The following is a 115,343-nucleotide window of genomic DNA, read 5'->3' as shown; positions in this document are numbered from 1 at the left end:
TGGCGGGGTTATCCCTCCAGTAGAAGATTCTACTGGAGGGATAACCCTTTTTATATGTTTTGGTGGGGGAATTTAGCATCCATCAGACGCAAAAAAAGGCCGTTTGGATTGGCGTCCACGTGCCTTGTTAGGTACATCCGTTGAGTCATAGCTGCAGCATATGAGTGGAGCAGCTATGACTCCTATATGTCGAATCGCTTATGGATTGATTACGTATGCAGAGGCAGGAACCTTGATCCAGGCTTTACCCAGCCAAGTGTAGATTTCTCTCCATTCGTTGCCCATAGCGTCTTTCGTGATCACACCAGTAGTATCAACAGTCTGTGCACCCAACCAGCCAATAGCAGTTGTGCTTCCCGCAGAAAGATGGAATGCTGTGAGTTTGGTCAGAATGATCTGAGGTGTTGCCGGCTTAATATCAGCCTGGGTGATAATAGGGTCTGCCGGATTCAGGTAAGTTACTCCGGTTACAGTAGTTACTGCATCGGAAGAAGTGGTTTTGGTAGTTTCTGTTGTTCCTGTTACTACCTCAGCTGCGGAAGCTGTTGCTGCCAAGGAAGCCATAAGACCCATTGCTACTGTTAAACTGGCTAATTTTTTCATCGATGATTCCTCCTAGGTATGATGGTGAGATGTTCTATGTTCATGCTGTGCTAATAAGGATGTAAACATAAATTGCATTGAATGAACCAGCGGCATCAATAAATTTTATTTTTCTTGTCCGGCCTTAGCGGGGAACGCCTCATTACGGACTGAATCACGGATGACAACCTGAGCGGAAAGGCCTATACTTTTTGAAGGGGAATGAAGCCCATTTCAACACTACATAAGACTGGCGGGAACAGCAAAAGGCCCGGAGATCTCCTGGCGGAGGCCTCCGGGCCTGCAGCACTGCCTGTCCGGCAGTCAGCTAACGGCGTGCTTGCCTACATAGATCGTCCCCTGCGGCCCATAAAGAGTGAGACCACGAAGAGGACCAGGAAGATGTAGAACAATACTTTGGCGATGCCGACAGCCGCCGCCACAATATTGAAGAATCCGAAGATACCGGCGATCAGGGCGACTACCAGCAGAATTATTGACCATCTTAGCATGAGATGTCATCCTTTCTGTGCGTTGATGTAGTCATTGTTTAAACGGGGCGTATCCATTTGAAACAGGGAGGAAAGGAAGAGGATTCCAGGGGCTTGACCTTTGTTTCGGCCCAATTCTGTAAGGGTAACTATGCAGTATCAGACAGTGCAAACCGATAATTTACACACTCGGAAGGGGTTATCTACAATGATCATTGAACTTAGCGTAGCACTGGCTGCTATCGCATTCGCAGTACTCGTATTCTTTTTAATCAAAACCTTGAAGTCAGCGAAGGAATCGCTCGACAAGGTCAGCCAGACTCTGCAGGAGGTTCAGAAGACTATTGATGAGCTTACCTATGAAGTCAAAACAACAGTCCGGCATGCCAATGACATCACAGCGGATGTGCAGGGTAAAATTCAGAAGATTGACCCGATCGTGGATTCTGTAAAGAATCTGGGCGATGTCATGAACGAGCTGACATTGACCGTGAAGCAGGTATCTGTAACGGTAATTGAGAAATTCCGTAAATCACGTGAACTGAAGGATAAGGCAAAATCGGTATCCATCGCAGAAGCCCCGTTAACACCGGCCGAGGAGAGAACCGTGCAATCCTATGAGGCAGTGAGTTCAAGCAAATCCAAGGGCAAGATAGCCTCAGCCCTCAAAGGCGTGGATGCAGCCGCTGCAATCTGGCAGAAATTCCGCCATTAATACGATGGAATGAAATACGGCGGGGCTCAGGACGGGGCAATACCAGCTCATGAAAGGCGGGAACCCTATGAAAATGGTTATTCTCTTGCTTAGTCTGCTTGCTCCCTTCATATCTGCACCGCCGCAGGATGAGACTGTTTCTCCCGCTCCCGGTACCGCTGCACAGCTGCCGGTAATATTCGCCTTCGAGCATAGTGCAGCTGCCGATCTCTACATAAGCAGCTTCGACTCCTTGTCCGGCATTAGCTTATATATGACGGAAGAGGAGCTGCTGCAGATCAAGGGAACCCCTCAGCAGATTGTTGAAGATCCTTGGGCCGGGTGTCTTGAATATCAGTATGCCGATAGCTCGGCGGGGGTATGCAGCGGTGTTGTCCTGTATGTTCATGCTTCGCCTTCCCAGGCCGGACAATATGGTCTGAGCCTCAATGGACGGATGCTTAATCCGCAGGCCATGAACGTGCAGGATATGCTGGGAGCGCCTGATTTTGAAGCTGAGGATGGGGATGTTTATATTAGAGGAGAGGCTGCGCTCAAGATCTACCGCAATACGGAGAGCGGCGAATGGGCCGGACTGGATTTATTCGACGCGTATTCCTTCTGAAGCTGTTTCAAGCGCGGCGATTTGGGTTAATGAATGCTCAGTCATCCATCCGGTGGCTGGGCCCTTATTCATTATGAAGGAGAGTGATCTCATGGATTCAACAGGTACACAGGCTTATGCCAAGCTCCTGGAGAATGGCGTTCAGGCGATCGAAGAAGTGAATCGGCTCCGTAGCAGCGGCTACACCAGAGAGGATCTTTATGTGATCAGTCACGATGAAGACCGCGAAGGGCGTATCGTGGACGCCGCAGATACTAATGAAGTGGGGCTGAGTGAAGAAGGGCTGTTCGGTGCCATTGCCAACCTATTCCGTTCGCGCGGCGACGCTTTACGCTTCAAGATGACTTCACTGGGCTTCAGCGCAGCGGAGGCGGCATTTTACGAGAAAGAGCTTGATACAGGCAAGGTTCTGGTCATTGCCAAAAGAAACCCACAATAATCGCGGGTCGGCTTCGCTGACCTTACTTAATAGTACAATAGCGTAACCTCCAGTCCCACTAGACGTTAGTGGAGCTGGAGGTTACTTTGTTGAAGCCGGGACCTGCTTTATGCCAATATCTAGCTGGTTGGTAACAGGCCGTGTAAATATCGTATGATAGAATTACAGAGCTGCGGGTTAGGGCCTTAACACAATATTCGCGTGAGGTGAGGAAGCTTGAGAATATTAATCGTAGACGACAATCCTACCAATGTAATTATTATCCGTGAGATCCTCAAGAAGGAAGATTACCGGAATTTCATAACGGCTTCGTCCGCCAAAGATATGCTGAAGCTGCTGGGCGTCGGTGTGGGGGAAGAGCCCCGGCCGTCCGATGTGGATCTGATTCTGCTGGATATGATGATGCCGGAAATGGACGGAATTGAAGCCTGCCGGGTGGTCCAGCAATATGAGCATCTGAAGGATATTCCTATTATTATGGTTACGGCTGTAGGTGACTCCAAGAAGCTCGCAGAGGCGCTGGATGCCGGAGCGGTGGATTATGTTACGAAGCCGATTAACAAGGTGGAGCTGATGGCCCGTATCCGCCTCGCACTGCGGCTGAAGCGCGAGAAGGACTGGCATAAGGAGCGGGACCAGCGGATACAGGATGAATTGAAGCTGGCTGCCCTGGTGCAGAATGCGGTACTCAGTCTGCCCCTTGCTGAGGAGACCCTGGAGGTACATGCGATTTACCAGCCTTCCTTCGAGCTGGCCGGGGATCTGTATGCCTGGTATCCGCTGGGAGACGGGCGTTATGCGGTCATCCTGCTGGATATGATGGGCCACGGCATCTCGTCTTCTTTGTTTACCATGTTCCTTGCCTCGGTCCTGAAGGATACCGTAACGACCTATGTGGAACCGGAGAAGGTTATTCAGGAGCTTAACAGACGCTTTAATCAGCTATATATTGAGAAGCAGCTGGTTCAGTATTATTTCACGGCGATCTATCTTGTCATTGATACCCGCATGAAGCGGATTAATTATGTGAATGCCGGGCATCCGCCGGCGCTGTTTTTTGAAGGGGAGGCCAAGACGCCTGTACTGCTTGAGAGCAACGGCCACCCTGTCGGGCTGTTTGACCGGATCGATATCCAGCAGCAGAGCCTCAGCTACGAAGACGAGGGTCATCTGGTGCTGTTCACGGACGGCCTCATGGAGATGGTGGAGGGCGAGCAGGAAGAGCAGCTGAAATTCATGATCGGGCATTTGAATGCCACTCATGACTGGCAGGAAGACCTGGTGCGCGCTGCCTTCCTGAGCGAGCCGGTTAATTCGGAACGTGATGACGATAAATGCCTGGTGTGGATCTCGCTGAAGAAAGGAACCGATAAGGAATGAAGATTAAGGCTAAGCTGCTGATCGGATTCAGTGCCATGCTGGCGATTATGCTGGCGCTTACCCTGATCGGGTATGACAGGCTCCATTATATGAGCAATCAGCTGGACAGCTACCAGGAGAGATATAGCAAAGGCCGTGCTTCTTCGGGACTTCGCGGGGAAGTGAACGACATGGCACGGATACTGACCACTTCCATGCTTAATGCCGATACTGTAACCCTGGAAGCGCAGAAGGCGGAAATTGACAGCAAGGTCCTGAAGTCTGCGGAGCATCTGGAGAATATTAAGGCCTCGCTGAAGACGGCAGAGGAATTGCAGATGTTATCCCGGATTGAGAATGCCTATTCCGGCTATCTGAAGTATCAGGACAAGGTTCTGGAGATGCTGAGTGCCGGATACTTTCAGAATGCCAACACGTACCGCAATGCAGAAGGACAGGATATTCAGAACGAGGTGCTGAACAGCCTGAATACGTTGTCTGATTACAATGCCTTCCGGATGACGGAGGAGACTGCTAACGCCCAAGAGGCTTCGAGCAGATCGATTCAGATGGTAACCCTGATCATGGTCTTAGGGCTGCTGCTCGGGCTGGGTGTCATTCTGTGGGTGATACCGAGCATCACGCGCGGCCTAAGTGTCGTCTCCATGATGATTACCAGCTTCGGCAACGGTAAAATGCGGGCGATCCGCCGGATCAAGGTGAAGTCGAAAGATGAGATCGGCGATGTGGCCCGGGTATTCCAGCGGATGGCCGAGGATATTGAGCAGAAGCAGCAGCTCGAGAGATCCTATGCCCAGGCACAGAGCGATCAGGCCTGGCTGAATGCCAATATTGCCCGAATTACGGAGCTGCTGCGCGGCGTCAGCTCACTGGATCAGGTAGCCCAGACCTTCATCAGTGAGTTCACGCCTGTGCTTGGAGCGCAGTATGGTGCCGTCTATCTGAAGAGCCAGGATAATCCGAACCTGCTGGTCAGCAGCGCTTTTTATGCCGGTGAGGAGGGGGTTACGCCCAGGGAGAGCTTCGAGATCGGTCAGGGACTGGTCGGACAGAGCGCGTTGGATAAGCTGCCGATCAAGCTGACGGAGGCGCCTGACAACTATATCTCAGTGTCTTCGGGATTCGGGGAGTCGCATCCAAGTTATATATCGATCCACCCTCTTTTATTCGAGGATGAGGTTCTGGGTGTTGTGGAATTCGCTTCCTTCACACCATTCTCGGTGCTGCAGAATGAACTGCTGCATCAGCTCTCCAATAATCTGGGGATTATTCTGAACAACATCAGCCGCAGGCTTGTGGTTGAGGAATTGCTGCGCGAATCGCAGGCGCTCACGGAAGAGCTGCAATGCCAGTCGGAGGAGCTGCAGACCCAGCAGGAGGAGCTGCGCCGCTCTAACGAGAATCTGGAGGAGCAGACGGATGCTCTGAAGCGTTCAGAGGAGCTGCTGCAGCGCCAGCAGGAGGAGCTGGAGCATTACAATACAGAGCTGGTCTCCAAGACACGTGCCCTGCAGGATCAGGTGCAAGAGGTTGAAGAGAAGAAGGATGAGATTGAACATGCCCGTATGCAGCTGGAGAAGCAGGCTATGCAGCTTGCAGTAACCAGTAAATACAAATCCGAGTTTCTGGCCAATATGTCCCATGAGCTGCGTACTCCGCTGAACAGCCTGCTCATTCTCTCCCAGCTTCTTACGGAGAACAAGGAAGGCAATCTGAGCGAGAAGCAGGTCGAATTCGCCCATACCATCTATATGTCAGGTGCAGATTTGCTTAAAATGATTGATGAGATTCTCGATCTGTCCAAGGTCGATGCCGGCAAAATGGAGTTGAATCATGAAGAAATTCCGCTCGTCGAGCTGAAGACCTTCGTGAAGCAGAACTTTGCTCCGCTGGCTGCGCAGAAGGGGCTGTCGCTGCGCCTGTCCTTTGACGAGCCGCTTCCGGACAGTGTATATAGCGACAGTCACAGACTGAAGCAAATCCTGCGTAACCTGCTGTCCAATGCCTTCAAATTCACGAGCGAAGGGTATGTAGTGTTCTCTGTTAGCCGTGCGGACGTCAAGCGGCTGCCTGCCTATCTGCCGCATGAATATGATTATATTGCCATATCCGTCAAAGACAGCGGGATCGGCATCCCGTCAGATAAGATGGATATCGTCTTTGAGGCGTTCCAGCAGGTTGACGGTACGACGAGCCGCAAATATGGCGGCACGGGGCTTGGCCTGTCGATCAGCCGCGAATTAGCCCGCCTGATGGGCGGGGCCATCGGACTGGAGTCCCGTGAAGGGCAAGGCAGCGTATTTACACTGTATTTGCCGGTTCAGGGGAACTTTAGCCTGCTGCCGGGAGCGGTTGAAGCCGCTCCTGCCGGGGAGCCCTTGCAGCTTGAGGAGTTCCGGGAGGAACTTTCATGGGATAAGGCAGGGGACATCACGCCTACACCTGCTAAGCCTGCAGTTGTGGAAGATGACCGGGAATCCCTTGCCAGCGGCGACAAGGTGCTGCTGATTATTGAGGACGATGAGAGCTTTGCCAAGATATTGCTGGGCATGGCCCGCGGACGCGGCTTCAAGGGGCTGGTAGCCCTGCAGGGTGATATCGGCCTGCAGATGGCCAAGACCCTGCTGCCGGACGCGATCATCCTCGACATCCAGTTGCCTGTCTTGGACGGCTGGTCGATTCTGAGAGAGCTCAAGAGCGACTCCCAGACACGCCATATTCCCGTGCATGTAATCTCTGTGAATGATGAGATGAAGCAGGGGCTCATGATGGGAGCGATGGCCTACCTCAGAAAGCCGTCCTCCCGTGAAGCACTGGACCGGGCCTTCTCGCAGATTGAGAATTACACCGCCAGCACGATGAAGCATCTCTTGATTGTCGAGGATGACGATATTCAGCGCCGTTCCATCGAGGAGCTTATCGGACATGACGATGTAGTGATTACGGCGGTGTCTTCAGGCCAAGAGGCGCTGAATGAGCTGCACAAGCAGAGATATGACTGTATGGTGCTTGATCTGATGCTGGATGATATGACCGGCTTCGAGCTGCTGGATCAGATCCGCGACGATGAGGAGCTGAACGATCTGCCGATTATTATTTATACCGGCAAGGATCTGGACAGCAAGGAAGAGACCAAGCTGCGCAAATATGCGGAATCCATTATTATCAAGGATGTCCGCTCGCCGGAACGGCTTTTGGATGAGACAACGCTGTTCATGCACCGGGTAGAAGCAAATCTGCCGGAGGATAAGCGTAAAATCCTGCAAAAGCTGCACAATAAAGAGGAACTGTTTGAAGGCAAAAAAATACTGCTCGTCGATGATGACATACGCAACGTCTTTGCCCTCTCCAGCGTGCTCGAAGGCTATCACATGGAAGTGAAATTTGCCGAGAACGGCCGCGAGGCCATCGACATGCTTGTCGAACAGAGTGATTATGATCTGGTGCTGATGGATATGATGATGCCGGAGATGGACGGATATGAAGCTATGCGCCGCATCCGGCAGATGCCGCAGTACCAGAAATTGCCGATTATCGCCCTCACAGCCAAGGCTATGAAGGAGGACCGGGCCAAGTGTATTGAAGCCGGAGCCTCCGATTATATGAAGAAACCGATCAGTACGGATCAGCTTCTTTCGTTAATGCGCGTCTGGTTGTATTCGTAAGGGTGATTTCGGGGTAATAGCTATACAGCAGGTTCAAACCAAGTACGGAAATAAGGCGCAGGCAAGGGAGTATTGATGACAATGGCAGCGATGGAGCACGGATATGAGGGTCAGGGGAATCCGCCGGAGAGCAAGCAGGAGCTTGAACAGATTGAGATTGAGCTGCTTCTGAACGGAGTACACCGTTTGTATGGATATGATTTCAGGAATTATGCCCTGCCTTCCTTGAAGCGGCGCATCTGGCATCATGTCCATGCGGAGAGCTTACCTACTATTTCTGCCCTGCAGGAAAAGGTGTTGCATGACCGTGCCTGCTTCGAGCGGTTCGTGTATAGTCTCTCGATCCCTGTGACAGAGATGTTCCGTGATCCCGGACTCTTCCTGACCTTCCGTCAGAAGGTCATTCCGCTCCTGCGGACCTATCCTTATATCCGGATCTGGCATGCCGGCTGCTCGACAGGCGAAGAGGTCTACTCAATGGCAATTATGCTGCATGAGGAAGGATTATATGACAAGGCTAGAATTTATGCCACGGACATGAACGCCCGTTCCTTGCAGCAGGCCAAAGAAGGCGTGTACGAGATCGGCAAGATGAAGCAATACACCAAGAACTACCTTGAGGCCGGAGGCACGGGCGTCTTCTCGGAATACTATACAGCGAAATATAACTCAGTGATTCTGCAGCCGTATTTACGCAAGAACATCATTTTTGCAGAGCATAATCTGGCAACGGACACTTCCTTCAACGAATTCAATGTGATCCTGTGCCGGAATGTAATGATCTACTTCAACGACGAGCTCCGCGATCATGTGCATGGCTTGTTCCATGAGAGCCTCAGCCGGTTCGGAGTGCTGGTCCTCGGTTCCAAGGAATCTATTCATTTCACACGCTACAGTGACAGCTATGAGCCTCTGGACCGGGTAGAGAAAATATACCGCAAAAATAAATAGCGGGTAAGGAGGGACCTATGGGGGTTCAGGAACCGATTCATATACTGCTGGTTGACGACCGTCCCGAGAATTTGCTGGCACTCGAAGCTGTCCTTGAGAGTCAGCATTACAAGCTTGTCAAAGCCAATTCTGGAGAAGAAGCACTGCGGTGCTTATTGAAATATGAATTCGCCGTGATTGTTCTGGACGTTCAGATGCCGGGTATGGACGGGATCGAAACCGCCAAGTTAATCAAAGCCAGGGAGAAAACCAAGGATATTCCGATCATCTTCATCTCTGCCAACAGCAGGGAGTCGGAGCATCTCTTCGCAGGGTACTCTGCCGGCGCTATTGATTATATGGTCAAACCGTTTATCCCGCAGATTCTGAAGTCGAAGATTGAAGGCTTTGTGAATATGCATCTGACCAGCAAGAAGCAGCAGATTCAGGCGATGCAGCTGCAGCAGAAGACGCTGGAGCTTGAGCGCATGAACGGTGAACTGATCAAAGCCAAGGAAGAGGCGGAGATCGCGGCTAAGGCCAAGACCGAATTTCTGGCGATGATGAGTCATGAGATCCGCACGCCGATGAATGGCGTAGTGGGCATGATTGATCTTTTGATGGAGACCCAGCTTGCTCCTGAGCAGAAGGAATATACAGAGATTATCCGTAAAAGTGCGGACACACTAATAACCGTGATTAACGATATCCTTGATTTCACTAAGATGGAATCGGGCAAAATGGAAATGGAAGAGCAATTATTCGAGCTGCATACCACCGTTCAGGAGGTATTTAGTCTGTTCTCGGCGGAAGCCGGCAAAAAAAATCTGGAGCTGGCCTATTTCATCGACCAGAAGCTGCCGCGGCTGATTTATGGAGATATGGCCCGGCTGCGCCAGGTGCTGATCAATCTCGTATCCAATGCGGTGAAATTTACCAACCAGGGCGGCGTTTATTTAGTTGCTTCCCTTCTGCCTTCAGCGGATAATAAGCTGGTAATAGAATTTACCGTTAAGGATACAGGCATTGGAATTTCACCGGAGAAATGTGACCGGCTGTTCCAGCCCTTCTCCCAGCTTGATTCCTCCATGACGCGTAAATACGGAGGCACAGGCCTCGGCCTCGCCATCTGCAAGTCCCTCGTGGGCATGATGGGCGGAGATATCCGTGTAGAGTCGATGGAAGAGAAGGGGGCTACCTTTGTATTCACTATCCAGGTTGCCGTGCCGGAGGAAGAGCTGGAAGGCGGCTGCCGGGAAGAGGACGGTACAGCGGACGAGGTAGATGAAGCAAGCCGGAGCAAAGTGCTGGTCGTAGATGACCATCCGATTAATCAGCGCCTTATGGTCAGCATGCTGGATAAGCTCGGATATTGTGCCGATGTTGCTGAGGACGGGAACCAGGCTGTAGAACTGGCCCGGCAATCCGAGTACGATTTTATCTTCATGGACCTGCAGATGCCTGTGATGGATGGTCTTGAAGCCACTTCCCTGATTCGAGAGGAGAGCAGCGGTTCGCCTGACAAGACGGTGATCATTGCGATGACTGCGAATGTGATGGAGGGGATTCAGGACCGCTGCACCGCTGCCGGAATGGACGGCTACATCAGCAAGCCGCTCAAGCTAAGCAGCATCAAACAGATGATCTCCAGATATTCAGGCAGAGATAACCCCGCAACCGCGCGGAACACTTCGCTTTTCAACGCATGACCCATGATTTACCAGTGCCGTCTTGTCTATTTGTTGTTTCAACCCTAGGCTATTAGGGTTATTGGTAAAGAAAACATTTAACCAGGAGAGTTGTCTATGAATACACATAAAAGCGAAAAGTTTCACGCAAAGACCGAAACCGTTGGTTCGGTATGTACTGTTTATCTGACAGGTGAACTCGATCTGTCTGTGGCGCCTGACTTTCGTCTGGTGATGGAACCGCTAGTGGGAGACACGGGGCTTGATCTCGTGATTAATCTGAAGGATCTGAAGTATATTGACAGCACCGGTATCGGAATCCTGTTGTCGATCCTCAAAGCAAGACATGGAATGGACGTCAAGTTCACCGTTGCTGAAGTTCCCCCGCAAATACAGAAGCTTTTTGACATGACCGGCATTTCCAAGTTTTTTGCCTCCCAAGAGAATTCCCACTAGGAAAGGATCGAACTAAGAATGAGTGATGACATACAAAGAGTAGTTCTTCAGTTACCCGCCAGTGCAGAATATGTCGATATTGTCAGACTTAATTTATACGGCATTGCCTCCAAAATGGGTTTTACTTATGAAGACATTGAAGATATGAAGGTAGCCGTCTCGGAAGCATGTAATAACTCCGTGCTCTATGCCTATGGGCAAGCGGACGGTATGGTTGATGTAATCTTTGAGGTAGGATCAAGTGTCTTATCCATTACTGTCAAAGATGAGGGGGAGAGCTTTGACGGTTTGGATGCGTCCGGGGAACGTCTGACGCTTCATGACAAGGAGCTGAATGATGTTCAAGTGGGCGGACTGGGCTTCTATCTAATGCAGGCGCTGATGGATGACGTTAGCGTTGTTAGCGAATCAGGGAAAGGGACAGTCGTTACCCTGACTAAACGGCTCAATTTCAGCGAGGAGAAAGTATGAATGACAAAGTGACTCCCCCAGAGTCCATGAATGAAGCAGTAAGCCTGATCTGGGAATACCAGCAGACGAAAGACAATGAAATCGCAACAGTGCTCATCCGCAAATATGAACCTATGGTAAAGATGGCAGCCGGCAAAATTGCCCGTAACCGTCCGGATCTCTATGAGGATCTGTATCAGGTAGGGCAAATGGCGCTGATCCGGCTGCTGGCGCAATACGACATCAGCTTGGGGATTCCCTTCGAGCCGTATGCGATGAAGAGCATGATTGGACATATGAAAAACTACCTGCGTGATAAATCCTGGTACATACAGGTTCCACGGCGGATTAAGGAAAAGGGCGCGCTTGTTCAGCAGGCCATTGATGAATTGACCATTCGGCTCGAACGTTCTCCGGCGGTTGAAGAGATTGCCCACTATCTGGATCTCACCGTAGAGGAAACTGTGGAAGTACTGGCCGGCAGAGAATGTTATCATTATGTCTCCCTGGATTCACCGCTCTCCCAGGAAGAGAGTGGGGCAACACTCGGTGAATTGATCAGCTCCGATGCGAATGACTACGAGACAGTGGAGAAGCGTATGGATCTCCAGCAGGCGCTCGGACAACTGAAGGAGCAGGAGCAGCAGGTGCTGCTGCTGGCCTTCCAGGATGGCCAATCCCAGCGGGCCATTGCCCAGAAGCTGGGTGTCTCGCAGATGAGCGTATCCCGCATCCAGAAGCGGGCCACTGAGAAGCTGAAGCAGATCATGGCTAATTCATCCTATTAAGGATCAAGGTCATTATATTTATCAGGGCAGGTTCCATCCCGTAAGGGATAGAGCCTGCCCTTTTTTGGGTAGATAAGAATTTATATGTTTTGGGGTCCCCGCCAAGTACCTGAGTCATCACCTACGCTAGAGCCCCACTTTGTGGGGTTAAAGAGCAACATCCCTCCTGCAGTCTATTCACGGTAGAGTAGGCTGCAGGAGGGATGCGCGGGAAATGTGTTTAGTTAGCATCTATATACTTTTTGATTTCTCCAAGATATTCCCCGATAACCGGTACATTGAGAAACAAACTGAGGATATAGCCAAGGATACCAAGAATGACAAAGGTACCGAGTGAGAGGCCCAGGCCTCTGGAGATCCCGGCCATCAGATTGGTGATAATCCGCTTCTTGGGGTCTGTATAGTTCTCCAGGATATCCTTGAACTCGGATTTCTCCAGTGAGTCGGCGATCTTGTCGAGCCTCGCATTCAAGCGTTTGACCTCATGCCGCAGCTCGAAGGGATGCTCATCTACGTCATAAGCTTTGGTTCTGTTGTCCGCTTCTCCCATAAGGCGTACCTGCTTTCTGTAGCCTGAATCAGGCTTTATTGAGATATAAGACATGCATAAATAGGGAGCGGCCAGCTACGGAAGATCTGGCCGCTCCCTTCAATGTATAATCAGCCTGAACATCCGGGATTAATAAGAGGATTTAACTTCGTCCTTGGCATCCTTCGCTGCGCCTGCGATTTCCTTGGAAGCGTCCTTCGCCTTGTCGGCAACCTCTTTGGAGGTATCCTTGGCTTCAACCGCTATGTCCTGGGAGGCGTCCTTAACGCTGCCCGTGATGTCCTTGGAGGCATCGCTTACCGTTTCACCAATCTTTTTGCCGGTTTCCGCCAGAGTAGCTGCAATTTGTTGCTTGCTGTCACTGACGGTGGTGAAGATATCGGAGGCCTTGGCCGATACGGTGCCTGCCAGGTCTGTAGCTTTTTCACCTACGGTCGTAGCAATCGTCTTGGTCTTGTCAGTTACGGCTCCCGCAACCTCTTTTGTCTTATCCGTAGCTACTGTGAGCTTATCGGACAGGTCACTGCGCATCTCGCGTCCAGGCTTTGGTGCGAACAGCAATGCCGCCGCCGCTCCCAAGAGTCCGCCGATGAAGATCCCTTTTAAGAATGTGCCGCCGCTTTCTACCGGATATTCCTTCTCTGCTTTATTCATTATCAATCACTCCTTATCAGAATTGTTATTCAAATTCAGGTGAGCCTGAATGTTCTTACTTCGTATATACACTTTGGGCTATGTGCTGAAACAGCGGAATAGCTTGGCAAAGATTGCCGGAGCATAAGGGAGCATCCCAGCCGAAAAGGTATTTTTTCATACCTAATTGGATGAATATGCGGCTTTACAAGATTGATTGATCTCGAAGGGAAGGGGGTAAGAAATAGTTAATCATAGCGCATCTATACATCCCATATTGAAGAGCATTCATTCCCCTGTTTAGGATATTGATAAGATTCCAACATCTATGGAGGTGCAACATTATGATAAAAGTAGTTACAGCAGCCGAGCGTCATACTTCGAATAGAGAATGGATACACAGTGAATTCAGCTTCTCGTTTGCCGATTATGATGATCCCAGCAACGCCCATTTCGGCGCACTGCTGGCACATAACGACAATGAATTGAAGCCGGAGCAAGGCATGCATGAGCACCCGCATCATGATCTGGAGATTATCACTTATGTGGTATCCGGTGTGCTGAAGCATCAGGATGATCTGGGGAATCATGCAGATCTGCAGGCAGGCAGTGTGCAGCTGATGAGCGCAGGAACAGGCATTAACCATTCGGAGACGAATCCGTCAGACCATGTGGATGTCCGGTTCCTGCAGATCTGGCTGTTGCCCGACCGGCCCGGTAAGACCCCGAAATGGGATGCCCGGTTCTATCCGGCCGAGCTTAAGCTCAACCACCTGCTGCCTATTGCTTCAGGGGAAGGGACTCAGGGTTCGCTGCAGCTGGACAATGATGTTAATATCTACTTGTCCGTTCTGCAGACGAACCGGGAGCTGCGCTATCCCCAGCAGGAGGAGCGGCGAACTCATCTGTATGTCATTTCCGGGAATCTGGAGATCTCATGCGCGGACGGTGTATTCCAGCTCCAGCAGGGGGATGCGGCGCGTATCCGCAAGAGCTGCGAGCTTACGCTCAAAGGCATAAGCAGCTCAGGAGATGCAGAATTCATTCTGATTGATCTCCCGTAGCAGGCCGGAGCATGACAGTAAGATTATTATTGGAGTATACAAAAGCCCTTCAGCTTCAACGTCCCGTCTTACGGACAATGAAGCTGAAGGGCTTTATATTGTATACGAACTGCTGGTGCTATTTCTTGCGCAGGCGGCCAAGCTCTGAGACGAGCGCCTCCACCTGGGAGATACTGAGCCGGTCACTGCCCATCGCAACCTCATAAATATCCTGGATATCCTCATACTGCTCCACCGAAAAGGCGGACGCCTGCATTGCAGCGGCACTGGCCATTTTCAGCTTGCTTTTGATGCCTTCAATCATATATTCAACGTTCTCCTGGCTTGGGTTTGACAAATCCATTGAGTATAACCATCCTCCCTGAGTAATATAGAATGTGAACTGGTATAGTTCAAATATCTTATCATGTTTGGGCAGGGGATGACCATTTTTTTGTCCAGATCACGCAAACATGTTAAATTAAAGGTGAATATAACTGGCTGCTTAGCAAGGGGGAGAGAGTCTTTGGCCATCAGAGAAGAAGAGAGCAGAAAACGGCGTAAAATGGATGCCGGGGGACTGGCGGCTTTCTTCCGCGGGATCGCAGACGAGTATTCCGCTGAGCAGCTGACCTTCCTCTGTATCGGAACAGACCGCTCCACCGGAGATGCACTGGGGCCGCTGACAGGAAGCCGCCTGCTGGAGTACGGATTTCCGAATGTAACGGGTACGCTTCCGGCGCCCTGTGATGCGGATAATCTGATTCAGCGGATAACTGAGATTCCGGAAGGGCAGATTATTATCGCTGTTGATGCCTGCCTGGGACCGCCGGCCGCACTGGGCTGTTACTTTGCGGCCGCGCAGCCGCTGCGTCCGGCAGAATCTGTAGGGGGACTCTTGCCTGCTGTAGGAAATTACAGTCTGGCGGCGATCGTTGATGTGAACAGTCCGCGTCCTTACCGGACCATCCAGACTACCCCGCTCTACCGGGTAATGGTTATGGCCGACCAGATTGCCAGGGCAGCCGCCCTGGGATTCGGACTTACGGATTGAGAGCGTTTCAAATCAGCTGTTCTAGCTTATTAATATAGACCACTACATAGAAAGAGGGTAAGCAGCCATGGAAAATGTTCGATGCGAGGGAAGCAACATTTGCTATAGTGATCAAGGCAAAGGGGATGTAATCGTGCTGCTGCACGGATTCTGCGGGAGTGCCGAATACTGGGAAAAGGTGATTCCCGGACTTACAGCCCATTACCGGGTCATCGCTCCGGATCTGCGCGGGCACGGGGCTTCCGATGCTCCGCTTGGAGCCTATACCATCGAGCAGATGGCTGATGATGTGCTGTCGCTGCTGAATGCCTTGGAGATTCAGGAATGTTATCTGCTGGGACATTCGCTCGGAGGCTATATTACCCTGTCGTTTGCCCAGCGCCATGCTTCCCGGTTGAAGGGCTTCGGGCTGATTCATTCCTCCGGGTATCCTGACAGTGAAGAAGCTAAGGAGAACCGGCTGAAGAGCGTCACCATGATCCAGAGCGAAGGCATTTTTGCTTTTGTGGATCAGCTGGTGCCTGGACTGTTTGCTCCTGGAGCGGAGCCCCGGCTGCTGGAACGGGCCAAGGAGATCGGCTACAAGACTCCGCCGCAAGGCGCGGTTGGCGCGTCCTTGGCGATGCGTGAGCGCCCGGACCGCCGAGATGTGATCTCGGCAACGGCGCTGCCGGTGCTTCTCGTTGCCGGAGCTGAGGATTCGAAGGTGACGCCGGAGCGGACGTTCACCTCAGACAACCGGAATATCACCAAGGTGACGTTGCCGGGTGTAGGCCACATGGGTATGTTTGAAGCACCGGAGCAGCTGGCGAAGATTATTAAGGATTTCGTTCAGGCCCCTGTGCAGAAGTAAATTACATCAGGCAATAGGGACAGAAGGCAGCAATTCCGCTCTCTGGCGGGTGCTGCCTTCTGTTTGCTGTGCAAATATAAGAATTTATTGGCTGGATTTTATTGAAACTTACGGATAGCCGGAACGCACAGCACCAGGGCAACACAGGAGAGGCCCAGGCCGGAAAAAATAATAATGGTCGGTACTCCTCCGATCTGGTCGGCCAGCCAGCCGACTAAGATATATCCGACCGGCAGCAGGGCGAAGGACCCGAACATATCCAGACTGGCTACCCGTCCGAAGGCTTCCTTCGGAACAAGCTCCTGCAGGCTGATCTCCCAGATCAGCCCGAAGATCATTAGTCCGAAGCCTTCTACGGCAAATAAGGTGACAGCTGCTGCCGGAGTGCCTGCGAACGGGAGCAGCAGCAGAGCAGCCCCGCTGATCAGTGCGCCGCCGTAAGCCAGGATGCCGCGGTGATTCCATTTCGGCCTCAGGCCGTACAGCAGGCCGGCCGCTATGGCCCCGACACCGGAGAACGTAACGGCCAGGCCATAGAGATAAGGAGGCCAGCCGTGATGGACCTTGAACAGCCAGGGAAGAAGGACGCTGATTACGCCCGTATAACATATATTGACGAAGCAGAAGGCGAGAATTGTAATCCAGAGCCAGGGCTGGCTGCGCAGAACATGTATTCCTTCGGCGAAATCCTGCCTCCAGTGCGGAGCGGGAGAGGTCCCGGCAGCAGGCTTAGCCGGGATGTCAGTCTCAGTGGCGGCAGCCTGCAGCCGGGTCATCATCACTCTGCGCAGATAGACCAGGCAGATGAGGGAGATAAGATAGGTGAAGGCATCAATTCCGAAGCCGATGCCCGCGGACAGGTGGGTAATCAGCAGTCCCCCTAACGCGGGACCGATCAGCCGCACGGACTGGGTTGTGATCTGAGTTAAAGAATTCGCTGCTACGCGGATATCCGGAGTGAATACGGTAGCGCGGACGGCAGCGTAGGCGGGCTGGAATAAGCCGTCCAGCAGGCCGTAGCAGGCAACAAGTCCATAGAGCAACGGAATGCTCAGCACTCCGGTCAAGGACAGCACAGCAGTCGTAATCATAACGATGAACCGGGCAATATCGGCCAGCATCATAATCCGTACACGGTCGTAGCGGTCGACAATATGTCCGGATACCGGCAGCATGATTACATTAGGCAGCATGTAGGCGGCCATGACCATCCCCATAATGGTGGTGGAGCCGGTCAGGGAATAGACCAGGACAGGCAGGATAACCATGGTTACCGAGCTGCCCAAAAAAGAAACTAAATGTCCCAGCCACAGGTAAGGAAAGGCGCGGGATTGCCGGAAAGGGGCGGCGAAGCCCTCAAGCGGATGATGCTTCGGTTGTCCGGAAGGGCCAGCGGTGCTCATCTATTAATGTGCCTCCTCTTCCGGCTGCGCAGCAGCATCGGCAGACTGCAGACGGCCCAGCATCACTTCCACACCGTATTCGTCACCTTCCGTTACCTTGGACTCCCAGGCGGTAATCAGCTCCAGCAGCTCCTGGTGGAATTCCGCAAGCTCCTGAGGAGAGAGAGTAAGTCTGGTATTGAAATGCCGGGTCTGGTCTTCTTCGCGGAAGTGAAGGCTGCGAAGCGCCTCCGAGTGGAACACCGTACCTTTGGAACGGTAAAATTTCTGGATGATTCCTCCTGCGGCTTCTGTACGGACAAGCTCCAGCAGACCGCCCTCATAGAGCTTGACGATATGGTAGTGAATATTACCCGGAGTCTTGTTCAGCTTCTCCGCAACCTGCTTGGATGTAAGCGGCTCTGCCGACAGCGTGTGCATAATCTTAATCCGTAAGGCGCTCTCCAGCAGCTTATCCTGTTCCGGCGTAACGTTCAAAATCCGGTTGCTTGACTGCAGATCCGGTTGACCTGAAACGGCTGCTGTGATGGAGTCTTGCGTGTTGCCGGTTGGCTTGGTCATCAATAAACCTCCTATGTAGGGTCCGTATTAACATGTATACAGTCTGTATCCAATTCCAATCTGCTAAATAGTTCAATCTGTAATACAGATTGGGTAACTGGATTATAGTTCATCATTATAGTGTGGTCAAGACTTAACTCCGCACAGTGGCGCCGGAGAGACGAATGGTTTAACCCTCAGTTGACAGAATTCTCCCATCTTCTTTAAGTGGGGGATGAATGGAAACGGTCTAATCTACATGGTTTCTAACCGCCTAAGATGCTATAATTAAAGTATTCAGTCGTATCTTGGAAAGGTCAGTGAAATTAATGAAATTAGACTCGAATAACCATTCAGTGTTCTCCCTTCACTTCCACCTTATTCTAGTCATCAAGTATCGTAGGAAAGTCATTACAGATCCCATATCCGAACGTCTGAAAGAGATATTTGCATCCATTCAGCCTACTTACAATGTGACTTTGCAGGAATGGAATCATGACAGGGATCACGTTCATATCCTAATGAAAGCTCATCCTAATACCGACATTTCTAAATTTCTCAACGCTTATAAAAGTGCATCATCTAGGTTGATCAAGAAGGAGTTTCCTACCCTCCGAACATCACTTTGGAAAGAGGCCTTTTGGTCACGCTCCTATTGCTTGCTTACCACGGGTGAAGCGCCAATAGACGTCATTCAAAAATACATCGAAACCCAAGGGGTGAAAGGGTGATCGCCATTGCTGAAAGCCTACAAATACCGTATCTATCCTAGCCATGGGCAACAACACTACTTCGCTAAAGTGTTCGGATGCGTTCGCTTCATCTACAACAGAATGCTTGCAGATAAAATTGAACATTACAAGCAAACGGAAACGATGCTGAGGAATACACCCGCACAATACAAAAAGGAATTCGACTGGCTGAAAGAAGTCGATAGCCTTGCCTTAGCGAATGCACAACTGAATTTAGACAAGGCTTATCAGAATTTTTTTCGGGACCAGAAAACGGGATTTCCTAAATTCAAGAGCAAGAAGACGAGTAATCATCGCTTCACAACGAATAACCAAAATGGAACCGTGGCTATAGAGGATGGATATCTTAAGATTCCAAAGCAAAAAACGGGCATTAAAATCAAGCTGCACCGCCCATTCGTGGGACTGATCAAATCATGCACGATTTCAAAAACACCAACGGGAAAGTATTATGCTTCCGTATTGGTTGAAACGGATATCGTCCAGTTGCCCAAAATGCATACGAAGATTGGCGTTGATCTTGGGCTGAAAGACTTTGCTGTGACTTCAAATGGCGAAATCATATCCAATCCTAAATACTTGCGTACGTCTGAAAAGCGATTAGCGAAGCTGCAAAAGGATGTATCGCGGAAGAAGAAGGGAAGCCATAACCGTCATAAGGCTAGGCTGAAAGCTGCCAAGTTACATGAAAAAATAGCGAATCAGCGTAAAGACTTCTTGCATAAAACGTCTGCCAAAATGATAAACGAAAACCAAGTCATCGTGATGGAAGACTTACGTGTAAAGAATATGATGCAGAATCACAAACTTGCAAAAGCGATTAGCGAGGTATCTTGGAGTATGTTCCGTTCGATGCTTGAATATAAGGCTCAATGGTATGGCAGAGAACTTATTATTGCCCCTAAGCACTATGCAAGCAGTCAGCTTTGCTCCTGTTGCGGTTATAAGAACGCAGAGGTGAAGAATCTCGCCTTGCGAGAGTGGACTTGTCCAGAATGTAACGTGCATCATGATCGCGATGTAAACGCTGCTCAAAACCTACTCAAACTAGCCATGTGATATGGCAATGATTGGGCTAGGGACTAGCCTTTGAGCTTGGGTAAACTTGGAGCAGTAGCTTCATTGACCAAGAAGCCGCCACCTCTTAGGTGGATGGTAGTTCACGATGAGTCCAACAGCAAGCATAGGATACAGAAGAGAAGCAACTGCGTAACGAAAGGAGCACGGGTATGTTCCGGAGGGATTATATTGTACGGATGATTGAGGATATGACAGCTATGGTCGCCAAAGTAATGACCCTGAAGCAGGATAAAAAAACAACGGAAGCTCTGTGGGAAGTGGATGAGCTGCTGATGCGGCATTTTCGCCTGAATTCGCGTCTGCTCAATTCGTTGTCCGTAGAGGATATTATTGATATGTTTCGTCTCGGAGGCGTGCTGGAGGCCGACAAGCTGCAAGGAGTAGCCCGGCTGCTGAAGGAGGAAGGCGGGATTTACGCGGCCAAAGGAGATCGGGATGCGGCCCTGTTCAGGGCGATGCGTGCCCTGCATTTATTCATTTATGCCGATCTTCATGGCGCGGACCGTGAGCTGCTGAACATGACAGAAGAGATAAATGAGCTGCTGGAGGAAGTGGAGCCGTACCGCCTTCCCGCCAAGACCGAATGCCTCTTGATGGCTTACCACGAATCCCGGGGACATTACGCCAAGGCGGAGAACAGTCTCTACCGGCTCTGGGAGCAGGGGGAGAATGTAGCGGAGGAAGGCAGAGAGCTGTATGAACGGCTGCTGCTGTTAAGTCCGGAGCAGTTAGCCCAGGGCAGTCTTCCTCTGGAGGAAGTGCAGCAGGGCAGGGAAGAATGGAGCAAGCTCACGGTTAATGCTATAATGTAACGATATTCAGGAGACAACGTGCTCTATTTTATAAACCCGAAAGTGAGATGTACCCATTTGGAAGCGTTGAAGGAATTGATCGAGCAAGTGATAACCGGCCGCACTCTGATTACGGCTACACTAAGCCAGCTGCGCAGCAAGGGCGATGCCGCCTACAATAAAGTACAGGTTAAGCCTGTTGAGCTAAAAGGGAAGCTGCATTATCAGTTTGCCTATTACATCGGCCCTAAGGCCATACACCGCAACATTCCCGCAGAGGATGCCGCTGAAGAGATGCTCTCTTTGCTGAGGGACACCTTCCGCCAAGGTCTGCTGTGTACTGCCGGTGCCGACTATCAGGTGCTGATCAGCAAGAAATACAAGGTATCTATTCTGACCAAATCAGCCAGCAAGCAGGAAGCGCCGGATCTGGCCCATAACCGCCGGAAGCAGTATGTGCTGGATGAGGGGGAGCCGGTGCCGTTTCTGGTCGAGCTTGGTATTATGAACAGCGAAGGCAAGGTGCTGGCCAAGAAATATGATAAGTTCCGCCAGATCAACCGGTTCCTGGAGATGGTTCAGGATGTGCTGGGCGATCTGCCGGCAGGCCGGCCGCTGACGATTGTGGATTTTGGCTGCGGCAAGTCTTATTTGACCTTCGCCCTGTACCATTATCTCGCGGTCCGCGAGCAGCGGGAGCTGAATATTGTCGGCCTTGACCTTAAGGCGGATGTCATTGCGCACTGCGATGCACTGGCTGCCAGGCTGGGTTATGACCGGCTGAAGTTCCTGGTGGGCGATATCGCCGACTATAATGAGCTGGATCAGGTGGACATGGTGGTCACGCTGCATGCTTGTGATACCGCCACCGATGCTGCACTGGAGAAGGCCGTACGCTGGGGCGCATCGGTGATCCTCTCGGTGCCCTGCTGCCAGCATGAGCTGTTCGCGCAGGTAGAGAGCGAGGTGCTGAATCCGCTGCTGTCACACGGCATCCTGAAGGAGCGGTTCTCGGCGCTCGCCACCGATGCGATCCGGGCGAAGCTGCTGGACCTGATGGGATACCGCAGCCAGCTGCTGGAATTCATCGATATGGAGCACACCCCGAAGAACATCCTGATCCGTGCCGTCCGCAGCGACAGCGGTGACCGGGCTGCCAAATGGCGTGAATACACCGCATTCCGCGATTTCCTCGGTGCCAAGCCTTACCTGGAACGCGTCTGCTCCGACCTGCTGCCCGCCGGCAGTACGGAAGTTTAATTCATGTGTTGAATAGTTTAGGGTATGACAGACCGGCCGGCCGCTTCCTGATGGGGGCGGCTGTTTTTGTGTGCGGTTTGGTGCTGGATGGATTGGGTGATCAGGGGATCGAGCCTAATGAGTTGGGCGGATGAAGCAAATGTATGCGAAAAACTGAACACAATTGTTGCTGATGCGAAGGTGAGTAGGCAGGATGATGGCTATAGATAGCTTTTGAGAGACAATAATGCTCCTGAATTGATGGAGGGCCACTTTTGGTGGGATGAGGTGCACAAGTGCTCTTCATTTGAGCGTGAGAGCTGGTTTGGTTGGGATGAGGTGCACAAGTGCTCTTCATTTGAGCGTGAGAGCTGGTTTGGTTGGAATGAGGAGCACAAGTGCTCTTCATTTGAGCAGGTGAGCATCTTTCGGCGGAATGAGGAGCATAAGTGCCCTTCATTTGTGCATATGAGCTAACTTGGGTGGATTAACTGCTACTTCTGTTTTCCGGTAAATATGGGCAGACTGTTAAGCATCATGAGCAATAGGAGATTTAGGATGCGGGTGAACGGGAATGAACGGCAAAGTGATTGGTTGGTTACTTTGGTTTGCGGGTTGGCGTTAATAGCAGCGGGGACGGCGGCGTGTGTGCTGAGAGGGTTCTTTTTCACCGGGGAGATGTATTTGTTCCTGACGGTGTGGTTTGGCTTGTGCGGAGTCTTGCTGGGATTGGTACTTATCTATATGGCGGCTGGTAGAGGGGCGCAAGTAGAGGAGCAGCCTGAACGTAGAAAGCATATTCGGGAGTTGGCTGGCAGTATAGGTGGAGGGAGGGGGCTGGCTGTCTGGGGGTTACTCAGCGCTTGTGTGCTACTCTGTCTCTTATACGCTATCCAGGCACTAGGCAGACCCGTATCCGTCCAAGGAACAGTGAATGAAATGCTGCGCTCAAGCTTCTACACTAGCTTTGTTACATTCGCTTTGCTGGCGGCGCGAACCCGCTGGGGAGTAACTCTTCTTGCAGCAGTGTGGCATTTGCTTGGAATCGCTATCAGTTTGTCTGCCCTTTTGGCGGTCTGCGGAGGTCTGCCGATTCCTTATGCGGTGGCGTATACCCAATCGCCGGGAGTCAGTGCCACTGGTGCCAGGCTGGCCGGGCTGCTTCAGTATCCGAATGCCTTTGGTGCGGTGATGGCCATGTATTTACTGGAACGGCTGTTTGCAGCCGCTTATAGCTTCGGGTCTGGAGATTCTGGGAAAGCAGCGGATGGGGAGAAGAACGGTGCGTTTGGAGGCGTGGCTGTAGCCGGAGTAGATAAGGGAGGTGCAGGCAGCAGTGCGGTGCGTGCGAGTGTCAGCGGAGCGGGTGAGGCAGGTGCAGAAGGTGTGGGTGTGGGCAATAATGCGGTGCGTATGGATGACAGTGGAGCGTGTGAGGTAGGTACAGAAGGCGCGGGTACAGGCAATAATGCTGAGCGTATGGGCGTCAGCGGAGAGGGTGAGGTAGGTACAGGAGATGCAGCCATCAGTGCGAAGCGGACCGGAACCTGGTCCGCTTCGCACTGGCTAAGAGCGGCGCGCCTGCTGCCGCTCTTCCCGTACGCCGCCGCGCTGCTGCTCAGCGAGTCGCGCGGCGCATGGCTGGCTGCGGCTGCCGCCGGTGCCGCAGCCCTTCTCCTGAAGCGGCAACTGTTCGTGCCGCTTCTAATCACCGGCGCCGCCCCCGTTGCCGCGGCGGCGCTGCTCTACCGCCAGCTGGCCCGCTCCGGGCTGGCGGCAGAGCCCCTGCCCGGCCTGCTGCTGCTGGCCGGGCTTTGGGCCGGCGCGTGGCTAGCCGGCCTGTGGCTGCACCGCCGCAGCTGCCGTGCGGCGGGAGGACACCGCGCCGCCCTGCTGGCGCTGGCGGCGGCGGGCTGGACGGCGGCGGCCAGCGCCGTCCTGCTGCTGGTACGCGCGCGGATCACCGGGCCGTCACCGACGGCCGACGCGCGCGGGCTGTTCTACCGCGACGCTTGGAAGCTCGCGGCAGAAGCGCCTTGGCTGGGGCGCGGGGGCGAGACCTGGCGGCATACGTACCTTGCCGCCCAGTCCCGCCCCTACGTGGGCAGCCAGGTGCACAGCGGTTACCTCGACATCCTGCTGAACCTCGGGATGGCGGGTCTGGCTGCGGTCATCCTGCTGCTTCTGGCCGCAGGATGGCTGGTATTCAAGGCATCACCAAGGCTGCTTCCGCCTCTGCTGGTGATTATTCTGCATAGCGCAGCCGATTTCGACTGGAGCTATGGACTGGTCTGGTTGCTGCTGCTCCTGCTGCCCGCTTGGGCAATTGCCGAAGCAAACAGCCGGACCGCTAGGACGGCTGTCCCTACAGTTCTGCATGACTCCCGTTGGCGGCGCAGCAAGCCGGCTGGCCAGCGAAAGAACCGGCTTCGCCGATTATGGAGATACGCAGGCATAACCGTTCTCTGCGGGCTGACCCTTCTATGCAGCAGTCTTTCCTTCCAGGCCATGAAGGGGGCCGCCCTATTCAAGCAGGCGGTCAGGGAGAGTGATCCTGCCGTAAGAATTACGCTGCTGCAGCAATCACTGAGCTGGAACCCGAGAGAGCCGCAGACTGCGGTTGCATTATCGCGGCTGCTTCCACAGAAGCAGGGGGTTGATCTGCTCCTGCGAAGCCTGTTATTCTCTCCGGGGGACGTTGCCCTGCACGGGGAGCTTGCGGCAAGTTCTCTGCGGGGCAGTGATCCTGGAGAAGCGCTATACTGGGTCCGCCGCAGTCAACAGACAGATCACTTTAATGCTGCCAGAAGGCTTGCTGCTTTAAAAGGAATGCTTGAGATGGGGGAACGCAGCTTGGCAGAGGGAGACAGACGTATAGCGGCGGACAGCGCGGCGGCGGGACTAGAGCTGCTGCGGCAACAGCCTGCTGACCGCCAAGGAGCAGGACAGAGGACCGCAGCACAATGACCGCAACTTCACCCTGCTTCCGCAGAGTGCAGGGATCTACTTTCAGTTAACACATTTACAGTCCCAGGCGCTGCTTAGCTCCAACGACAGATAAGACGCACCTCATATTGGAACCGGAGCTTGATCTGAGGTGGTGAACATATCAGCATAATGACTGCAGCTTCATCCTAGTACCTCATCAGATTTAAAATAGTGGAGAAGAAGCAATTACCCTTCAAATTACATCTTTTCCAAGCGGGGATTGTTCTTCAGGGGCGTTTGGCTTAGCGTAACGGACTGAGGTGCTCTTAATTTGGGAAGAAAGGCGCCAACTGGGCGAGTGACGGACTCCATGGGCCTTATCCTTTACACTTCGGCTCCAAAACGTCTCGTAGGGAGACAATAAGGCCGCCTGAGTCCGTTACGCTGCAAAAAGTGGCGTTTTCGTGGGGATAAGGTCTCTCCGGTCCGTTAGATTTCGGGGTGGAGTTTAACAAGCTTATCCACCCTTTTAAACCTGACACTGTACTAGTAGCGCATCAGATTAAAAATAGTGGGTGGGCATGATGAGGCCTGAAGGACTAAAAGAGTGCAGTCCTCGGGCCCAATGTATGCGAAAAACCGAACACAATAATAGGTGTTATCGCTTTACTGACCCAATCCATAAATTTAATTGACGCTGTACTAGGACTGCCGCCGCCGCCCATTACCCAAGCCACAGTTTCTAGCCATCCCCGGACTAATCTCAGACTTTTACACTCCGTGAGATCAGCCATGAGTACACAATAGGGACAATAGTCATGATTACCAGAGCGGTGATGATCATGCTGATCGACAGCGTAGCGGGCATGAAGGCCGCAAGCGCAATTAGCAGACCACCGGTCACCCACATTCTTCCGGAGAAACGGTGGGTTCTCCGCCATACGGCAGGGTTATGCAGCGTCCAAGGCGTGCGGACTCCCGTGAAATAATTATCCCTGATCTGCGGCAGGAAATTCCCGATTACAGCCAGCAGCAGTCCCACACTTACAGTAGCCCACTTCGCGGCGGTGAAATGCTCATCCAGCCCGTAGCTCACCGACAGCACAAGGGCGGCATCACATATGACGGCAATGGTGAGACGGCCCATTTTGTAAGCCCCCTGGAACTTATTATAATTCTCTCCCTTGGGATCAATATTACGTATAAACTGTATCGCCAAAGGAAAAATCAATCCCATAAAAGAGAACAAAGCAATAACCGAACCCTTGCTCCAGTAAGTGTTAACCTTGCCGGTAAGACTGAATTGGGCGGGAAGCTGATCCGGCAGCCTGCCGTAATTCACCAGCGCATAGCCCAGTGAGAGGAACCCGAGAATGACAATCAGCGTATCCTGCCACTTCCATGTGAAATTCTTCATCAATGTTCATCCTCCGTATGTTTAATAGCGTGCGGGTTACTTTTTCCTTTTGGGTCCTGAACCCTTTGAGCCAACATCCGCATGTTCTTCGGGTTGGCTGTCCGTACTGCCCTTGCCTGTACCCGTCAATTCGAGAAACCAGCCAAGCACCTCTTCAAGTACCGTGGAGTCCAGCGAATAGACGATGAATTGCCCGTTACGTTCGTCCTGCACCAGCCCCGCGTGCTTCAGCGCATTGAGGTGGTGAGAGATGCTGGGCTTCGTCATATTGAAAAAATCGGCGATTTCCCCGGCCGTCCGGTCCTTTTCACGCAGCAGCCGGAGAATTTGCCTCCGGGTCGGGTCAGCGAGCGCTTTGAACGATTCATTCAACTCCATGTCCTCCTTTCGACATTTAAATAATTATCTAAATATATATTATGTGTCGATTCCAATCTTTGTCAATATAGAAACTCATATATGTTTCACGCTATAAATTATCCTTCTATGTCCCGCTGAAACGCTGCCGCCCTTTAAAAGAATGCCCAACCCCTTTCCACTTGTATTCCTCAACTAGAAGTCGTAAGCCTGCATATGCTAGAATAGGCTAGGAGAAGCTGGATACATAGAGCGGTTAAGCAGATGGGTTCTGCCAGCAGAATACCAGGCTATTACGCCATACGGGAGGAGACCTGCAGTGCACTTTATATCTGATGTCATTTCACATTTGTTTGAATGGATTCAGTCTCTGGGCTACTTTGGAATTATGATCGGGCTCATGATTGAAGTCATTCCAAGTGAGATTGTCCTGGCTTTTGGCGGCTATTTGGTCTCACAAGGCGATATTAACTTTTTTGGCGCCGTGCTGTTCGGTACCGTCGGGGGAGTGATCGCCCAGATCTTTGTTTATTGGATTGGCCGTTATGGCGGCAGGCCTGTGCTGGAGAAGTACGGCAAGTACATTTTCATCTCCAAAAAGCATATTGACCACTCTGAAGAATGGTTTCAAAAGTATGGAACCGGTGTGATTTTCACCGCCCGCTTTATCCCGGTTGTCCGCCATGCCATATCGGTCCCGGCCGGTATTTCCCGCATGCCGCTGGGCAAATTCACTTTGCTGACAACCCTTGCAGTCATTCCATGGAGCGCGTTGTTTGTCTATCTGGGGTATACGCTTGGAGACAAGTGGGAGACCATTGATGAGGTCGCAGCCAAGTACACTCATGAGATTCTTCTTGGCGCTATTGCGGTAATTATTCTGTATTTCCTGTTCAAGTGGTACAAATCCAAAAAGAAGGGTAGTGCAGTATGAAGCAGAATGTAGCATCCAAATTTGGCCAAGGCCTGACTCCGCGCCAGTTCGTGGAAGCGATGACGAAGAACCAGCAGGCTTTTGAATCCTGGTATGAGAAGTTCACCTGGGAAGACGAGAGTGACCGCGAATATTTCGAGAGCCTGAATCACCGTGATGATCTGCGTGTGCTGATTCTGGCTGCGGACTGGTGCGGAGATGTGGTCCGCAATGTCCCGGTGGTCTTCCGGATTCTGGAGACTGCGGGTATCAAGACGGAAGTGCTGATTCTCGAAGAGAACCAGGACCTGATGGATAACTTCCTGACCATGGGCGGCCGTTCCGTTCCCATCGTGATTTTTGCAGACACCGGAGGTTATGTACTGGGGCAGTGGGGACCGCGTCCGGAGCATGTCCAGACCCTGATGAGAGAATTCAAACGGGAGAACCCGGACCGCGAAGCAGCGGACTATGACAGCAAAATTACCGAAGTGCGCAAAGCAATGGGGCAAGCCTACGGAGAAGGAACGGAATCACACGCAGTTATCGCCAAAGAGCTGCGCAGTCTGATCTCCGGATTCTAATGCCGATGCTTAATATTCGTTCTTATAATCTGGGGGCACTCCAGACCAATGCCTACCTTCTGACGGGGGCAGACCCTAAGCGCGGTGTCATCATTGATCCGGGTGCTAATCCTGCGGGTCTGCTCCGCGGCGCTGAGGGAATGGAGATTGAAGCGATTCTGCTGACGCATGCCCATTTTGACCATATTGCCGGGCTGGACGAGGTCCGCAAAGCGAAGAAGTGCCCGGTCTATATCCATCCGCTGGAGAGCGAGTGGCTGGGCAGCCCGAAGCTGAACGGCTCCTTGATGTGGCCTGATACCACGCCTCCCGTCAGCACAGATCCGGCAGAATACGATCTGGCGGAAGGCCAGATTCTGAAGCTGCTAGGCCTTTCTTTCCGGGTGCTGCATACGCCGGGACATTCACCGGGAAGCGTCAGCTTCCTGTGCGGGAATGATTTGTTCGCTGGTGATGTCTTGTTCAAAATGGGAGTGGGACGTACCGATCTTCCGGGCGGCAGAGAACGGGATCTGATCGACTCGATCCGCGGCAAGCTGTACCGGCTGGACGAGGAAGTGAGAGTGTTCCCCGGACATGGTCCGCGAACCTCCATCGGCTATGAGAAGCTTCACAACCCTTATGTTCCGATGTAAGAGAACGCCAAAGCCGTTTCCGTTTGCCGTGTAACGACATCTTTTGGCCGGATCTGACACAAACCGGGAAATTAGAGGTAGACAAGCCGGGGCCAGATTGTTACAATATGGTTAATTAAATGTAACATTTACCTCGCGAAGCACGCAGACTGTGGAATAATCCCGGTTTGCGTTCTTTTTTTTGCCTATAGAGATGAATTTTATTGGGGGAAGCAGAATGAAGGATAATATGCATTGCCAGTTGGATTACGGGGAATTAGAAGCGAAAGATTCATTGATAGCGGAGCGGAATGAAGTGAATGATCCGGCCGGGAAGAGTGATACTAAGTATACGCTGTTCTGGAGCTTTCCCGGAGGCAAGGGCGCTATTCAGCCATGGAGACGCAGACTGTGGGAGCTGCAGAATAATTCTGACTCGGAATGAACGATAACTATTACATAGACGTATTACAGGTGTGACAGAAGAGATAAGGGGAGGGGCTATGGGCGACACGACGCTGGAGATGATCAGTCAGGCACAGCAGGGTGACGCTGCCGCACTGGCGGTGTTGCTGCGGGAGCATTATCCCTTCCTGTACAAGTATCTGATCAAAGCGACACTTGACCCTTTGCTTGCGGAAGAGATTGCTCAGGACACGATGGTCAGATGCATGGAGAAGATCGGGACTTATAATGGTACCTCGGCATTCTCTTCATGGCTAATTACCATTGGCAGCCGGTTGTATATTGACCGTAAGCGGCGCTGGAGCCGGGAGGCACAGTGGCGGGAAGGGCAGATGCAGGAGCAGGGGAACCGCAGTCTGCGCTGGAGCTTTGAGAGCCGGAATATGGAGTGGAGTGAAGTGCTCGACGCCTTGTCGCGTCTATCCTCTGCGCACAGAATGGCTGTGCTGCTGAAGCATTATTACGGATACAGCTACGATGAGATCGGGGAGATGCTGGAGATCCCTTCCGGAACGGTCAAATCACGGGTAGCTGCCGGACTGGGTCAACTGCGAAAGGAGCTGAATGAGGATGAGGTTTAAGAGTGACGAGGAGCTGCTGGGTAAGCTGTCCGAAGAACTGGATCATCTGGATATGCTGTACGCCGATGTTACTCCGCCCTCCTTGCCGGAGCTGGAGCAGCTAATTGCCGGGGAAGCTGTCCGCCGGAGGAAGCGGCGCCGTAAGGAACTGCTGCTATTCATTCTAGTGGCTCTTGTGCTGGTTACCATAGTGATTTCTGTTCTAAGTACGGCGCCGGTGCTGTATTGGAGTCTGCAGGCAGTGTTCATTCTGAGCGCACTTGGCAGCCTGGGAGCAGCGCGGATCAGACACGGGCGGGAGGAATCATAATCGTGAAGGAGCTGCAGGAGATACCTGTTTGGATTTGGATAATTCTTGCAGTTGTGCTGCTGCTGCAGGGAACCTGGCTGTTCCGTGATGCCAGGGACAGAGGTCAGGGGATGAAGGCCTGGTTCTGGGGAATCTGGGGACTTACCGGTGCACCGTCACCGGCAGTATGTTACCTGCTGTTTGTAGTTCTTCCAGATAAGCGCAAACGGAAGGCTGGAAGGAGCCGCTGAGACAATCGTCCCTTGCCAGGGAGACAAGGAGGATACCTTTATGAAGGATTTGAATTGGGGATTGATTGGGCCGCTGCTTGCACTGCAGGTAGTGCTGGCAATAATCGGTCTGATTTCATTGAGCAAGACAGAGCAAGTACGCGGACCGAAATGGATGTGGGTTCTGTTCTTGATTTTTGGCAACCTGCTGGGCAGCGTGGCTTACTTCACTCTGGGAAGGAAAGAATTCTGATGCCGCTGCTTGAGGTCAAGGATCTTCACAAGAGCTTTAAGGGGCATCCCTCGGTGAACGGCATCAGCTTTGGAATTGAAGCAGGACGCTGTGTCGCGCTGCTCGGACCCAATGGAGCCGGGAAGACTACAACGCTGCGTATGCTTGCCGGTCTTCTGCCGCAGACTGCCGGAACGATCACTTTTGGCGGGGGCTCTCCGGGGACGGATTACCGTCAGTATTTGGGTTATCTCCCCCAAGCCCCGGCTTTTTACAACTGGATGAGCGGTCACGAATACATCTTATTTGCCGCCAGGATGAGCGGCATGAATGCACGGGAGGCTGCGGCGGCATCGGGCGCTGTGCTGGAGCGTGTGGGACTAGGCTCTGCGGCACGGCGACGGATTGGCGGTTATTCCGGGGGGATGAAGCAGCGCCTTGGGCTGGGCCAGGCCCTGGTACACCGACCGCGCCTGCTTTTGCTGGATGAGCCTGTCTCTGCGCTTGATCCTATCGGACGCCGGGAAGTCATGGAGCTGCTCAGGGACATCCGGGAGGAGACAACTGTTATTTTCTCCACGCATGTGCTGCATGATGCGGAAGAGATATGCGATGATGTCGTATTGATGAACAAGGGGACTATAGCCGTTCAAGGAACCTTGTCCAGTCTCCGCGCAGAGTACAGTCTACCGGTAATCCGGCTCACTACAAGGAAAGAAGATTCGGCTATCCGCTGGCTTGAAGCGCTTAGACACAAGGACTTTATTGAAGAAGCGCTAATTTCGGATGGTAAGGCCGTGTTCAACGTCACAGATGTAGCACTCGCCCGCCGGACGCTCTTGCAGGAAGCTGTGGAGCTGGATATTCCGCTGCTGCAATTTGAAGCAGGCTCATCGACACTGGAGGACCTGTTCATGAAGGTGGTGGGAACATGAGGAGACTTTGGGCTCTATATTTGAAGGAGATGCTGGAGAGTGTGCGCAGCTATAAGCTGATTTGGATTCCGGTGGTGTTTATTGTTCTGGGAATTATGCAGCCGCTGGTCAGCTTTTATATGGCGGATATCCTGGCGTTCTCTTCCAATGTCCCGGCTGAATTGATGGAGAATATGGAGAGACCGGCCGCGTCCTCTGTAATGGCTCAGGCCCTGGGCCAGTATGGAACAATTGGGATGCTGATTCTGGTGCTGGGAACGATGAACAGCCTGGCAGGTGAACGCAGCAGCGGCACCTCAGAACTGTTAATGGCGAAGCCGGTCTCCTCAATATCCATTGTTGCAGCCAAATGGACCGCGAACTTCACAGTGCTGGTTATTGCCATTGGGCTGGGGGCAGCGGGAGCGGCTTATTATACAGTACAGCTTATGGGGGCTCTATCCTGGCGGGATGTGATTGCAGCGTCCGGACTGTATGCGCTGTGGCTGCTCTGTGCGGTGTCGCTTACGCTGCTCTTCAGTGCCTGGCTGCGCGGGCCTGCTGCTGCCGGTCTAGCTCTCCTGCTGGCAGCGGTCATGAGCCTCGTCCATGGCCTGTTGCCGGTTAAGCTGAACTGGATGCCTGCTTCTCTGCCGGGAATGTCTGCCGGTGTGCTTGCAGATGGAGGCACCGGAGTAAGCTTGGCGCCCATTGTCTCCGCCGTGCTCCTGATTATTATTTGTATTGCCGGTGCCTCACTGCTGGCTGGGAGGAATAAATTGCCAGTATAGCAAGCTTTGCAATAAGTAAGCGATCTTTCATGAATTTTCAGACTGTTTTCTGCGGAAATTCATCGTACCATCATCCTGCTGCTGGACAGCTCTATCTTTTTTTAGTAGACTGTTGAAACAAGCAGATCCATGATAGATTTGGTCAGGAGGTAGGATGATGCTGCGTTTAGGAGAGAAGATTGTCATTGTCGCGGACGCTTTTGAGCAGAGTCTTCCTATCGGAGACTATGGCTACCTGATTGCTTACGACCGCAATCCTGATAATGCGTTTGATTATGTCATTCGTGTTCCCGAAGCTAACCGGAATTTCTATGTTACGGCAGAGGATATTGAGGCCGAGGAGCAATTGCTGGTAGCAGAAGCCGAGAGAGCCACGCACGAAGCGCTGATAGATTATGCACTGTCAACGTACAACGAGAAGCTGTTCCATCACCTGATGAACGGCGAAGAAGTTGAAGTGGAAGAGATAGAGACAACATCCCAAGAAGGTTTGTCCCAGGCGGATTTCATCAAGCAGGTGAATCTTCGCGCTTGGATTTAAGTAAGAGCCGGCGAATGCCGGCTTTTTTTTGTCTTGTGATAAGATAGGCACGCCGCCTATAATCCACACCCTTGAAACAAAATGACTATTAATTCAAACGAATATTACTATTTTGGTCCAGGGAACGGATGATAAGATCAGCACAGAGCAGGGCAGGGCAGAATTGCTAGAAGCCGGGGGTGATAACAGAGGCTAGTGACGCTAGCTGCCACCTCTGATGTATACGCTTCCAATTCGGGTGCGATCAGAAACGGCCCGGAGTGCGTCCTTGTAAAGTGTTTTCTTTGCGGTAGACTCTGGGCAATGTGCCGGTGACCCTTTTGAAGGCTTTGGTAAAGTAATTATAATCGGGAATGCCGACTTGCTCCGCAATTTCGTAAATCGGACTGTCGGTGTCACCCAGCAGCCTTTTGGCCATTTGGATACGGAGGCTACGGATATATTCTGCAATGCCCATGCCAAAGTTCTGCTCCGAGAGCTTATAGAGATGGGATTTGCTGATGCTGAATGCTTTGCACAGAACGGGAACGGAGAGCGGTTCCTGGATATGCTCTGTAATATAACCGTCGATCTTTTGTGCCAGCGTATCCTCCTTCAGAACCAGCATCCGGGATAGATACAGGTAGCTGGCGCTCATCTCCATGGTTTTGGCGTAAGCATCAATGACTTCCTTGGAGATGTGTTTTTTGCGCTGGAAGGCGCTGTACAGTTTATTCATATCCACATTATAGGGACTCATATTCTCACAGACCTTCTCCCATAACTCATCACGGGACCCGGTCTGCAGCAATTGGCCGAACATAATATATCCGATGACCTGATTGTCCGTTTGAATAGGAACCACCGTTTCGGTAAGTCCGGCATGACATTGATAGGTGTAGAGGGTTTTCTCCTTTTTCACTTGGGTGCAGGCTGCCTGGTCACAGAGGATGCACTGGGCCTCCGCGCGCGGATCACTGCGAATGATATGGCAATATGTCGAATGGCGGGTGGGATAGGCAGCCAGCTCAGTAAAGGAATTGTCGAAAATCACGGTGCGAATACCGGTCAATGTATAGAAATTGCGCAGCAATTCCTTGACTTCGGGCAGGTTGAACAACAAGCTCATGGTTCGGCCTCCTCTTCTTCCGGGCTAATCTGCGTTGCTGGCAACATTGTACTGTATTTGATATGGGACACACAAACCAAGAGACGGAGGTGCTTATTAATGCCGTTAGTCGATATGCCGTTAGAACAATTATTGACTTATGAGGGACGTAATCCCCGTCCGGCCAACTTCGAGGCTTATTGGGAACAAGCACTGCAAGAGATGAGAAATACGGATGCCCGTGTTGAACTGGTGAGAAGCGAGTTTCAGGTTCCGTTCGCCGAATGCTTCCATTTGTATTTCACGGGGACAGGCGGAGCGCGTATCCATGCGAAGCTGGTCAAGCCGAAGCATGTTGCAGGTCCGCACCCGGCGGTAGTGCAGTTCCATGGGTACGCCCACCATTCGGATGACTGGGCCGACAAGCTAATCTATGCATCCTTGGGCTTTACTATAGCCACATTGGATTGCAGAGGCCAGGGAGGACTGTCCGAAGATGTTGGCGGGGTCAAAGGAACCACACATAAAGGGCACTTAATTCGCGGACTGGATGATGCGCCCGAACGGCTGCTGTTCCGGCAGATCTATCTTGATACGGCACAGCTCGCTGGAATTGTAATGGACATGCCGGAAGTGGATGCGGCCCGCGTCGGTGCAATCGGCGGATCGCAGGGAGGGGGGCTGGCGCTGGCCTGTGCGGCGCTTGAGCCGCGGATCAACCGGGCTGCACCCAGTGTTCCGTTCCTGTGTGATTATAAACGGGTATGGGAAATGGACCTGGCCCGAGATGCTTACGAGGAACTGCGGACGTTTTTCCGTCACCGCGATCCCCAGCACCTGCGGGAGGATGAGATTTTTGAACGGCTCGGCTATATTGATGTTCAACATCTGGCGGACCGGATCAGCGGCAAGGTGATGATGGGTGTGGGATTGCTGGATACGGTGTGTCCGCCTTCGACACAATTCGCCGCCTACAACCGAATCCGCTGCGAGAAGAAACTGGAGATCTATCCCGATTTCATCCATGAACGGCTGCCGGGCTTCGAGGACAAAACCATACAATTTCTGCTTGAAATGTGAGAGGCTAACCGCCTCTCTTTATTATTGTTTAAGGGCCTGCTGCAGAGGTATGATGGGACTACAGGGGAGGCTTGTGGAAGGAGAGAGATGCTGTTGATCAGGTTTATGAGAACGCTTTCAATTTATCCCAAACTTGTTATGGCTTTCTTGCTTGTCATTATTCCGCTCTACCTGTGGGGTCTGGTCATGAATCAATCCGGACAGGAGGTTGTCCAGAAGCAAATCTCGGAATCCATGGCCAGCCGTGTCCACTTCTATCTGACTTCGCTGGAGACAGAGCTGACCCGGCTTACGCGGCTGAAGCTGGAGTATGTCAATGATGACGATTTGCTCTTGCTGGCGACGGTTCCCAACCAGTTGAACGACTATGAACGGACCCGCGCCTTGTTATCCGCCAAGAGTAAATTGTATTTGCTCAAAAGCTCCAGCCCGTTCGTGGAGAACGTTAAGCTGTATATTCCTTCCCTGGACCGAAGCATCAATGCCAACAATTTCGACAGTGAGATGCCGCTTGAAGAACTGGAGGGCATTCTGAACCCGGCTCACATGAAATCACCGATCTTCGGCATGGGCGAGAAGCTGCTGATGAGCGGCGTGTACCCCGATGCGGTGTACGCCGGCCGGCCGCCTGTGCTGGCCATCGAAATTCAGCTGTCACGCCCGGAGATTCTCCGCTCACTCTCCAGCATGGCGGAGGGCGAGGGCGGCGGAGCTGTATGGATGGACATCGGCGGCCAGTGGCAGATTGCCTCCGGCGTGGAGGACTCGCTGCTGGCTGCGTTCGGGGAAGCACTGCGGGGAGAACTGCTCGACGACAGCGGCGAGTCCGGCCAATACCGGCTGGAGTCAGCAGGCATTGACTATTTTGGAGCCAGTGAATATTCATCACTGCTGGGGACGACTTTGGCCGTATTTGTTCCTGCGGAGACGGTGCTAGAGCCGCTGAACAAGCATCGCAACTGGATTTGGGGAGAGTCGCTAGTCGCTTTGCTGCTCGCCGTAGTTTTCTCTTACTGGATATACAGGTTTATTCATAAGCCGATGAGGCGGCTGATTACTTCCTTCCGGAGAGTGGAGATGGGTGATCTGAGTGTCAGGCTCTATCACGGCAATCAGGATGAATTCAATTATGTATATAACCACTTCAACCATATGCTGGAGCGGATTCAGGAGTTGATTCATGAGGTGTATGAGCAGAGAATCAGATCCCAGCAATCCGAGCTTAAGCAATTGCAATCGCAGATTAACCCCCATTTTTTCTACAACACCTTCTTCATTCTGCAGGGTCTCGTTCGTATGAGGGAACATGAAGTAGCCGAGCGGATGCTTCACCATCTCAGTGGCTATTTTCAGTTTATTACACGTAGTGGAGCAGAGCAGGTCAGTCTGCTTGCAGAGATGAAGCACGCATGGTCTTATGTCGAGATTCAGAATATACGTTTTGCCGGTACGGTTACAGCCGAACTGGAGTCCATACCGCAGGGGTGGGAGGCTTCCATGGTGCCTCGGCTCATTGTCCAGCCATTAATTGAGAATGCTTATGCCCACGGGCTGGAGAACAAGCTGGCAGAAGGGATGCTGCGGGTAACCTTCCGGGAGGAAGGGGCGGACCGGCTGGTCATCGGGGTAGAAGACAACGGCGAATCGCTGGATGATGAACAGCTGCATGCGCTGCGCAGAACGCTGGCTCTTGCTGAAGAAGCTATGGAGACGACAGGAATCCTCAATGTGCACCGCCGGCTTCAGTTGAACTATGGTCCGGCGTTCGGAATTGAGGTGTCACGCAGCGGGCTGGGCGGATTGAAGGTGCTGCTGATGATAAGACGGGAAGAAGGGAGACAGCCATGATCAGACTGCTGATTGTCGATAATGAACGGTGGATTGTACGGAACCTGCTTGATCTGTTCGGGCATTGGGACAAGCTCGAGCTGGAGGTATACGGTGCGTATTCCGCTACGGAGGCACTGGAGCAGCTGGGGAAGATGAAGTTCGATATTGTATTGTCCGATATCCGTATGCCGGGAATGGACGGGCTTGAGCTGCAGCAGGAAATCAGACGTCACTGGCCGTGGTGCAAAATTATTTTTTTGAGCGGATATAACGAATTTGATTATATACAGCAAGTCATGCGTGGCGGCGGGGTGGACTATCTGTTAAAGACAGAAGGCGAGGACGCGATTCTTCGCGCTGTGGAGCAGGCTGCTGCACAGTTGGATGCGGCGGTGGAAGCAGAAGAGCTGATCGAGCGCGCGCACCGGCAGCTACAGCTTGTCCGCCCGATGCTGCTGGGCGATTATTTGTTGGAGCTGATGCAGGGGGATAGCCCGGGCGTAAGCCAGCTTGCACATAAATTCCAGGAGCTGGAATGCCCGCTGAATGCTGCCCGCGGCGTACTGCTCACCATCGGGCGTGTGGACGATTGGCGGGACGAGCTTAGTGTAGCAGACAGGGAGCTGATGCTGTACGCTATCCGGAATATTGCCGAAGAATATTGGCTCCCCTCCGTGCGCTGCCTCAGTCTGCGTTATGAGAAGAGCAAGCTGCTATGGCTGCTGCAGCCTATGGCAGACGCTCCGGAGGACAGGGAGCGGGCGCTCCGGTTCATCCATGGGACGCTTGAGACGATCGCCATGAGCTGCAAGCGGCTGCTGAAGCTGCGGCTGTCGTTCTCGGCCGGTGCAGCATTTCGCCCCTGGGAGGAGGCGCCCCGGCAGTTCAGCACCCTGAAGGCGCTGCTGGGACGGGGACTTGGCATGGGCAAGGAGCTTGTCCTGATCGAACGGGGCAAGGAGGCCGGAGAGGAGGCGCAGCAGGCAGAGCTGCACAATCATGAAATTAGCAGCCAATTGGGGAAGCTGGGAGCCATGGCGGCTTATTTGGACAACGGACAGCAGGAGCATTTTTTTCTCGAATTCGGCAAGCTGGCAGCGTTGGCCTCCCCTGCGCGTGGCACTGACAACCGGCTGAAGCTGGAGATCTACTATTCGCTCATGTGTTTGTTGCTGTCTTATATGAACCGCTGGGAACTGCATGAGGTCATCGGAGAGTCCATTGATTTGGACAAGCTTACAAGCTATGAGGCCCACCCTTCTTGGGAGAGCGCGGAAGATTATTTGTCGGCGCTGGCCATGCAGTTGTTTGAACAAAAGCAAGATGACCAGGTCTACCGCGAGCATGATTTGATTACCCGCGTCCGGTTGTACGTGGAGCACCATTTGGCCGGCGATCTCTCACTGACCCGGATCGGTGATGTCGTCGGCTACAATCCGTATTACTTGACCCGGTTGTATAAGCGTTTAACGGGCCAGTCGTTGCCGGATTACGTGGCTTCCTCCCGGTTAACTGAAGCCCAGAAGCTGCTGGAGGGCGGCAGTCTGATTGTGCAGGACATTTCGAAAGCGGTCGGCTTTATGACGGAGCAATCCTTCTACCGCTTTTTCAAGAAGGAGACCGGCATTACTCCCCAGGAATACAGAGAGCGGCATACCTTATCCAAATCGGATAATCAAAAGTGAAAATCGGCGAGTAGAGGGGTCAGGGGAAGCGAGCCTATAATAATGCTAAATAAGGCGAACTTTCACGAAGCTCCTCCAAGATTGAAGGGGGATAAGAAGTGAAGGGAAAGAGAGTGGCAGTCTTGACGTCTTACGGAATCGTTCTGTCGCTGCTGCTGAGCGCGAGCAGTCCCGGAACAGGCAGAATTTTGAACTCTGCGGAACATGAAGTCTACCCGTTTGGAAAATACGATCCGCCGATTCAGCTTCATATCGCGCGTCCGGTCGATCAGACCTGGACGTATCCCGGCGGTGACAGCATTGAAGATAATATCTGGTACCGGGAGTACCGCAGCCTGCTGGGCATCGAAATTGAACACGATTGGACCGCCCTGCCGGGGGAGTACAGCCGCAAGCTGAATGTCCTGATTGCATTGGGCAGTCTGCCGGAGATGTTCTCCGTTTCCGCAGGCCAGCTCAAACAGCTGGCGGATGCGGATCAACTGGAAGATCTGACGGCGGTATACGAGCGCTTCGCTTCCGGCCGCACCAAAAAACTGCAGCTGGGAGACGGCGGTGCGGCCTTGGCTTCCGCTACGTTCAACGGCAAACTGCTGGCGATTCCCATCGTCAATGCTCCGATCTACGAAGCCAATCTGCTGTGGGTGCGAACGGACTGGCTGGACAAATTGGGTCTGCCTGAGCCCAAAACGCTGGAGGAGGTGTTTGCGATTGCCGATGCATTTACGGGGCAAGATCCCGACGGCAACAACCGGCAGGATACCTTTGGCCTGGCCATCAATAATTACCTGTATGGCGGCATTGCCTCGGTTACCGGATTCTTCAATGCGTATCACGCTTATCCGCAGACCTGGATCAAGGACGGGAATGGTCAGGTGATCTACGGCTCCATACAGCCGGAGATGAAGCATGCGCTGGGCAAGCTTCAGGAGATGTATAAGACCGGGCAGCTGGACCGGGAATTCGGTGTCAAGGACAGCGACCAGGTAGTGGAGGATATCTCCGCGAACAAGCTCGGCATGACGTTCGGCGCCAACTGGAATCCCTATGTATTCCTGGATGCTGTACGCCAAAACCCCGGAATGGAGTGGAAGCCGTTTCCGGTGCCTTCAGTGGATGGTGTGCCGGCCAAGGCCAGCGTCGGATTCTCGGCCAGCGGATATGTCGTAGTGCGCAAAGGCTATCAGCACCCGGAGGCTGTGGTGAAAATGCTGAACCTGCATGAAGAGGTGGTTCACGGCTCCAGACGCGGCGAAGGCGAATTCATTACCGTGGAAGAAGCCGGCGGACGGATCAACACCTCCAGGCTGTCCTTTGTCCAATCCGGCGTATCTAACGAGGATGTGGCAGAGTCGTTGTCGTTACTGCGCGAGGCCATCAGGAACGAGGATGGAAGCCTGCTGAAGGATGCGCTCACCGAAACCGACAAATACGGGCCGACCCTTGATTACCTGACAACCGGGAATATGGACAATTGGGCCGTTGCCCATCAATATTTCGGGTTCGAGACAACCATGGATCATTATAGCGGCGACCGGCTGCTGATGACTGCCTTCGGCGGACAGACCCCTACGATGACCGAGAAGTGGGCCATGCTGGATAGGCTCGAGAAAGAAACCTTCACCAAAATTATTATGGGTGCGGTTTCCATTGATGAATTCGATAGATTCGTAAAGGAATGGAACCGGCTTGGCGGTAAGGCGATCCTGGAAGAAATTAATGAACCGTATGGAGGAGAGTGAACGAGCAGCATGAGCAAATTATTCTACAAGCCTGAAGACGGCTGGCTGGCCGACGTTATCCCGTTCTATGAAGACGGCGAGTTCAAGCTGCTGTATCTGAAAGATTGGCGTGACAGGGAAGGACACGGTGAAGGCACACCCTGGTTTCTGCTGGGGACCCGGGATTTCATTCATTACAAGGAATACGGAGAGGTTTTGCCGAGGGGCGGGGTATCCGAGCAGGACTTGTATATCTATACGGGATGCGTGCTGAAAAAAGACGGACTGTATCATATTTTCTATACCGGCAACAATTTTCATTATCCGGCGCAGGGTAAGGCGCAGCAGGCAGTGATGCATGCGGTCAGCAGCGATTTTGTACAATGGGAAAAACGGCCGGAGGATGCCTTCTACGCACCAACGGAGGGTTATGAGGAGCATGACTGGCGTGATCCGTTTGTGTTCTGGAACGAGGAGGCGGGGGAATATTGGATGCTCCTTGCCGCCCGTTTGAAGGAAGGTCCCGCGGGTCGCCGCGGCTGCGTTGCCCTATGCGCCTCCAAGGACTTGACCAGCTGGGAGGTACGCGATCCGTTCTGGGCTCCCTATTTGTATACGACTCATGAATGCCCGGACCTGTTCCGGATGGGGGACTGGTGGTACCTTCTGTACTCGACATTCTCGGACCGTACGGTCACGCATTACCGGATGAGCCGCTCGCTGCAGGGGCCTTGGCTGGCGCCCGAGAACGATGCACTTGATACCCGGGCATTCTATGCCGCCAAGACCTGGACTGACGGTGAGCGGCGTTATGCATTCGGATGGAACCCGACGCGGGAAGGCGAGCATGACGGGGGCACCTGGCAATGGGGCGGACATCTGGTTGTGCATGAAGTCGTACAGGGCACGGATGGTGCGCTGCTTGTAAAAGTGCCGGATACCCTGAATGCTGCGTTCAATAAAGAAAGCGCTTTATCCTTCACCGAAGTGCTCGGACGCTGGAAGTTCAGCGGCAGCACGGCTGCGGTTATGGCAGCCGATTCCTTCGCCGGTGCCTATGCGGGGCCATTACCGGACGGCGCCTGCAAGCTGGAGGCAACGATAACGTTCGCTCCCGGCACCCGGGGCTGCGGCATTGTTCTGCGGACCGATCAGGAGTTCGGGCAGGGGTATATGATCCGGCTGGAGCCGGGCCGTAACCGGATTGTTGTTGACCAGTGGCCGAGGAAGGGGGATGTCCCTTACGCCGTCGGCATGGAGCGGCCGCTGCAATTGCTGCCCGGAACCCCGTGCTCGTTAAGCGTCTATCTGGAAGATCAGGTTTGCGTAGTCTATGTGAACGGGGAGATTGCGTTAAGCACGCGGCTGTATGATTTCCAGCAGGGAGGGAAGGGATTGTTCGTTAGTGAGGGGAGTGCGGAATTCAGGTTCAGCCAGTTTGAAATGCAGATTCATTCCAATCCGGATCAAGAGAGGGGATAGGTAATGATCAATATTGTCAGAAGAACAGTGATGGTGTGTGTGGCGTGTATGCTGTTGTATAGCCTTCTGCCGGGCTTCAGTGCTGCAGATCCAGTCAATGGGAAGGTGACGATTGATTCCGGAACGGCCGCCATCGACTTCACCTATGGAACGATAAATCTGGCCCGCGGCAACGAAGGCAAGCTGACCGGTATCCGCCATCTGGCGCAGAACAATCTGTGGAATGATACGGCAGCTTCCATCGTTTCAGCGAAGAGAGGGCATGTCACCTTCGAACACACCTGGGGGTCGGGCACTTCGCTGGCTGAGCTGGAGACGACGGTTGCCCGTAAATATGACGGTACCTTGACCGTCAGCCAACATGCGCAGACAGAGCAGCCAGGCATATCGGGCATGCAATGGGGATTCAGTATCCCCGATACGTATGATCTGATTATTCCTGCACTGGGCGGGATCCGGCTTACTGCCGAATCACCGGACGCCGCCTATGGCTTCTCCCAGTTCACCTATCCCGATGTCTGGGAGGCGCAGATGTTTCTTGTGCAGGGGGCAGAGGGCGGATTGCTGGTTCATGCGGATGACAATGCTGATTTCTTCAAAACATTGCACGTGAAGCATGAGAATGGCAGCTTCTATGTTGGAATAGAGACGCAATCACCCGCTCCATTTCAGCAAACGACCAAGTCGGTCTCCACGGATTGGCGGCTTAAAGCCTACGCCGGTGACTGGGCAAAAGGATCGGCGATGTACCGGGAGTGGGCAGATGGTGCTTTCGGGTTAGCTGAATCTGCCGCGAAGGAACCGGATTGGGCCAAGGATATCGGATTCACGGTGCTGACGGATCTGGAAGACCAGCCGATGCTGGAGGAGCTTGCACAGCGGGTAGATCCCGGGCGGACGCTGCTGGTCGTTCCTGGCTGGAGAGCGGACCCCTATGATGTGAATTTTCCCAATTATGAGCCTAAGCCGGATATCGCAGCCAGGATTGACGCCGCCCAGGCACTGGGTTTCCGCGTGATGCTGTATGTCAATATATTTGGAACATCATTTAACAACGAAAATTACACACAGATGCAGCCCTATCAGGTGAAGGATCCGTTCACGCTGGAGCGGAAGCGCTGGGAGTATACAGCAGGATCGGAACAGATTTCATTTGCCGTTATTAATCCGGCGGCGGAGGCGTGGCGGGAACTCTTCGTTAACAAGATGACTGCCCTGGTGAATGAGGTCGGACCGGACGCGCTGCACTTGGACCAGTCGCTGCTCATGTATAACGATGCCAACGGCCTGATTGACGGCAACAACATGATGCAAGGCAATATCGCCCTGCACCGCGAGCTTAGAGAAGCGCTGCCGGAGAATATCGCCTTGGGCGGAGAAAGCCTGAATGAAATCACGACCCGGTACGAGTCCTTTGCACAGCGTCATGCATATGGCATCTTCGCCGCGAGCGGCACCTGGGATGAGAGCAAAATCGACCAGGTGGTTCCGGCCAGCTCTGCGATTTTTGCACCCTATACGACCATTTACGGTCATCCCGATCATGCCAACCCGATGACGGAGGACTATTACATGGCCTGGCATAAGGTCGTTCAGAATAAGCTCGGGGCAATTCCGATGCTCACCAGACCCAATCTAGGTCAGATCGCCAATGCCACCCCGCTGATGGAGCAATTGCTGGATGAAGCGAATTGGTACCAGAGCGCACAGCCTAGAGCCGATTTCAGCAACAGGTCAAATTCCACTCTGTTTGCTTTCAAGACTGCAAACGGCGGCAGTGCCGAATATGTACGTGATTCCTACGGAGAGAAGCTGACCGCCTACGACGGGAACCCTTCCGGCGGGGGTACGGATATTATGCGTTATTTGTACGGGTCAGAGAACTATCCGTTGCCGGGAAGCATTCCGGGGTGGCTACTCTATGACGAACAGAAGCTGTTCGGACTGAACCCGGATAAAACGTATCTGTATTTGAACCAGGCCCGTGATTCCGAAGCATTCCATGTCTATGAGTGGCCGGAGGATGTGGCGCTAAAACGGCTGTCCAGCCGGTCCACCCACACTGCCATCGTTATGGAAGATAAGCTTCAGTCTGGTGATATGGATCTGCTGAATTACGACGGACCGGTCCGGGCAGGAGAGGTCATGGGAGACGGAACCGTCCATACAACCGCTGCCCCGTTTTCTACCGCAGGCGGCTTCTCCTACTCCTTCCCTGGTGGAGGAACCGTGCAGCACTGGGGCGACCGGATGCTGGCCCATCCGCCTTACGCAGGAGCGTGGCAGGGCGGACATACCTGGCTGGAATTTGATATCAGTCTGCCCGCAGCAGCGGCAGCGAGCTTTCAAGCCGGTGTGCAATTGGGCTCCGAGCAGAACGTTGCGAGCAGTGACGGTGTCACCTTCAAGGTATCCGCTTGGGATAAGGCAGAAGCGCCTGGGGACCGTACGGTGCTGAGTGAAGAGCAGTTCAGCAGAAGTGCCTCACCCACAGCCATGGAGCTGGATTTGTCGGAATTAGCAGGCAAAGAAGTGACCCTCCGGCTGGAGACGCATCCCGGTGCAACGGTGGACAATGACTCTGCCGTATGGGTGGCACCTACGGTAGCCGTCGCAACTTACGGCGGCAATCGCAGCGTAAACTTCAAGGTGAACAGCCCGCTGCCCTTAACTGTGGTGCAATCCAGCTATGGAGCAGCCTCGTCTGTAAGTCTAGGTAACAATCACTACGAAATTACAGCACCTGCCTCGGGTACGGTGTATCTGATTCACAACACTTCTGCTCCTGTGCAGCTGCCGTTGTCGTTAAGCGGGGCTCCCTATCATTCGAGTCTGGTGTTCGAGAACGGAAGCGAGGGGCCGCCACAATCTCCATTTGGCGGATTCCCGGGAAGCGGTTCTGTGCTCGGCGTTGAGAAGCAGGGGCTGGATGCCCACCCGCCGCAGCACGGGCAGACGCATATTGAATATGCCTTGAATTTGCCCGCAGACACGCAGGCTGTACTGCAGGGATTCGCCGGCATTAAGGACGGATCGGATGACTCCCAGGGCGCCGGCTTCCGCATAGCGGTGAACGGAACGGTAAAGTGGTCGCAGGATATCATGCCGGGCGGGGCCTGGACGCCGTTCAGTATCCCGCTGGCCGAATATGCCGGAACTTCGGTCATCATCACCCTGATCACTGATTCTTTGGGCGACTACGGATATGACAGGGCCTTCTGGGGCCAGCCGGCTCTGATTGTGCAATAAAGAGATCATGCAGAAACCGAATATGAGGGGGAAGCAAAATCATGAGAAAAATTGCCGCTTTATCTATTAGTACCGTTCTTTTGGCCCTGACAGCCTGCAGCTCACCATCCAATACCAAAGACACTGCCAGCTCCAGTGCCGATCCGAAGCAACCCATTGACCTGCGGGTAGGCCGTTATTCCCTGCCCACCTGGGGGTATCCCGCAGGGGATGATTTTGCGAACAACATCTGGTACCGGCATTATGCTGACAAGTTCAATCTGAACGTCATACACGAATGGACAGCTCTGCAGAATGAATACAATGAGAAGCTGAATATCGTCATTGCCTCGGGATCGATTCCGGATATCGTCATCGAAGCCTCCACCAACCAGCTGGAGACCATGGTGAAGGCCGGTATGACAGCGGATCTGACCGATGTTTTCGAGGAGCATGCGTCTGATTTGACGAAGGAGATTCTCACCGGTGACGGCGGCCTTGCGATGGATTCGGCAACCTTTGACGGCAAGCTCATGGCTTTGCCCTACACGACCTCGGTCATCTATGAACCCAGTCTGCTATGGGTGCGGCAGGACTGGCTGGATAAGCTGAAATTACCAGTGCCGAAGACCATTGACGATGTGATTGCGGTGGCCAAGGCCTTCAAGGAACAGGACCCGGACGGCAACGGTATCGACGACACCGGCGGGCTGGCGTTCAGCAACTGGCTATTCGACGGGATTACCTCCACCACCGGATTCTTCAACGGCTACCATGCCTATCCGCAGAGCTGGCTCAAAGGAGATGACGGTAAGATCACCTACGGCAGCGTGCAGCCTGAAATGAAGAATGCCTTGGCTAAGCTCAGAGAAATGTATCAGGCCGGCCTGATTGATCCTGAGTTTGGCATGAAGGATACGACCAAGGTAACGGAGGAGGTCAGCGGCGGCAAATACGGCATCAGCTATGGACGCTGCTGGAACGTATACATGTACGGTACGGGCCTGGAGGGCCAGCCGGATATGGTCTGGACTCCACTGGCGGCCCCAAGCGCTGACGGCGAGGATGTATTTGCCAATGTAGGCACAACCGTGGTGAGCTACTACGCGGTGAACAAAGACTATAAGCATCCCGAAATTCTTGTCCAATTATTGAATGATTACAACGAGATGGCTTACGGTCCGAACCGGAACGATCCCGAGGTCAAGAAATTCTTTGCTTTCGAAAAAGGGCAGACCATTGTGGAACAGGGGCACTTGTCCCTGGCCCGGACCCTTACGACCGATGATGCCACCGTGAAATCTTTGGAATACCTGATCGAAGCCATCGAGAAGCGCGATCCCAGCAAGCTGGATCAGGCTCTGACCGAGACGGGGAAATACGAACCGAGCGTAGCTTATCTGGACGGCAAGGGGACCGGCTATATGGAATATCACCAGGTCAAAGCCTTCAAAACGATTGTGGAGGGCTATGGCACGGATCATCTGATTCCCCAGGCTTATGGAGGCACCACGGAAACGATGCTGAACAAAATGGGCATTCTGGGCGATTATGAACGTGAAATTTTCACGAAGATCATCATGGGTGCGGAGCCTATTGACGCCTTCGATACCTTCGTATCCGAGTGGCACAAGCTGGGCGGCCAGCAGATTCTGGACGAGATCAACGCCAGCTTGTGATGAAAGGGGTAGCCTATTGTGAGAGCATCGCACCTGAAGAGCCGCTTCAGACATGAATTACCGTACCATTTGTTTTTGATACCGGGAATTATACTGGCTGTTCTATTCTGCTATATCCCGATGATGGGGATTGTCATGGCCTTTCAGAACTTTAGCGTGTTCAAGGGCTGGCTTGCGGGTCCATGGGTCGGGATGGACAATTTCAAATATATCATCTCCATGCCCCGCTTCGGGCAAGTCATGTATAACACGATCTATATCTCGATTTTAAAAATAGTCTTTTCGTTGCTCGTGCCTATCGTGGTTGCACTGCTGCTGAACGAAATGCGCGGCCAGCGGATGAAACGGGTGCTGCAAACGGCGATGTACCTGCCGTATTTCCTGTCCTGGGTGGTGCTCGGCGGCATCATTCTGGATGTTCTCAGTCTGGAGGGGGTGATTAACAGCCTCATCCAGGCCTTTGGCGGAGAGCCGGTGGGCTTCCTGTCCAGCAACCGGCTGTTCCCCGGTGTACTGGTCACTACTGAAGTGTGGAAGAACTTTGGCTTCAATACGATTATCTATATGGCTGCGCTAACATCCATCAATCCGGATTTATATGAAGCAGCCATGATTGACGGAGCCAGCCGCTGGCGGCAGATCTGGCATGTTACGCTGCCCGGCATTCGTCCCACAATCATTCTTCTGGCTACTCTCAGTCTGGGCAATGTGCTGAACGCCGGGTTCGAACAGGTATTCATGCTGCTCAATCCGCTGGTGGTCGATTCCGGCGATATCCTGGATACGCTGGTCTACCGGCTGGCGTTCAATCAGGCGCAGTACAGCGTAGCGACAGCCGTAGGACTGTTTAAATCGCTGGTATCCGGAGTACTTATTTCAGTTTCCTATTATATGGCTTATAAGTTTGCCGATTACCGCATTTTTTGAAAGGGGGAGCAAGGGTGAAATACCGTTTGAACGGCAGCACCGTGTTCGCAGTATTCAACAAAGTGTTTCTCATTCTCTTGGGAATCCTCTGCATTGCGCCGATTGTCAATACGTTAGCCATTTCCTTCAGCTCCGCCTCGGCGGTGGCGATGGGGAAGGTACGGTTTTTTCCGTCGGACTTTTCACTGGACGCTTATAAATTTATCGCTACCCGTCCGGAATTTCTAAGATCCTTGGGCGTGGCTGTGATCCGTGTGCTTGTGGGCAGCGCCCTGCAGATGCTGGTTACCTTTATTTCGGCTTATCCCCTTTCCAGGGAGAACAGGGATTTCAGCATGCGGACGTTTTATGTATGGTTTTTCATGTTCACCATCCTCTTCAGCGGAGGCATTGTTCCCCTGTACATGCAGGTGAAATCCCTCCACATGCTGGATACCATGATGGTACTGGTTCTGCCGACAGCCCTGGCGGTCTTCAACATCGTTCTGATGATCAATTTCTTCAGAGGACTGCCCCGGGAACTGGATGAGTCCTTCCGCATAGATGGAGCCGGACACTGGACCATCCTGTGGCGGTTATATTTCCCGCTGTCGTTGCCTGCCTTTGCGACCATCCTGCTGCTGGCTATGGTAGGGCATTGGAATAGCTGGTTTGACGGAATGATCTTCATGAACCAGACCGAGAACTATCCGCTCGCCACCTATTTACGCTCCATTATTGTCAGCTTCGATTTCAGCAATGTGAGGTCTGAGGATGCCGCACTCCTGGCCAGCATCTCACCGCGCACGACCAAGAGCGCGCAGATCATTCTGGCCACGTTGCCCATCTTGTGCGTCTACCCTTTTTTACAGCGTTATTTCGTGTCTGGTCTCGTCCTGGGAAGCGTGAAGGGATAGTTCCAAAAACTATTTACAGTAGAGTAGGAGAAATGGATTATGCAGAAAATTGCCAGTGGAATCTTTAAGCTGACCTTCGGAACACCCGAAGAATTTACACCGGTATCAGTATTGAAGCCCGTCACATGCCTCGAAGCGCTGAATGCGCATGAAGATCATCCGCTTCCCTTTCTAAGGGAGGACATTCAATTTCAACCGCGCCAAGGCTCCATATTGCTGGAGATTCCCTTGGAGCCGGAAGAGGAAGTATACGGTTTGGGCTTACAGCTTCAATCGTTCAGACAGAGCGGCAGCAAGAAGAAGCTGCGCACGAATTCCGACCCGTCCGCGGATCTGGGAGACTCCCATGCGCCGGTTCCCTTTTATGTAAGTACTGCCGGTTATGCCATTCTGGTGGATACGGCACGGTACGCGACTTTTTTCAGCGGAGGGTGCAAGAGAGTTGGCAGCAAGCAGGATCTGGAAGGCTTCGAATCGGCAGGCACCGAGAAGGGGCACTGGGAAGTGAAAAAGGGAAGCGGCAATATGCTGGTAGATATCCCTGCGGCGCAAGGAGTAGATATTTATGTGTTTTGCGGCGGGGATATGAAGGACGCGGTCAGCCGCTATAATCTGTTCAGCGGGGGTGGGGCGTTGCCGCCCATGTGGGGCCTCGGGATGATGTACCGCGCTGACTGGCATGCGGATCAAGAGGATGTCCTGCAGCTCGCCCGGCAAATCAGGGCAGATGAAATGCCTTGTGACATGTTCGGTCTGGAGCCGGGCTGGCAGACGAACGCCTACTCTTGCACCTATGTGTGGGACAAAAGCAGATTCCCGGATGAAAAAGGGCTTATCCGGGATCTGAATGAAATGGGCTACCGCCTCAATCTCTGGGAACATGCTTATGTGCATCCGGAGAGCCCTGTCTTCCCGGAGCTGAAGCCCCATTCGGCAGACAGCTATGTGTGGGACGGCCTGGTGCCGGATTTCACGCAAGCTGAGGCCCGGGAAGCCTTCACGGACATCCACCAGCCCTTCATTGAGGCGGGGTTGTCAGGCTTCAAGCTGGATGAATGTGATAACGGCGATTATATCGGTAACTGGGGTTTTCCCGATTTCGCCCGTTTTCCGGGAGGGGCGGACGGGGAGCAGATGCACAGCTTGTTCGGCCAGCTCTATCAGCAAACGATGCTCGCCCCGTTCAAGGCAGCGGATCGCCGGACCTATGGACAGGTGCGCGCTTCCCACGCGCTTGCGGCGCCCTATCCCTATGTACTGTACAGCGACCTGTACGACCATGAAGACTTTGTACGGGGAATGGCCACCGCATCCTTCTCAGGTCTCCTCTGGTCGCCGGAGGTTCGCCAGACCGCTACGAGGGAGGAGCTGCTGCGCCGGATCGGTGCTGTGATTTTCTCACCAATGGCTGTACTTAACTGTTATATGATCCCATCGCCGCCCTGGAAACAATTCGATCATGACCGTAACCATGCCGGTGAGTGGCTTGAGGACTGGCCGCAGCTCGCGCAGCAATGCAGAAAGCTGATGCAGTTCAGGATGAGCCTGATTCCCTATCTGTATGCTGCATTTGGCAAATACCGTCAGCAAGGGGTACCGCCCATCCGTCCCTTGGTGATGGATTATCCGGAGGACCGCGAGGTGCTGGATTGCTTCGACCAGTTTATGGTGGGAGACGATCTGATGGTTGCTCCCGTTGTCTACGGCAATGGTGATACGCGTAAGATTTACTTACCCGGAGGCCGCTGGTATGAACGATTGACCGGAGAGTGGTTGAACGGCGGACAATGGATCACCCGCCAGGTTGCTGAGGATGAAGTTCCTCTGTATATCAAACAGGGCGCGCTAATTCCTTGGGCAGAGCCCGTTCTATGTGTCCGGGACGACACCGTTTTTAATATAGAGTCTGTTCTGTACGGTGCGGAAGCAGGGGAATGCTCGCTTTTATGTGATGATGCAGTAAGCTATTCCATGATTTCTGAGAGCCTGCCTTTTGCCACAATTAAGGTGACCCAAGAAGGCGGTCTGAGCATAGAGCAACAAGACATAATCTCTGAGCGCTATAGTATAGCTGGTGTGAAATACGTCCCGGATGGGGAGAGGGGCTGAATCGGGGACATGGCCGTCGATCTTATAGGCTTAGATATCGGGTCAACAGGCACGAAATGTCTGATCATGGCTCCAACGGGTGAGGTGCTGGCCCAGGCATACAGGGAATACCCCATGGAATCGCCGGAAAGCGGCTGTTATGAGCTGAGTCCGCAGCGGGTGTGGGAAGCGGTGGTAGCTGTGATCAGTTCCGCAATGAACAAGTATGACAGACCGCCTGCCATGCTTGCCGGCCTGTCCGTCTCTTCCTTTGGGGAGGCTGCCGTCCTGCTCGACAGTGAAGGCAACGTGCTGGGGAACAGTCTGCTGTATATCGACAAGCGGGGAGGCAGGCAGCTGGAGGCTTTGGTGGAGCAGCTCGGGGAGGAGAACATCATTGGCAAAACGGGCCTTCACCCCCATCCGATGTATACTCTCTCCAAATTGATGTGGTACCGGGAAGAGCAGCCGGACATTTATGAGCGGCTTCATACATTTCTGCCGTTTGGATCATTTATTCTGTTCAAGCTGGGTGCAAGACCGGTGATCGACTTTTCGCTGGCATCCCGAACGATGGCCTTTGATGTCCATCGGCTTGGGTGGGATGAAGATATTATCCGGGCGGCACAGCTTAAGCGCGGGCTATTTCCTGAGGCGCAGGAGCTTGGATCACGAATTGGCCAGATTTCACCCGCAGCGGCTGAGGCGTTGGGTTTGCCTGCCCATCTCCAGCTAGTGCTCGGCGGACATGATCAGGTATGCGCAGCTATAGGCGCGGGAATCACGGAAGAAGGCTCGGCTGTAGACGGCATCGGCACCGTAGAGTGCATCACGCCCGTTTTCCGTAAAATGCAGGTCAATAACCAGGCGCTTGCCGCCAGCAAGCTGTCGCTGGTCCCTTATCTCCAGGGGAAATACACCACGTATGCCTTTAATTTTACCGGGGGTTCCTTGCTCAAGTGGTTCAGGGACCAGTTCGGCTACGAAGAAAAATGCGCGGCAGATGAGTCCGGCCGAAGCGTCTATGAGATTATGGGCGAGAACGCCGGAGAAGGTCCCACGGACCTTCTGGTGCTGCCCCATTTTGCCGGTTCAGGAACACCATACATGAATCCGGCTGCGGCTGGAGTTATTGCGGGCTTGAATTTTAATACCACAAAGGGTGAGCTGTACAGAGCCTTGATGGAGGGCGTCACCTATGAGATGAGGCTCAATCTGGATTGCCTGGAGCAAGCAGGTATGAGTATCAGGGAACTAAAAGCCTGCGGCGGCGGTGCCAAGTCCTCCCTGTGGCTGCAAATCAAGGCGGACATCATGAACAGGGCCGTCATCGCCCTTGATATCGAAGAGGCAGGTATTCTCGGAGCGGTTATTCTGGCCGGGGTGGCGCTGGGAGTATTCCCTTCCTATGCAGAAGCTGCCCGCATTTTGGTGAAGGTGGGCACTACCTTCTATCCCCGCCCGGAGAACCGCAGGCACTATGATAAGAATTACGCCAAATATAAACGGCTGTATCAAGCGGTGAACAACGTTATGTCAAATCCATAGGAGATGCTGAAGAATGCCATTAGTGACCCTGAAAGAATTAATGAAGGATGCCGAAGCCAAACGTTATGCCGTCGGCGCGTACAATGTGATTAATTTGGAGATGATCCGGGGAATCATTGCCGGGGCCGAGGAGGCGCGCTCACCGGTCATTCTGTCCTTTGCGGAAGTGCATATTCCGCTTGTTCCGCTGGAGGTGATCGCTCCCATTATACTGGCGGCTGCGAGGCAAGCGCGGGTTCCCGTTGCCGTACACCTGGACCACGGCCAGGATCACGAAATTCTGATCCGGGCGATGCAGCTCGGCTTCTCGTCGGTGATGTTCGACGGCGCGCATCTGCCGCTGGAGGAGAATATCCGCCAGACCAATGAAATCAGCAGAATCGCCAAGGCGCTCGGAGTTTCCGTAGAAGCCGAGCTTGGCAAGATTCTGCGTCCGGAGGGCGGAGGAGCGGAGGAAGAAATAGAAGAATATGATCCGGACGATGTCTACACCAATCCCCAAGAAGCCCAAACTTTTATTGCACATACCGATGTTGATGCGCTCGCCGTTGCTTACGGGACTGCGCACGGTGTTTATCTGACAGAACCGGTTCTGGATTTTGAGCGTCTGAAGCTCATCAAGGAGCTTACCGGCCTGCCGCTGGTGATGCATGGAGGGTCTGGACTGGATGAAGCCGCCTATATCACCTCCATACAGTGCGGCATCCGCAAGCTTAACTATTATTCCAATATGGCGCATGAAGTGGCCAATACCCTCCAGGCGAAATTGGCGGCCAACAGCGCGCAGCAGCGCAAAAGCTATTATCATGACATTTCCGCATGGGCTATGGAAGCTGTACAGCAGGATATTGTGAGAACGATGAGAATTTTCGGGAGTGCCGGACAAGCCTGAGGCTTTCCTGCCCGTTACAGGAGGAATGGCGGTATGGCAAGACTTTATGGCAGAGAATGGACCCGGCGTGAGCTGGAGGCCAGAGTTGGCCGGATAGAGCAGCTTGCGGGAGTGCAGCCCTTTGTAATGAGAGAGGGGCCGGAGGCCGGTCAGGAAGTGTTCCGTGTGCGGACCGGCTCCGGCCTCTCCTATTGGGTGCATCCCGGCAAGGGAATGGATATCTCTTTGGCTGAATTTTGCGGCATTCCGGTTAACTGGTCTGCCGCCAACGGTGATCCCCATCCTGCTTATTTCCGGGAAGAGGGGAATCACTGGTTGCAGACAGCTTCCGGCGGGTTGCTGATGACTTGCGGATTGTCGCAGGCAGGTGCGGCCGGCCGGGACGATTACGGAGCTTATGGATTGCATGGACAGATTCATCATACGCCTGCACGCCAGGCTTCCTATCAGGCGGAATGGCAAGGTAATGAATATGAGATACGCCTGCGGGGAGTCGTAGAGGAGACGTCCATCTTTGGACATAAGCTACGTTTGACCCGCACGATTACAAGCAGGCTTGGCGAGAACAGTTTGCAGCTTAACGATTGCGTGGAGAATGCAGGCTTTACACCGGCCCCGCATCTGATGCTGTATCATTTCAACTTTGGCTTTCCGCTGCTTGCGGAGGATACCAGGATCATCTTGCCGGAGAGCAGCTGTGCTCCGCGTGATGATGATATGGAGATATCACGGATACATGAATGGCAGGCGCCGGATCAGCGTTTGAAAGAACAAGTGTACTACCATGAGCCATTGGAACAGCAAACGTACATCTGCGCACAAATCTGCAGCCCTTCTTTTCCTGTACCCGGCTTATCCTCTTCTGCGGGCGGCCTGACGGCAGAGCTGAGGTGGGATCAGCGGACGCTGCCCAGACTGGTGCAGTGGAGAATGCCCGGAGCAGGCGAACATGTGCTGGGACTCGAGCCGTCCAATTGCTGGACCCGGGGGAGAGCGGAAGAACGCGGAGCGCATGCTTTGAAGCTGCTGGAGCCTGGAGCAGCCGTTCATTATGAGATTGAATTGAAATTCAAAACGAACTGAACAAACGGAGGAATTTGATATGCTGCAGGCTAAGCCTTATGTATTCTGGTTTGTAACAGGGAGCCAAGGTTTGTACGGAGAGGAAGTACTTGAGCAAGTGGAGGAGAACTCCAGGAAAATGGTGGAGGAGCTAAACCGCGAAGGGGGCCTTCCGTATCCGATCCAATTCCGCGAAACGGTCACGGCTCCGGAAGCGATTCTGCGAGTTTGTCTTGAAGCCAATTCCAGCGGGACCTGCGCGGGGGTGATCACATGGATGCACACCTTCTCTCCGGCCAAAATGTGGATCTCCGGGCTGACCCAGCTGCGCAAGCCGCTGCTCCATCTGCATACCCAATACAATATCGAGATTCCCTGGGACAGTATTGATATGGAATTTATGAACTTGAACCAGGCGGCGCACGGCGACCGTGAGTTCGGGTTCATCGGCGCCCGCCTGCGCATGGCCCGAAAGATTATTGCAGGCCACTGGAAGGATGAAGAGGTGCGTGCAAGAATCGGAGGGTGGATGAAGACGGCGGCGGGCTATACCGGGAGCCAGACGATGAGGATCGCCAGATTCGGCGACAATATGCGTGATGTTGCGGTGACGGAAGGCGATAAGGTGGAGGCGCAAATCAAGCTGGGGTGGACGGTCAACGGCTATCCGGCCGGCGATCTGGCTGAACGGGTTCGGAGTGTTAGTGATGCCAAACTGCGTGCACTGATGGATGAATACGCGGAATTATACGACTTTACGGATCAGGGTCGCGCCGATGGCGCTGAACGGGAAGCCATCCGTGAACAGGCGCGGATGGAGATTGCGCTGAGCGAGTTTTTGGAGGAGGGCGGATATACAGCGTTCGTGACCAGCTTCCAGGACCTGCATGGACTGAAGCAATTGCCGGGGCTGGCGGCTCAGCGGCTGATGGCGGCAGGCTACGGCTTCGGCGGTGAAGGCGACTGGAAGACGGCGGCGCTGGTACGGATGATGAAGATTATGGCTGGTAATCAAGGGACCTCTTTCATGGAGGATTATACGTATCATCTGCAAAAGGGCAATGAAATGGTACTGGGTTCCCATATGCTGGAGATCTGCCCGTCCCTGGCTGCGGACAGACCAAGGATTGAAGTGCATCCCTTATTTGTCGGCGGCAAGGAGGCTCCGGCGCGGCTGATTTTTAACGGAGCAAGCGGCCGGGGAATCAATGCCACACTGGTGGATATGGGCGACCGGTTCCGCCTGATCATCAATGAAGTGAATGCCGTGCGGAATGAACACAGCATGCCCCGTCTGCCGGTAGCACGCCTGCTCTGGCAACCGGAACCCTCCTTGACCGGGGCTTCGGAAGCATGGATTCTGGCCGGCGGTGCACATCACTTCGCCTTTTCCTTCCACACCACAAGTGAACAGCTCCGGGATTGGGCGCGCATGGCAGGAATCGAGTGTCTCGTCATCGACGCCTCCAGTACCTTTACCTCACTCGAAAATGAGCTGCGCTGGAATGACCTGTATTACCGGATGAATCATTAGCCGGATTAAGCTTAAGCACTCAAGACCCGCTTGCTGCCACAATCAGCAGGTGCGGGTCTTTTGCTGTATATATCCCCCTCAATCGACAAGCGCATTGAATTGTAAGGCCGTCTACCCTATAATTAAAAACGTTATCCGGGCGCTTTAGCCCTTTAAACAGGAGGGATATCCATTATGAGCATCACCGTCAAAGATGTGCAGCATGTGGCCAAGCTGGCTAGGCTGCAATTAAGCCCGGAAGAAGAGGCTACCTTCACCGAACAAATGAATGCTATTTTACAATATGCCGAGAAATTGAATGAGCTGGATACTGAGAATGTAGAACCGACCACCCATGTGCTGCAAGTCAGCAATGTGATGCGTGACGATGTGGTAAAGGAGAGCCTGACCCAAGAGGAAGCGCTGCTTAACGCACCGGAACATGAAGAGGGACACTTCAAGGTTCCCGCTGTTCTGGAATAACCATACCCTGAGAGGAGGAAGCAAGTTGAGCCTGTTTCAATATCGACTATCTGAAGTACATAACATGCTGCACAGTAAAGAGGTCTCGGTCCGTGAACTGACTGAAGAATCCCTGTCAGTCATTGCGGAACGTGACAGCAAGGTTCATGCTTTTTTGACACTGAATGAAGAGGGGGCCCGCGATCAGGCACGTGTGCTTGATGACAAGCTGGCAACCGGAGCTGCACGTGGTCTGTTATTCGGATTGCCCGCCGGAATCAAGGATAATATTGTGACCCAAGGTCTGCGCACCACCTGTGCCAGCCAGTTCCTTAATAACTTCCAGCCGATTTATGATGCTACCGTAGTTTCCAAGCTGCGTCAGGCTGATGCCGTAACTATAGGTAAGCTGAACATGGACGAGTTCGCCATGGGCGGGTCCAATGAGAATTCAAGCTTCGGCGTTGTGCGCAATCCATGGGATTTGGAGCGTGTTCCAGGCGGTTCGAGCGGCGGTTCGGCAGCAGCGGTTGCAGCCGGGGAAGTCTTCTTCACCCTCGGCTCAGACACAGGCGGCTCCATCCGCCAGCCAGCCTCCTATTGCGGGGTAGTCGGCCTTAAGCCTACCTATGGCCTGGTCTCCCGTTACGGGCTGGTGGCTTTTGCCTCCTCCCTGGATCAGATTGGTCCAATTACCCGCAGCGTTGAGGATTCTGCATATGTACTGCAGGCGATTGCCGGTTATGATGCCCAGGATTCCACCTCGGCCAAGGTCAGCATACCTGATTATCTGAGTTCGCTGACTGGTGACATCTCAGGTCTGCGGATTGCCGTACCGAAGGAATACCTGGGTGAAGGTGTGGACGCCCAGGTCCGCGAATCGGTGCTCGCAGCACTCAAAGTGCTGGAGGGCCTAGGCGCAGTGTGGGAAGAGGTTTCCCTTCCGCATACGGAATATGCTGTAGCCGCTTATTATCTCCTTTCCTCTTCCGAGGCTTCCTCCAACCTGGCCCGTTTTGACGGTGTCCGTTACGGAGTGCGTGTGGATGATGGGGGTGGATTACTGGATCTGTACCATAACTCCCGCAGCCAGGGCTTCGGCCCTGAAGTCAAACGCCGGATCATGCTCGGCACCTATGCGCTAAGCTCCGGATATTACGATGCTTATTATTTGAAGGCGCAGAAGGTGCGCACCTTGATTAAGCAGGATTTTGATGAAGTGTTCAAGAAATATGATGTCGTGATCGGCCCGACTGCGCCAACCACAGCCTTCAAGCTGGGCTCGCAGACCGAAGATCCGCTGACCATGTACCTGAATGATATCCTTACCATTCCTGTCAGTCTGGCCGGTATTCCTGCCATCAGCATCCCTTGCGGGTTCGCGGAAGGTCTGCCTGTCGGCTTGCAGATTATCGGCAAGGAGTTTGATGAGAGTACGGTACTGCGCGTTGCGCATGCCTTTGAACAACATACAGAGCATCACAAGGCCCGCCCGCAAATGTAGCTTTTATATTAAGATGCACTTAAGATTTTGAACTTGAAGCTACATCGTCACTGCGGTGAACATTTGGACTTCCGGCCGCTGTTGTCCCCAGATTTCTTGATTAATACCGCTGTTCGCGGTTGAAATCCGGTGACAAAGGCGGTCGCTACCGCTCCTACAGTTCCAAATTTCCCCTCCGTTTCTTTTGCTTTTTGTTTATTTCTTTAGTGCTTCTTATATAGTTTGAGTATATGCCCACAAAACTTTTAAGGGATGAGATTATCTATGTCTAAATATGAAACGGTCATCGGGCTTGAAGTTCATGTGGAGCTTCATACCAAGTCCAAAATCTTCTGCGGCTGCTCCACAGAATTCGGCGCTCCGCCTAATACCCATACCTGTCCGGTCTGTCTCGGCCACCCCGGTGTACTGCCGGTGCTTAACCGCCAGGCGGTGGAGTATGCCATGAAAGCGGCAATGGCTCTGAACTGTACGATCGGCGATGTCAGCAAGTTTGACCGCAAAAACTATTTTTACCCCGATTCCCCGAAGGCCTACCAGATTTCGCAATTTGATCAGCCTATCGGCCTGAACGGCTGGATTGATATTGAAGTGAATGGAGAGACCAAACGGATCGGGATCACCCGTCTTCATCTGGAGGAAGATGCGGGCAAGCTGACTCACGTGGATGGAGGATTTGCTTCACTGGTTGACTTCAACCGGGTAGGCACTCCGCTTATTGAGATTGTCTCGGAGCCTGATCTGCGTTCACCGGAGGAAGCACGTGCTTACCTGGAGAAGATCCGCGCCATTATGCAATACTGCGATGTGTCAGATGTGAAGATGGAAGAAGGCTCGATGCGTTGTGATGCCAATATCAGCCTGCGGCCGGAAGGGCAGGAAGAATTCGGTATCCGTGCGGAGCTGAAGAATATGAACTCCTTCCGCGGGGTTCTGCGCGGGCTGGAGTATGAGCAGTTCCGTCAGGGGGAGATTCTGGATGACGGGGGAATCGTTGTACAGGAGACCCGCCGCTGGGATGAAGCGGGAGGCAAGACCTTGTCCATGCGCGGCAAGGAGGAAGCCCATGATTACCGTTATTTCCCGGACCCGGATCTGATTGTGCTGCATATTGGCGAGGACTGGAAGGAAGCGATCCGCTCCACGATCCCTGAGCTGCCGGATGCCCGGCAGGCCCGGTACAGTGAGGAGTTTGGTCTGACTGCCTATGATGCCGGAGTGCTCACCTCCTCCAAGCCGCTCGCCGACTTCTTTGAAGGTAGTCTGGCTTACACACAGGATGCCAAGGCTGTCGCCAACTGGATGATGGGCGATCTGCTGGGGTATTTGAACAGCAATAATCTGGAGTTATCCCAGGTGAAGATTACGCCGCAGGGGCTGGGCGAGATGATCGGCCTGATCGCAGGCGGAACCATCAGCAGCAAAATTGCCAAGACCGTGTTCAAAGAAATGCTGGAGAGCGGCAAGCTGCCGGCAGTTATCGTTGAAGAAAAGGGTCTGGTGCAGATCAGTGATGAAGGTGCGATCAAGAAAATCGTACAGGAAGTGGTCGCTGCTAATCCGCAATCTGTCGAAGACTACAAGGCCGGCAAGAAACAAGCGATCGGCTTCCTTGTAGGACAGGTCATGAAGGCGAGCAAAGGGAAGGCTAACCCGGGTCTTGTGAACACACTGCTTGCAGAAGTGCTGAACAGCTAGATTGGGTAATAGATTATAGAATCTTGGGCACAGGGCTTGTCGGCAACGGCAGGCCCCTGTGCAGTATATAAGGGGAATTTACGGATGGATACAATAGTGAAGCTGAATCTGCAGGATGAGATCACGCTGGATGAGCTATGGAGCCTTCAGCATAAGGCATACCGCCTGGAGGCGGAGATCATCGGGTTTCGTGACATACCGCCGCTGCTGGAGACGAGGGACATGCTCAGCCGGGTTACAGAGGAGTTCTACGGCTGCTTCGATGAGACGGAGGAGCTGCTCGGCGCTGTTGCAGTCACCCAGGAGTCTCCCGGCAAGCTAACCGTTACCCGGATGATGGTCAGCCCGGATCATTTCCGCCAAGGCGTGGCCGGAAGACTGTTAGAATTTATCTTTGCCCGTTACGCGGAGATGGAGCAGTTTATCGTATCTACGGGGAAGCTGAACCTTCCGGCAGTGACGCTCTATACCAAGCACGGGTTCATTCCTGTCGGGTCCGAAGAGGTGGTTCCTGGAGTAGAGCTGCTGGAATTCCACCGGACAGGCAGGCTGAAATGACAAGTACATCCCAATTTAGAAAGGAGGAGTACCGAGAATGAGTTCCGGCCATCAGAATCATGAGGAGCTTTCCGTGCGGGAAGAAGAGAATGAGGCAGGCTTGCCGCTGTCTGAAGCTGACGTAGAATTGAACCATCCCTACATCCCTCCCCGTCCCAAACGCCGTCCGCGTAAACGTAAATTTATAGCCGGCCTGCTTGCTGCAGTGCTTCCCGGCACGGGACATCTCTATCTCGGGCTGCTCCGCAAAGGGGTTTCTGTCATTTTCCTTATTGTGCTGGATATTGTGGCACTGCTGTATTTCTCATCTATCGGGATGCAAATCAATGTACCGCTGCTGATTTTACTGGGGCTGCTGATTCCGGTGTTATACTTCTATAATGTGTTTGACGCGCTTCAGAACGCAGACCTGATTCTGCGGTTTCCTGTTGAGCATGATCTTGAAGAGCTGGAGACCATCCAGTCCGGTACAACAACCTCAAGACGCCGGGTAAGGATCAGCGAGCCGGGGATTTCCTTTGGCCTCCTGCTGCTTATCGGCGGGGCGATGCTCTTTCTTTTCCAGCAAAAGCCGCCCTGGCTTCGGGGATTCATTGAGACCTCTGCCGGTGCTGCCGCCTCCGTGGTGCTGATAGGCCTTGGCCTGCTTATGGGAATCAGAGAGATGGCCAGGGACTCCATAGCGCGTCAGGACAAGGAGCGGAAGAAGCGGCGGATCGGCAGATATACGGCCTCAGTAACGCTGGCTGCTGTCGGAATCCTGCTTCTCCTGGACTGGCGTGATGGAACAGATTATATGATGCTGCTGCTCAAATGGTGGCCTATCATTCCGGTATTATGGGGAGTAGAGTATCTGCTGATCTATATTCTTTTCCGCCGGCTGAAGCAGAACGGTACTGCCGGAAGAGCGCGGATGGATCTGCGGGGATTGTTCTCTGCGGTAATACTGGCTGCATGTGTGTTTATCGTAACCGAGCAGGAGCACTATCTGCATCTATGGAACAAGGTGAGTCTTAACCTGACCGTGGCGGCAGTTGATTACGGGGAAGCGGAAGGAAGCTCGTATCAGAAGGCTCCGCTGATGGTTCCGGTCGAACTGAACACCTCCAAGGTCAATATTGACGCTATTAATGGAGACATTCTCATTCACCGGGCTGCTGTGGAGGATATCGAGATTACGGCAACCGTATGGGTGGACCAGCTGGACGGGGTGCAGGCGGAAGCCATAGCGGACCAGTCCTTTGTCGAGGTGACGGAAGGTACGACAATCAAGATCACACCCCAGAGTAAGGCGTACGGTGAATCCGGCAAACGCCAGCCGCGGATCAACCTGGATATCTCCCTGCCGGAAGACCGGCGGTTCGACCTGAACGTCCGTACGATGAATGGCGGAATTACCCTGCAGAATGTGGAAGCCATTGCCGACATCTCGCTGGAGACCGGGAACGGGGAGCTGATTCTGCACCGCATTTACGGCAATGTAAAAGGTAAAACCTTAAACGGTGCGGTGCGCACCAGAGATGTCCTGGGCAATGTGGAGCTGGGGACAAGCGGAGGCGATATGGGGGCTTGGGACGTTAGAGGTGCCCTGAAGCTGTCAACGGCGGTCGGCAACATCACGGCATATGACAGCGGGGATGTGCTGGATCTGTCCACGAAGAATGGCAATGTGGAGGTATCCGGAGCAAGATCCAAGCTGCATGCCGAATCCCTGAACGGCCGGATCAGCATCCGCTCCGGGGATTTCGGGGGAGACTGGGATGTGTACAGTGCAGTGGGGGATATTGAACTGTTCCTGCCGCTAACAGGTAATTATACGGTGGAGGGCTCCAGCGGATATGGAGATATCGTAACAGACCTGCCAGGGCTCGTTATTGACAAAAAAGTGCTTTCCGGCCAGATTGGAACCGGTGAATTCAAGCTGCGTGTAGACGGAAACAGCAATTTAAATGTGAGCAAATATTGAAATAAGGAATTTTTATTATATAATAATGAATATAATGTAATGACTTCATTGACAACGTTGAAAGCAGAGTCATACAATTACATTAGAATTATTATTAAGTTGTATAATTAAAGGCGGTGGCATGGATGGGTAGTGGCGTACAGCATGCATTGGAGCAACTCAAGACAACCGGTGTCCGTATTACGCCTCAGCGTCATGCGATTCTAACGTATCTGATGGAAGCGATGAATCATCCTACAGCAGACGATATTTACCGGGCACTTGAGCCTCAGTTTCCGAGTATGAGTGTGGCAACTGTGTATAACAATCTTAAGATGTTCATGGAAGCAGGTATGGTCCGTGAGCTGACCTACGGTGATAATTCCAGCCGTTTCGACGCCAATGTATCTGATCACTATCATGTTATCTGCCAGGAATGCGGCAAGATTGAGGATTTCAGCTATTCCACTCTTCATGAGGTAGAGCAGCAGGCCGAACGGGCCACAGGCTTCAAGATTCATGGATTGCGTATGGAGCTGTACGGTGTGTGCAAAGGCTGCGGCGAGAAGCAGCACTGAATGGAATGATACCTATAAGCGTGTAGAGTCCGAATGCGGATTCTGCACGCTTTTTTATATGAAGAGAGAATCAAGCTGTTACAAAAATACAAACCTTCCAAGAGATTCGCGCAACCAAGCTCGCCTGCATGGCGTATACTTAACAGAAGTGTTGCCTGCTTTTAAAATTCAACGAATGGTTTGGAGGACCTATTTTGGACAGAAGACAGAGACAAAGACGCGTCACGAAGCGTGGAAGTCTTACTCGCCGCTTATTGGGACTTGTCATCATAGCCGCCGCAGCCTTTTGGGTTGTTTATTATGTACTGCCGAACCGCCAGCATCTGGACCCGGACTGGAAGGGGCTGGACAAGCCGATTTTTGTGAAGGGACAGCTTACCGGCTATTCAGCATCGGGTACGGGGGACGGACTGCTGTTACCGCTGCCTTTTTTGCAGGAATATGTAGATTCTTCTATCCGCTATGAAAAAGAGAGCAAATCAGTCATCCTCTCAACGGACAGCAGTCTGTTGTACATGCAGGAGGAATCCAAGGCCGCAGCTCTGAACAATGAACCTCTGCAGCTTCGCCTTGCTCCCGAGGTTAAAGATAAAGTGACCTATCTTCCGGCAGACACACTGGAGAATCTGTACGGCTTCGAGATCGAAGAGGATACGAATACCGGTGCAGTGCTGCTAATGACTGCAGGTGAATCGGTGCCGCTTGGCAAGGTGAAGGGTAAAGAAGGCGGGAAAACGAAAGCCCTGCGCAGTGAACCCTCGGTGCATGCACCGATTTTTGCTGATATGAACCCCGGGGATGTCGTACGGATCTGGAACACGGACACCAAGGACTGGGTATACGCTCAGCTTGATAATGGTTATTCGGGCTACGCCCAGGCGGATGATATTACCGAAGACGGTACCCGAACTATAGAGAAAAAGCCCGAAACACCTACACGTGCGCAGCGCAGCTGGAAGGATAAGCCGGTTAACATGTTCTGGGAAGCTGTGTACGAACGCAAGCCGAATCCCGCCAAATTCGCAGCCTTGCCTGGAATTAATGTGGTTAGCCCCACCTGGTTCAGCATTATTGATGTGAAGGGGAATGTGCGCAGCCAGGCGGACCGCTCTTATGTAGATTGGGCGCATAATCAGGGGATGGAGGTATGGGGGCTGCTGAGCAACAGCTTTGAACCCGATTTGACCACTGAAGCCTTATCCACGTATGACAATCGGATGAATGCCATTGTGCAGATGCTTAAGTATGCAGACCTGTACAATTTAGACGGGATTAATATCGACTTCGAGAATGTGTACACCAAGGATGGACCGAACGTAACGCAGTTCATGCGGGAACTGAAGCCGATGGCCCAGAGCCGTAATCTGATTGTTTCTATTGATGTTACGCCGAAGTCCAAGAGCGAGATGTGGTCCCTGTTTCTCGACCGTCCGGCGCTTGCCGCCGTGTCCGACTTCCTGATTGTAATGGCCTACGACGAGCACTGGGCAGCCAGTCCGGTTGCAGGATCAGTAGCCTCTTTACCGTGGGTTAAGACCTCTATGAACCGGATTATCGAGGAGGATAAGGTGCCAGCAGAGAAGTTAATTCTGGGAGTGCCACTCTATACGCGGATCTGGACGGAAGCCACCGAGAAGGGGAAGACCAAGGTAAGCTCCAAGGCCGTCAGCATGAATGCAGTCAAGGAGATCATCGCTGAGAAGAAGCTGACACCCGTATTCGATAAGGAAGCCGGACAGAACTACGTGGAGTATAAGGAAGAGGATGTTCTCCGCAAAATCTGGATCGAGGACACCACCTCGCTCACAGCCAGGGTAGAGCTGGCCCAGTCCTTGAAGCTGGGCGGTGTGGCAGCCTGGAACCGTAGCTTTGCCAGTCCGGAGGCATGGGAAGCATTGAAGGGAATTATAAAATAATCATATAAAAAAGGTGATGTCCTCTACAGGACACCACCTTTTTTGCAAGAAAATCTGAATGCTGTTTAATAACTAATAATTGCAGTTAACGCTGCATGAACACGATCAATGTTTAAGCTGCTGGAGTTCAAGCTCTTCGGCAGTAATGGTAGCTTGTGCAGGGTCCATGGTGAGGATGGTATGGCAGAACATGCAGCGGTCGGTTTTGCCCAGCATTTTGGTCAGCTTATGGCACTCCGGACATTCCACCTGAACCGCACTGGTTGAGAGCATGCCCGCCCAGAAATAAATAGCCAGACTGGCCATCATGGAGACGAGTCCAATGACAAGACCGACAGCAGCAACGACTTTGCCGGCAGAGCCCCAGAATACAATACCTGCGGTTCCCATGATCATGAGACCCATGCCAAGCATGGTCAGAAGCAGTCCCCAGGTGCGAAAAGCATTGATTTTGGCCGATTTAAATTTCATGAGTACGATCTCCTAACTGAAATATAGTTCGGTTGTTCAGGAGGAACTGGCATGAATATGTAGAATAAGCTTATGTATAGAGATTATAACTGACGGACGCAAAATCGCCAAATTTGATGGAGGGAAGCATGGAACTGTCCAATTTGACCCTATTAAGTGGGGAGACATTTGAGGAGAATGTTCTTGGAGCCGTTGCTTGGCGGCAAAGAGGAGATGCCACGTTTCAAAGTGCGCTGCTGCACGATTTTGATATGGTGGTCCTTCTGCTGCATGAGGAACAGGAGACGGAACGCATCATAACCCATAGCATTGCCGGTGATAAGCGGACTCAATCGGTGCATGTAGGTCTATCTGCACTGGAACGTGCTGTCATGGCCGGAGATAACAACGAGCTTGTTAGCAGCCTGATATCCGGAGAGGTACTCTGGGACCCGAAGGGGATCTTGGCGGAGATGCGTAAGCAGCTCACCCAGTTTGAGGGCCCGCTCAAAGAACGGGTGCTGTTCATGGAATTCTCCCGTTTTTTACATATGTATATTAAGTCCAAGCGTTATATTGAAGCAGGCTGTACCATGGATGCCTATAATTGCGTACTCATTGCCTTGTATCATTGGGCGCGCATTGAAGTGAGTGAAGCGGGGTATTTCCCGGAACCGGCAGTATGGGGACAGGTGAAAAGCCTGAACTCCCCGGTCCATAAGCTATATGAAGAATTGACTATCAGCACAGAGACACTGGACCAGAGAATCGAACTGATCCTGCTTGCCTGTGAATTTGCCCTTATGTCAAAAATGGAGGATTGCTGTATCATGCTGCTTCATATCCTGGGCAGCCGTAAGGAGGCGTGGAGCATTAAGGAGCTTCTGCAGCATTCGGGGCTCAGCCCGCTCCAGGCAGAGTTGCCGCTTGTGCTTCGCAAGCTGGTATCCCGTTCATTAATTCGGGAGATCGCCTCGTGGGCAGTTGATGCCGGGGATGGTCATGCCATTCGTTATACCCTTTAAATTAACAAATCGTCTACTGGCGGTAACATCTCTATATAGATAGCATTAGCGGGAGAATGGAGAGGGTGAATGTACTCTCTTTTTTTATTTGTCCAAGTTTGTAGAAGAGCTGAAAGGGAATTGAATATTTAGGGTTGACTAGGGTGCAGTTCTTATGATAAATTATAACTCGTCCCTCTGACATAACGATGCGCAGCAATGCAGTCGTAAATCAGCCGAAAAAAGAAATTAAAAAAAGGTTGACTAAAACGAGGGTGCTGTGATATATTATAAAGGTCGCTGCTGAAACAAAAAACGGCGACGGAAGATGAACTTGATCTTTGAAAACTGAACAACGAGTGAGTATCGGAGATCGCTTCGGCGAGATCCAAAATTAGAGAATGTAACCATTCTCGTCAGATGTTTCAAAATGAGCAATCGCTCTTTCTAAATACCAATTTGGAGAGTTTGATCCTGGCTCAGGACGAACGCTGGCGGCATGCCTAATACATGCAAGTCGAGCGGAGTTTGAATGGAAGCTTGCTTTCATTCTTGCTTAGCGGCGGACGGGTGAGTAACACGTAGGCAACCTGCCCTCAAGCCTGGGATAACTACCGGAAACGGTAGCTAATACCGGATAATTTCTTTTTTCTCCTGAGAGAAGAATGAAAGGCGGAGCAATCTGCTGCTTGGGGATGGGCCTGCGGCGCATTAGCTAGTTGGTGGGGTAACGGCCCACCAAGGCGACGATGCGTAGCCGACCTGAGAGGGTGAACGGCCACACTGGGACTGAGACACGGCCCAGACTCCTACGGGAGGCAGCAGTAGGGAATCTTCCGCAATGGGCGCAAGCCTGACGGAGCAATGCCGCGTGAGTGATGAAGGTTTTCGGATCGTAAAGCTCTGTTGCCAGGGAAGAACGTCCGGTAGAGTAACTGCTACCGGAGTGACGGTACCTGAGAAGAAAGCCCCGGCTAACTACGTGCCAGCAGCCGCGGTAATACGTAGGGGGCAAGCGTTGTCCGGAATTATTGGGCGTAAAGCGCGCGCAGGCGGTTATTTAAGTCTGGTGTTTAAACCTTGGGCTCAACCTGAGGTCGCACTGGAAACTGGGTGACTTGAGTACAGAAGAGGAAAGTGGAATTCCACGTGTAGCGGTGAAATGCGTAGATATGTGGAGGAACACCAGTGGCGAAGGCGACTTTCTGGGCTGTAACTGACGCTGAGGCGCGAAAGCGTGGGGAGCAAACAGGATTAGATACCCTGGTAGTCCACGCCGTAAACGATGAGTGCTAGGTGTTAGGGGTTTCGATACCCTTGGTGCCGAAGTTAACACAGTAAGCACTCCGCCTGGGGAGTACGGTCGCAAGACTGAAACTCAAAGGAATTGACGGGGACCCGCACAAGCAGTGGAGTATGTGGTTTAATTCGAAGCAACGCGAAGAACCTTACCAGGTCTTGACATCCAACTAACGAAGCAGAGATGCATCAGGTGCCCTTCGGGGAAAGTTGAGACAGGTGGTGCATGGTTGTCGTCAGCTCGTGTCGTGAGATGTTGGGTTAAGTCCCGCAACGAGCGCAACCCTTGACTTTAGTTGCCAGCAGGTTGAGCTGGGCACTCTAGAGTGACTGCCGGTGACAAACCGGAGGAAGGTGGGGATGACGTCAAATCATCATGCCCCTTATGACCTGGGCTACACACGTACTACAATGGCCGGTACAACGGGAAGCGAAGCCGCGAGGTGGAGCCAATCCCAGCAAAGCCGGTCTCAGTTCGGATTGCAGGCTGCAACTCGCCTGCATGAAGTCGGAATTGCTAGTAATCGCGGATCAGCATGCCGCGGTGAATACGTTCCCGGGTCTTGTACACACCGCCCGTCACACCACGAGAGTTTACAACACCCGAAGTCGGTGGGGTAACCCGCAAGGGAGCCAGCCGCCGAAGGTGGGGTAGATGATTGGGGTGAAGTCGTAACAAGGTAGCCGTATCGGAAGGTGCGGCTGGATCACCTCCTTTCTATGGAGAATCGTCTTCTGCAATGAAGACATTCAAATCGGAAGCTTTGCTTCCACAATAGAACCCTTGGGTTCGAATGCTCACTCGTTGGTCAGTTTTGAGAGTTTAAGCTCTCATCTTTAAACTTGATCCTTGAAAACTGGATACCGAAACGAATTTGCGTTTTAGAACATTCCTTTAAGCTGAACTTGTGTAAACAAGTTTCATATTAATGGCGATACTAGCGATTTTCCTTAGGGAAAACGCATTGGTTAAGCTACTAAGAGCACACGGAGGATGCCTAGGCGCCAGGAGCCGACGAAGGACGTGGCGAACAACGAAACTGCCTCGGGGAGCTGTAAGCAAGCTTTGATCCGGGGGTGTCCGAATGGGGAAACCCAGCTGTGGTAATTCGCAGTTACTCGTATCTGAATACATAGGATACGCAGAGGCAGACCAGGGGAACTGAAACATCTAAGTACCCTGAGGAAGAGAAAACAATAGTGATTCCGTCAGTAGCGGCGAGCGAACGCGGAACAGCCTAAACCAAGAGGCTTGCCTCTTGGGGTTGTGGGACGTCTCACATGGAGTTACAAAGGAATAGGGTAGGCGAAGAGGTCTGGAAAGGCCCGCGATAGAGGTAAAAGCCCTGTAGCCTAAACTGTGTTCTCTCCGAGACGGATCCCGAGTAGTGCGGGGCACGTGAAACCCCGTATGAATCCAGCAGGACCATCTGCTAAGGCTAAATACTACCTGGCGACCGATAGTGAAACAGTACCGTGAGGGAAAGGTGAAAAGCACCCCGGAAGGGGAGTGAAATAGAACCTGAAACCGTGTGCTTACAAAAAGTCAGAGCCCTCTTTATGGGTGATGGCGTGCCTTTTGTAGAATGAACCGGCGAGTTACGTTTAACATGCAAGGTTAAGGTGAGAAGCCGGAGCCGCAGCGAAAGCGAGTCTGAATAGGGCGACTGAGTATGTGGACGTAGACCCGAAACCGTGTGATCTACCCCTGTCCAGGGTGAAGGTGCGGTAACACGCACTGGAGGCCCGAACCCACGCATGTTGAAAAATGCGGGGATGAGGTGGGGGTAGCGGAGAAATTCCAATCGAACTCGGAGATAGCTGGTTCTCCCCGAAATAGCTTTAGGGCTAGCCTCGGTGAATGGAGTGGTGGAGGTAGAGCACTGATTGGGTGCGGGGCCCGCAAGGGTTACCAAGCTCAGTCAAACTCCGAATGCCATTTACTTCTTGCCGGGAGTCAGACAGTGAGTGCTAAGATCCATTGTCAAAAGGGAAACAGCCCAGACCATCAGCTAAGGTCCCCAAGTGTGTGTTAAGTGGGAAAGGATGTGGAGTTGCACAGACAACCAGGATGTTGGCTTAGAAGCAGCCACCATTGAAAGAGTGCGTAATAGCTCACTGGTCGAGTGACTCTGCGCCGAAAATGTAACGGGGCTAAACACACCACCGAAGCTATGGCTAGATGCTTTGCATCTGGGGTAGGGGAGCGTTGTATGTGGGTTGAAGGTGTACCGTAAGGAGCGCTGGACAGCATACAAGTGAGAATGCCGGTATGAGTAACGAAAAGATCAGTGAGAATCTGATCCGCCGAAAGCCCAAGGTTTCCTGAGGAAGGCTCGTCCGCTCAGGGTAAGTCGGGACCTAAGGCGAGGCCGACAGGCGTAGTCGAAGGACAACAGTTTGAAATTACTGTACCACCGTAATCCGCTATGAGCGATGGGGTGACGCAGGAGGGTAGTGACGCGGACTGATGGATGTCCGTCTAAGCAGTGAGGCTGGTGTGCAGGCAAATCCGCACATCGTAAGGCTGGGCTGTGATGGGGAGCGAAAATTACAGTAGCGAAGGTCATGATCTCACACTGCCAAGAAAAGCCTCTAGCCAGGAGAAGGTGCCCGTACCGCAAACCGACACAGGTAGGCGAGAAGAGAATTCTAAGGCGCGCGGAAGAACTCTCGTTAAGGAACTCGGCAAAATGACCCCGTAACTTCGGGAGAAGGGGTGCCTCGGTAGGGTGAATAGCCCGAGGGGGCCGCAGTGAAAAGGCCCAAGCGACTGTTTAGCAAAAACACAGGTCTGTGCGAAGCCGTAAGGCGAAGTATACGGGCTGACGCCTGCCCGGTGCTGGAAGGTTAAGGGGAGCGGTTAGGGGTTAAACCCGAAGCTGTGAACCGAAGCCCCAGTAAACGGCGGCCGTAACTATAACGGTCCTAAGGTAGCGAAATTCCTTGTCAGGTAAATTCTGACCCGCACGAATGGCGTAACGACTTGGGCGCTGTCTCAACGAGAGATCCGGTGAAATTTTAATACCTGTGAAGATGCAGGTTACCCGCGACAAGACGGAAAGACCCCATGGAGCTTTACTGCAGCTTGATATTGAATTTGGGTACGATCTGTACAGGATAGGTGGGAGCCGTGGAGGCAGGAGCGCAAGCTTCTGCGGAGGCGCCGTTGGGATACCACCCTGATCGTATCTAGGTTCTAACCTAGTGCCCTCATCGGGTACGGGGACCGTGTCAGGCGGGCAGTTTGACTGGGGCGGTCGCCTCCTAAAGAGTAACGGAGGCGTTCAAAGGTTCCCTCAGAATGGTTGGAAATCATTCGCAGAGTGCAAAGGCATAAGGGAGCTTGACTGCGAGACCTACAAGTCGAGCAGGGACGAAAGTCGGACTTAGTGATCCGGTGGTACCGCATGGAAGGGCCATCGCTCAACGGATAAAAGCTACCCTGGGGATAACAGGCTTATCTCCCCCAAGAGTCCACATCGACGGGGAGGTTTGGCACCTCGATGTCGGCTCATCGCATCCTGGGGCTGAAGTAGGTCCCAAGGGTTGGGCTGTTCGCCCATTAAAGCGGTACGCGAGCTGGGTTCAGAACGTCGTGAGACAGTTCGGTCCCTATCTGTCGTGGGCGCAGGAAATTTGAGAGGAGCTGTCCTTAGTACGAGAGGACCGGGATGGACGTACCGCTGGTGCATCAGTTGTTCCGCCAGGAGCATGGCTGAGTAGCTACGTACGGACGGGATAAGCGCTGAAAGCATCTAAGCGTGAAGCCCCCCTCAAGATGAGATTTCCCAGTATGTAAGACCCCTTGAAGACGACGAGGTAGATAGGTTGGAGGTGGAAGTGCAGCAATGCATGGAGCTGACCAATACTAATCGGTCGAGGGCTTATCCAAATTTCTAAGACGCAGATTCGTTTCGGATTCAGTTTTCAGGCGATCAAGCCTGATATGTATATTCCCTGATAGCTCAGTTGGTAGAGCACTCGACTGTTAATCGAGTTGTCACAGGTTCGAGTCCTGTTCGGGGAGCCATATGGAGAGGTGTCCGAGTTTGGCCGAAGGAGCACGATTGGAAATCGTGTAGGCGCCACAAGCGTCTCGAGGGTTCGAATCCCTCTCTCTCCGTAGCAATACTTCTTTGAATAGGGATGAGAACCCTAAGTGGTTCGTTGGAGCATAGGCTTCGTTAGCACTGCTTCGCAATCTCGTAACGAAGTGAAGAGTATCCCTCTCTCTCCGTAGCAATACTTTTTACACAGCATGGCTCGTTGGTCAAGGGGTTAAGACACCTCCCTTTCACGGAGGTAACATGGGTTCGAATCCCATACGAGTCACCATTTTTTTTGAACTGATACATGGAGGCTTAGCTCAGCTGGGAGAGCATCTGCCTTACAAGCAGAGGGTCGGGGGTTCGAACCCCTCAGCCTCCACCATCTATCTTAATCGAATAGATTTTGTTCAATGACGCGGGGTGGAGCAGCCCGGTAGCTCGTCGGGCTCATAACCCGAAGGCCGCAGGTTCAAATCCTGCCCCCGCAACCAATTTGGAACCGTGGTGTAGTTGGCCTAACATGCCTGCCTGTCACGCAGGAGATCGCGGGTTCGAATCCCGTCGGTTCCGCCATCTTTTCAAAATTACTTTTATGGCTCGGTAGCTCAGTCGGTAGAGCAAAGGACTGAAAATCCTTGTGTCGGGGGTTCGATTCCCTCCCGCGCCACCATACACAACTTAATATGCCGGTGTAGCTCAATTGGTAGAGCAACTGACTTGTAATCAGTAGGTTGGGGGTTCAAGTCCTCTCGCCGGCACCATACCGTGGAGGCTTAGCGAAGTGGCCAAACGCATCAGACTGTAAATCTGCTCACGTACGTGTTCGGTGGTTCGAATCCATCAGCCTCCACCATTTTTTAGGGGCATAGTTTAAAGGTAGAACAACGGTCTCCAAAACCGTTGGTGTGGGTTCAATTCCTGCTGCCCCTGCCAAGTAATTTCATATAAAAGAATCATATGGCGACCGTGGCGAAGGGGTTAACGCACCGGATTGTGGTTCCGGCATTCGTGGGTTCGAGACCCATCGGTCGCCCCATTTCTTTTATAAGAATTACATAGCAATACAACTTAAAAGCTTCACATGGCGACCGTGGCGAAGGGGTTAACGCACCGGATTGTGGTTCCGGCATTCGTGGGTTCGAGACCCATCGGTCGCCCCATTTTCTTTTAAAAAATATATTGGGGATTAGCCAAGCGGTAAGGCAACGGACTTTGACTCCGTCATTCATAGGTTCGATTCCTATATCCCCAGCCATTATATGCGGACGTGGCTCAGCGGTAGAGCATCGCCTTGCCAAGGCGAGGGTCGCGGGTTCGATTCCCGTCGTCCGCTCCATTTCATGTGGTGCCATAGCCAAGTGGTAAGGCAAAGCTCTGCAAAAGCTTTATCCCCAGTTCAAATCTGGGTGGCACCTCCATTATTTTTTTGGAAATTATATATGTATACGCCGGCGTGGCGGAATGGCAGACGCGCTCGACTCAAAATCGAGTGGGAAACCGTGGAGGTTCGAGTCCTCTCGCCGGTATTATTTTTAGTAAGAACAGCCCATTAGATTTTTCATCTAATGGGCTGTTCTTATTTTTCTGGATCATTTCCCCTACCGCAAAAGTTCCTCCAGTCGCCAACTCCGCCGGCCGGTCATGGATAACGAGCGCCACCGGGAGTTCCTTGGCTTCGATCCTAGCAAGACAACACTGCGTGATTTTAGTTTATCCCGAATTACTACACGGTGATGTCTCCGCACCAGCGAATGATTCCTTCTTTTATGGTTTGAATTGGATTTGGATCGGATAGAGAAATCGCCCAGGCAATATGTCCATCCGGCCGAATAAGCGCCGTGTGGACGTCGTTCCAATCCGCGTCAGCCTCAGCTAAAGAGGCATGTACAACTTGAAGGTTGCTATACGTTTCCCATTGACCGCTATTCTGTTCATTAGAATGGAAATGCAACAGAAGAAAAGTACCTTTGTGCAGGAGTGGATAGGAGTTAATTAATTGCCCGTCTTTCAGCTTTAAGCTTAGATCTTTGAAACGTTTCCCGTTTAAAGGATGGGAACGCGCTTCAGCGTCGGGTGCATAATGTACGTCCAGGGCGGAAATTTGTGCAGCGATTTGATAATTAGCCTCCGGTATTTGAATCAGATTAGCCAGCATGCTTCGCAGTTCCGTGATGAGAGGCGTCACGTCCAGAAGCAGGGTTTGGACCTCGGTATTCCGGAGCAAGGCCGTATTCCATGGAAAACGTTCGGCATGATAACTGTCTAATAGCCAGTCTGGAGCCCAGCCTTTGATTGCTCCTGCAAGCTTCCAGCCTAGGTTCATCGCTTCTTGTAAGCCGACGTTCATTCCCTGTCCACCAGCGGGAAAATGAATGTGCGCCGAATCTCCCGCCAAGAACAATCGACCATTCCGATAGCGTCCCGCTTGCCGTGTAGCATTTCCAAATCGGGACATCCAATTCACATCGTTCAATCCCAGGTCGCTTCCGGTCGTACGGATGAGCGATGAACGAAATTCTTCCAATGTAACGCTCTCATCCTTGGAGACGTTACGTCTCTCCATATCGATCATCAAGACTCGATAGATATGATCATGTATTGGAATGATGCTGACCAATCCTTGTTCTGTAATTCGGGATATGACACTCATAGGAGCCAAATCAGATAGAACGGCATCCCCCAGAATAGCCGTGAAGGTCGCATCTGTACCTTCAAAGGATATATTTGCGTGTTTGCGAACCAAGCTTCTGGCTCCATCCGTACCTACCACATAAGCTGATCTTAACGTTGTTTCTCCATGCGGTCCCGCGATCTTAACGTTGACCCCATTCTCATCCTGATGCACAGACAGAGCCTCAACCTCTCTCAAGACCTCCGCGCCAAGACTAAGAGTCCAGTCCTCCAGCACCTTCTCCGTCTCACTCTGCGGTAAAAAGAGGGTATGATTGGAAGAAGAATCCAATGCCCAGAAATCCAAAGGAGTTTCTAATCCGGCGAAATGTCCTTTCGAAAGTAAGCGGCCTTGCTTGATTAATTGTGATTTCACTCCACGCATATCTAATATTTCAAGCGTGCGTGGATGTACGGTAAGCGCACGTGAAAATGGGGTTGTCGCCTTTAGTCGCTCAATGACGCATACCTTTACACCGGCTAAGGCCAATTCTCCAGCCAACATCATGCCGACAGGACCGCCACCGATCAGGATGACTTCATATTTCATATCAATAACCTCTTTTCTTATACATTATGGGAAGATCACGATAGCGTCTATTTCGATAAGCCATTCAGGATCGGCTAGTGCTTGAACGCCTATATAGGTACTCGCTGTCTTCGGCCAGTTAGGGCCAAACACATGAAATCCGGCTTTAAAAATAATCGAAATCAAATCCGGGCTGTGGTTAACGACAAAAATATTCATTTTTGCAATGCACAAGGGATCCGCTTGCACGGCTTCCAATGCATATTTAAGATTGGTGAACACTTGAATCGCTTGCGCGTAATAGTCCCCTGAACCGATCAATGCTCCTGATTCATCTACAGAAACCTGACCTGAGATGAAAGCCAGTTTTGAGGCAGTAGTTACCACGACATGAGAAATTACAGATGTAACCTTGTCCGTCAATATCTTCGGATTCACAATTTCCATAGGCAGGTAGGCTCCATTCCCATATTTATAAATCTTCTCTTGAAAAGTGGTCAAGTATTTCCAGTAAACCTCCTTCATCAATTATTGTTTCGTTGGAACCTTTTTTACTGCCTGTTAAAACAAGTGTGATGAAAATTATATTCTACTTTTGTTTCATATGAAACAATATCAGTTTACTTTGTTGCTATTTGTCTTGTCAACCCCAATATCAATAAGTGTATGAACATTTGTTTCACAGAGAACAATCTATGATATAATAATAAAAACAAGTTGAGGAGCCAGTATAATCATGGATACTGCCAATAAGAACAAAACCGCCATTCATGAATTTTTCGTTCAGTTTCTTGAGCAAAAAGAGCAATATGAAACCCGAATAACTGCCACATACCTGGAGGATATCCGGAAATATATTGAGTCGGAATTCAGCTTGAATATGACGGAACTGCACATCATTGCGTGCATCGGTGAGCAGGAGCCGATCAATCTCACTTCCATCGCGGAGAGAATAAATTTAAGCAAAGGAAATACCTCCAAGATCGCAAATAAATTACTAAAGGCAGGTTGGGTTCGAAAAGCCCAGCTCAACGACAACAAAAAGGAAGTGTATTTTCGGCTAACGTCTGTCGGCAAAAAGCTATTTGCTGCTCATGATGAGCTTCATGCGAAGGAAAAGCAAAGAATGTACGAATTTTTGGGGAAATATAACGAAAGCGAGCTTGAATTTATTAAACAGTTGTTTGGAGATATGGTTGACTTCTATCGCTAACGTACCTCTCATCTGAGCATAAAGGTATTCATTTGATTTGAAAAAAACGAGTCTATGCTACTATCAGAAAGCGAGATTGCAGTAAACCTGGGTGGTACCGCGAAACAATCCCCTTCCGTCCCTGTACGAGCTGACCGCTGTCAGTTTGCTCAGGAGGAAAGGGGTTTTATTTTGCAAAGGAGGCTGCCCCATGGAACAGCAATTAGGAATGACGGATGAAACAACCATGCCAGCAGGGGAATATATCACCGGTTCGGAGGTGCTTTTGCGCGGCTTGATGCAGGAAGACGTAGAGTGCGTATTCGGTTATCCTGGCGGAAATGTGCTCTATATTTATGATGCGATGGTACATCAGCCGGATTTCAAGCATATCTTGACCCGGCACGAACAAGGCGCAGTCCATGCGGCGGACAACCTCAGTCGTGATTGAAATTCACATAATATGATAAGCAAGTGCTGGAAAAGATATCCGATGTCTACAGCCATGAATGGCCCTTCCAGCCTAATAGATAAATGAGCTTTCAGCGAAAGAGGCCGCACTTATACAAGCAGCAAAAGATCAACCGGATCAGCCGGAATGAAAATGAATGTTGGCAAAAGAGCAGAGAAGCGGCCCGCAAAAAAGAGGGACCGCTTCATTTTTTATGATTTATATTTCCTCGGAATAAAAAGCCTTGGATACTGCCTCTGTGGCTTTATCAATAAAAGCTGCGACCTTACCCGGGCTTTCCTTCAGGCCACTACTCACCCACTTTTTAATAATGGCTATACTGCCATGAGCGGTGAACGTATACCAGGACTCAAATAATTGCGGATCAAAATATTTTAATTCCTGCTTCCATCGCTCAATCGTTAAATCGTGACTGATATAAAGGATTCTTTCTAATAATTCTTTATCGCCATGCTCGGAGAACAGAACCTCACATATCATTTTATTCGCTTTTATATACTTACATAATTCATAAGATAGCTTTTGAGGATTGGACGAACTCATCCCAACTTGCTTAATGTCTTCGTAAAGATCATTTTCGATCGTCGAAAGAAGCTCGAACTGATTCGCATAGTGTGAATAAAAGGTGTTGCGATTAATGCCTGCTTCGCTGCAAATGTCGGTCACGGTAACTTTATTGATAGACCGCTCTGTCAGCAGCTTCAACAAGCTTTCTTTGATAACCATTTTTGTATATCTCACCCGGTGATCTGTTTTTTTGTCTGACATCGTATCCTCCTAATTTAAAATAATAAAATAGTAAATGAACAAATCTAATATGAATTGTATAATAACTAACATAATCCAAACGAACAGCCTGTTGTTTAACTAACATGATGATATTATAATTTATTTAAACATTCGATTCAAATTAAATTAATTGGAGGAAGAAAATGGGTAGTATAACTGTAGTGCCTGTATGGGTTATTCAAGACATTCTTGTCTTAATTGCTGCTGTCCTAATGGTGTTCTATATCCTTGATAAGGAAACACATCCCAAAACGGTTTTACTGCAATTTATAGGTTTTGTGTTCTTTTACGCCGCCGTTTTTGAAATTACGGCTTCATCGCTTGGGGAAGGGTTCTACGCCTATGGGCGCAGTATTTTAATGTTGTTTAACATACCAATTACTGTCCCTATTATTGAGTTCTTGATTATTTATTCCACTTTGCGTGTTCTAAAGTCTGTAAATATACCGTCATGGACGAAACCGTTTATTACGGGATTAAGTGCGATGGTGTTTGACTTTTCACTCGACCCGGTGGCCGTTAAACAGATTTTTGAGACCATGGATGGAACCATTGCAAGATGGACTTATTATCCGCTGGCCGGTGAACCTCAAATCTACGGGGAGCCCGTGATGAATTTTACAGGATGGATTTATATCGCGGGATATTGGACCGTCTTTATTCTAATTGGGGAATGGTGGCATAAAAAGAAAGGCTACAGTAAAACCGTGGGTTACATCTATCCGTTTCTGGCGTCCCTTGCGTCATTGGCTTGTATGTTCTCCCCGTTATCCAACTTCTTTAATTACATGGGGCCGTTCTTCGCCAGAGAATCTAATATGCAATGGGTGATGTTGATTGCACTTTCTATAATTACAATCGGAGTTTTAGCATTAACTTTCACAAAGCTCTGGGACCGGAAGGCGAATTATTCAATCACGCCCAAAAAAGATTTTCCGATCATGTTTACGTTCTTAGGGTTCCCCCTGGTTAACACTATATTTTGCCTCATAGGAGGTTTCACAGAAGTATTGTGGCTGGTTGTTCTGGCTCAGATCTTATTAATGTTAGCGTGGATTGGAATTTATAAGATGGGTAAAAAAGCAAGTCCAATCGCGAGGTAGTTAAAGAAAACACCGCCAGACTTTAACTTTCGTCTAAAGCTGGCGGTGTATTTTTTGCCTTCTTCGTTAAGGCAGCACATTCCCGGCTGCGCGGTAAATCTCATACCATTCCTCGCGGCTGAGGGTGATGTCGGTTACTCCTTTGTCGGCTCAAACAACGGTAGGATATACTTTGTAATCAATTCAATTCTGTCCTTCGCACGCGGCATGAAACGGGAAGCAATCGTAACTACGATTTTCTTGTCGGGATTTACGTAAATCGCATTTCCGCCGTCGCCCAAAGCCGCATAACAACCTTGTCCCTCATTGTTAACAATCCACCATAAATACCCGTAAGGTAACTCTCCCCATCGGCTGTTTTCTTGGGTACTGTCCTTGATCCATTTTGCGGATAGCATTCGCTTGCCGTTCCACAAACCTTCATTTAGGTATAGCTGACCGATCTTTGCCATATCCAAGGGGGTTAAGGTAAGTCCCCAACCGGCGGTGCTCGTTCCTTTGGGATCTATGATCCAACCATTAACAAATTTATCTTTGAGGAACGCCAAATACTCTTCTTTACAATGTATATTCGCATTAGGGGGCGCTTTGATTCCAAGTGGTTTAAACAGATGTTCTGTGGCAAAATCAAGTACAGATTGGCCGGTTGCATTGGTGAGGATTCCCGACAGGACTTGTAGGCCGATTGTGGAATACTTGAATCCTCCAGGATCGCCCTTGCCACCCAACAAGTCCAGCGCAGCTTTGGTCCAGTCCTCGCTGGTATAGACCTTTGTATATGGCTCCGACTTGTATTTATACGGTGCGGTCATTGTCAGTATATTTTTTATTGTGATATTCTGTATCGTTTTTTCACCGCGTTTGACCGTGTAATCAGGAAAAAATTCCAATACTTTCTGGTCAATGCTTTTAATATAGCCTTTGTCTATGGCAATGCCGATCAGTGCAGACACAACGCTCTTCGTCACCGATGCAATATGGATCGGATCGTCAGCGGTGTAGCCGTCAAAATAGCCTTCATATACCTTTTCGCTGCCGAGCAGTACTACAATACCTGCAATATTGCCATACTCTGTTTTAATCAGATTCTCGAAATCTAGAATTCTGTTATTCATACTTGTTCTCCTTCTAAATATAAGTACATCGATGTCTGTGAAAAGCGTATTATGATATAAAATTTTTTGCAAGTGCCTATTATAAAACTTGCTTGAAGTCATGGGTGCAATACAAAAAGACCCGCAAACCCCTTTCTAAAGAGGATTTGCGGGTCTTTCATACAGATGGTCTGGTTTAAGGCAGCACATTCCCCGCTGCGCGATAAATCTCGTACCATTCCTCGCGGCTGAGGGTGATGCTTGAAGCTTTGGCGATATCGAGCAGGCGGGTAGTGTTGGTGGTGCCGACAATCGGCTGCATTTTGGCCGGGTGTCTGAGCAGCCAGGCGATGGCGATCGCGGTGTCGGTCACTCCTTTGTCCTCCGCGATACGGTTAATCACTTCATTCACCTTAGGGAACTTCTCGTTGCCGAGGAATACGCCCTCGAAGAAGCCATATTGGAACGGTGACCAGGGCTGGATGGTCATATCATGCAGGCGGCTGTATTCCAGGATTCCACCATCATGGACTACGGAACCCGCATTGGTCATGTTCACATTGAAGCCGGCATCAATCATGCCGGTAACCATGATGCTGAGCTGAAGCTGATTGAACAGGAGAGGTTGCTTGACATTCTTTTTCAGCAGCTCAATTTGCAGCGGGTTCTGGTTGCTGACGCCGAAATGCTTGACCAGCCCTCTGCGCTCCAGATCATCGAAGGCTTCGGCCACTTCCTCCGGCTCCATCAGGGTATCGGGGCGGTGGAGGAGAAGGACATCTACATAATCGGTCTGCAGCCGCTTCAAGCTGTTCTCTACTGAGCTCACGATATGCTCCTTAGAGAAGTCGAAGAAGCCATTGCGGATGCCGCATTTGGCCTGGATCATCAGCCGGTCGCGCATGCCGGGATTTGCAGCCAGTACGTTACCGAATACTTCCTCCGCTTTGCCGCCGGCATAAATATCCGCATGGTCGAAAAAGTCTATGCCCACCTCTAGGGCGCTGTGGATATGGACTTCAGCCTCTTTGGGAGACAAATCAGCGATCCGCATACAGCCGAGTGAAATCTCGGACACCTCAAGTGTACCGTTAGCCACATTAATTCTTTTTACCATTAATTATTCACTCCTTAAATGAAGGTATAGTGTAAGCTTAGACCTTAGAGTTAGGTGTAAGTCAATAGAATCATAGAGTGGCTGTTCATAGAAACGGATTGGTGTTACCTTTACATATAGGTGAAGCCGGCAACGGCTGGCAGAGAGGAGCTTGTACGGATGGGATACAGTATCAAAACCATAGCACAAAAAAGCGGACTGAGCCAATATACGCTGCGTTACTACGAACGGGAGGGTGTATTGCCGGTTGTGGCAAGGGATGTGAACGGTAACCGTTGCTTCAATGATGAGGATCTGGAGCTGATCTCGCTAATCTGCTGCCTGAAGGATACCGGAATGGCTATAGCGGACATTAAGCAATTCATTGCGCTCTCGCAGGAAGGCAAAGAAGCGTTGCCCGACCAGCGCAGACTGCTGCAGGAGCATAAACAGCATATCGATGAGAAAATTAAGTTCTTTCAGAGCTTTGCCCGGAAGATTGACCATAAGATCGCTTATTTCGCCTCCCTTGAGAATGAAGCGAAAGCCTCCGGAAATCATAAAACCAGCTGAAAAGTAAGTTATCTGCACTGAAGTTGTGATCCGCTTCTTGGAGCCGGGGCAAACTTTGGGTAGAATAAGGAACATATTCACTTCAAGAAGATGAAGGAGGACACTATAATGTCAGGCAATGAACCTAGTCTGGATTGGCTGAGCGATGTATCTGTATTTAAGGTGAACCGGTTGGAAGCGCATTCGGACCACCGCTATTATAGAACGATGGAGGAAGCGGAGAGACAAGCCCCCATGGCGCTGCGCCACTCTCTGAACGGAGATTGGAAATTCAACTATGCGGTGAATGCGGCAGCCCGTGTTAAGGATTTCTATAAGACGGAATATGATACGAGAGGCTGGGGGGATATCCAGGTGCCGGGTCATATTCAGCTTCAGGGGTACGGCAGGCCGCAATATGCGAATACGATGTACCCTTGGGACGGTCTGGATGCTGTAAGACCGCCGGAGATTCCGGTGAGCAGTAATACGGTGGGCAGCTATGTGAAGTTTTTTGAGGTGCCGGAGAATATGGGGAAGGGACCGGTCTTTATTTCTTTTCAGGGGGTAGAGGCGGCTTGTTATGTATGGTTGAACGGGCACTTCGTCGGCTACAGCGAAGACAGCTTCACCCCTGCGGAATTCGATTTGACACCCTATCTGCAGGAAGGAGCCAATAAGCTCGCGGTTGAGGTCTATCAGCGCTGCACGGGGAGCTGGCTGGAGGATCAGGATTTCTGGCGGTTCTCGGGGATTTTTCGTGAGGTGTATTTGTATACGGTTCCTGAGCTGCATGTACAGGATCTGCGGATTCAGGCGGGGCTGGATGCTTCCTATGAGGAAGGCAAGTTAACGGCTGAACTTCGCATGGCGTCAGAGGCCGAAGCTGTAATCCGAATGGAGCTGAAGAATGCGGCCGGCGCTGTGGTGGCGACAGCAGAAGGACGGGCTGTGGCGGGCAAGGCGGCTCTGAGTATGGATGCAGGCAAGGTGTTCCTGTGGAGCGCGGAGAATCCGTACCTGTATAACGTCTGTATCTCTGTATGTAATAGCGAAGGGAAACTGGTGGAGGCGATTGTGCAGCGGGCGGGCTTCCGCGTGTTCGAGCTGAAGGACAAGCTGATGCTGCTGAATGGCCAACGGATCATGTTCAAAGGCGTCAACCGCCATGAGTTCAACCCCCGCACAGGACGGAACATCTCCAGGGAAGATATGATTAAGGATATCATCATCCTGAAGCAGAATAATATCAACGCAGTGCGGACCTCGCATTATCCGAATCAGACGCTCTGGTATGAGCTGTGTGATGAATACGGGGTGTATGTGATTGATGAGATGAATCTGGAATCCCATGGCTCGTGGCAGAAGATGGGCGCCGTTGAGCCGTCCTGGAACATCCCCGGGGATAAGCCGGAGTGGGAGGGGATTGTCATGGACCGGGCGGTATCGATGCTGGAGCGCGATAAAAATCATCCGTCGATCCTGATCTGGTCCTGCGGCAATGAATCGTATGCAGGTGAGGTCATTCTCAAGGTGTCCCATTACTTCCGCAAGGCTGATCCGGGACGGCTGGTGCATTATGAAGGAGTCTTCCACAACCGCAAATATAATGACAGCAGTGATATGGAGAGCCGGATGTATGCCAAGCCCGCCGACATTGTGGAATACCTGGAGAATCAGCCGGATAAGCCGTATATCAGCTGTGAGTATATGCATGCTATGGGGAATTCGGTTGGAGGACTCCATAAATATATCGAGCTGGAGAGCCGTTATCCGCTCTATCAGGGCGGCTTCATCTGGGATTACATCGATCAGGCGCTGGTAGCCAAGGACCGGTACGGTGAAGAGTATCTGGCGTATGGCGGGGATTTCGCTGACCGGCCGACGGACTACAGCTTCTGCGGCAACGGGATTGTCTTCGCTGACCGGACCCTTACGCCGAAGATGCAGGAGGTGAAGTTCCTCTACCAGAACATTCGGCTTGTTCCTGAAGCGGATGCCGTGACAGTGATCAACGGCAATCTGTTCGAGGGAACGGAGCGGCTGCTGCTGGAGTTCAGGTTGCTCAGAGAAGGACGGGAGATCTTCAAGGGGCAGCAGGAGCTTGCGGTTGCGGCTCAGGAAGAGGCGAGAATCTCGCTGGAACTGCCGGATGTATCCACAGCTCCAGGGGAGTACACGCTGGCGGTAAGCCTTACGCTGAAGGAAGCTGAACTATGGGCGGATTCCGGGTTCGAGACCGCTTATGGAGAGCATGTGTTCCGCGTAGAAGCAGCCGGGGTAACGGCAGGCGGGAAAAAGGCACTGCTGCCTGCGTCCGGGGAGTTCGGCGTCATTGAAGGGGATGTGAACATCGGAATCACCGGACGCGGCTTCTCCGCCCTGTTCTCCAAGCAGGCGGGCTCCCTGGTGTCGCTCTGCTACGGGGGGCGCGAGATGATTGCGACTCCGCCGGCTCCGCTGTTCTGGCGGGCAACGACCGACAATGATAAAGGGACTGCGCTGGGGTACCATGCCGGCGGCTGGTTCGCGGCCAGTCTGGCCCGCCAGTGTACGGCGGTCAGCCTGTACACCGAAGCAGACCGGGCTACGGTCAGCTTCGACTACGCCTTCAGCATCAGCAGTGAGCTGAAGGCAAGCATTGAATACACGGTCCATGCCGACGGCAGCGTCCGTGTCCGGATGGTCTACACCGGAGCAGACGGCTTGCCGGATGTGCCGGTAGTGGCGGTATCCTTCCGGATGTCGGCAGACTACGAGGCCTCCGAGTGGTATGCCCGCGGACCGGAAGAGAACTACAGTGACCGCGCATATGGAGCGCGGCTCACCCGCTTCCGGCGTAAGGTGACGGAGCTGCCGTCACCGTATCTGGTGCCGCAGGAATCCGGCAACCGGACGGGCGTCCGTGAGGTGAGCATCACGGACAGCCGGGGGTATGGGCTGCAGGTTCAGGCGGCTGCGGGACAGCCGCTGGAATGTACGCTGTCACCGTATACAGCGTTCGAGCTGGAGCAGGCAGCACATGCTTATGAGCTGCCTAAGGTGCACTACACGGTTGTCACCCTCGCGGCGCAGCAGATGGGTGTGGGCGGGGATGACAGCTGGGGAGCGCCGGTGCATCCGGAATACCGGATCGCAGCGGGTCAGCAGCTGGAATTCGAGTTCACGCTGACGGCGGCATTGCCGGAGGCGTAATCATCATTAAGTAAACAGGCCATCAGCGTATCCTTCGCTGATGGCCTGTTTCATGAGAAGCGCTGCCGGTATTCGCGCGGCGACAACCCTTCCAGCTTCATGAAGCTGGAGCTGAAGTAGGAGGATTGGTTGAAGCCGACCTCTCCGGCAATCCGGGAGATCGGGAAGCTGGTCTGCATCAGCAGCAGCTTGCTCTGTCCGATACGGTAGCGGAGCAGATATTCCATGGGTGAACAGCCATATACCTTGTTCATGCAACGGGCGATATAGACCGGATGAAAGTTGAGGCTGTCTCCCAGCATGGCGGTTGTAATCTCTTCACGGTAGTGGGTGCGGAGATAGGAGGCGGCCTGCTCGGCACATAGGGTGGTTTGGGAGCTGCGGTGCTCCGGGTTCACAGAAGCGGCCAGCTGCTGCAGGAGATCCTGGAAGAGGAGCTGCTGCCGGAAGCGGACGGCTTCGAGGTGGGCGGTGGCCTGCAATTGCGTGAGCTGCTCCAAGACCTCGTAAGCTCTGTCCGGCAGAAGTAAGTTAACAAACTGGGATAACACCAGATTGAAGGAGCTGATATCGAATAGAGAAGCGGGAAGCTCTCCTGTAGTCTCAGTCAGATTGCCGGAAGCGGACCCTGTCACCGATAAGGCGGGCAGGTCATGGAAGGTCTGAAAGTGGAGCCAATGATAGGCCGTATCCTCCTTGCAGCCTTCGGTTCCAAAGTGGTGGCAGTCGGGGCGAAGGATCAAGGCATCGCCTACCTTCACGGTGAAGCGCTGCTCCTCCTCGCCGATATACAGGCATCCCTGCTGGACAATGAGCAAGTCAAATACCTTGATCTGCTGGCGGCTCCGGTGCTGATAGCCGGGCTGGCAGTGATTGAGGCCGCTGGCTATATAATGCGGCAGGGGAGGGATGCGGAACAGAAGCGGGTTCATGGGCTGGCCTCCTGAAGAAAGTTTGGATATTGAAAGTTTAGGTTGGAGAATTAGTACATTTCCCAGAGTATATCACCTATAATTTATTACAGGCAAGTTTAAATCGTAAGGCTATGGATAGGTCCAGCGCGACCACCCGAATTCCCCCGGATTCTTCTACTTAGGGAGTACTCCGGGGGCTTATTTGCGTTGAACTTGCGATTACTGCACAAATGTATGATAAGTGCACAGTGCGGTTAGCCGTAAAGTACAGGAATATCCCGAAGCTTCACTGTTCAGCCGCAGGAGGCTTCTTCTATACTCAGGTCATACATTGGATTTCACGAAGCCGCAGGGGCCATCAAGGCCCAAGGGCAGAGGCTTCGAACCCAGTGACGCGGCAACTTATCTATAGGCATAGGAGAGTGAAGGCTTTGAGACACCGCAAACGCAAGACCGGTATACCGCTCGTCACCCAGCTTCCCTTGAAGGGAACGCGCGGGCTGTCCCCGCAGCTTGAGTCCGGCACCCGGAAGACAAGGAAGAAGGGCTTCGTGCATGAGCTGGTCCATAACCGGATTCTGTTCCTGATGCTGCTGCCTACGCTGTTGTTCTTTCTAATTAACTCGTATTTTCCGATGGTTGGGGTCTATTATGCGTTCACGCAGTTTGATTTCAATTCCGGGCTGTTCGATGCTCCCTTCGTGGGGCTGAAGAACTTTGAATTCCTCTGGAAGTCCGGGACGCTGGTGAAGCTGACGCTCAATACGATCGGCTACAATCTGGCTTTTATTTTACTCGGGAATGTGCTGGCGATTATCTGTGCGATTCTGCTCAGCGAGCTGCGGGTGAAGTGGTTCAAGAAGCTGACCCAGTCAGTCATGTTCCTGCCGTATTTCGTATCGTTCGTCATCTTAAGCGTTATCGTCTACAATGTGTTCAATTATGATAACGGTTTCTTGAATACGCTGCTGACTCAGTTCGGGGCGAATCCTGTGGATGTCTATAATAATCCGGTTATCTGGATTTTCCTGATCATTCTCTTTTATCTCTGGAAAAATCTCGGCTACAGCATGGTCATCTACCTGGCCTCCATCACGGGCATCAGCGAGGAATATTATGAAGCGGCCAAAATTGACGGTGCCCACATTTTTCAACGGATCTGGTATATCACGGTGCCGATGCTGAAATCGACCTTCGTCATGCTGCTTCTATTCTCGCTGGGGAGTATTATGAAGGGGCAGTTTGACCTCTTTTACCAGCTGATCGGCAATAACGGGGTGCTGTATAATACAACGGATATTCTGGATACGTACGTGTTCCGCTCGCTCAAGGTAACCTTCGATGTCGGGATGGCCACGGCGGCCGGCCTGTATCAATCGCTGTTCGGCTTCATCCTGATTATGACGGTCAACTATATCATCCGTAAAATAAATGACGATTACGCCTTGTTCTAGGTTGTGCGGAACCTGCTGCGGAAGGAGAGAAAGAGCATGCAAATCAAAGACGACTCATACACCAGGCTATTGCAGGGAGTAGCTTATACGGTAATTATACTGGGCTCCTTAGCCTGTCTGATTCCGTTCCTGCTGATTATTTCGGCTTCCTTGACGGCTAATGAGTCCATCATCAAGGATGGTTATCATTTCATCCCGGCGCAGTTCTCGCTGGAGGGCTACAAGACGGTATTCACCTTCCCTGATGAGGTGCTGCGGGCGTATGGGGTGACGCTGTTCACTACGGTGACGGGGACGACGCTGGGACTGTTCTTCATGACGATGGCCGGGTATGTACTGGCCCGCAAGGATTTCAAATACCGCAATACCTTTTCGTTCTATATTTACTTCACGACCCTCTTCGGCGGGGGACTGGTGCCCTGGTACATTATGATCACTAAGTATCTGCATCTGACCGATTCTTATGGGGCGCTGATTTTCCCCGGTTTGATGACACCGTTCCTGATTATTCTGATGAAGAATTTCATCCGCTCGGCGGTGCCGGAGGAGCTGTTCGAATCGGCCAAGATTGACGGGGCAGGGGATTTCAAAATATACTGGCGCATTGTACTGCAGCTCTCGATGCCCGGGATTGCTACGGTAGGCCTGTTCCTTGCGCTGGCTTACTGGAACGACTGGTTCTCCTCATCGCTGTTCATTAATGATCCGCATAAGTATCAGCTGCAGTTCCATTTGTACAATGTCATCAACTCAGCCTCCTTCATCGCCAATATGGGCGCGGGTACCGGTGTCAGCTTAGGCAGTGATCTGCCGACAGAATCCACCAAGATGGCGATGGCGATTGTGGTCACAGGACCGATTCTGTTCCTGTATCCGTTCATCCAGCGTTATTTCGTGAAGGGGCTGACGATCGGAGCGGTCAAAGGTTAGAACCGGCTGGCAGACTGTACCTTTACCGTACATCTGCTATATCGGCTAACATAGAGTTAGACACAAGGATGGTATGCTTCCGGGTAGAGAACTGTACGAGGGCATCGGGGAAGCGTGGGCTTACAACAAATTCTAGGAGGGTTCATTCATGAGAAAGAAAGCAGGCAGACGATCTTTGGTTACGCTTACAACGGGGTTGCTCGCTCTATCGCTCCTGGCCGGCTGCGGCGGGGGGAACAACGGCAACACTGGCAGCGCCGGTAATACTGGAAAAGACGGAAATACCGGCACACCGGCTGCATCAGAGGGAGCTGCTCCGGCAGCGGATACCGGGATCGACACCTCGAAGAAGGTGGAGCTGCAATTCTATATGCTCGGCGATGCTCCTAAGGATCTTCCGGCCATCCAGGCGGAGGTCAACAAAATGGCTGAAGCGGACCTGAACGCCACGGTGAAGTTCAACTTCACCAGCTGGACGGACTGGGATCAGAAGTATAAGCTGCTGCTGTCCTCCGGGCAGGCGATAGATCTGATTTTTACAGCGGACTGGACGCAATATCAATCCTATGCGAAGCGCGGTGCCTTCCTGGCACTGGATGATCTGCTGCCTAAGGCGGCACCCGAGCTGCAGAAGTTCGTCCCTGAGAAAATGTGGGAGGATGTTAAGGTTGACGGTAAAATCTACACGGTTCCGGCGACCTTCAAGGAGTATGTAACCAACGGGTTCGTCTACCGTGAGGATCTGCGCAAGAAATACAATCTCCCGGAGCCCAAGGACTTGGCCAGCTATGAGGCTTACATGGACGGCATTGTCAAAAACGAGCCGGATATGATGCCGATGTCCCTCAACAGCGATGTGGGTAACAATCTCCATTATATCTATACGGAGCTGCATAAAATGGTCGGCGCGCTGCCGTACGGCATGGGTGTGAAATATGATTCTCCGTCCACGGTCTACTCCTACTGGGGCTCCGATGAGCAAAAAGAAGAGTTGAAGATGATGAAGCGCTGGGCCGATAAAGGCTTCATTCCAAAGAATGTACTGAATATTAAGGATACGATGCAGGACCCGGTCACTTCAGGTAAAGCGGCCAGCATGTTCGGGGACAATCCTAACCGGTTCAATGATATGAAGATGAAGATCAGCACGACTCATCCGGATTGGGAGCTGGCGTATTCTCCTTTCGGCTTAACCACCGGCTATGCGACCCCTGTACATCCGATTCACAACGGGTTCGCTATTCCGAAGAGCAGCAAGAACCCGGAGCGGGCGCTTGCCTTCTATCAGAAGATGGTGCTCGACAAACGGTATAATCAGCTGACACAATACGGCATTGAAGGCAAGAACTACACGGTGGAAGACGGCTATTACAAGCTGGTCGGCACCAGTACCTCCAATGGCTTCACCCGTGAGGGCATGAACGGCTGGGCGTGGAGAAATCCGGAGTTCATGCTGTTTGACAAGGGATTTGACGGAGTCAAGGCGATCTTTGATGAGCTGGATAAAATCCAGAAGCCGGACCTGTTCCTGGGCTTCGCCGAGGACTACAGCTCTTATCAGGCAGAGAAGGCTGCGCTTGAGCAGGTAGAGAAGCAGTACCTGTTCCCGCTGGAGGCCGGACTGGTGGATGATGTGGATAAGGGCCTGGAGACCTTCATGCAGAAGGCCAAGCAGGCGGGCCTGGAGAAGATTCAGGCGGAGTGGACGAAGCAGTGGGAGGCTTATGTTGCTGAAAAAGGTCTAAAATAATGAGGGGAGCCCTGGGAGCCGAATGGCTTTTGGGGCTTTTTGTGTGCCCGAGGGTGCTGGGGTGGGGCTGGAGCCGAAGTTGGTGCTGGAGTGGCGATGGCGCTTGGGTGGACGCTCCGAAAACGGAACGATGTTCCGATCGCTGTTGTGTCCGGATTTTTATTTATTCTACCTTAGCGGTGAAAATCCGGACACAAAGGCGAACGCTCCGCTTCTCCACATTCATTCCGTTTTCTCCGCTGTTTAAGCGCTGGGCACACCTGCGCTAACCCCGGCCCTCTTGCCGCGTCAGCCCCCGGCTTCCGGGGCAGGTGGGGAGAGCAGAAGAGCCCGTCTCCACGAATCTGGAGACGGGCTTGAGGTGAAGCGTACCCTAGCTTCTCCGTGCACACGGAGAAGGGCTTGGTGTTCCACCAAAGCGGACAAAAGAAGGCTTGGTGTTCCACCAAAGCGATTAAAAGAAGGCTTGGTGTTCCACCAAAGCGATACTGTACCATGGATGATAAAGTGTGCTATCTAGTCAATTCTATGAAAAATTGCTGTAAGTCCAGTTCTGATTTTATATTTTCAATTACGTTTTTCAGTCCAGGGACCCACAGCAGAGTGTCCTGCCGAATATAGTTTAATACTATGGCACAACTCCGTTCAAACTTTTCAATATGCGGACTGTGTTCATTTGTCAAAACATTTCTGACCTCTTCTGCTAAATTCATATAATCTGAGTTAATGTGATCCTGTTTACTAATTTCAGCAGGTTTTAATTTGGACCAAACATAAGCTCCTCCTTCAACAACTGCTTCTGATCCCTCTAAATATTCCAGGAATGAATCCTCATTAATAAATTCATCGATCCGCTCCTCCAGACCTTTGAAAGCTTGGACAAAATTAATAACGTCTTCCAAAAAAGACACCTCCCGGATAAATAAGAAGATATGATTTTTGCTTGCTGTACAATTTCCTCAGTTAGCAAACCAATCTTATGTGATTTTAGTATATCGTGTTTTTTAACATTTTCAATTGTGAAAATTTTAACAAGTTGAATCTAAACTGGGGCCACGGCCCCAGATCGAAAACTTACAAATACGATTTATAGAGTCCGCACACTTTTCAAACGGCGATAATCGGTAGGCGTTGTACCGAAGCTGCGCTTGAACATCCGGTGCAGGTAGGAGCTGCTGGTGAAGCCGCAGCGCTCGGCGATCGCGGTGACGGGCAGGTCGGTATTCTCCAGCAGGGCGCACACTTCGCGCATCCGCACCTCCAGGATGACATCGACGATGCTGTTCATGGTCTGCTGCTTGTAGAGGCGGCTGATATAGATGGGTGACATGTCCAGTTCATCGGCGATCTGGTTCAGGCTCAGATGAGGCTTCATGTAATCCTCATTGATCTTGGCGTTGATCTGGCAGATGAGGTCGTGCTGCTTGGTGTTCTTTTTGCCGGCCAGCTGCTCCTGTAGGGTATGGAAGAGGGCGGTGAAGGCCTCCTCGAGCTCCTCTATCGTCTCGATAGCGTCCAGGCTCGGCAGCTCGGCCATTCCATCAATTTGTAAGCGGTTACGCTTCTGGATAGTGTTCACGATCTCTCTAACGGTGACGCTGAGCCTGGACACGGTTAACTGGGCGGTCTGGTAAGGGAAGGCTCCGGTCTCGCGGATCATCGCGCTGAACTGCTCGGCGGCGTCCGTCAGCTTGCCGCTCAGCAGCGCATCCGCTAGTCTCTTCTCCTTGTCCGCCGGATAATGATAAGTGCTGGACTCCAGCGCACAGATGTCCCGGGCATTCAGGATACTGCCATGCCCATAGAACAGGCGGTGATTCGACGCCTCGCGGACCTGCTGATAGAGCTGATGCAGCTGGCTGGCATTACGGTCAATATGGCTGTAGGTCAGGGTAAGGCTGATCTTCAGATAGTCGGAGCAGGCCTGCTGAATCTGCCGGAGCAGGGCTTCAATTAGGCCGGTATCCGTATATTCCACGGGATCGATAATGTTCAGCAGCACCAGAATCCCGTCATCGTTCATATCCACAGTCTCCACGCGGTAGGTCTGGCCGCAGATCTCGGAGGCGATGTTCATAATGGCGAATTTGGAGGCCAGCAGATAAGAGGAGCGGGCTTCCCGGAACTCCCGGTAACGGTCAATCCGCAGCAGGATCAGCCGGTAATCATCATTGAAGGTGAAATGAATGCCGAGCTGGCGCAGCTTCTCTACCTGCTGCATGGACTGCAAAGGCTTCAGGCCGAGGATCAGGTCCCGCAGTGTATTTTGCCGGATCATGAACATGCTGTCGCGCTTCTCGGTCTCCAGAATATGCATCTCGCTGACAATCCGGTTCATCGGCAGGTAGAGGCTTCTGGACATGATCCAGGAGAGGCCGATGCCGGCCACCAGCACCAGACCTGCGATCAGCAAGGTGGTGTTGCGGATGTTGTTGGTCTGCTTCGTAATGATCTCATACGGCGTAATTCGTACATACTGCCAGCTTAAATCATCCGGTGCCGTATAAGAGATCAGCGAGTTCACGCCCCCGAAGGGAGCGATGAAATACCCGGCCTCCCGGCCCTTGATCCGCTGCTCGATGAATCCTGCTTCCTCCGGGGTCAGCTCCTGCTGCTTCAGGCTGTTGCTGGAGCGGAAGGCGCCCTGATCATCCAGAATATAGGTCGCACTGGTGGAATCCGCCGGGCTGGCGATCTCTTTGTTGATCCACGGAGCCGAAATATTCACAATCACCGCCGAATTAATGGCCCGGTCCCAGCCGATCGCATCCAGACACAGGAAGGTGTAGGCACGGACCTGATCGTTCTCCAGTGCGCCGTTGGAATAGACTCTAGGAATGGGAGTGAACGCCTTATAGTTCTGATAGTGGCTCAGGATATCCAGAATGGAGGTATCGACCAGCTCCTTCTCGGTATACACACCGTTCTGACCATGGGAGGAGGCAACATACAGCTGCCCGCCCTTGGGATTATATACATAGATGGATTCAATATAAGGCATGGAGCTTAGATAGTTGCCCAGCTCGGACATGGCGGCGGTGACATCGTAGATGTCCGGCTTATCGTAGAACACGATTTTGGAGATGGTGCTGTTGCGGTAGATTTGAAAAGAAAGCGATTGCGCAGCATCCGTCATGTTCACGACCTCGCGGCTGGTCTGTGTGAGGTTGCCGAGGTCGGACTGGAAGGTCTGTTTCTTTTCTACGCCGATATAGTAGTTGTAATAAATGATGGTGGAGACCAGAAAGGTTAAGGAGACGCAAAGCGTAATGCTAACTAGCAGTCTGCTGTACAATGCCCGTTGATTGCCGATCTTGTTCAGTCTCATCCAAAGTAGCCCCCTGACTCACTGTGTATTCTTGCGGGTACCGTCCTTGTCGTAAATGTTCATAGTACGATTATAAGCTCCAGCCTATGAACAGGACAGTAGAACAAGCTTATAACTGTGAACAGGCTGGACCCCTGCGCAGTGAACAAATGCAAGATTCGTGTACAAAAGCTACTTGTGACAGGGGAGGGGACTATTCCCTATATGACTCTGCTCTGAATGCGGAAGGTGCGCGGGGAGAGGCCGATCTCCCGTTTGAACATATTGCAGAACTGGGCGTCGTTGACGAATCCGGCTGCAGCCGAGACCTCGGAAATATGCATTTGGCTGTGCAGGAGGAGGGACTTGGCATAATCCAGGCGTTTTAGTAAAAGATAACGGTGGGGAGAGTGCATGAACCGCTCCTTGAACAGATGCCGGAAGCGGTCGTAGCTGTAACCGGACATCTCTGCCAGCGAGGCCACCGAGAGCTTGTGGCGGTAATGCTCGTTCATATAATTGAGCACATACTGCATCTGATCCTCTGCCGGGGAATGGAAATCGGAGGCGCTGAGCAGCCGCTGGAGATAGACGGTAATTTCACTCATCTGCAGATTCAGCAGCTCGCTGAACCCGTCGCGCTTGCGCTTGAACTCAGCGCTCATCCGCTGCAGGGTCTGTAGCACTGTGTGCTCTTTATCATCGTCAAACACACCGGACAGCGAATTGATCACCGGATTGCCGCAGTGGAAGCCGACGAACAGCACCTCCGGGCTGGGCTGATGATTCTCATCATGCTTGAAGCCGGCCGGAATGAGGGCGAAGGTAGAGGGCCGGAAGTGATAGCTGCGCTGGCCGATGCTGCAGGTGCCCTGACCGTGGATGTAATAGACAAGCTCGAAGCACTCATGCTGGTGCGGAGGGATATAGGTACCTGCTTCATGTTCTGCATTTACAATATATAGGACACGATCCATGATGAGCCTCCCTTGATCGTCATTTAGCCGAATCGTACAAAAACATGACCGAAAATATATAAATATTTATGTTTTCATTTGATATGATCTTATCAATAAAACCGAAGATTCTCAACGGGACTGGCCATCTTGTTCGGATATTTTACGGTTTTTTAGCGAAATGTAACATGAAATGTTTGGTTTTCAGAGTAAAATGCTTATTTTCAGAATTTCAACAGTCGCTTATTCATGCTGCCCGATTCGATGGGACCAACAAAACGTGTAATTGGGATTTTATGCTATTCAGCAGGGTGGATCTATTACAAATAGGGGTGTGAACTTAGAACATGAAAAAGAAAATGCTCACTTTAATGTTGCTGGCAGTTATGGTACTGGTCGCTGCGTGCGGAAACAACAAGTCCGGGAACGGGAATGGTGCGACAGCAACTCCGGGAACGAATGCGGAAGGCGGCGCGGCTGCGGGGGACAAGCTCAAGGTGGTGCTGCTGATTCCGGGGACGCTGGGCGATAAGTCGTTTTTTGATGCGGCGAACAATGGTCTGCAGAAGGTGAAAAGCGAGCTTGGCGCAGAGACGAAGGTTGTGGAAATGGGCGCTGACAAGACGAAATGGGAGCCGACTTTTAATGATATCGCTGCTGAGGATTGGGATGTTGTCATCTCCGGCGGCTCGGAAATTACAGAAATGTTCAATGCAACGGCAGAAGCAAATCCCGATAAAAAATTCATTAACTATGACACCGACATCGAGGAAGCGCCTGCCAATATGTACAATATGTCTTACTCGACCAATGAGGTCTCCTTCCTGGCCGGAGCGGCTGCGGCGCTTGCTACCCAGTCTGATATGCCTAATGCCAACAAGGACAATGTGATCGGATTCCTGGGCGGAATGGACATTCCCGGCATCAATGCCTTCCTGGTCGGTTACATTCAGGGAGCACAGTATGTGGATCCGGAAGTGAAGGTAGCGGTCTCTTATGCCGGAGATTTCGTGAACCCTGCCAAGGGCAAGGAATTGTCGCTGATCCAGTATAACTCGGGTGTGGATATTATTTTCAACGTAGCGGGCGGTACGGGCCTTGGCATCTTCGATGCAGCGAAGGAAAAGAACAAATATGCGATCGGCGTCGATTCTGACCAGGCGATGCTGCTGAAGGATACGGATAGTGTGAAAGCCAACCTGATCGTTACTTCTGCGATTAAAAAGATCGATTCGGCCATCCTTGGCGCAGTCAAGAAACTGCAGGACGGCACGCTTGAAATGGGTAAACGCGATGTGCTTGGCTTCGTTGAAGACGGCGTGGGCATTGCCGAGAACGAGATCTACAAGGCGGCATTCCCGGCGGAATTGCAGACCAAGATTGAAGAAGTGAAGCAGAAGCTGATCAATAAGGAAATTAAGGTGGATAACGCAATGGGTATGGAGACTTCTGAAGTGGAAGCAATCCGTAATGCCGTTAAACCTTAAGGACATGAATAAAACTTTGGTTGAAAGGCGTTGATGACCCATGGCAAATGCTCTGCTGGAAATGCGGGGAATCACCAAAGTGTATCCGAACGGTGTGGTTGCCAACAAGGACGTTGAGTTCTCCCTGCGCGAAGGCGAGATCCATGCGATTGCGGGTGAGAATGGAGCCGGTAAATCGACTCTGATGAAAATTATGTTCGGAATGGAGAGCCCAAGTGAAGGCGGGCTCTACATCCGGGGAGAACAAGTGAAGCTGCAGTCCCCGCAGGACGCGATTGACCGCGGGATCGGGATGGTGCATCAGCATTTCATGCTGGTGCCTTCTTTTACGGTGGCGGAGAATATGGTGCTCGGTATGGAGCCGAAGAAGGGCGTTGGCTTCAATTATGCAGAGGCCGTACGCCTGACGGAAGCAACTGCACGTAAATATAATCTATCAGTGAATGCCAAGGCGAAGGTGGAGGACCTAAGTGTCGGCATGAAGCAGAAGGTGGAAATTCTGAAGGCGCTGGTGCGCGGGGCCAAGATTCTCATTCTCGATGAGCCAACGGCAGTGCTGACTCCGCAGGAGACGGAGGAGCTGTTCCATGAGCTGCAGCAGCTTAAGGAGCAGGGACACACGATTGTGTTCATCTCGCACAAGCTGAAGGAGGTCAAAGCCATCTGTGACCGGATTACCATCATGCGCGGCGGCCGGAGTGAAGGCGTCTTCGATACTAAGGAAGTAACAGAGCAGGAGATCTCGCGGCTGATGGTTGGACGGGATGTGGTGCTGAAGTATGACAAAAGCGATCTTCCCTACGGCAAGCCGGTGCTTGCGGTGGAAGGGCTGAGCGTCTCAGACAGCCAGGGAAAAGCGCTGCTCTCCGAGATCAGCTTCTCGGTCCGTGAAGGCCAGATTGTCGGCATCGCCGGCGTTGAAGGGAACGGACAGACGCAGCTGATCGAGGCACTGACCGGTGGCCTGCGCGGGGTTGGCGGCAGCGGGTCGGTACAGGTGAAGGGGAAGGATGTTCGTGAGCTGGATATTCTGGACATCCGCAACCTGGGGGTATCCTATATCCCTGAGGACCGGATGCGCCAGGGCTCTGCCGGAGATGCAAGCATTGCCGACAATCTGATCTCCACGCGCTACCGTCAGAAGGATATGAATAAAGGGCCTTTCCTGCACGGGTCAAGAATTGCTGCGCTGGCCTCTGCGCTGGTGGAGGAATTCAAGGTGCGCTGCTCCGGCCCGCAGCAGCCGATCGGCATGCTGTCCGGCGGTAACATGCAGAAGGTAGTCGTAGCCAGGGAATGTTCCACGAATCCGCAACTGCTGATCGCCGAGCAGCCGACCCGGGGCGTTGATATCGGGGCTGCCCAGTTCATTCACCAGAAGCTGCTGGAGCTGCGCTCGGCGAACTGTGCCACGCTGCTGGTATCCGCGGATTTGAATGAAATTCTGGAGCTGAGCGACAGTCTTCTCGTGATGTATGAGGGCCAGATTGTTGCCTATTTCGATAATCCGTCAGCAGTCGGTGAGGAAGAGCTGGGGCTCTACATGCTGGGAATTAACCGGCAGGACAAAGAGCAGACCGGGAGGGCCGCATATCATGTTTAAAGTCAAATATTTCGAGGCGATCCGCACAGCGGCGGTCATCGTCATTGCACTTATTATCGCGTTCCTGATTATCTCGCTGGTCAGTGACCACCCGGTGAAGACGATCGGAATCTTCCTCTGGGAGCCATTGTCCACGAAGGGCCATATCGGCAATGTCATTGAGATGGCGATTCCGCTGATGTTCACCGGTCTTGCGGTCTCCCTGCTGTTCCGGGCCAATATGTTCAATCTGGGAGCGGAGGGGATCTTCTATTTCTCCGGTGTCGTGACTACTGCGCTGGCGATTCATCTCAGCCTGAACAGCTGGTTCCATCCGGTAGTGGCGATTCTTGCGGGCTCGATCGTAGGGGCACTGCTCTCAGCCATCCCCGGTATTCTCAAAGCGAAGTGGAACGCCAATGAGCTGGTAACCTCGCTGATGTTCAATAACATCCTGTTTGGGGTGGGGCTGTACCTGCTAAACTATCATCTGCGGGATGCCAAGGCCTTTGCCAACGTTTCTTTTAAATTCGAGAAAACGGCCCAGCTCAGCAAGCTGTTTGCAGGGACGCGGATTCACACCGGACTTATTATTGTGCTGGTGCTTATTGTGCTGGCCCACCTGTTCCTGTACCGGACCAAATGGGGCTATGAGCTGCGGATGACCGGGGTTAACCGGGACTTCGCCCGTTATTCAGGCATGAAGACGGCAAAGGTGATCATTCTGGTCCATCTGATCGCCGGGTTCATTGCCGGTATGGGCGGCTCGGTGGAAGTGCTCGGGATGTACAGCCGGTTTCAGTGGACCTCCTTGCCGGGCTACGGTATGGATGGTGCTCTGGTGGCCATGCTGGCCAAGAATAATCCGTTCTCCGTCATTGTCTCGGCGCTCTTCCTGGCCTATATCCGCATTGGCGCCGATATGATGTCGCGCCTCTCCGATGTGCCGTCCGAGATGATCTCGATTATCCAGGCTGTCATTATTCTGCTGATATCCGCTGAGCAGTTCCTCAAGTTCTGGAAGAACCGCATGCTGCTGAAGGAGGCGAAGGAAGCATGAACAGTCTGCTGAATGTCATTCTGACGACGGATTTTGCCTTCTCTGTCCTGCGTGTAACCACGCCGATACTGTTCGCTGCACTGGGGGCGCTGATCTCGAACCGTGCGGGAATCATCAACATCGGGATGGAAGGGATCATGCTGGTCTCGGCGCTGGCCGGGGTTATCGTGAGCGCCTATACGCAGAGCGCCTGGGTGGGATTGCTTGGGGCGGTGCTGTCGGGAACGCTGATTGCGGGCATTTTGGCTTTTTTCACCTTAAAGTTCAAGACCCACATTATTCTCGGCGGAGTTGCAATCAATATGTTCGCTTCCGGCGGTACGGTATTCATTCTGTACCTGCTGAGCGGTGACAAAGGATCTTCCACCTCCCTGGCGAGTAAAGTGCTGCCGAGTATAGATATTCCGCTCCTGCAGGATATTCCGGTGCTGGGCCCGATTCTGTCGGGGCACCACATTCTGACGTATTTCTCTATATTGTCAGTGCTTGTAGTCTATTATCTGCTCAACCGTACACCGCTTGGACTGCGAATCCGCTCCGTCGGCGAGAATCCGCATGCGGCCCAATCAGTGGGCGTCAGTGTGGTCCGCATCCAGTACAGCGCGCTGCTGCTCAGCGGCTTCTTCGCCAGCTTGGGCGGAGCTTATATGTCGATGGGCTATCTGTCCCTGTTCACCCGCGATATGATCGCCGGCCGGGGCTGGATTGCCATCGCTGCTGAATCCATGGGCCGGAGTACCACCGTGGGCACAGCGCTGACCTCGCTGCTCTTCGGTGCAGCCGATGCGCTCTCCAATGCTTTGCAGGTGCTGAAGATTCCGGCTGAGCTGATCGCTACGCTGCCTTATGTGGCGACAGTCATCGGTCTGATTATCTATGCGGTCTCGGAGACACGGAAGAAGAATAAGAAGCTTAAGGCTACTGTTACGAAATAAACAAGGTAGATAAGGCACACGAAAGAAATTAGCGAAAAGCAAAAAGAAGCGGAGGGGAAATTTGGAACTGTAGGAGCGATAGCGTCCGCCTTTGTCACCGGATTTCTACCGCGAAGAGCGGTTCAAAATCAAGAAATCTGGTGACAACAGCGGCCGGAAGTCCAAATGTTCACCGCAGCGACGACCAAGCTTCAAGTTCAACTCTTAAGTGAGTCTTATCTAGCCACTCACAACTAACCTAAGGGAGCGACAACGATGCCAACACCTATCATTATTGACTGCGATCCGGGGCATGACGACGCGATTGCCATTCTGCTTGCGCTGGCACATCCGGGAGAGCTGGATATCCGGGGGATTACAACCGTTGGCGGCAACCAGATTCTGGATAAAATTACCGACAATGCCCTCAAGATTCTCAGCTTTGTAAATGCAGATATTCCGGTAGCCAAGGGCGCTGCGGCGCCGCTGCTGGGCAAGCTTGTTACCGGAGAGGAAGCCCACGGGGAGTCGGGCATGGATGGCCCGGCGCTGCCGGCGAGCAAGTTCAAGCCCGTAGAGCAGGGGGCAGTAGAATTCATGCTGGAGATTATCCGCGCCTCGGAAGAGAAGATCACTCTGGTGCCTACCGCCCCGCTGACGAATATCGCCCTGCTGATTACGGCGTACCCGGAAGTGAAGGAGCGGATCGAGAAGATCTCTCTAATGGGCGGCGGACTGGCTTACGGCAATGTGACCCGGACAGCGGAGTTCAATATTTATGTAGACCCGGAGGCGGCGCGGATCGTTTTCGAATCCGGCATTCCGATTGTCATGAGCGGATTGGATGTGACAGATAAAGCGGCGATCTTCGAAGAGGAGATTCAGGAGCTGAAGACGCGCGGTCCCGTGTCCGTCATGGTCGGCGAGCTGCTGGATTTCTATTCGATCTACGGGAAGAAAATGGGCTTTGTCGGCAATGCGCTGCATGACCCTTGCGCCATTGCCTGGCTGCTGCACCCGGAGCTGTTCGAATCCGAGCACCTGTATGTAACCGTAGAGACCGAAGGCAAGCTTACCCGCGGCATGACTGTGGCGGACCGCCGCAAGAAGCCGGATCAGCCTGCGAATACGGAGGTACTGCTTGGTGTAGACCGCGAAGCCTTCATCAAGCTGCTGTTCGATTCGTTGGAACGGTTAGACCGGCAGCTGGGGTCTCCGGCAGGAGAATCCTAGCGGATGGCGGGCTGGGAACGTCTGCAGGAGACGGTAAGGTTCGAGCTGCAGCAGCGGATCGAGGAAGGCTGCCAGCCGGGCAGTCTGGCGGAGAAGCTGGATGCGGCCGGGAGCGATGAGGACAAGCTGATGGAGGTCTACCGGGAGCTGATGGCACTTCCTGTATCCGCTGATTTTCCTTATAAGGAGCCTTCGGATCTGGCGGGGATCCGGCAGCTCCGTCCGGAAGGTCCGCGCAAGCTTGCGGTGGACTGGACGCCGGACCAGTGGAGAGACCGGTTCTACGGGGCCTGGCTCGGGCGGAGTGTAGGCTGCGCGCTGGGCAAGCCGCTGGAATACTGGGACTATCTGTACGGCAAGGATGGCCGGACCGGCTGGGAGAATATCGAGCTGTGGTTCCGCGGTGCGGATGCCTGGCCGATTACAGGTTATACTCCTGAGCATTCTACAGCACGCGAGGAATACGGCCTCGGCTTAAGCGACTGGTCATTCACCAGCACGCGTGAGAAGATCAGCTACATGGAGAGCGATGACGATATTCGTTATACCGTGCTTGGTCTGATGCTGCTGGAGCAAAAAGGGCTGAACTGGGATTCCTGGGATATCGGCAAGCTGTGGCACGGGCATCTGACCTACAGTCAGGTCTGCACGGCCGAAACGCAGAGCTATATGAACTTTGCTCAGGAGACCTCCCATCTGCACGGGGAGAAGCCGGCGGATTGGCCGCTGCGGCAGGAGCGGGTACGGATGCATCTGAATCCGTACCGGGAATGGATTGGTGCGGCGATCCGAGCGGATGCCCTGGCTTATGGAGCGGCCGGACATCCCGAGCTGGCTGCGGAGCTGGGCTGGCGGGATGCCTCCTTCTCGCATGTGAAGAACGGGATCTACGGCGAGATGTTCAATGCAGCAATGATCTCAGCAGCTTTCGCAGGCCTCAGCAATCAGGAGATTGTCCAGATCGGCCTGAGTGAGATTCCGCAGACGAGCAGATTGGCTAAAGATGTGCTGCGGGGAGTTGAAATTGCACAGCAGGCAGGCAGTGAGCGTGAGCTGGTCAGCACCCTCTGGAACGAGTTCAGCCATTACGACCCGGTGCATACGAACAACAACGCTGCTATTGTGGCGGCCTCGCTGATCTACGGCGGCGATGACTTCGAGAAAGCAGTGGTCACCTCGGTCGCGGCCGGGATGGATACGGACTGCAACGGCGCGACCGTTGGCTCTATTATGGGAGCGAAGTTGGGTGCTGCCAAGCTGCCGGTCCAATGGACCGCACCGCTGAACGACCTGCTGTATGCGGATCTGCCGGGCTTCCACCCGATCGCCATCTCTGAGGTCGCGGAGCGGAGCTATCAGGTGTTCCTGAAGCTGCGGGCGGAGCTGGGAGAAGAGGAATAGGGCTAATACAGATACTAATTATATTTGAGTGTTTTTTGTGAAGTCGCCTCGCACCGGATGTTTTCAGGGGAAAACATCCGGTGCGGTTGGGCGGCTTTTTTGTTGATTGCGTGCCCAGAGGCACGCATTATCTAGTTGGTGAAAGTCCAACCAAAGGAGGGACCAAGCCACCTTTGTAGCTAGGATGCTTGCGCATGGCGAAATCTGTGTGTAAAAGCGCATCGACAAAAGTACCGGCCAGAGACCGGGCGAGCAACAATCCAGGCCGCAACATGAAGTGAATCTTGCCGCGCCGTCAAAAAGGCCTTGCGAAGGGGAAGAGAGGATGCCGAGTCTCGAATCAATAGACGAAGGCCAAGGAAACTGTAAAGAACTTGGAACAGCAGTGAAGAATCCTCCGGCGTATAGGGAACGGCATGGATTGAAAGATAATGCAGTGAACTGGGGAGACCCTCCCCCACACGGAAGAAAAAAAAAAAAAGAAAAAAAAGAAAAAAATTTTTTTTTAGGAACCCGTAAAGAGACGCTCTATAAGTCCAGAAGACGAAATGAACCGTCTGTGGGAAGGGAGTCCGAGGGGCTTATAGTACCGAAGAACCTAAGGACAACATAATCTTAGGGAGGGAAGGAGCCCTGCTTTGTTTACGCTTTTGGAGGAGGTACGAGTGAGTGAATGCCAAACGGCTAACGACACCCAAGGAAAAAGTTCAAGAACTCCAAGAAAAGCTAGGTCATGCGGCCAAGGAGAACAACAAGCGTAAATTCCACGCCTTGTACGACAAAGTCTACCGGTGGGATGTGCTAGGCGAAGCCTGGAAACGGGTGAAAGCGAATAAGGGAGCTGCGGGAGTAGATGCCGTAACGCTCGCAGATATTGAAGAACAAGGAGAAACAAGATTCCTCAAGGAATGCGAGCGAGAACTGAAAGAAGGCAGCTACCATCCGCAGCCCGTACGTCGGCACTATATCCCAAAGAAAGACGGGAAGCCAAGACCGCTAGGCATCCCTACCGTGCGTGACCGAGTCCTACAGATGGCAACGAAACTGGTGATTGAACCCATCTTTGAAGCCGATTTTAAAGAAGTCTCCTTCGGATTTCGTCCGAAACGAAGTGCGAAAGGAGCGTTGGAGCGAATTCGTAAAGCCTGCAACCGCAAAGGAAATTGGATAGTCGACATCGATATCCAAGGCTACTTCGACAATATCAATCAGGAGAAGCTCATGAAGTTAATACAAATGCGTATCAATGACAGGCGGATCTTGAAGCTGATACGGAAGTGGCTACATGCGGGAGTGATGGAAGAAGGAAACGTACGGCGCTCCGATTTAGGGACACCCCAAGGTGGCGTGATTTCGCCACTGCTGGCGAATATCTATTTGAACTACTTTGACCGGTTATGGGAGAAACACGGAAGTGGGCTGGGAGAACTGACGAGGTATGCTGACGACTTCGTTGTGGTCTGTAAAACCAAAAAGGATGCGGAACATGCGTATGAACTCATCCGCAACATTATGGAACGTCTGGAACTCACGCTACATCCGACCAAAACCCGCATTGTAGGTCTGTGGACAGGAGACGAAGGCTTCGACTTCTTAGGAATGCACCACCGAAAAACGAAAGCAGAAACCTCTCAAGGGAAGGTGTACTATACCACACAGCAGTGGCTAACGAAGAAGGCAGAGGAACGTATCCGGGGCGTGGTCAAAGACCGATTAGCACCACCCGGCATGCGCTGGAAATCGTTTGAGGAACACGTGGAATGGCTCAATCCCAAGATACAGGGATGGAGAAATTATTATTACACGAAGTATAGCCAAAAGAGGTTAGCGAAGCTGGATTGGTATATTCTGCAGCGATTCACCCGGTGGTATGCAAAGAAGAGAAATCGGAGGAGATGGATGAGTTCATTCCCGGAGGTCAAGTATATGGCCAATAAGTGCGGACTAAAAACGCTATTGTAATCTGCATGCCCATGAATGACAAACATCGGAAAGCCGTATGAGGGAAAACCTCACGTACGGTTTGATGAGGAGGGGCTGGGTTACTCCAGCCCTTTACTCTAGAGGAAATTGTGATTTGCGTCCGATATGGATAAGTTGTGCATAAAGTTGGGGGTAAGTGTCTTGGAGCATCGGCAGGATGACTATATTCTGGATCAGTAATAGGAATGACTTCGCTGATTTCACCGAACAGCCGGATAGGGTCGAAAAACCGACCACATTCGGTGCGGCAGAGGCGTGTGGGCCGAATGTGGTCGAAAAACCGACTACATTCGGTGCGGCAGAGGCGTGTGGGCCGGATATGGTCGAAAAACCGACTACATTCGGTGCGGCAGAGGCGTGTGGGCCGGATATGGTCGAAAAACCGACCACATTCGGTGCGGCAGAGGCGTGTGGGCCGGATATGGTCGAAAAACCGACCACATTCGGTGCGGCAGAGGCGTGTGGGCCGAATGTGGTCGAAAAACCGACTACATTCGGTGCGGCAGAGGCGTGTGGGCCGGATATGGTCGAAAAACCGATCACAATGGGGATGCCGCAGGCATTTTGTTCTCGTATGGAAAGGAAAGTTTGCCGAATGTAGGTGAAAAACCGATTACAATATGCCGCTAAGAAGGTAAGTTGATAACAGAGAAGTCCGCAGCCATGCCACACAGGCTGCGTTCTTCCCTGTTTGTGCTGAATAAGTAATGCTAGATAAGGGCATGACATCCGCTTAACTTAACATTCACAGGATTAAACTTGTATGTTAGCATTACTTGTAATTCTATTACTTACCAAATTTAGATGATTGAGAGGGGAGCGGAGCTCATGCTGAAAGTCATGATTGTGGACGATGAACCCTGGGTTCTGGAAGGACTCCGGACGATGGTGGACTGGGAAAAGTGCGGATTCGAGGTGTGCGCTGAAGCGCTTAGTGCCGGGGAGGCGCTGCGGCTGATCCGGGAGCACAGGCCGGATCTGCTACTGACGGATATCAATCTTCCGGTGATGAGCGGCTTGGAGCTGATTGCGGCGGTGAAGGAAACGGTAGACCCGCCGCCCCGGTTCGTGATCCTGAGCGGATATGACGATTTCAACTATGCCCGGACTGCGCTGCGCCACAAGGTGGACGGCTACCTGCTGAAGCCGGTGGATGATGAGGAGATCGAGGAGCTGCTCGGAAAGATCCGAGCTATTATTCATTATGAAACCGCTTCCAGAAAAGAGGAACGGAAGAAGCATAATATTCTGGTGCATAATCTGATCAGCCGTTGTGTCCAGGGGGATTGGAGTGAGGAGCTGGAACACGCCGCCTGCGGTCTGCTGGGGCTTCAGCCTGATACAGAGCTGCAATGCATACTTGCTGCTGCCATATCAGGTTCAGGTACGGTGAGCCTGAATGAAGGGGATACCGAAGGCTTCCCGGATCACCTGGGCTATGTCTTCCAGGACCCGGCCGGAAGGGCCGGGCTTCTGATTCGCTCAGCCGGACTGTCCACGGAAGCGCTGGAGGCAGCAGCCGCTCAGGTGCAGAAGGTGCAGTCAGCGAAGCTGGGGGTACCGGTAGCTGTAATGATCAGCGGCCGGGGGAACGGACTGCGCGCCGTCCAGGAGCTGTACACCCAGACGCTTGAGGTCTGGGGGCTTAAATACCGGAAGGAGCGGGGCGGAATTTTCTACTACAACGATCTGCGTACGGCCCGCTTGTCTCCCGAATTCACTGACGGGCACTTTACGCGTGTGCTGGATGAGGTGAAGGAAGGCGTGCCTGAGAGAATCCGGGCCGCTGCCAGGGAAGCCTTCGCAGCCATGACCGCCAAGAGGGTGAGTATTGACGCTGCACAAGCTGAGGTAGCCCATCTGGAGATGACCTTATGCCGGAGTATTGCTGAGATGCAGGGAGACCCCGACCAGATCATGTGTGCGATGCACAAGGAGTACGGCAACTTGGGCGGACTCACGGACTATTACAAGCTTAGCCTGTATGTGGACCGGCTCTGCCTGGAGACCGCAGCGTACCTCACCGAGCTGCGGGCTAATAACGAGGGGAACACCATCTATAACGTGATTCAATACGTAGATCTGGAATTCCGCAGCAAGCTGCAGCTCCAGGACCTCGCCAGGCAGTTCCACATGAATTCTGCCTATCTGGGCCAGTTGTTCCGCAAGGAGACGGGGCGCAGCTTCAGCGATTATCTGAATGAGAAGCGGATCGAAGCGGCCAAAAGCCTGCTCAAGCGCACCCAGCTCAAGATATCGGATATCGCGGTGCAGGTGGGCTTTTCCAATACCGATTATTTCATCGACAAGTTCAAGAATAAGGTGGGTTCATCACCTTCGGTGTACAAGAATGCCCACAACAATAAACAGCTCTAAAATAACCCCACAAAGTGGGGCTATGGCTTCGAAGGTTACTCAGATACTTTGCGGGGACCCCGAAATCTAAAGTAACCCCACAAGGGGGATCTTTGGCTTCGAAGGTTACTCAGGTACTTTGCGGGGACCCCGAAAACATATAAGTTCTATAATGATAGGAAAGCCGGGTGTGTGTGAGGGATGGCGACAAAACGGTTTAAATTCGGCACCATCGTCAATGATATTCCGCTAAGCTACAAGTTCTATCTTATCTACATTGTGGGTGTGCTCCTGCCGATCATGGTGCTGAATCTGGTATTCCTGGAGCGGATTACAGATCTCATCAAATCGAGGGAGCAGCAGAATCTGGAGATTTCCATGGAGCGGGCGCGGAAGGACATTCATGATTTTATTGAAGGGGGAGTCTCTGTCGGCTACACGCTGGCTGCGGATAAGAATCTGTACGAGATGCTGGACCGGACCTATACGGACTCTATCGAATTCTATAGTATGTTCAACGAACAATTGAGAGACCGGATGAACAGCTATATGCCTGTCAATAACCAGCTGGAACGAATCAGTATATTCACGAACAACCAGACGGTTGTATCCGGGGGGAATTATCAGGTAATGAACGATAAAGTATGGTTCAGTGACTGGTACCGGCAGGCCAAGAAGGCCACTACCCAGGTCTATGTTGCTGCTTACCGGATCATGGAGAACAAGAATCTGGCTTCATCCACCCCGACGCTCAGCATTATTGAGACCATGGACAATTACCGTAATCTGAACAACTATGAGAAGGTGCTGCGGATCGATCTGGACCTCAGTGAGATCTATGACATTATCGTCCGGGAACGGGATTACCTAAGCCTCTATCTGATCAATGGGGAGAACAAGATCGTGATGTCAGCGGACAGCGGCTATCAGCACATTACGGATGATCCCTATCCGGTATTCGATCAGTGGGGGGACAGTCAGGACGAGAGCGAGGGGGTTCGGGTAATGGCTGTAGGGACGGCGAATTATCTCAAAGGCTGGCGGATTGTCGGAATTACGCAGGGGGAGCGGATCTCCCAGGCGATTCTCGATATCCGGCTGTATGCGGCGGGACTGGCAACAACACTGACCGTATTGACCAGCGGATTCATCTATATCATGCTGCGCTCCTACAACTACCGGGTGAAACGCCTGTCCCGGCATATGCAGAAGGTGACGAACGAGAAGTTCGAGCTGATCGCCATCGATGAGGGCCGGGATGAGATCGGCGGGCTAATCCACAATTTTAACCGGATGACCTCCAGAATCCACTCCCTGATCAACGATGTGTACAAGCTGGAGATCCAGAGCAAGAACCTGGAGATGGAGCGCGTCAGGGCGGAACTGAATTTCCTGCAGAGCCAGATGAACCCCCACTTCCTGTTCAACACGCTGAATGCGATTCTGGTGGTCTGCACCAAGAACAAATATAACGATGTCACCGATATTATAAAAAGCTTGTCGAAGCTGCTGCGCAGACTATTGAGCTGGAAGGAGGATCTGGTGCCGGTGCGCGAGGAGATCGCATTTATCGACATGTATCTGCGGATTGAGAAATTCAGGTTCAGGGATAAATTCGATTATACCTTTGAGATCGATGAGCAGTCCCTGGATTATAAAATACCGAAGCTGAGTATGCAGCCGCTGGTCGAGAATTCCTGCAAGCATGGCCTGCAGACGATTGAGGGGCTGGGCGTAATCAAAGTGGCTGCGGTCGTGCTGGATAACAGGCTGCAGATTACAGTATCCGACAATGGTAAGGGCATGGAGCCGGAGAAGCTGAAGGAGCTGATGTTCGCGGTCCGCAAGGAGGATTACTCGGGCACCCACATTGGGATTCGCAATGTATACCGCAGACTGGAGCTGAATTACGCAGATCAGGTGCGCTTCGAGATATCCAGTACGCCGGATCAGGGAACCGTAGTGACCTTTGGCATTCCCCTGAAGCTGCTTGAGAAGAATTATTCCCTGGAAAGAGAGGTATAGACGATGAAATACAAAGTTCTATTAATCGATGACGAGCCTAGCGCTCTGGAAGGTATGGAGATGTGGATCGATTGGCAGGAGCTGGGCTTCGAGCTGTGCGGAACCTGCGGCAACGGCCGGGAGGGGCTGCAGATGATGAAGCAGCTTCAGCCGGATCTGGTCATTACCGACATCCATATGCCGCTGATGAATGGTCTGGAGATGATCGGGGAGTGGCGGCAGGAGGGGACGGATTCGACGAAGTTCGTCATTCTGAGCGGCTACAGTGAGTTTGAATACGCCCGCACGGCCATCAGCTACGGAATCAATCACTATCTGCTGAAGCCGGTCTTCCCGGAGGAGGCTACCGAGGAGCTGCGGGAGATCCGCTTGGAGCTGGAACAGGAGGCGAACCGCAGAAGAATCCATGAGACAGCTTCCGGGGAAGAGGCGGTAACCTTAATCAAGGGGCTGTTATATGGCAAAAAGGGAGAACCCGAGCTTATGGAATGGCTGGAGACTCTGCCCGGCTTCAAGGAGAGTACTTCGTGGAATATTTGCCTGATCCGGACGGTCCCGGAGCTGTACACAGAGGTACGGAGCCGCACAGTCTCCCTGCTGGCCGGATATCAGGCAGTGGTGACGATCGATCTGGAAGCGGGATTGCTTGGGATCGTGTACGGCATGACGGCAGGCAGCGGGGAAGACGGCGGAATAGCTGAAGTGCTGGATATCCTGCTGCGCGAGTACGGGAGAGGGAAGATTCACATCGCGCTGGGAACCCCGGAGGACTTCTTGTTGTCCATAGAGGGCAGTTATGGCCGGGCCAAAGAGACGTTGCTCCATTTCTTTTACGAGCCGGAGCAGGCAGGGGTGCTGGCTTACAGCGCGGTACAGGACAAGCCCTTCAGTTATCACTATGACCATATCGGGCTGATGGATGCTCTGCTGGACTGCGTGAATCTCCTGGACGCGGATGGCTACCGCGAGGCACTGGAGGCAGCGGCCCGCAGCTTCCGGGAACAGCAGGTGGCGCCGGAGGTAGTGCGCAAATTCGTAATCCACCTCATGTACCGGATATTCGCACTCGCACCCGGGGCAGAAGCCGCAGGCGAGGGGGGCGGAGTGGCCTCGGGTGTTGAGGTATCAGAGATTCAGCAGGCGATGACCCCGCTGAGCGGGCTGCTCAGCCGCTTATTGTCCTACGGCGGGAAGGCCATAGATCTGCTGGTGCAAGAGCAGAATTATAAGTCGCATGGGATTGTCCGGGAGATCAACCAGTACATCGGGGAGCATTATCAGGAGAGTCTGAGCATTCAGAAGCTGGCCGAGATCTTCTTCCTGCATCCGGTATACCTGGGGCAATTATTGATTAAGAAGAACGGGATGACCTTCAATGAGCAGCTGCATCATCTGCGGATTCAGGCTGCGGCTGAGCTCCTGCGCGGGAGCAGGCTGAAGCTCTCAGAGATTGCCGAACGTGTCGGTTATGCCAATTATGGACAGTTTCTGAAGCGGTTCGAGAAGGAGCTGCACATGGGCCCGAATGAGTACCGGCATGCCAAGTTCTAAAATTTTCGGGGGTACACCTTTAGTTCGGTCGTATTTTAGCGGATAGTTCACCTCTATAATTTACTTGTGTAAGTGCTTACAAATTAAAGACAAACACTATGGAGGTGCTTTAATGGGGGGCAAGTCGAAAATGACGTTTAAGTATTCCCTGGTTGCGCTATTAACCCTTAGCTTCGCACTGTCAGGCTGCGGCGGGGGCAACGACAAGAATGCTGCTACAACTGACAAAGCAAAGGCGACTACAACAGCGGATTCTGCTTCAGCTAACACGGGAGGAAAGGTTGAACCGTTCAAGGTTAGCGCATTTATCGGGGTAGCCGGGCAACAGCCGACACCGGACAACAAGATCTACAAGAAGATCAAAGAGGAGACCGGTGCCAGCTTCGATATGGAATTCCTGGCAGGTGATATTAACCAGAAGCTGGGCGTTATGATTGCAGGCCAGGATTATCCGGACCTTATGACCGGGAGCACCAAGCTTACAGCAGCAGGGGCTTATATCCCGCTTGAAGACCTGATCGAAGAGCATGCGCCGAATTTGAAAGCGCATTATGCAGAATATTGGAACATGATGAAGGACCCGAATGACGGACATATTTATATTTTGCCTAACTACGGTGTATATAACGGTAAGGTCAACAGCTCATGGTATTCAGGACCGGCCTTCTGGATTCAAAAAGCAGTGCTTAAGGAATTCAACTATCCGAAGGTTAAGACACTGGATCAGTACTTTGACCTGATTGAGCAATATAAAGCAAAGTATCCCAAAATCGACGGAAGCCCGACCATCGGGTTCGAAATTCTGAACTATGACTGGAAAAACTGGGGGCTGTTCAACGCACCTCAGCATCTGATCGGACATCCGAATGATGGCGGCGTAGTCGTGAAGGACGGCGTGGCCGAGGTATTTGCCAATAAGGATTATGCCAAGAAGTACTATCAGAAGCTGAACGAGATGAACGAGAAGGGCATTATCGACAAAGAAACCTTTGTGCAGAACTACGACCAGTATATGGCAAAGCTGTCCAGCGGAACCGTTCTGGGGATGTTCGACCAGCACTGGAACTTCAACGCTGCTGAGGATTCACTGACGACTCAGAATAAAATTGAACGCACTTATGTAGGTCTTCCGCTGGTATACGATGAGTCGACCAAAGACCACTACCGCGATCTTGCGGTGCTCAATCTTAACAATGGCTTCGGCATCAGCATTAATGCCAAAGATCCGGTGAAGATTATCAAGCTGCTCGACACCCTGATGGATGAGAAGTGGCAGAAGCTGTTCTCCTGGGGTGTAGAAGGCGAGGATTATATTGTTGAGAACGGCAGATTCATGAGAACCCAGAAGCAGCGTGATGATGCAGCCGATGCAACCTGGCAGCTGGCCAACAAGGCCAAATCATTGTTCGAATATCTGCCTAAGACCGAAGGAAGCTACAGCGACGGCAACTCCACGGATGCCGCTGCACAGCCGGAAGAATACAAAGCAGGTCTGAAGCCGTACGATAAGGAAGTTCTGGATGCCTATGGCTTCAATTCCTACGTGGACTTCTTCAGCGATCCGCCGCCAAATCCTGTGTATTATCCTGCCTGGTCCATCGACCTGATTGAAGGCTCGGATGCCAAAATCGCCAGTACCAAGCTAAATGAGCTGCAGACCAAGTTCCTGCCGAAAGCCATTCTTGCCAAGCCGGCCGAATTCGATTCCGTATGGACCGATTATACGGAACAGATCGAGAAAGCCAATGTGAAGGCTTACGAAGACAAGATCAATGAGCAGATTAAGTGGAGAATTGAGAACTGGAGTAAATAATGTAAGGTCTGGTACCGGGTTTTAGAAGGTGGAAGGCCGTCAACCGGCCTTCCGCCTTACATTAATTTGATGGAGTAGGAGACAACGAATATGGATGAGACCTTAGAAATAGATACTGGCGTCCGGCGTCCGAAGAAGAACAAGAAGAAAAAGCAGCCGATTACCTGGCGCGTGATTAAGAATCAACAACAGCTGATCTGGATGTCCGTGCCTTTAATGCTCTACATTATCCTTTTTGCCTACGTTCCTGTGTGGGGCTGGACCATGGCGTTCCAGAACTACAGACCGGCCAAGTCCTTCGGCGAGCAGGAATGGGTGGGACTGAAGCAGTTCAAGTTTTTGTTCACCGATGATAACTTCATTCGTGTCCTGCGCAATACGCTGGCCATGGGGGTTATCAATCTGATCCTCGGCTTCGTTACAGCCATCGTGCTGGCGCTGCTGCTTAACGAGATTAAGAAAGTATTCTGGAAAAGAACCGTGCAGACGATCTCCTATCTGCCCCATTTCCTGTCATGGATTATCGTTACCGGTATTGTGGCCACCTCGCTGTCCATCAATGACGGGATTGTAAATATCGTTCTGATGAAGCTGCATCTGATTAAAGAGCCGATTCTGTGGCTCAGTGAAGGCAAATATTTCTGGGGAATCGTAGGGGCTTCACATGTGTGGAAGGAAGTAGGCTGGAATACGATTATTTATCTGGCAGCCATCGCTTCCATTGACCCTGCCCTGTATGAGGCTGCCGAGATTGACGGAGCGAACCGTTACAAGAAAATGATGCACGTAACCCTGCCTGGCATCAAGGCAACCATTGTTATTCTGATGATTATGTCCATAGGACATGTGCTGGAAGCAGGCTTTGAAGTGCAGTACCTGCTCGGCAACGGACTGGTAGTAGACTGGGCCGAAACGATAGATATTTTCGTGCTTAAATACGGACTTGCACAAGGGAATTATTCACTCGCAACCGCTGGCGGGATTTTCAAAACGGTGGTCAGCGTGACATTGCTGCTTATGGCTAACGGGATTTCCAAGCGGCTTGGGGAAGAGAGGTTGTTATAATGGCGGATAACCGGCAGATTAGCCCTGGGCATAAAGCAGGCTTTACGGCGAAAAGAAACCTAGGCACCGGCAGACTTGAACCGTTTTTGTTCACTTCCTTCAATACGGTCTTCATGGTCTGTCTGGTGGTTGTGACTTTATATCCATTCATCAATACCATTGCTGTTTCATTTAATGAAGGAAATGATACGATCCGCGGCGGCATTTACTTATGGCCACGACAGTGGACCTTTCAGAATTACAAGGCGATTTTTGCTACCGGAACGATCTTTGATGCTTTCCTGATTTCAGTGGCACGTACAGTGATTTCTACATTGCTTAATATTTTTCTGACAACCATGCTGGCGTATACCTTAAGCCGCAGGGAGTACGTATTCCGTAAGTTTATTACTGTAGTCTTCGTGCTGACGATGTATTTCAGCGCAGGTCTGATCCCGAACTATTTCCTGATTAAGGACCTGGGCCTGCTGAACAGCTTCTGGGTCTATGTTATTCCATCGATGATCAGCGCGTTCAACATGATCGTCATCCGCACTTACATCGGGACTATACCGGAGAGTCTGATGGAATCGGCCAGAATCGACGGCGCCGGGGATTTCAAAATCTTCATGCGGGTCGTCTTCCCGCTCTGTAAGCCGGTGCTGGCGACCATTGCACTGTTCGTGGCGGTCGGAGCCTGGAATGCCTGGTTCGATGCTTTCATCTACACCTCCTCCAAGCAACATCTGAGTACACTGCAGTATGAGCTGATGAAGCTGCTGTCTTCAACGATGAACTCTAACGGGAACCCTACCGTAACCAACGGGGTGGGGATGGATCAGAATTCAGCACGGGCGATGGTCACGCCGATTTCGATCCGGGCAGCTATCACAGTGGTCGCCTCCGTACCTATACTGCTGGTGTATCCGTTCATGCAGAAGTATTTCGTAGTGGGTCTTAATGTCGGCAGTGTGAAAGAATAAGCGTTCAGAGCGAATAGACTTATGTATGCAAAATAGCAAAACGGGTGCAGTCCTACCAGGGACTGCACCCGTTTTTGTGGTACTATCCTGCTTCCCTTGAATAATCCCATAGAGCCGCGAGCATCCTTATAATGCTCTGCTCTTCCAAAGGCTTAGCAATCATTTTGAAAAAAATGATGACACAGCGGAAGAAATACCTTATTATTTAAAGAGATTTTTAATGAAACAGATTTTAAATAATTATAGTACAATAAGTCCTGAGGTTCAGGGAGCATGTCCAGGCAGTCTGTAGGGGAGGGCTTCATATTCTTTCGCTGATTCAGGTTAGCAAGAGCTTCACTCTGAAGGACGGCCCTTATACGGCTGTCGATCAGGTATCACTTGAAGTACAGGCGGGTGCCATTCACGGTATTATTGGCGCCAGCGGGGCGGGGAAGTCCACGCTCCTGCGGCTGATGAATCTGCTGGAGCGGCCCGATGCAGGAACGGTTACGGTTGACGGGCAACAGCTTACGGAGCTGCCGGACAAGGAACTGCGCCGGCAGCGGCAGAGAATCGGTATGATCTTTCAGCATTTTAACCTGATCGGTAATGCTACCGTCAGCCGGAATGTGGCGATCTCTCTAGAGCTTGCCGGAGTGCCGCGTGCAGGGCGGATGAAGCGGGTGGAGGAATGTCTGCAATTCGTAGGCCTTGCAGACAAAGCCGGGCAATATCCGGCCCAGCTCAGCGGCGGACAGCGCCAGCGGGTAGCGATTGCCCGCGCACTGGCCAATAGTCCGAAGCTGCTGCTGTGCGATGAGCCGACATCTGCGCTGGATCCGGGCACCACGGCGGACATTCTGGAGGTGCTGCGTCATATCAATGCTTCCCTGGGCGTAACCATCGTGATCGTTACCCATGAGCTGGACGTTGTGCGTAGCATCTGTTCTGAGGTATCCGTCATGGAGGGCGGACGGATCGTAGATTCCTTCTCCCGCGGCGAGGGCGGCTTCCTCCCGCCGGGAACGCATTCAGGCTCCTTCCGGGAGAGAATCACCGGCAGAACGGGGGCATCCGATGTTTGAGAGTATGCTGAAATACCAGGATCAGATGTGGCAGTCTATCGGCGAGACTTTTGTCATGGTCGGCATTGCCATAGGCGCTGCGCTGCTGGTGGGTCTTCCGCTGGGGACACTGCTGTATTTTTGCCGCAAAGGCCAGTTGTATGAGAATAGAGGGCTGTCTCTGGTGCTGAACAGCATCGTCAATGTCATCCGTTCGTTTCCGTTCCTGCTGCTGGTGGTGGCGCTGATTCCGTTCACGCGGCTGGTCGTAGGTACGTCGATTGGCACACTGGCGGCCACGGTGCCGCTGTCCATCGTTGCCATTGCTTATTACTCACGGCTGGTAGAGCAATCACTGCTGGAGGTTCCGCGGGGAACGATTGAAGCGGCATTGTCGATGGGAGCATCCAAGCTGGGAATCATCTTCAAATTTCTGTATGTAGAGGCCCGTTCAGGGCTGGTGCTGGGACTCACGGCGTCTACGATCAGCTTCATTTCTTTTTCAACCGTAATGGGGGTTGTCGGGGGCGGCGGCGTGGGTGATTTCGCCATCCGTTACGGCTATCAGCGCTTCGAGACTGAGGTGATGATCTATGCCATTCTCGTGATGATTGTGCTGGTGCAGCTCATCCAGTTCACGGGAAGCACGATAGCCAGACTGCTGGACAAACGCTAGAATACTATACAATAATGGGGGCTTGAGAGATATCATGAAGAGAACAGGAAGAAGAATAACCACCACGTTTGCACTGGTACTGCTTATATTGACGCTTGCACTTGCAGGCTGCGGCAACAGCAAAGAAGCGGAAGAGACACCGGCGGCAACCAGCACCGGACCTGTGAAGATCAAGGTAGCCTCGCTGATTCCGCCAATGACGGATATCCTCGATATTGTGAAGCCGATTCTGAAGGAAGAAGGCGTGGACATGGAGGTTGTCGTGCTGTCCGATAATGTGCAGCCGAACGAAGCACTGGCGAATAAAGAGGTGGATGCGAACTTCTTCCAGCATGTCCCGTACATGGAACAGTTCAATGCCAGCAAAGGGGCAAAGCTGGTGCCGGTTCAGCCTGTATATGATGCCATCTACGGCGGGTACTCCAAACGCTTCAAGAATATTGCTGATCTGCCCGAGGGAGCAACGCTTGTGATGGCGAATGATCCTTCCAATATTGGACGCTCCCTGCAAATGTTCGCAGATGCCGGATTGATTACGCTGAAGGATGGGGTAGGAATTCAGGCTACCCAAGCTGACATTACTGCCAATCCGAAGAACTATAAGTTCGAGGAGGTCGATCTGCTTATGCTGGCCCGGATGCTGGATGATGCGGATCTGGTAGCGATGACGCCGGCCTATGCCAGCCCGCTGGGCCTGACTCCGAAGAAGGATGCGCTGATCACCGAGCGTGAAGATTCCGCCTTCACCATCACCCTCGTTGCCCGTGAGGACAACAAGGATTCCGAAGCCATCCAGAAGCTGGCGAAGGCGATCAGCGGCCCGGAAGTGAAGAAGTTCCTGGAGGATAATTACGCGGACATCGCGCTTCCTGCTTTTAAATAGAAGATACACGGATTGACTGCTATATTAAAGTAAACGAAAAAGCTGTCCCAAACGCCATGAACTGGCTGATTGGGACAGCTTTTTATTGTAATTAGGAGTAGCGTGGACACTTGGGTGGACGCTCCGCGAACGGAATTA

General features: G+C 52.3%; 98 protein-coding genes, 16 tRNA genes, 2 rRNA genes and 1 pseudogene (1 of these 117 cut by a window edge). 96 read left to right on the top strand and 21 right to left on the bottom strand.

All coding sequences use genetic code 11. From position 1 onward, the window contains the following. Window positions 1–198: 198 nt before the first annotated feature. The gene (locus MKY12_RS27140; protein ID WP_076080441.1) at window positions 199–603 is read right to left on the bottom strand and encodes a hypothetical protein; all 405 of its coding nucleotides are present in this window, start codon (window positions 601–603) and stop codon (window positions 199–201) included. A gap of 323 nt (window positions 604–926) precedes the next feature. After that, entirely contained in the window at window positions 927–1,094 is a 168-nt protein-coding gene (locus MKY12_RS27135) for a DUF1328 domain-containing protein (RefSeq protein WP_036730311.1), read from the bottom strand. A gap of 187 nt (window positions 1,095–1,281) precedes the next feature. Here MKY12_RS27135 and MKY12_RS27130 point away from each other — a divergent pair, with 187 nt between their 5' ends. The 10 genes from MKY12_RS27130 to MKY12_RS27085 all read left to right on the top strand — a co-directional run bounded on the left by MKY12_RS27130 (window position 1,282) and on the right by MKY12_RS27085 (window position 12,188). Then, the gene (locus MKY12_RS27130; RefSeq protein ID WP_036730309.1) at window positions 1,282–1,788 is read left to right on the top strand and encodes a DUF948 domain-containing protein; all 507 of its coding nucleotides are present in this window, start codon (window positions 1,282–1,284) and stop codon (window positions 1,786–1,788) included. Between the two features lie 67 nt (window positions 1,789–1,855). After that, on the top strand, window positions 1,856–2,392 hold the full coding sequence (locus tag MKY12_RS27125) for a hypothetical protein (RefSeq protein WP_339311610.1): 537 nt from the start codon (window positions 1,856–1,858) through the stop codon (window positions 2,390–2,392). A gap of 91 nt (window positions 2,393–2,483) precedes the next feature. Then, the gene (locus tag MKY12_RS27120) at window positions 2,484–2,831 is read left to right on the top strand and encodes a general stress protein (RefSeq protein ID WP_036730305.1); all 348 of its coding nucleotides are present in this window, start codon (window positions 2,484–2,486) and stop codon (window positions 2,829–2,831) included. Window positions 2,832–3,047: 216 nt separating this feature from the next. Beyond that, a complete protein-coding gene (locus MKY12_RS27115) occupies window positions 3,048–4,211 on the top strand; it encodes a fused response regulator/phosphatase (protein WP_339251306.1) in 1,164 nt (387 codons plus the stop codon). Further along, window positions 4,208–7,876: a response regulator gene (locus tag MKY12_RS27110; RefSeq protein ID WP_339311609.1), complete on the top strand. Its 3,669-nt coding sequence runs from the start codon at window positions 4,208–4,210 to the stop codon at window positions 7,874–7,876. The genes MKY12_RS27115 and MKY12_RS27110 overlap by 4 nt, the downstream gene beginning before the upstream one ends. Before the next feature lie 90 nt (window positions 7,877–7,966). Further along, complete coding sequence (locus MKY12_RS27105; RefSeq protein ID WP_235192022.1) at window positions 7,967–8,827, top strand: protein-glutamate O-methyltransferase CheR; 861 nt, start codon at window positions 7,967–7,969, stop codon at window positions 8,825–8,827. A gap of 17 nt (window positions 8,828–8,844) precedes the next feature. Next, window positions 8,845–10,515, top strand: a complete 1,671-nt coding sequence (locus MKY12_RS27100) for a response regulator (protein ID WP_339251302.1) — start codon at window positions 8,845–8,847, stop codon at window positions 10,513–10,515. Between the two features lie 96 nt (window positions 10,516–10,611). Continuing rightward, window positions 10,612–10,950: an STAS domain-containing protein gene (locus tag MKY12_RS27095; protein ID WP_036730297.1), complete on the top strand. Its 339-nt coding sequence runs from the start codon at window positions 10,612–10,614 to the stop codon at window positions 10,948–10,950. An 18-nt stretch (window positions 10,951–10,968) separates the two neighbouring features. After that, entirely contained in the window at window positions 10,969–11,421 is a 453-nt protein-coding gene (rsbW, locus tag MKY12_RS27090; RefSeq protein ID WP_036730295.1) for an anti-sigma B factor RsbW, read from the top strand. Beyond that, window positions 11,418–12,188, top strand: coding sequence for a sigma-70 family RNA polymerase sigma factor (locus MKY12_RS27085; RefSeq protein ID WP_036730293.1), 771 nt, complete (start codon window positions 11,418–11,420; stop codon window positions 12,186–12,188). The genes rsbW and MKY12_RS27085 overlap by 4 nt, the downstream gene beginning before the upstream one ends. Before the next feature lie 220 nt (window positions 12,189–12,408). Here the strand turns inward: MKY12_RS27085 and MKY12_RS27080 are convergent, their stop codons facing one another. Both MKY12_RS27080 and MKY12_RS27075 read right to left on the bottom strand, forming a co-directional pair. Beyond that, window positions 12,409–12,738, bottom strand: coding sequence for a DUF5665 domain-containing protein (locus MKY12_RS27080; RefSeq protein WP_036694977.1), 330 nt, complete (start codon window positions 12,736–12,738; stop codon window positions 12,409–12,411). Between the two features lie 129 nt (window positions 12,739–12,867). Further along, window positions 12,868–13,392 (bottom strand): YtxH domain-containing protein, encoded by a 525-nt coding sequence (locus MKY12_RS27075; RefSeq protein ID WP_339311608.1) that lies wholly within the window; start codon window positions 13,390–13,392, stop codon window positions 12,868–12,870. A gap of 323 nt (window positions 13,393–13,715) precedes the next feature. Here MKY12_RS27075 and MKY12_RS27070 point away from each other — a divergent pair, with 323 nt between their 5' ends. Continuing rightward, complete coding sequence (locus MKY12_RS27070) at window positions 13,716–14,435, top strand: pirin family protein (protein ID WP_209876824.1); 720 nt, start codon at window positions 13,716–13,718, stop codon at window positions 14,433–14,435. Window positions 14,436–14,553: 118 nt separating this feature from the next. On the opposite strand, the gene MKY12_RS27065 is transcribed toward MKY12_RS27070, so the two are convergent. Further along, a complete protein-coding gene (locus MKY12_RS27065) occupies window positions 14,554–14,778 on the bottom strand; it encodes a DUF1128 domain-containing protein (RefSeq protein ID WP_209876826.1) in 225 nt (74 codons plus the stop codon). A 162-nt stretch (window positions 14,779–14,940) separates the two neighbouring features. Here MKY12_RS27065 and yyaC point away from each other — a divergent pair, with 162 nt between their 5' ends. Both yyaC and MKY12_RS27055 read left to right on the top strand, forming a co-directional pair. Beyond that, window positions 14,941–15,468, top strand: coding sequence for a spore protease YyaC (gene yyaC / locus MKY12_RS27060; protein ID WP_036730287.1), 528 nt, complete (start codon window positions 14,941–14,943; stop codon window positions 15,466–15,468). 67 nt (window positions 15,469–15,535) lie between these two features. After that, a complete protein-coding gene (locus tag MKY12_RS27055; RefSeq protein ID WP_036730285.1) occupies window positions 15,536–16,321 on the top strand; it encodes an alpha/beta hydrolase in 786 nt (261 codons plus the stop codon). A gap of 98 nt (window positions 16,322–16,419) precedes the next feature. Here MKY12_RS27055 and MKY12_RS27050 read toward each other — a convergent pair whose 3' ends face one another. Together MKY12_RS27050 and MKY12_RS27045 are read right to left on the bottom strand one after the other, a co-directional pair. Continuing rightward, on the bottom strand, window positions 16,420–17,724 hold the full coding sequence (locus tag MKY12_RS27050) for an MFS transporter (RefSeq protein ID WP_339311607.1): 1,305 nt from the start codon (window positions 17,722–17,724) through the stop codon (window positions 16,420–16,422). 3 nt (window positions 17,725–17,727) lie between these two features. Next, the gene (locus tag MKY12_RS27045) at window positions 17,728–18,285 is read right to left on the bottom strand and encodes a winged helix-turn-helix domain-containing protein (protein ID WP_051478400.1); all 558 of its coding nucleotides are present in this window, start codon (window positions 18,283–18,285) and stop codon (window positions 17,728–17,730) included. A 308-nt stretch (window positions 18,286–18,593) separates the two neighbouring features. Between MKY12_RS27045 and tnpA the strand changes: the two genes are divergently transcribed. The 6 genes from tnpA (at window position 18,594) to MKY12_RS27015 (ending at window position 25,093) form a co-directional block, all read left to right on the top strand. Next, window positions 18,594–18,995 (top strand): IS200/IS605 family transposase, encoded by a 402-nt coding sequence (gene tnpA, locus MKY12_RS27040; protein ID WP_339314980.1) that lies wholly within the window; start codon window positions 18,594–18,596, stop codon window positions 18,993–18,995. 6 nt (window positions 18,996–19,001) lie between these two features. After that, window positions 19,002–20,075 carry an IS200/IS605 family element RNA-guided endonuclease TnpB gene (gene tnpB, locus MKY12_RS27035; protein ID WP_339311606.1) on the top strand — a complete coding sequence of 358 codons (1,074 nt, stop codon included), beginning with the start codon at window positions 19,002–19,004 and terminating at the stop codon, window positions 20,073–20,075. A 170-nt stretch (window positions 20,076–20,245) separates the two neighbouring features. Continuing rightward, window positions 20,246–20,908, top strand: coding sequence for a DUF6483 family protein (locus tag MKY12_RS27030; RefSeq protein WP_339311605.1), 663 nt, complete (start codon window positions 20,246–20,248; stop codon window positions 20,906–20,908). A gap of 57 nt (window positions 20,909–20,965) precedes the next feature. Continuing rightward, a complete protein-coding gene (locus MKY12_RS27025; RefSeq protein ID WP_339311604.1) occupies window positions 20,966–22,147 on the top strand; it encodes an SAM-dependent methyltransferase in 1,182 nt (393 codons plus the stop codon). Between the two features lie 5 nt (window positions 22,148–22,152). Beyond that, window positions 22,153–22,281 carry a hypothetical protein gene (locus MKY12_RS27020; protein WP_339311603.1) on the top strand — a complete coding sequence of 43 codons (129 nt, stop codon included), beginning with the start codon at window positions 22,153–22,155 and terminating at the stop codon, window positions 22,279–22,281. 382 nt (window positions 22,282–22,663) lie between these two features. After that, window positions 22,664–25,093 carry an O-antigen ligase family protein gene (locus tag MKY12_RS27015; RefSeq protein ID WP_339311601.1) on the top strand — a complete coding sequence of 810 codons (2,430 nt, stop codon included), beginning with the start codon at window positions 22,664–22,666 and terminating at the stop codon, window positions 25,091–25,093. A 724-nt stretch (window positions 25,094–25,817) separates the two neighbouring features. Here MKY12_RS27015 and MKY12_RS27010 read toward each other — a convergent pair. Then, entirely contained in the window at window positions 25,818–26,471 is a 654-nt protein-coding gene (locus MKY12_RS27010; RefSeq protein ID WP_339311599.1) for an SdpI family protein, read from the bottom strand. Window positions 26,472–26,507: 36 nt separating this feature from the next. Further along, window positions 26,508–26,843 (bottom strand): autorepressor SdpR family transcription factor, encoded by a 336-nt coding sequence (locus MKY12_RS27005; RefSeq protein ID WP_209879964.1) that lies wholly within the window; start codon window positions 26,841–26,843, stop codon window positions 26,508–26,510. A 304-nt stretch (window positions 26,844–27,147) separates the two neighbouring features. Here MKY12_RS27005 and MKY12_RS27000 point away from each other — a divergent pair, with 304 nt between their 5' ends. The 11 genes from MKY12_RS27000 (at window position 27,148) to MKY12_RS26950 (ending at window position 32,982) form a co-directional block, all read left to right on the top strand. Then, window positions 27,148–27,762: a DedA family protein gene (locus tag MKY12_RS27000; protein WP_036726220.1), complete on the top strand. Its 615-nt coding sequence runs from the start codon at window positions 27,148–27,150 to the stop codon at window positions 27,760–27,762. After that, on the top strand, window positions 27,759–28,325 hold the full coding sequence (locus tag MKY12_RS26995) for a thioredoxin family protein (protein WP_036726219.1): 567 nt from the start codon (window positions 27,759–27,761) through the stop codon (window positions 28,323–28,325). The genes MKY12_RS27000 and MKY12_RS26995 overlap by 4 nt, the downstream gene beginning before the upstream one ends. Window positions 28,326–28,330: 5 nt before the next feature. Then, the gene (locus MKY12_RS26990) at window positions 28,331–28,960 is read left to right on the top strand and encodes an MBL fold metallo-hydrolase (RefSeq protein WP_036726226.1); all 630 of its coding nucleotides are present in this window, start codon (window positions 28,331–28,333) and stop codon (window positions 28,958–28,960) included. A gap of 217 nt (window positions 28,961–29,177) precedes the next feature. After that, window positions 29,178–29,384 (top strand): hypothetical protein, encoded by a 207-nt coding sequence (locus tag MKY12_RS26985; protein ID WP_339311597.1) that lies wholly within the window; start codon window positions 29,178–29,180, stop codon window positions 29,382–29,384. A 58-nt stretch (window positions 29,385–29,442) separates the two neighbouring features. Then, window positions 29,443–29,985, top strand: a complete 543-nt coding sequence (gene sigY / locus MKY12_RS26980; RefSeq protein ID WP_209880030.1) for an RNA polymerase sigma factor SigY — start codon at window positions 29,443–29,445, stop codon at window positions 29,983–29,985. Then, window positions 29,975–30,295 (top strand): YxlC family protein, encoded by a 321-nt coding sequence (locus tag MKY12_RS26975; protein WP_209879987.1) that lies wholly within the window; start codon window positions 29,975–29,977, stop codon window positions 30,293–30,295. Before sigY ends, MKY12_RS26975 begins: the two co-directional genes overlap by 11 nt. Before the next feature lie 2 nt (window positions 30,296–30,297). Beyond that, the gene (locus tag MKY12_RS26970; RefSeq protein ID WP_339311596.1) at window positions 30,298–30,525 is read left to right on the top strand and encodes a hypothetical protein; all 228 of its coding nucleotides are present in this window, start codon (window positions 30,298–30,300) and stop codon (window positions 30,523–30,525) included. A 40-nt stretch (window positions 30,526–30,565) separates the two neighbouring features. After that, window positions 30,566–30,757, top strand: coding sequence for a PLD nuclease N-terminal domain-containing protein (locus tag MKY12_RS26965; protein ID WP_036726214.1), 192 nt, complete (start codon window positions 30,566–30,568; stop codon window positions 30,755–30,757). Next, window positions 30,757–31,671 (top strand): ABC transporter ATP-binding protein, encoded by a 915-nt coding sequence (locus MKY12_RS26960; protein ID WP_339311595.1) that lies wholly within the window; start codon window positions 30,757–30,759, stop codon window positions 31,669–31,671. The genes MKY12_RS26965 and MKY12_RS26960 overlap by 1 nt, the downstream gene beginning before the upstream one ends. Further along, window positions 31,668–32,441, top strand: a complete 774-nt coding sequence (locus MKY12_RS26955) for an ABC transporter permease subunit (RefSeq protein ID WP_339311594.1) — start codon at window positions 31,668–31,670, stop codon at window positions 32,439–32,441. The genes MKY12_RS26960 and MKY12_RS26955 overlap by 4 nt, the downstream gene beginning before the upstream one ends. 157 nt (window positions 32,442–32,598) lie before the next feature. After that, window positions 32,599–32,982 (top strand): ATPase, encoded by a 384-nt coding sequence (locus tag MKY12_RS26950; protein ID WP_339314978.1) that lies wholly within the window; start codon window positions 32,599–32,601, stop codon window positions 32,980–32,982. Between the two features lie 244 nt (window positions 32,983–33,226). On the opposite strand, the gene MKY12_RS26945 is transcribed toward MKY12_RS26950, so the two are convergent. After that, window positions 33,227–34,090, bottom strand: coding sequence for a PocR ligand-binding domain-containing protein (locus MKY12_RS26945; protein WP_339311593.1), 864 nt, complete (start codon window positions 34,088–34,090; stop codon window positions 33,227–33,229). Between the two features lie 99 nt (window positions 34,091–34,189). On the opposite strand from MKY12_RS26945, the gene MKY12_RS26940 reads away from it, so the two are divergent. From MKY12_RS26940 to MKY12_RS26840, 21 genes are all read left to right on the top strand, one after another. Continuing rightward, entirely contained in the window at window positions 34,190–35,149 is a 960-nt protein-coding gene (locus MKY12_RS26940) for an acetylxylan esterase (RefSeq protein ID WP_339311592.1), read from the top strand. A gap of 138 nt (window positions 35,150–35,287) precedes the next feature. Next, the gene (locus MKY12_RS26935) at window positions 35,288–36,997 is read left to right on the top strand and encodes a histidine kinase (RefSeq protein ID WP_339311591.1); all 1,710 of its coding nucleotides are present in this window, start codon (window positions 35,288–35,290) and stop codon (window positions 36,995–36,997) included. Continuing rightward, window positions 36,994–38,664 carry a response regulator gene (locus MKY12_RS26930; RefSeq protein ID WP_339311589.1) on the top strand — a complete coding sequence of 557 codons (1,671 nt, stop codon included), beginning with the start codon at window positions 36,994–36,996 and terminating at the stop codon, window positions 38,662–38,664. The genes MKY12_RS26935 and MKY12_RS26930 overlap by 4 nt, the downstream gene beginning before the upstream one ends. Window positions 38,665–38,762: 98 nt before the next feature. Then, window positions 38,763–40,406: an extracellular solute-binding protein gene (locus tag MKY12_RS26925; RefSeq protein ID WP_339311588.1), complete on the top strand. Its 1,644-nt coding sequence runs from the start codon at window positions 38,763–38,765 to the stop codon at window positions 40,404–40,406. A 9-nt stretch (window positions 40,407–40,415) separates the two neighbouring features. Then, window positions 40,416–41,867 carry a family 43 glycosylhydrolase gene (locus MKY12_RS26920; RefSeq protein WP_339311587.1) on the top strand — a complete coding sequence of 484 codons (1,452 nt, stop codon included), beginning with the start codon at window positions 40,416–40,418 and terminating at the stop codon, window positions 41,865–41,867. 3 nt (window positions 41,868–41,870) lie between these two features. Continuing rightward, window positions 41,871–45,116 (top strand): DUF6259 domain-containing protein, encoded by a 3,246-nt coding sequence (locus MKY12_RS26915; protein ID WP_339311586.1) that lies wholly within the window; start codon window positions 41,871–41,873, stop codon window positions 45,114–45,116. 41 nt (window positions 45,117–45,157) lie between these two features. Then, window positions 45,158–46,774 carry an extracellular solute-binding protein gene (locus MKY12_RS26910; protein WP_339311585.1) on the top strand — a complete coding sequence of 539 codons (1,617 nt, stop codon included), beginning with the start codon at window positions 45,158–45,160 and terminating at the stop codon, window positions 46,772–46,774. An 18-nt stretch (window positions 46,775–46,792) separates the two neighbouring features. After that, window positions 46,793–47,701 (top strand): ABC transporter permease subunit, encoded by a 909-nt coding sequence (locus MKY12_RS26905; RefSeq protein WP_339251251.1) that lies wholly within the window; start codon window positions 46,793–46,795, stop codon window positions 47,699–47,701. A gap of 14 nt (window positions 47,702–47,715) precedes the next feature. Next, a complete protein-coding gene (locus MKY12_RS26900; RefSeq protein WP_042139988.1) occupies window positions 47,716–48,597 on the top strand; it encodes a carbohydrate ABC transporter permease in 882 nt (293 codons plus the stop codon). A gap of 39 nt (window positions 48,598–48,636) precedes the next feature. Next, entirely contained in the window at window positions 48,637–50,706 is a 2,070-nt protein-coding gene (locus MKY12_RS26895; protein WP_339251250.1) for a TIM-barrel domain-containing protein, read from the top strand. Window positions 50,707–50,715: 9 nt separating this feature from the next. After that, a complete protein-coding gene (locus MKY12_RS26890) occupies window positions 50,716–52,233 on the top strand; it encodes an FGGY-family carbohydrate kinase (protein WP_339251249.1) in 1,518 nt (505 codons plus the stop codon). A 13-nt stretch (window positions 52,234–52,246) separates the two neighbouring features. Then, on the top strand, window positions 52,247–53,125 hold the full coding sequence (locus tag MKY12_RS26885; protein WP_339251247.1) for a class II fructose-bisphosphate aldolase: 879 nt from the start codon (window positions 52,247–52,249) through the stop codon (window positions 53,123–53,125). A gap of 33 nt (window positions 53,126–53,158) precedes the next feature. After that, the gene (locus MKY12_RS26880; RefSeq protein ID WP_339251245.1) at window positions 53,159–54,208 is read left to right on the top strand and encodes a DUF4432 family protein; all 1,050 of its coding nucleotides are present in this window, start codon (window positions 53,159–53,161) and stop codon (window positions 54,206–54,208) included. 19 nt (window positions 54,209–54,227) lie between these two features. After that, on the top strand, window positions 54,228–55,721 hold the full coding sequence (araA, locus tag MKY12_RS26875; RefSeq protein WP_339251243.1) for an L-arabinose isomerase: 1,494 nt from the start codon (window positions 54,228–54,230) through the stop codon (window positions 55,719–55,721). A 174-nt stretch (window positions 55,722–55,895) separates the two neighbouring features. Then, complete coding sequence (gene gatC, locus MKY12_RS26870) at window positions 55,896–56,183, top strand: Asp-tRNA(Asn)/Glu-tRNA(Gln) amidotransferase subunit GatC (RefSeq protein ID WP_076080520.1); 288 nt, start codon at window positions 55,896–55,898, stop codon at window positions 56,181–56,183. Between the two features lie 25 nt (window positions 56,184–56,208). Beyond that, window positions 56,209–57,666, top strand: coding sequence for an Asp-tRNA(Asn)/Glu-tRNA(Gln) amidotransferase subunit GatA (gene gatA / locus MKY12_RS26865; protein ID WP_339251240.1), 1,458 nt, complete (start codon window positions 56,209–56,211; stop codon window positions 57,664–57,666). Window positions 57,667–57,918: 252 nt separating this feature from the next. Further along, a complete protein-coding gene (gene gatB / locus MKY12_RS26860; protein ID WP_339251238.1) occupies window positions 57,919–59,364 on the top strand; it encodes an Asp-tRNA(Asn)/Glu-tRNA(Gln) amidotransferase subunit GatB in 1,446 nt (481 codons plus the stop codon). 84 nt (window positions 59,365–59,448) lie between these two features. Beyond that, complete coding sequence (locus tag MKY12_RS26855; RefSeq protein ID WP_036726204.1) at window positions 59,449–59,922, top strand: GNAT family N-acetyltransferase; 474 nt, start codon at window positions 59,449–59,451, stop codon at window positions 59,920–59,922. Between the two features lie 37 nt (window positions 59,923–59,959). Then, on the top strand, window positions 59,960–61,888 hold the full coding sequence (locus MKY12_RS26850; RefSeq protein WP_339251235.1) for a DUF4097 family beta strand repeat-containing protein: 1,929 nt from the start codon (window positions 59,960–59,962) through the stop codon (window positions 61,886–61,888). 125 nt (window positions 61,889–62,013) lie between these two features. Continuing rightward, the gene (gene perR / locus MKY12_RS26845; RefSeq protein WP_209880018.1) at window positions 62,014–62,445 is read left to right on the top strand and encodes a peroxide-responsive transcriptional repressor PerR; all 432 of its coding nucleotides are present in this window, start codon (window positions 62,014–62,016) and stop codon (window positions 62,443–62,445) included. 194 nt (window positions 62,446–62,639) lie between these two features. Then, entirely contained in the window at window positions 62,640–64,361 is a 1,722-nt protein-coding gene (locus MKY12_RS26840; protein WP_339251232.1) for a glycosyl hydrolase family 18 protein, read from the top strand. A 105-nt stretch (window positions 64,362–64,466) separates the two neighbouring features. Here MKY12_RS26840 and MKY12_RS26835 read toward each other — a convergent pair whose 3' ends face one another. Then, window positions 64,467–64,832: a DUF2614 family zinc ribbon-containing protein gene (locus MKY12_RS26835; RefSeq protein ID WP_036726202.1), complete on the bottom strand. Its 366-nt coding sequence runs from the start codon at window positions 64,830–64,832 to the stop codon at window positions 64,467–64,469. Window positions 64,833–64,960: 128 nt separating this feature from the next. Here MKY12_RS26835 and MKY12_RS26830 point away from each other — a divergent pair, with 128 nt between their 5' ends. The 19 genes from MKY12_RS26830 to MKY12_RS26740 all read left to right on the top strand — a co-directional run bounded on the left by MKY12_RS26830 (window position 64,961) and on the right by MKY12_RS26740 (window position 72,692). Then, on the top strand, window positions 64,961–65,836 hold the full coding sequence (locus MKY12_RS26830) for a nucleotidyltransferase-like protein (RefSeq protein ID WP_076080532.1): 876 nt from the start codon (window positions 64,961–64,963) through the stop codon (window positions 65,834–65,836). Window positions 65,837–66,271: 435 nt separating this feature from the next. Next, a 16S ribosomal RNA gene (locus tag MKY12_RS26825) occupies window positions 66,272–67,832 on the top strand. A gap of 249 nt (window positions 67,833–68,081) precedes the next feature. Then, window positions 68,082–71,009, top strand: a 23S ribosomal RNA gene (locus tag MKY12_RS26820). The 16S and 23S rRNA genes sit together here with 16 tRNA genes alongside, the layout of an rRNA operon. A gap of 62 nt (window positions 71,010–71,071) precedes the next feature. Next, a tRNA-Asn gene (locus MKY12_RS26815) sits at window positions 71,072–71,147 on the top strand. Between the two features lie 3 nt (window positions 71,148–71,150). Then, window positions 71,151–71,240: transfer RNA gene (locus MKY12_RS26810), tRNA-Ser, on the top strand. Between the two features lie 137 nt (window positions 71,241–71,377). Then, window positions 71,378–71,452 (top strand) — tRNA-Glu (locus tag MKY12_RS26805). A gap of 20 nt (window positions 71,453–71,472) precedes the next feature. Beyond that, window positions 71,473–71,548, top strand: a tRNA-Val gene (locus MKY12_RS26800). 32 nt (window positions 71,549–71,580) lie between these two features. Next, a tRNA-Met gene (locus MKY12_RS26795) sits at window positions 71,581–71,657 on the top strand. 4 nt (window positions 71,658–71,661) lie between these two features. Next, window positions 71,662–71,739 (top strand) — tRNA-Asp (locus MKY12_RS26790). Window positions 71,740–71,760: 21 nt separating this feature from the next. Further along, window positions 71,761–71,836 (top strand) — tRNA-Phe (locus MKY12_RS26785). Window positions 71,837–71,851: 15 nt separating this feature from the next. Then, a tRNA-Thr gene (locus tag MKY12_RS26780) sits at window positions 71,852–71,927 on the top strand. 6 nt (window positions 71,928–71,933) lie between these two features. Next, a tRNA-Tyr gene (locus MKY12_RS26775) sits at window positions 71,934–72,019 on the top strand. A gap of 6 nt (window positions 72,020–72,025) precedes the next feature. Next, window positions 72,026–72,099 (top strand) — tRNA-Trp (locus tag MKY12_RS26770). Window positions 72,100–72,126: 27 nt separating this feature from the next. Continuing rightward, window positions 72,127–72,202: transfer RNA gene (locus tag MKY12_RS26765), tRNA-His, on the top strand. A gap of 48 nt (window positions 72,203–72,250) precedes the next feature. Beyond that, window positions 72,251–72,326, top strand: a tRNA-His gene (locus MKY12_RS26760). Window positions 72,327–72,346: 20 nt separating this feature from the next. Further along, window positions 72,347–72,421: transfer RNA gene (locus MKY12_RS26755), tRNA-Gln, on the top strand. Between the two features lie 6 nt (window positions 72,422–72,427). Further along, window positions 72,428–72,502: transfer RNA gene (locus MKY12_RS26750), tRNA-Gly, on the top strand. Between the two features lie 8 nt (window positions 72,503–72,510). Then, window positions 72,511–72,584, top strand: a tRNA-Cys gene (locus MKY12_RS26745). Window positions 72,585–72,613: 29 nt separating this feature from the next. Further along, window positions 72,614–72,692, top strand: a tRNA-Leu gene (locus tag MKY12_RS26740). Window positions 72,693–72,889: 197 nt separating this feature from the next. Here the strand turns inward: MKY12_RS26740 and MKY12_RS26735 are convergent. Next, window positions 72,890–74,386, bottom strand: coding sequence for a monooxygenase (locus MKY12_RS26735; protein WP_339311584.1), 1,497 nt, complete (start codon window positions 74,384–74,386; stop codon window positions 72,890–72,892). A 24-nt stretch (window positions 74,387–74,410) separates the two neighbouring features. Next, window positions 74,411–74,866, bottom strand: a complete 456-nt coding sequence (locus MKY12_RS26730; RefSeq protein ID WP_339311583.1) for a RidA family protein — start codon at window positions 74,864–74,866, stop codon at window positions 74,411–74,413. A gap of 235 nt (window positions 74,867–75,101) precedes the next feature. Between MKY12_RS26730 and MKY12_RS26725 the strand changes: the two genes are divergently transcribed. Beyond that, window positions 75,102–75,578 carry a MarR family transcriptional regulator gene (locus MKY12_RS26725; RefSeq protein WP_076085593.1) on the top strand — a complete coding sequence of 159 codons (477 nt, stop codon included), beginning with the start codon at window positions 75,102–75,104 and terminating at the stop codon, window positions 75,576–75,578. A 190-nt stretch (window positions 75,579–75,768) separates the two neighbouring features. Next, window positions 75,769–76,002, top strand: a pseudogene (locus tag MKY12_RS26720) (thiamine pyrophosphate-binding protein); the annotation flags it as partial. A 225-nt stretch (window positions 76,003–76,227) separates the two neighbouring features. On the opposite strand, the gene MKY12_RS26715 reads toward MKY12_RS26720, so the two are convergent. Further along, on the bottom strand, window positions 76,228–76,797 hold the full coding sequence (locus MKY12_RS26715) for a TetR/AcrR family transcriptional regulator (protein WP_339311582.1): 570 nt from the start codon (window positions 76,795–76,797) through the stop codon (window positions 76,228–76,230). Window positions 76,798–76,961: 164 nt separating this feature from the next. Here MKY12_RS26715 and MKY12_RS26710 point away from each other — a divergent pair, with 164 nt between their 5' ends. Further along, entirely contained in the window at window positions 76,962–77,921 is a 960-nt protein-coding gene (locus tag MKY12_RS26710; RefSeq protein ID WP_339311581.1) for a carotenoid biosynthesis protein, read from the top strand. A 134-nt stretch (window positions 77,922–78,055) separates the two neighbouring features. Here MKY12_RS26710 and MKY12_RS26705 read toward each other — a convergent pair whose 3' ends face one another. Together MKY12_RS26705 and MKY12_RS26700 are read right to left on the bottom strand one after the other, a co-directional pair. Next, on the bottom strand, window positions 78,056–79,036 hold the full coding sequence (locus MKY12_RS26705) for a serine hydrolase (protein WP_339311580.1): 981 nt from the start codon (window positions 79,034–79,036) through the stop codon (window positions 78,056–78,058). 175 nt (window positions 79,037–79,211) lie between these two features. After that, a complete protein-coding gene (locus MKY12_RS26700; RefSeq protein ID WP_339311579.1) occupies window positions 79,212–80,132 on the bottom strand; it encodes an aldo/keto reductase in 921 nt (306 codons plus the stop codon). 159 nt (window positions 80,133–80,291) lie between these two features. On the opposite strand from MKY12_RS26700, the gene MKY12_RS26695 reads away from it, so the two are divergent. After that, a complete protein-coding gene (locus tag MKY12_RS26695; RefSeq protein WP_339311578.1) occupies window positions 80,292–80,684 on the top strand; it encodes a MerR family transcriptional regulator in 393 nt (130 codons plus the stop codon). A gap of 108 nt (window positions 80,685–80,792) precedes the next feature. Next, the gene (locus tag MKY12_RS26690) at window positions 80,793–83,858 is read left to right on the top strand and encodes a glycoside hydrolase family 2 TIM barrel-domain containing protein (RefSeq protein ID WP_339311576.1); all 3,066 of its coding nucleotides are present in this window, start codon (window positions 80,793–80,795) and stop codon (window positions 83,856–83,858) included. A gap of 50 nt (window positions 83,859–83,908) precedes the next feature. Here the strand turns inward: MKY12_RS26690 and MKY12_RS26685 are convergent, their stop codons facing one another. Then, window positions 83,909–84,790 carry a helix-turn-helix domain-containing protein gene (locus MKY12_RS26685; protein WP_339311574.1) on the bottom strand — a complete coding sequence of 294 codons (882 nt, stop codon included), beginning with the start codon at window positions 84,788–84,790 and terminating at the stop codon, window positions 83,909–83,911. A gap of 569 nt (window positions 84,791–85,359) precedes the next feature. Between MKY12_RS26685 and MKY12_RS26680 the strand changes: the two genes are divergently transcribed. From MKY12_RS26680 to MKY12_RS26670, 3 genes are all read left to right on the top strand, one after another. Continuing rightward, entirely contained in the window at window positions 85,360–86,226 is an 867-nt protein-coding gene (locus MKY12_RS26680; protein WP_339314977.1) for an ABC transporter permease subunit, read from the top strand. Window positions 86,227–86,262: 36 nt separating this feature from the next. Then, window positions 86,263–87,156 carry a carbohydrate ABC transporter permease gene (locus MKY12_RS26675; RefSeq protein WP_036700398.1) on the top strand — a complete coding sequence of 298 codons (894 nt, stop codon included), beginning with the start codon at window positions 86,263–86,265 and terminating at the stop codon, window positions 87,154–87,156. 148 nt (window positions 87,157–87,304) lie between these two features. Further along, entirely contained in the window at window positions 87,305–88,906 is a 1,602-nt protein-coding gene (locus tag MKY12_RS26670; RefSeq protein WP_339311572.1) for an extracellular solute-binding protein, read from the top strand. Between the two features lie 512 nt (window positions 88,907–89,418). Here the strand turns inward: MKY12_RS26670 and MKY12_RS26665 are convergent. The 3 genes from MKY12_RS26665 to MKY12_RS26655 all read right to left on the bottom strand — a co-directional run bounded on the left by MKY12_RS26665 (window position 89,419) and on the right by MKY12_RS26655 (window position 93,190). Continuing rightward, the gene (locus MKY12_RS26665; protein ID WP_076085619.1) at window positions 89,419–89,808 is read right to left on the bottom strand and encodes a hypothetical protein; all 390 of its coding nucleotides are present in this window, start codon (window positions 89,806–89,808) and stop codon (window positions 89,419–89,421) included. 185 nt (window positions 89,809–89,993) lie between these two features. Then, window positions 89,994–92,234, bottom strand: coding sequence for a helix-turn-helix domain-containing protein (locus MKY12_RS26660; RefSeq protein ID WP_339311571.1), 2,241 nt, complete (start codon window positions 92,232–92,234; stop codon window positions 89,994–89,996). A 200-nt stretch (window positions 92,235–92,434) separates the two neighbouring features. After that, complete coding sequence (locus MKY12_RS26655; RefSeq protein WP_076085625.1) at window positions 92,435–93,190, bottom strand: AraC family transcriptional regulator; 756 nt, start codon at window positions 93,188–93,190, stop codon at window positions 92,435–92,437. A gap of 350 nt (window positions 93,191–93,540) precedes the next feature. Here MKY12_RS26655 and MKY12_RS26650 point away from each other — a divergent pair, with 350 nt between their 5' ends. From MKY12_RS26650 to MKY12_RS26565, 18 genes are all read left to right on the top strand, one after another. Further along, window positions 93,541–94,656 (top strand): BMP family ABC transporter substrate-binding protein, encoded by a 1,116-nt coding sequence (locus MKY12_RS26650; protein ID WP_339311570.1) that lies wholly within the window; start codon window positions 93,541–93,543, stop codon window positions 94,654–94,656. 40 nt (window positions 94,657–94,696) lie between these two features. Continuing rightward, window positions 94,697–96,259, top strand: a complete 1,563-nt coding sequence (locus MKY12_RS26645) for an ABC transporter ATP-binding protein (protein ID WP_339311568.1) — start codon at window positions 94,697–94,699, stop codon at window positions 96,257–96,259. After that, entirely contained in the window at window positions 96,252–97,298 is a 1,047-nt protein-coding gene (locus MKY12_RS26640; RefSeq protein WP_036731087.1) for an ABC transporter permease, read from the top strand. The genes MKY12_RS26645 and MKY12_RS26640 overlap by 8 nt, the downstream gene beginning before the upstream one ends. Further along, window positions 97,295–98,233, top strand: a complete 939-nt coding sequence (locus MKY12_RS26635) for an ABC transporter permease (RefSeq protein WP_076085634.1) — start codon at window positions 97,295–97,297, stop codon at window positions 98,231–98,233. The genes MKY12_RS26640 and MKY12_RS26635 overlap by 4 nt, the downstream gene beginning before the upstream one ends. Before the next feature lie 255 nt (window positions 98,234–98,488). After that, window positions 98,489–99,445, top strand: a complete 957-nt coding sequence (locus MKY12_RS26630; protein ID WP_076085637.1) for a nucleoside hydrolase — start codon at window positions 98,489–98,491, stop codon at window positions 99,443–99,445. Window positions 99,446–99,448: 3 nt separating this feature from the next. Next, window positions 99,449–100,846: an ADP-ribosylglycohydrolase family protein gene (locus MKY12_RS26625; RefSeq protein WP_339311566.1), complete on the top strand. Its 1,398-nt coding sequence runs from the start codon at window positions 99,449–99,451 to the stop codon at window positions 100,844–100,846. A 325-nt stretch (window positions 100,847–101,171) separates the two neighbouring features. Then, window positions 101,172–101,459 (top strand): hypothetical protein, encoded by a 288-nt coding sequence (locus MKY12_RS26620; protein WP_339311564.1) that lies wholly within the window; start codon window positions 101,172–101,174, stop codon window positions 101,457–101,459. A gap of 56 nt (window positions 101,460–101,515) precedes the next feature. Further along, a complete protein-coding gene (ltrA, locus tag MKY12_RS26615; RefSeq protein WP_339311562.1) occupies window positions 101,516–102,808 on the top strand; it encodes a group II intron reverse transcriptase/maturase in 1,293 nt (430 codons plus the stop codon). Window positions 102,809–102,986: 178 nt separating this feature from the next. Continuing rightward, window positions 102,987–103,430, top strand: a complete 444-nt coding sequence (locus tag MKY12_RS26610; RefSeq protein WP_339311561.1) for a hypothetical protein — start codon at window positions 102,987–102,989, stop codon at window positions 103,428–103,430. A gap of 227 nt (window positions 103,431–103,657) precedes the next feature. Continuing rightward, window positions 103,658–105,205: a response regulator transcription factor gene (locus MKY12_RS26605; protein WP_339311559.1), complete on the top strand. Its 1,548-nt coding sequence runs from the start codon at window positions 103,658–103,660 to the stop codon at window positions 105,203–105,205. A gap of 180 nt (window positions 105,206–105,385) precedes the next feature. After that, window positions 105,386–107,209: a sensor histidine kinase gene (locus tag MKY12_RS26600; protein ID WP_339311558.1), complete on the top strand. Its 1,824-nt coding sequence runs from the start codon at window positions 105,386–105,388 to the stop codon at window positions 107,207–107,209. A gap of 3 nt (window positions 107,210–107,212) precedes the next feature. Next, a complete protein-coding gene (locus MKY12_RS26595; RefSeq protein WP_339311557.1) occupies window positions 107,213–108,760 on the top strand; it encodes a response regulator in 1,548 nt (515 codons plus the stop codon). Between the two features lie 112 nt (window positions 108,761–108,872). Beyond that, the gene (locus MKY12_RS26590) at window positions 108,873–110,573 is read left to right on the top strand and encodes a sugar ABC transporter substrate-binding protein (protein WP_339251127.1); all 1,701 of its coding nucleotides are present in this window, start codon (window positions 108,873–108,875) and stop codon (window positions 110,571–110,573) included. A 90-nt stretch (window positions 110,574–110,663) separates the two neighbouring features. Next, the gene (locus MKY12_RS26585; protein WP_209878954.1) at window positions 110,664–111,638 is read left to right on the top strand and encodes an ABC transporter permease subunit; all 975 of its coding nucleotides are present in this window, start codon (window positions 110,664–110,666) and stop codon (window positions 111,636–111,638) included. Further along, window positions 111,638–112,600 carry a carbohydrate ABC transporter permease gene (locus MKY12_RS26580; RefSeq protein WP_339251124.1) on the top strand — a complete coding sequence of 321 codons (963 nt, stop codon included), beginning with the start codon at window positions 111,638–111,640 and terminating at the stop codon, window positions 112,598–112,600. Before MKY12_RS26585 ends, MKY12_RS26580 begins: the two co-directional genes overlap by 1 nt. A gap of 305 nt (window positions 112,601–112,905) precedes the next feature. Then, a complete protein-coding gene (locus tag MKY12_RS26575; RefSeq protein ID WP_339257617.1) occupies window positions 112,906–113,667 on the top strand; it encodes an ATP-binding cassette domain-containing protein in 762 nt (253 codons plus the stop codon). Beyond that, window positions 113,660–114,322, top strand: a complete 663-nt coding sequence (locus MKY12_RS26570; protein ID WP_036731110.1) for a methionine ABC transporter permease — start codon at window positions 113,660–113,662, stop codon at window positions 114,320–114,322. The genes MKY12_RS26575 and MKY12_RS26570 overlap by 8 nt, the downstream gene beginning before the upstream one ends. Before the next feature lie 34 nt (window positions 114,323–114,356). Continuing rightward, the gene (locus tag MKY12_RS26565) at window positions 114,357–115,205 is read left to right on the top strand and encodes a MetQ/NlpA family ABC transporter substrate-binding protein (protein WP_339251121.1); all 849 of its coding nucleotides are present in this window, start codon (window positions 114,357–114,359) and stop codon (window positions 115,203–115,205) included. Window positions 115,206–115,340: 135 nt separating this feature from the next. Here MKY12_RS26565 and MKY12_RS26560 read toward each other — a convergent pair whose 3' ends face one another. Continuing rightward, a protein-coding gene (locus MKY12_RS26560) for a metallophosphoesterase (RefSeq protein ID WP_339251119.1) crosses the window boundary here: on the bottom strand, window positions 115,341–115,343 show its final stretch. The gene runs 924 nt beyond the window's last position; 3 of the gene's 927 nt are visible here — the last part of the coding sequence; the start codon falls outside the window, past its right edge; its stop codon occupies window positions 115,341–115,343.

Origin of the sequence: Paenibacillus sp. FSL M7-0896, assembly GCF_037975415.1 — a bacterium.
Taxonomy (GTDB): Bacteria; Bacillota; Bacilli; order Paenibacillales; family Paenibacillaceae; genus Paenibacillus_AQ; species Paenibacillus_AQ silagei.
This window is presented reverse-complemented; position numbering and strand designations above follow the sequence as displayed.

Excerpts from the sequence above, each read along its gene's own strand:
- MKY12_RS27140 (WP_076080441.1), bottom strand. The coding sequence starts at position 603 with ATGAAAAAATTAGCCAGTTTAACAGTAGCAATGGGTCTTATGGCTTCC.
- MKY12_RS27135 (WP_036730311.1), bottom strand. The coding sequence starts at position 1,094 with ATGCTAAGATGGTCAATAATTCTGCTGGTAGTCGCCCTGATCGCCGGT.
- MKY12_RS27130 (WP_036730309.1), top strand. The coding sequence starts at position 1,282 with ATGATCATTGAACTTAGCGTAGCACTGGCTGCTATCGCATTCGCAGTA.
- MKY12_RS27125 (WP_339311610.1), top strand. The coding sequence starts at position 1,856 with ATGAAAATGGTTATTCTCTTGCTTAGTCTGCTTGCTCCCTTCATATCT.
- MKY12_RS27120 (WP_036730305.1), top strand. The coding sequence starts at position 2,484 with ATGGATTCAACAGGTACACAGGCTTATGCCAAGCTCCTGGAGAATGGC.
- MKY12_RS27110 (WP_339311609.1), top strand. The coding sequence starts at position 4,208 with ATGAAGATTAAGGCTAAGCTGCTGATCGGATTCAGTGCCATGCTGGCG.
- MKY12_RS27105 (WP_235192022.1), top strand. The coding sequence starts at position 7,967 with ATGGAGCACGGATATGAGGGTCAGGGGAATCCGCCGGAGAGCAAGCAG.
- MKY12_RS27100 (WP_339251302.1), top strand. The coding sequence starts at position 8,845 with ATGGGGGTTCAGGAACCGATTCATATACTGCTGGTTGACGACCGTCCC.
- MKY12_RS27095 (WP_036730297.1), top strand. The coding sequence starts at position 10,612 with ATGAATACACATAAAAGCGAAAAGTTTCACGCAAAGACCGAAACCGTT.
- rsbW (WP_036730295.1), top strand. The coding sequence starts at position 10,969 with ATGAGTGATGACATACAAAGAGTAGTTCTTCAGTTACCCGCCAGTGCA.
- MKY12_RS27085 (WP_036730293.1), top strand. The coding sequence starts at position 11,418 with ATGAATGACAAAGTGACTCCCCCAGAGTCCATGAATGAAGCAGTAAGC.
- MKY12_RS27080 (WP_036694977.1), bottom strand. The coding sequence starts at position 12,738 with ATGGGAGAAGCGGACAACAGAACCAAAGCTTATGACGTAGATGAGCAT.
- MKY12_RS27075 (WP_339311608.1), bottom strand. The coding sequence starts at position 13,392 with ATGAATAAAGCAGAGAAGGAATATCCGGTAGAAAGCGGCGGCACATTC.
- MKY12_RS27070 (WP_209876824.1), top strand. The coding sequence starts at position 13,716 with ATGATAAAAGTAGTTACAGCAGCCGAGCGTCATACTTCGAATAGAGAA.
- MKY12_RS27065 (WP_209876826.1), bottom strand. The coding sequence starts at position 14,778 with ATGGATTTGTCAAACCCAAGCCAGGAGAACGTTGAATATATGATTGAA.
- MKY12_RS27055 (WP_036730285.1), top strand. The coding sequence starts at position 15,536 with ATGGAAAATGTTCGATGCGAGGGAAGCAACATTTGCTATAGTGATCAA.
- MKY12_RS27050 (WP_339311607.1), bottom strand. The coding sequence starts at position 17,724 with ATGAGCACCGCTGGCCCTTCCGGACAACCGAAGCATCATCCGCTTGAG.
- MKY12_RS27045 (WP_051478400.1), bottom strand. The coding sequence starts at position 18,285 with ATGACCAAGCCAACCGGCAACACGCAAGACTCCATCACAGCAGCCGTT.
- tnpA (WP_339314980.1), top strand. The coding sequence starts at position 18,594 with ATGAAATTAGACTCGAATAACCATTCAGTGTTCTCCCTTCACTTCCAC.
- MKY12_RS27030 (WP_339311605.1), top strand. The coding sequence starts at position 20,246 with ATGTTCCGGAGGGATTATATTGTACGGATGATTGAGGATATGACAGCT.
- MKY12_RS27015 (WP_339311601.1), top strand. The coding sequence starts at position 22,664 with ATGAGCAATAGGAGATTTAGGATGCGGGTGAACGGGAATGAACGGCAA.
- MKY12_RS27010 (WP_339311599.1), bottom strand. The coding sequence starts at position 26,471 with ATGAAGAATTTCACATGGAAGTGGCAGGATACGCTGATTGTCATTCTC.
- MKY12_RS26995 (WP_036726219.1), top strand. The coding sequence starts at position 27,759 with ATGAAGCAGAATGTAGCATCCAAATTTGGCCAAGGCCTGACTCCGCGC.
- MKY12_RS26990 (WP_036726226.1), top strand. The coding sequence starts at position 28,331 with ATGCTTAATATTCGTTCTTATAATCTGGGGGCACTCCAGACCAATGCC.
- MKY12_RS26985 (WP_339311597.1), top strand. The coding sequence starts at position 29,178 with ATGAAGGATAATATGCATTGCCAGTTGGATTACGGGGAATTAGAAGCG.
- sigY (WP_209880030.1), top strand. The coding sequence starts at position 29,443 with ATGGGCGACACGACGCTGGAGATGATCAGTCAGGCACAGCAGGGTGAC.
- MKY12_RS26975 (WP_209879987.1), top strand. The coding sequence starts at position 29,975 with ATGAGGTTTAAGAGTGACGAGGAGCTGCTGGGTAAGCTGTCCGAAGAA.
- MKY12_RS26965 (WP_036726214.1), top strand. The coding sequence starts at position 30,566 with ATGAAGGATTTGAATTGGGGATTGATTGGGCCGCTGCTTGCACTGCAG.
- MKY12_RS26960 (WP_339311595.1), top strand. The coding sequence starts at position 30,757 with ATGCCGCTGCTTGAGGTCAAGGATCTTCACAAGAGCTTTAAGGGGCAT.
- MKY12_RS26955 (WP_339311594.1), top strand. The coding sequence starts at position 31,668 with ATGAGGAGACTTTGGGCTCTATATTTGAAGGAGATGCTGGAGAGTGTG.
- MKY12_RS26950 (WP_339314978.1), top strand. The coding sequence starts at position 32,599 with ATGCTGCGTTTAGGAGAGAAGATTGTCATTGTCGCGGACGCTTTTGAG.
- MKY12_RS26945 (WP_339311593.1), bottom strand. The coding sequence starts at position 34,090 with ATGAGCTTGTTGTTCAACCTGCCCGAAGTCAAGGAATTGCTGCGCAAT.
- MKY12_RS26940 (WP_339311592.1), top strand. The coding sequence starts at position 34,190 with ATGCCGTTAGTCGATATGCCGTTAGAACAATTATTGACTTATGAGGGA.
- MKY12_RS26935 (WP_339311591.1), top strand. The coding sequence starts at position 35,288 with ATGGCTTTCTTGCTTGTCATTATTCCGCTCTACCTGTGGGGTCTGGTC.
- MKY12_RS26930 (WP_339311589.1), top strand. The coding sequence starts at position 36,994 with ATGATCAGACTGCTGATTGTCGATAATGAACGGTGGATTGTACGGAAC.
- MKY12_RS26920 (WP_339311587.1), top strand. The coding sequence starts at position 40,416 with ATGAGCAAATTATTCTACAAGCCTGAAGACGGCTGGCTGGCCGACGTT.
- MKY12_RS26915 (WP_339311586.1), top strand. The coding sequence starts at position 41,871 with ATGATCAATATTGTCAGAAGAACAGTGATGGTGTGTGTGGCGTGTATG.
- MKY12_RS26910 (WP_339311585.1), top strand. The coding sequence starts at position 45,158 with ATGAGAAAAATTGCCGCTTTATCTATTAGTACCGTTCTTTTGGCCCTG.
- MKY12_RS26895 (WP_339251250.1), top strand. The coding sequence starts at position 48,637 with ATGCAGAAAATTGCCAGTGGAATCTTTAAGCTGACCTTCGGAACACCC.
- MKY12_RS26890 (WP_339251249.1), top strand. The coding sequence starts at position 50,716 with ATGGCCGTCGATCTTATAGGCTTAGATATCGGGTCAACAGGCACGAAA.
- MKY12_RS26885 (WP_339251247.1), top strand. The coding sequence starts at position 52,247 with ATGCCATTAGTGACCCTGAAAGAATTAATGAAGGATGCCGAAGCCAAA.
- MKY12_RS26880 (WP_339251245.1), top strand. The coding sequence starts at position 53,159 with ATGGCAAGACTTTATGGCAGAGAATGGACCCGGCGTGAGCTGGAGGCC.
- araA (WP_339251243.1), top strand. The coding sequence starts at position 54,228 with ATGCTGCAGGCTAAGCCTTATGTATTCTGGTTTGTAACAGGGAGCCAA.
- gatC (WP_076080520.1), top strand. The coding sequence starts at position 55,896 with ATGAGCATCACCGTCAAAGATGTGCAGCATGTGGCCAAGCTGGCTAGG.
- gatB (WP_339251238.1), top strand. The coding sequence starts at position 57,919 with ATGAGATTATCTATGTCTAAATATGAAACGGTCATCGGGCTTGAAGTT.
- MKY12_RS26855 (WP_036726204.1), top strand. The coding sequence starts at position 59,449 with ATGGATACAATAGTGAAGCTGAATCTGCAGGATGAGATCACGCTGGAT.
- MKY12_RS26850 (WP_339251235.1), top strand. The coding sequence starts at position 59,960 with ATGAGTTCCGGCCATCAGAATCATGAGGAGCTTTCCGTGCGGGAAGAA.
- perR (WP_209880018.1), top strand. The coding sequence starts at position 62,014 with ATGGGTAGTGGCGTACAGCATGCATTGGAGCAACTCAAGACAACCGGT.
- MKY12_RS26835 (WP_036726202.1), bottom strand. The coding sequence starts at position 64,832 with ATGAAATTTAAATCGGCCAAAATCAATGCTTTTCGCACCTGGGGACTG.
- MKY12_RS26830 (WP_076080532.1), top strand. The coding sequence starts at position 64,961 with ATGGAACTGTCCAATTTGACCCTATTAAGTGGGGAGACATTTGAGGAG.
- MKY12_RS26735 (WP_339311584.1), bottom strand. The coding sequence starts at position 74,386 with ATGAAATATGAAGTCATCCTGATCGGTGGCGGTCCTGTCGGCATGATG.
- MKY12_RS26725 (WP_076085593.1), top strand. The coding sequence starts at position 75,102 with ATGGATACTGCCAATAAGAACAAAACCGCCATTCATGAATTTTTCGTT.
- MKY12_RS26715 (WP_339311582.1), bottom strand. The coding sequence starts at position 76,797 with ATGTCAGACAAAAAAACAGATCACCGGGTGAGATATACAAAAATGGTT.
- MKY12_RS26710 (WP_339311581.1), top strand. The coding sequence starts at position 76,962 with ATGGGTAGTATAACTGTAGTGCCTGTATGGGTTATTCAAGACATTCTT.
- MKY12_RS26705 (WP_339311580.1), bottom strand. The coding sequence starts at position 79,036 with ATGAATAACAGAATTCTAGATTTCGAGAATCTGATTAAAACAGAGTAT.
- MKY12_RS26700 (WP_339311579.1), bottom strand. The coding sequence starts at position 80,132 with ATGGTAAAAAGAATTAATGTGGCTAACGGTACACTTGAGGTGTCCGAG.
- MKY12_RS26695 (WP_339311578.1), top strand. The coding sequence starts at position 80,292 with ATGGGATACAGTATCAAAACCATAGCACAAAAAAGCGGACTGAGCCAA.
- MKY12_RS26690 (WP_339311576.1), top strand. The coding sequence starts at position 80,793 with ATGTCAGGCAATGAACCTAGTCTGGATTGGCTGAGCGATGTATCTGTA.
- MKY12_RS26685 (WP_339311574.1), bottom strand. The coding sequence starts at position 84,790 with ATGAACCCGCTTCTGTTCCGCATCCCTCCCCTGCCGCATTATATAGCC.
- MKY12_RS26680 (WP_339314977.1), top strand. The coding sequence starts at position 85,360 with ATGCTGCTGCCTACGCTGTTGTTCTTTCTAATTAACTCGTATTTTCCG.
- MKY12_RS26675 (WP_036700398.1), top strand. The coding sequence starts at position 86,263 with ATGCAAATCAAAGACGACTCATACACCAGGCTATTGCAGGGAGTAGCT.
- MKY12_RS26670 (WP_339311572.1), top strand. The coding sequence starts at position 87,305 with ATGAGAAAGAAAGCAGGCAGACGATCTTTGGTTACGCTTACAACGGGG.
- MKY12_RS26660 (WP_339311571.1), bottom strand. The coding sequence starts at position 92,234 with ATGAGACTGAACAAGATCGGCAATCAACGGGCATTGTACAGCAGACTG.
- MKY12_RS26655 (WP_076085625.1), bottom strand. The coding sequence starts at position 93,190 with ATGGATCGTGTCCTATATATTGTAAATGCAGAACATGAAGCAGGTACC.
- MKY12_RS26650 (WP_339311570.1), top strand. The coding sequence starts at position 93,541 with ATGTTGCTGGCAGTTATGGTACTGGTCGCTGCGTGCGGAAACAACAAG.
- MKY12_RS26645 (WP_339311568.1), top strand. The coding sequence starts at position 94,697 with ATGGCAAATGCTCTGCTGGAAATGCGGGGAATCACCAAAGTGTATCCG.
- MKY12_RS26640 (WP_036731087.1), top strand. The coding sequence starts at position 96,252 with ATGTTTAAAGTCAAATATTTCGAGGCGATCCGCACAGCGGCGGTCATC.
- MKY12_RS26635 (WP_076085634.1), top strand. The coding sequence starts at position 97,295 with ATGAACAGTCTGCTGAATGTCATTCTGACGACGGATTTTGCCTTCTCT.
- MKY12_RS26630 (WP_076085637.1), top strand. The coding sequence starts at position 98,489 with ATGCCAACACCTATCATTATTGACTGCGATCCGGGGCATGACGACGCG.
- MKY12_RS26625 (WP_339311566.1), top strand. The coding sequence starts at position 99,449 with ATGGCGGGCTGGGAACGTCTGCAGGAGACGGTAAGGTTCGAGCTGCAG.
- MKY12_RS26620 (WP_339311564.1), top strand. The coding sequence starts at position 101,172 with ATGCCGAGTCTCGAATCAATAGACGAAGGCCAAGGAAACTGTAAAGAA.
- MKY12_RS26610 (WP_339311561.1), top strand. The coding sequence starts at position 102,987 with ATGACTATATTCTGGATCAGTAATAGGAATGACTTCGCTGATTTCACC.
- MKY12_RS26605 (WP_339311559.1), top strand. The coding sequence starts at position 103,658 with ATGCTGAAAGTCATGATTGTGGACGATGAACCCTGGGTTCTGGAAGGA.
- MKY12_RS26600 (WP_339311558.1), top strand. The coding sequence starts at position 105,386 with ATGGCGACAAAACGGTTTAAATTCGGCACCATCGTCAATGATATTCCG.
- MKY12_RS26595 (WP_339311557.1), top strand. The coding sequence starts at position 107,213 with ATGAAATACAAAGTTCTATTAATCGATGACGAGCCTAGCGCTCTGGAA.
- MKY12_RS26590 (WP_339251127.1), top strand. The coding sequence starts at position 108,873 with ATGGGGGGCAAGTCGAAAATGACGTTTAAGTATTCCCTGGTTGCGCTA.
- MKY12_RS26585 (WP_209878954.1), top strand. The coding sequence starts at position 110,664 with ATGGATGAGACCTTAGAAATAGATACTGGCGTCCGGCGTCCGAAGAAG.
- MKY12_RS26580 (WP_339251124.1), top strand. The coding sequence starts at position 111,638 with ATGGCGGATAACCGGCAGATTAGCCCTGGGCATAAAGCAGGCTTTACG.
- MKY12_RS26570 (WP_036731110.1), top strand. The coding sequence starts at position 113,660 with ATGTTTGAGAGTATGCTGAAATACCAGGATCAGATGTGGCAGTCTATC.
- MKY12_RS26565 (WP_339251121.1), top strand. The coding sequence starts at position 114,357 with ATGAAGAGAACAGGAAGAAGAATAACCACCACGTTTGCACTGGTACTG.